Raw genomic sequence first — 112,672 nt, 5'->3', positions numbered from 1 at the left:
GATAGGCAGCGTGATATCGGATCGAGCCTGGCGGCACTCGGCGGGGCGTTGCGGGCGGCGAGCGATCACCTGGCCAACAAGGATCAAAAGGCTGCTTCGAAATTCATGCTGGATGCCGCTGGCGGCTTGGAAAGGCTTTCGTCGTCCTTAAGGGAAAAGCCGTTCGGTCAGGTACTGGAAGACGTTCAGTCCTTCGGCCGCCAGAATCCTGGAACGCTTCTTGCCGGTTCGGTTCTGGCAGGATTGGCCCTCGGTCGCTTCATAAAGGCTTCGCCGACTGGCACGGGCCGCCCGACGCAGGGCACAGCCGGGCCATGGCAGGCCGGCGGGCAAACCAGCGGACCGTCGGATGACGCGGCATCCACCTGGGGCTTCGACGGCGGCGTTCCCAAGAAGGCAGCGGAGCTAAAGGAATGAACACTCAGGACAGCCCAAGTCTCGGCACTTTGGTCGCCGATCTGGCGCAACAGGTGAGCACGCTCGTGCAAACGGAGGCCAGGCTCCTAAGAGCGGAAATCTCGGAGAAGGCGACCAAGGCCGGCGCAGGCGCCGTCGAGGTGCTGGGCGGCGCGATATGCCTGCTCGCAGCGCTGCTGGTTTTGTTGCAGGCGCTCGTTATCGCGCTGGCACGCCTTGGTCTGGGCGCCGGGTGGTCCGCTTTGCTCGTCGGCGTGGTGGTTGCCGTGCTGGGCGTGATCCTGTTGCGGACCGGCATGGCAAGCATGGCGCCCTCCGAGCTCGCGCCGGACCGCACACAGGAACAGCTCAAGCGTGACGTGAACGTGATCAAGGGACAAGCGAAATGACCGAGAAATCCGCAGCCGAGCTCGAACGCGAGGCGGAAGCCACGCGCGCAAGGGTGGTGGCGACCGCCGACTCCATTCGCGACAAGATGACCCCCGGGCAGATCTTCGACGAATTCACTGGGCTTTTCAGGGGTGGCGCTGGCTCCGACATGCTCCACAACCTGAAGGCCCAAGTGCGGGACAATCCGTTGCCGTTGACCGTGATCGGCGCGGGTCTGGCCTGGCTGATGTTGGGCAGCGGCACTTCCGCCGTTGCGGCTGCGACCGGTGCCGCGGCGCGGCGCGGTCATGGCCTCGACCACGCAGCATTCGGCGCTGGCGTGGGTTCGACGGCTTCGGATGCGGCAGGCTCTCTTGCCGAAGCGGCCAGCGGGGCGGCCGGAACCGTTTCTGGAATGGCAAGCGAAGCAGCCGGCACAGTGTCGGACATGGCAAGCAGGGCAGCTCGCACGCTCACGAACTCGACGGCAGCTACGGCCGATATGGCCACGAGCGCCAGCCATTCCGCGCAGGAGCTTTTGCAGGATCAGCCTCTTGCGGTAGCTGCTGTCGGTCTCGCAGTCGGAGCCGCGATCGGCGCCATGCTGCCCCACACAGAGTTCGAGGACCAGCGATTGGGTGCCTATCGCGAGAGGCTTCGGGACAGTGCCGAAGATACTTTGAAAGAAGGCCTCGATGCTGCAAAGCAAGTCGCGGCCGAAGCCGGCCAGACGGCGAGCGACGAAGCCGAGCGGCAGGCGGCGAGCGAAGGTACGCTGGCCGACAAGGTCAGCCAAGTCGTGAAGGCGGCCGCCAACAAGACCGATGAATCCGCCCGCGAGAAGCTTTCCGACGCCGAACCCTCGCCGGGCAAGACCTCCTAGTTGTATTTCGACCAACGAGTTGGAGGATCCGCATCATCAGCGGTGCGGCTATTTTAATCCAGGGAGACAACGATGTCTGAATCACGCGAATGGCTGGTCCAATGGCTGAGGGATGCCCATGCCATGGAGGAGCAAGCAGAGACGATGCTGTCCGGCCAACTGAGCCGGATAGAGAACTATCCGGAACTCAGCGGGCGAGTTCGCACTCACTTGGAAGAGACGAAGGAGCAGGCAAGACGGCTAAAGACTTGCCTGGACGAACTTGACGAAGGGTCCTCCGTCCTGAAGGACGCAGGCGGCAAGCTGACCGCCACGGCGCAGTCGATCAGCGGCGTGTTCGCCGGCGATGAGGTCATGAAAGGCTCTCTGGCGAGCTATACATTCGAACATATGGAGATCGCGTCCTATACGATCCTCATCGCCGCGGCCAACGCCGCGGGCGAGGCTGAAATTGCCCAAGTTTGCGAACAAAACCTGCGCGAAGAGGAAGCTATGGCCGAGTGGCTGAAGAGCAACTTGCCGCAAGTCACGCAAAAGTTCCTGACGCGGGCCGACGCCGACAGCAACAGCGCGAAACGCTGACTTGGGCGGACCGCACCCGGGAACAATCGGGATTTCCAGCTGTTAGGGTCGCGGCCGGTCCTCCCTCCACCGGTCGAAAGCTTGGGCCCGCCCCGATTATGGAACGGGGCGGGCTCGGTTCGCGTCAATCCAGGAACATTCCTTCTTTCAAAACATTAGGGTCGCTCCTGTCCTGGAGTCCCCGTGCCGATATTGAACGTCCAACTTGGCTTGCCCGACCTGAGCCGGATGCGACTGGCGCTGGCGTTTCTCATGCTGCTCGCCATGGCCCCGCCCGGGCTGGCCGAGCCGCAGACGTTGGTGATCGGTTATCTCGGCGAACAGCGCAAACCACCTCTGCCCCTCGGGCCATTAGACGAGGTCGTCACAGACGACGGCCTGCAAGGTGCCCGGCTCGGCATCGCCGACGATGTCAGCACCGGCCGCTTTCTCAGTCAGCAATTCCGGTTGCACGAAATTGTCCTCAAGCCTGGCGAGACCCCAGCCGAAGCGGTTAGGGAATTCGCAGCCGCGGGCATCAGCTTCGTCGTGGCCGATCTCGATGCCGACCGGTTGCTGCAGGCGAGCGACGCCCCAGGCGCCGAGAGAATGACTCTATTCAATAGTCGCGCTCTTGACGAGCGGCTCCGCCAGGAGGATTGCCGCAATAACGTGCTGCACACCATTCCGAGCCGCGCGATGCTCGCTGACGGGCTGGCGCAATATCTCGTCTGGAAGCGCTGGCAGCATTGGTTCCTGCTGGTCGGGCCGCATCCCGAGGACCAGGCGATGGCGGTTGCCTTTCGACGCGCCGCGGCACGTTTCGGAGCAGAGATCACTATCGACCAGCCCTGGACCTTCAGGCCGGCCAACGGGCGCGCCGACACTGGACATGTCACACTGCAGACCGAGATCCCTGCTGCCACACAGGTCGGCGACTATGATGTGCTCGTCGTTGCCGATGAGGCCGATGAATTTGGCGCTTTTCTCGAGGGGCGCACCGCTCTTGCGAGGCCGGTGGTCGGGACGCAGGGCCTGGTCGCGACCGGCTGGAGCGCGGTCAACGAAGAGTGGGGCGCCGCACAACTTCAGGATCGCTTCCACAAGCAGGCCGGACGCTGGATGCTGGCAAGCGACTACGCCGCCTGGCTTGCGCTGCGAAGCATCGGCGAGGCGGCAACGCGCGTGCACAGTCTCGACCCGATTGCGATCGGAAAGTATCTGCACGGCGAGGACTTCCTTCTTGCTGGCTTCAAGGGGCAGGGGCTGAGTTTCCGTCCGTGGAACGGGCAGATGCGCCAGCCCATTCTGATCGCCGGCGCCCGGCTACTTGTCTCCAGCTCGCCTCAGCCGGGCTTTCTGCACCAGCGAACCCCGCTCGACACGCTGGGCATCGACCTCGAGGAGAGCACATGCAAGTTCTGATCGCGCTGCTGCTGGCGGTCGTCGGGTTCGCTGCTCCTGCCGCCGCGGAGACGATCTATGTCTCCAACGAGCAGGACAACACGGTCTCGGTTGTCGATGGGGCGGCGATGACCCTGTCGGCAACGATCGATGTCGGCCGGCGCCCGCGCGGAATCGCGCTTTCCGTCGACAAAAAAGCATTGTTCGTTGCCGAAGGCGACGACAACCGCATTGACGTGGTCGATCTCGCCAAGCGGCAGGTGGTTGGCCAATTGCCCTCGGGTGCTGATCCGGAATTCTTCGTCGCCCATCCGGACGGCAAGCGGCTCTTTGTGGCCAACGAGAACGACAATTTGGTCTCCATAGTGGATATCGCCGCAGGTAAGGTCATAGGCACGGTGGACGTCGGGGTCGAACCGGAGGGCATGGCGGTCAGCGCCGATGGCAGCACCGTGGCCTGCACCTCCGAGACCACGAGCATGGTTCATCTGATCGATGCCCGCACGCTGGACCTCATCGACAACGTGCTGGTTGACACGCGGCCGCGCGCGGCCGCCTTCTCGCCGGACGGCAAGCGATTGTGGGTGTCCTCGGAGATCCGCGGTACGGTCACGGTTTTCGACACGGGAACGCGCGAGCAAGTCGGCAAGATACAATTCGAGGTGCCGGGGATCCGCCGCGAGGGCGTGCAAGCGGTCGGCATCGAGATCTCACGCGACGGCGCCACCGCCTATGTGGCGCTCGGCCCGGCCAACAGAGTTGCACAGGTCGATACCAAGACACTCGCGGTGCGGCGCCTCTATCTCGTCGGCCAGCGGCCCTGGCATGTCGCGCTCTCGGATGACCAGAAACGTCTTATCAGCGCCAACGGCAACTCCGGCGACATCTCCTTCATCGACCTGCAGGATCAGGAGGTGGTGAAATCATTGCCGGTGGGGCGCGGCCCGTGGGGCGTCGTGATTGGGCCATGAACGCCCTGTCGGTCGAGGATCTGGGCCACAGTTTCGCAAGCCAGCGGGTTCTCCAGGGCGTCTCCTTCGCTGTGGCTGAAGGCAGGGTGTGCATCCTGCTTGGACGCAACGGCGCCGGCAAGACGACTTTGTTCTCACTGATCACCGGACTTTATCACGCGCGAGCAGGATCGGTGCAGGTCTTCGGCCAGGCCATGAATGCCAATCCTTCCGCCGCGCTCGCCCAAATGGGCATCGTCTTTCAACTGCCTACTCTCGATCTCGATCTGACGGCCGGCGAGAACCTGCGATACCACGCGGCCCTGCATGGGCTTCCCACGGATCTGAGCAAGCGGCGCTCTATGGAGGAACTCAGCCGCCTGGAGGTGCTGGACAGGATCGACGATCCCGTCCGCTCGCTGTCCGGCGGCCAGCGCCGGCGCGTGGAGATCGCGCGCGCGCTGATGCATGGGCCCCGCCTTCTGCTTCTCGACGAGCCGACCGCCGGGCTCGACGTGCCGGGACGGCGCGCGCTCGAACAGCATGTGAGGAAGCTTTGCCGAGAGCGTGGAATTGCCGTTCTGTGGGCGACGCATTTCCTCGAAGAGGTGGCAGCCGACGACGATGTCGTGGTGCTGGATCGGGGCAAGGTATGCTGGGCCGGCCGGGCGGATCGCATCGCGCCCGAGCTGGGTGTCGAAACCATCGCGGAGGCATTCGCCTTGCTGACGGGGTCGCCATGAAGGTCTACCACGCATTGCGGGCGTTCGAGGGCATCTTGCGGCGAGAACTACTGCGCACGCTGCGGCAGCGCGCGCGCCTGTTCTCCGCGATGATGCGGCCGCTGGTCTGGCTGGCGATCTTCGCCGCCGGCTTCCGTTCGGTGCTCGGCCTGTCGATCACGCCGCCCTACCAGACCTATGTCCTCTACGAGGTCTATGTGGTCCCGGGGCTGGCAGCCATGATGCTGCTGTTCCATGCCATGGCAAGCTCGCTGGCCATGGTCTACGACCGCGAGATGGGCAGCATGCGCCTGTTGCTGACGGCGCCGTTGCCGCGTTGGTACCTGCTTGCCGCGCGCCTTCTGGCCAGCGTGATCGTCGGCCTGCCGCTGGTCTATCTGTTCCTGTTCGTAGCGCGTTGGTGGGACGTGCGGCCGCCAATGCTCGGTTACATTGCCGTGTTTCCGGCCCTGGTTCTGTCGGGTCTTATGCTGGGCGCCTTCGGCCTGCTGGTTTCCTCGATATGCACCCAGATGGAGAACTTCGCAGGCGTGATGAATTTCGTCATTTTCCCGATGTTCTTCGCTTCGACGGCGCTCTATCCGATCTGGCGGCTCGCCGAAGCCGGTCCGGTGCTGGCGACAATCTCTGCCTGGAACCCATTCAGCTCGGCGGTGGAGCTGATCCGCTTCGCCCTCTACCTGCGGCTCGATCCTATTTCCGCCCTCATCGTTCTTGCCTGCCTGTTGGCATTCTTCCTGGCGGCGGTGGTCGGCTACGATCCAGGCCGCGGCTTGTGGTCACGGCGTGGCGGCGAGGGTTGATCATCTCAGGGCATATAAGTAGGCCGCGATATCGCGCGCCTGCTGTTCGGTGATCCTCGTCGACGGCATCGCCGTGTGCGGGTTGATTTCCCTTGCCGAGCGGATCCAGCGGATCAGGTTTTCGGGATTGTTCGCCAGCACGCCGCCAATATAGACACGGCCGGCGAGGCTGCCGTCGAGGCGCGGCCCGACTTGGCCTTGCGCGCCCGGCACGCCGGCAATCGTGTGGCAGCCCGAGCAGCCATTGGCGGTCATGATTGGAATGGCGCGCGCTCCCACGCCGCCGGTCGCCACATCCGACTCGTGCCGGACGCGCGCGAGCCGGTCGGTCCATAAGGCCGCCGCCGTCACCGCGGCCAGCAGCAGCATCGCGGCAAGAGCGCCGGCAATTAGCCTAACCAGGCCGGAGCGCATGCGTTGCCTCCCTGGTTCCGCTGCTGCTTATCCAGAAGCCGGCGAGCAGCAAGGCGGCTCCGCCGTAGATCAGTCCGGCCGGAACCCACATCACGAGCCCGGCGAGCTGCTGGTCTTCGATCGGGCTCAGGCCCCAAAGCGCGGCGCCGGAGGCATTGTCCGGATACCAGAGTTTTGGCGATACCAACAGGAGAACGCCGAGCAGGCCGGTGTGCAGCGAGGTGAAGAAAAGATGCATCACGGAGCTGCCATAGGTTTGCTGTCGACCAGAGCGCGGCAGAAGCACCCACCAGAACAGCAAGGCAGTGCCGAGGAAGCTCGCATGTTGCACATAATGCAGCACGCCCTGCTGAAGTGCTGCCTCGAACAGGATGGGAATGTGCCAGATCCAGATCGCTATCCCATGAATGACTGTCGCATTGAGCGGGCGAGCGGCGAAGGCCCAGAGCGCCTGCAGCATCTTGCCATGGGTGAGCTTCCCCGTGCCTCGGCGAAGTGTGGCCGGCAATGCCCACATAAAGGCCGCGCCGGGGCAGGCGGCGACAAGGAGAGGCGCCGCCACGGCCATCAGCAACTCGTGCTCGATCATGTGGGCTGAGAACACCCGCTCGCCGAGCGCATGGATCGGGCTGACCAGCGCAACAGTCAGAACGCTCCATCCGGCGGCGAACAACAGAGCTCGGCGTAGCCGCTCCGGACGGCCTCGGCCGCTGCGGCGCCATAGACGGCCCGCGCCCAGCGCGTAGATGAGTGCGAGCGCTGCCAAGGGAAGCGTGATGGGAAGCGCCAACGTCCATCCGGCGTCGGGCGCGCCGGAGCCGTAGCAGATCGAGGTCGAGAAGAAGGCCTCGAAGCTCATCGCAGACACTCGTCGAGGATGAGCGCGGCGCTTGCCTGCATGACGATGACGAGCGCAAACAGCAGGGCCGCAAGGATGCCGAGATCGGCGACGAAACGCTCGGTGCTGCGCGTGCGCTGCGGCTTGAAGGCAGCGCCGCCTTGCCGCTTCGCCCGCCACGACAGCCCGGCGCCAAGCAGCGACAATACTGCGAGCAACAGCGCTGCCGGGAGCACGAGCGGCACCTGGCGGTTGCACTGCCAGGGCACAAGTGCGTAATTCAGCTGCGTCGAGATTGCCCAGGCCAGAGGTCCTGACAAAAGACCACCCCAGGACGTGCCTAGCCGCAGCGCGCGCATCTCAGCCTAACCTCGGTACCCAGTAGATGAGCAGGTAGATCGGGATCCAGGTGAGGACCACGAAGTCCCAGTAGAAGACATTGTCCCCGACATCGCCGAAGCGCCGGCCGCTATAGCCATGGTGTGTGAACATCAGCACCGTCAGAACGATCGTGTCGCCGACATCGGTGATGAGATGCGTAGTGTGCAGACCAAGCAGCACCCACAGCATCGAGCCGTAGGCGTTCGTGTCCCAGTAGATGTTCAGCGCCGGAAATTCGAACCAGCGCACGATGAGCGGCGCCAAGCCGAGCAGCGACATCACCACCATGCCGATCCGCACCGGCCCGATGGCGCATTCCTTGGCGTATCCGTTGAGGATGTGGTTGGGCACCAGGCTGGCGATGAGAAGCAGCGTCACGATGGTTCCCGGCCAATGATTGGGTTCCGGAGCGCTCAGACGCCAGTTGGGCCACAACGTCGCCAGATACAGATAGGCGCCGGCCGCTAGCGCGAAGCCTGTGCCCTCCAACGCCATGAAGCCGAGCGTGCCCCACCAGGTCGGGCTGCGCGGACCATGTCCAAAGGTCGGGAGGCCGGAAAGATCTGCGGCGGGACGCTGGTTCATTCCTCGTCCTCCGGATCGCCCTTGGGCCAGAACCAGCCGATCAATGTGAGGGCGATCGGCGCGGCGCCCCAGACGATCGCCCAGGGGGTGAAGATCGAGTAGAGGAAGGTGGCGCCGACAGCGATCGCTGCCAACAGCGGCCAGATCGACGGCGTCGCGGATTTCTCGCGGATATCGGGATGGGCTTCGGCCACCGTCGAGATCAGCAGCTCGCGGGCATCGACGCGGAGCCCGGTCGCGACAGGAAGCGCATCGCGTTCGGCCCAGAGCGGCTCGACATTCGTCACGACGGGAATCCGCGCGAAGTTATAGCTGGGAGGCGGCGATGACGTGGCCCATTCGAGCGTGCCGGCATCCCAGGGATTGTCGCCTGCAGGCGCTCCTCGCAATGCGCCATGCACGAGGTTAAAGGCAAACAGCACGAAGCTCAGGAAGAAAAGCACCGCGCCGGCGGTGATGAAGAGATTGATGTTCCCCCAGCCAAGCTCGGCCGGGTAGGTGTAGACCCTGCGCGGCATGCCCCATAGGCCGACGATGTGCATAGGGAAGAAAGCCGCGTTGAAGCCGATCACCGCCAGCCAGAAGTGCCAGCGCCCGAGGCGTTCGCTCATCATGCGGCCGGTGATTTTGGGAAACCAGAAATAGGCTGCGCCCAGCAGCGGGAAGACAGAGCCGCCGATCAGCACGTAATGGAAATGAGCGACGACGAAATAGGTGTCGTGAACCTGCAGGTCGAGCGGCACGGAGGCGAGCATGACGCCGGTGAGACCGCCGATGATAAAGATGAAGAAGAAGCCGAAGACGAACAGCAGCGGCGTGCGGATCACCGGTCTGCCGTCCCACAAGGTCGCCAGCCAGCAGAAGATCTGAACGCCATTGGGGATGGCGATCATCATGCTCGAGGCGGTGAAAAAGCTGGCGCCGAGTTTCGGCAGCCCGGTCGCGAACATGTGATGGACCCAAAGGCCGAACGACAGGAAACCGACCGCGATCAGCGACAGGACCAGCCCGAGATGACCGAAGGCTGGGCGCCGCGCAAAGGCGGGGATGATGGCGGACACCATGCCCGTCGCCGGCAGGAAGATGATGTAGACTTCGGGATGGCCGAAGAACCAGAACAGATGCTGGAACAGCAGCGCGTCACCGCCTTCCGCCGGGTTGAAGATATGCGTGCCGACGAGCCGGTCAAGGATCAGGAAGGTCGAGGTGATCATCACCGCCGGCATGGCAAAGACGACGACGAACGAAGTGACCAGCAGCGCCCAGACGTAGAGCGGGATCTTGTCCAGCGACATGCCGGGCGCGCGCTGCTTCAGCACCGTCACGATGGTGGCGACGGCGACCGCCAGCGAGGAGACTTCCGTATAGGTGATCATCTGCGCCCAGACATCGGCGCGCTTGCCGGGACCGTATTCCGGCCCGGACAGCGGCACATAGGCGAACCAGCCGACATCCGGCGCCATCGAGAGGGCGAAGGATACCCAGGCGAAGAGACCCCCAGAGACGTAAACCCAGTAGCTGAACGCGTTCAGGCGCGGGAAGGCGATGTTGCGGGTGCCGACCATCAACGGCACCAGATAGATGCCTGTCGCCTGGACGATAGGCACGGCGAACAGGAACATCATGGTGACGCCATGCATCGTGAACAGCTGGTTGTAGAGATCCGGGCCGATGAGCCCGCGCTGCGGACCCGAGAGCTGGATGCGCATGGCGACGGCATTGAGCCCGCCCAGACACAGAAAAACGAAGGCGGTGATCAGGTAGCGGCGTGCGATCACCTTATGATCGACGCTCGACAGCGCGCCGATGACGCCGGGAGGCGTGCGCCACGTTCGCGCCAGCCACCGATGGAGGCTCGCATCGTCCAAGCCGGTGTCGCGCGGTCCGTCACGCTCGGGTGCGAGATCGCCTTTGGCGGACGCTTCGCGTTCGGGCGGCAGATCGCGTTCGCTGGTCAGATCCGCGCTGCTCATTTCAGCCCCTCGAGATAGGCGACGATGGAATTGAGCTCGTCGCCGTTCAGATCGACCCCCGGCATGTGGGAGCCGGGCTTGATGCCTTGCGGATCGGCTATCCAGGCGGCGAGATTGCCGCGGCTCATCATCAACGTTCCGGCCGCGAGGGTCTGCCGGCTGGCAATATGGGTGAGATCAGGCGCGACGGTGCCGCCGGCCGTCGTGCCGCCGATCTTGTGGCACATCACGCAGGGCCGCTTCAGAAAGACCTCCTCGCCGGCCTTGGCCTCGTCGCTCATTGGCGCTGCGGCCGGTTGCAACTGGTCATTCCACCAGGCGTCGAACTTTGCGCGCGGCTCGGCGATGATGAAGGTGCCCATGTTGGCGTGCTGCGCGCCGCAGAATTCGGCGCATTGGCCCCGGTACACACCGGGCTTGTCGGCCTTGATGTCGAGCACATTCATGTGGCCGGGGATGAGGTCGAGCTTGCCGGAAAGGCTCGGAACCCAGAAGGAGTGGATCACATCCGTCGAGGTCAGCAGAAGCCGCACCGGCTCGCCGGCGGGAATATGGATCTCATTCGCCGTGGTCAGGATGCGGCTCGGCGTGGCATCCTCATAGCGCACCTCCCACCACCATTGGTGACCTGTGACGCGAATGGTCAGCACGGCATCCGAGCCGATCGCCGCAAGCGTCCTGTTGGCGAAGAAGCTCAGCAAGGTCAGCCCGACCAGTATCAGCGCGGTCAGCCCGACGGCAGTGATCACGACGCGTAGCTTGCGACCCTCGGCGCCGGCGTCGAGCACAAGCGGCCCGGCGCGTTCCCGCGGCCGCATCATCAACGGCATGGTAAGGGCGATCATCACCAGCACCCACACCACTGCGCAAAGCCCGGTGAAGAACCAGATGAGCCATGCGAGCTCACTCGCCGCCGGACCTTTCGGGTCGAGCGCCGATTGCCAGCCTGCGCATCCCTGCAGAAACAGGGCGATTGCCGTGGCGAGTGCAATCGAGGCGAAGCGTTTCACGGCGACTTCCCCAGCGTGGCGGCATCCGGCATGCGGTTTTCCGAAGGATGCGCCATCATGTCATCGTTGCGCGATGGTGCGGCCGAAGAGGGCGCGTTGCCGCTCAGCGAGCGAACAAAGGCCGCAAGCTCCCAGATCTGATCATCGGGGATCTTGTCGCCAAAGCTCGGCATGCCGTTCGGCCGACCGTCGCGGATGGTGGCGTGGATGCTTTCCATCGAGCTGCCATAGATCCACTTTTCGTCCATTAGCGCCGGGCCCATGCCGCCGCCGCCGTTGGCGTGGCATCCTGAGCAGTTGAACCAGCCGAACAAGCGCTTGCCTTCGCTCAGATGAAAGGCGTTGGCCTCAAAGCTCGCCGCTTTGTTGTCGGTGGGGGAGGGCCGCTGTCCGCCGGGTTCCAGAGTTGTCACTGGCGTCGGCTGCTCGCCGGAACCGAGCGAAGATTGCGGGCGCGTGTCCCGCTCCTCCCGCTGGCAAGCAGCGAGCGCCAGCATCGCAGGCAAGAGTATGATGACAGCCGGCTTCATCGCACCGGGCTCGCCGAGGCGTCGAGGCGCGGCACACCATATTGATCAAGCAACGCGTCGATCTCGGCCTTGTGCCTGGCCAGCGCGCCATTCACATCGCCGCGCAGCGCGTCGTCCTCGCGGCGAACGCCCATCGAGATATCGTAGATCATGGGCAATTGCGGTCCGTCGATGCGGGGCGTAACCGGCGTGATGCGGAGCGGTGTCTTCTGCCTCGCGGCAAAATAGCCGGCGAGCGGGCCCCAAACCACGGCAAGGTCGATCTCGCCGCTGGCCACCGCTTCGACGATGCGCGCCGGAGGGTTGGGAGCGGAGTAGTCACCATAGACAGGATAGCCGACGAGATGCCCGACGATGCCGCGGCGGCCAAGCGCCTGGACGGGGGGCGAGTTGGCGCCGTCATCGCCGATGAGCTGAACGCCAATGCGCATGTCGCGCAAACGGGGATCGTTGAAGGAGGCCACGTCGGGACCGTCCCGGCGGGTGACGAAGACATAGGAGGAACGGTAGTAGGGAGTGGTGGTGCGCAACATTTCGAGATTGGCCGGCGTGCCGGGCACGAGATCGCAAAGGCCGGCCTTCAGCGTGTTGCGCACAAAGCCGCGGCGCTGCGCCCACCAAGTATAGGTCAGCTTCGCGCCAAGATCGCGCGCGATGATTTGCGCAATCCTGTTCTCGAAGCCCTGACCGGCCGCATTGGAAAAGGGCATGTTGTTGGGGTCGGCGCAGACCCTCAGCTCACGCGCATCGGCTGTCGCCGGCAAGAGCAGCAAGGCCAGCACTGCGATGCCCATTGCCGTCAGCTGCAACGTCTTTCGCACGAGTGCCGCGATCACCTTGAGCACATCAGGGCAGACGGAACACATAGAGTGTGCCTCCTGCCGTGGTCGCGTTCTTTAGGTCTTTCATCGCATTGACGAAGCCGAGTGCCGCAGTGGCGTCGCGCGGATCGAGATCGCCCGATACGATGGCGCCCGCCCAGCCGCCGACGCCGGACAGGATCGCGACATATTGGTGCCCGTCGGGACCGCGATAGGTGATGGGTTGGCCGATGATGCCAGATGAGGTCTTGAACTGCCAAAGCAGGTCGCCGGTTTTTGCGCTTACTGCCTTGAACCAGCCTTCCATGGTTCCGTAGAAGACGACGTCACCTGCGGTGACGACCGCGCCGCTCCAAACCGGGAAATTCTCCTTGAGGCTCCAGGCCGGTTTCTCGGCGGCGATGTCCCAGGCGGTGAAGGCGCCGCGATTGCCACCAGGCCCAGGGATCATGCGCACGTTCATGCCGACATAGGGCGTGCCGGCGATGTAGTTCACCTCGAGGCCTTCTTCGTCCATGCACAGATTATTGTGCGGGATGTAGAGCAGGCCGGTCTTCGGCGAGAAGGCGGAAGGCTGCCAGTCCTTGGCCCCCGACGCCGTCGGGCAGATGTCGCGGACGACCTTGCCGGTGCCAGTTTTCTTGTCCGGGTTTTCGATAAGGCGGCCGGTCTTGAGATCGACCCCCTTGCTGGAATTGACGGGACCGAACGGCTTAGCAGATAGAACTTCGCCGGTGGTCCGGTCGAGGACGTAGAGATAACCGTTGCGCTCTGGCCGGACCAGCACCTTGCGTGGCTTGCCCTGCCAGTTCATGTCGAGCAGGATCTGCTCGTTGATGCCGTCATAGTCGTGAATGTCGTGCGGGGTCCATTGATAGAACCATTTCGCCGCTCCGGTATCGGGATCGCGCGCGAATATCCCTGAGGTCCATTTGTTGTCGCCTGGCCGCAAGTCCGGGTTCCATGGTCCAGGATTGCCGGTGCCGTGGAAGATTAGGTTGAGATCGGGATCGTATGAGATCCAGCCCCACATGTTGCCGCCGCCGATCTTCCAGGCCTCCGGCGGCCACGTCGTGACGCCAAGGTCCTTGCCCTTGTCCATATCGTAATGAGGCTTGAAGTCCGGGCCGATCAGCACGTCCTTGTCGGGGCCGGTATTGTAGGCCGTCCAGACGACATGCCCGTCGCCGGCGTCGAGCGCCTTGACCCAGCCGCGCACGCCCATTTCGCCGCCTGAATTGCCGACCAGCACTTTGCCCTTGACCACCAAAGGCGCCATGGTGGTGGTCTCGCCGATATTGATGTTGCCGATATGGGCGTTCCAGATCGGCTGGCCGGTGCTCGCATCGAGCGCGATGGTGTGGCCGTCCAGCGTGTTGAAAAAGATGCGCCCGTCGGCGTAAGCCGCACCGCGATTAACGACATCGCAGCAGGCAACGCCTTGCGCGGCGGGCTCGGGATTGGGCTCGTATTTCCATTTCATCGGGGCGCCGGGCTTGGAGAGGTCGAGCGCATAAACGATGTTGGGAAACGGCGTGACGATATACATCGTGCGGCCGACGACCAATGGTGCGGCTTCCTGGCCCTTGTTCACGCCGGTCGAGAAGCTGAACGCGACCTGAAGGTTCTTGACGTTGCCTTCGTTGATTTCGGCGAGCTCGCTATAGCGGGTCGAGGCGTAGTTCTTGGCCGGCATCGTCCATTGCCCGTCATCGGCCGGGGCGGCAGAGGCAGGCGGCGAAATCCCTGTCGTGGAGGGAGGCTGCGAGGCAGCCATCAGGAATGGGAAGCAGGCCAGGGCCATCGCTGCGGCGATGCTCGATCCGGCATATTGTCGCGCAGCCCGGGTGAAATGAGCGCGTCCGGCCTGCGCACACCATGCCGTCAGCTGTGGCACTGTCATCATTTCGAGACCGAGCCTCCAACGCCGGCGCCCAGTTCCGCGGCAATATCGGCCTCATGTCCCGCGCAAAGCGGGTGGCCCCAGCCGGATGCGCTTTTCCCGCCGGGGTCGAGGTCGTAGATGATGGCGTCCTTGCGATTGGGGTTGACACCGGCCGGAACCTTGTCGAGGCCGAGCGCCGCCCGAACGCGCCAAGCGACATTGTGGTCGGCACAGGAGGAATCGCCGCTGATCCCAAGCCCGCCGACGATCGTTTTGCCGTCATAGAGCGCAAGCCCCCCGCCAAACACCACTACGCCTCCGACCGGCTTGCCGATCAGCGGATCGTTAGCGCTGCCGAACGTCTTGGCGTCTCCGGCATAAGCCACCGCCTGGTTGACTGGATTGGTGGTCTCCAGACCGAACAGCGGCCCGCCCGGCTGCACTCCGGCGTAGAGATTGGCGGTCGAGAGGGCCATGTTCGCCAGACTAAGGCCATTGGTCGTGCTGGCCTTCTCTGCGGCGATCAGCCGGCTGCCGGGCCACTGCGCATCCACCGTTGGGCCGCTGAAGGCAATGGCGCAGACGGTGCCGTCGCGCGCGACGACGGCCGCCCATTCATTGGTCTCGAAGCCGCCATTCGCGGGGCCGCCGCTCGCCTTCACGTTGGCCTTCAAGGCCGAGAGCAGCTTGTCATGATCGGCCGGGCATGGCGCTTGCGCCCGAGCGGCGCTGTGCTGCATCAATCCAATGGCCAAGACGAGGAACCCCAGACCTAGTGGCGAAAGCTGACGATGACCCATGATCCGGAAACGCTTGTTGGACGTTACCGAACTGACAATCGGCTTCTTTGTTCCTCGACCATAGAAATGGTCCGCAACTGACCAGATCGGCTACCAGGGCGATTGGATCGGAGAGGACTCGGACCGGCCCGAAGCCGCAACCCGGGTGCTTCCTGCGGTCAGGGCTTTTGGCAGCGCGGCTCTCGAGCCGCCGGTACCTGCTCTGGCGTTTGAGGAGCCGCCAAGCATCTCCACTGCTTTTTGATCCGACCTCGAACTGAGAGCTCAGGGACAGGTTCCATTGCGGGCACAATTCAGAAATCGACCATTATCGACCGACTTGGAACAATCATAAGAGGATCTCGTTCGGTTGCCATGGAACAGCTTCGTTCAGACCTCGCGGCAGTGAGGCAGCCGGGCTATTGGATCGCCCTCGGATTTCTCGTGATCCCATACGGAGTGGGCGTGTTCATGCTTATAAGGATTTGCCGCTGCATGTGATTAAGTGCCGAGCTGCGGTCAATAAAAACGGCTGCAAAGCTGCCGCCATGCCTGCAAGTCTGTTGGGGCTTGCACCTCTTTCGAATGAGTACGCGGCCGGTCCGCATTCGGTCCGACCTCGCTCTTGACCGGTTCACGCTGAGCATGAGCGCGCCAACACAGTCGTCATTACCAGCAACGACCTCGATGAGGATGGCGGAAGCGTCTATCAGTTGGTGCTTGGAGCAATCATGCATCGGCTGGCGGCCTGGCCGAATAGCGATACTTCGTTGTCTCAGCGGGAGAGGCGTTTTCTGTTTGCACTGATTTTTTTGCGATAGAGGCGAGCAACCTTGCTTGCGGGCGACCCTTTGGCAAGCATCACCCCAGCGCACTCGGCCGCCTCAATCTTCTCTCGAACCATTCGAATAGCTTCCCGCTCGGCGGCTTTGCCTCCTCCGGCAATTCGCAATGCTCTAAGCCACATGACCTGCTGTGCTTCCAGGGCAGAGAGACAGAGATTTAGCCACGGATTCATTTTGCGAAATCCTTTGGAACGCCTTCCGCGATGCTGAACTCGTAGACCGTGCCCTCCGCCTCGTCAGCCATACGGAACCAAGGTTCCTGGAGTGGTCTGCACTTTTCCACTGCGGGCCTCGCGTCTTCGGGCCGATACCATGCGAGGCGATCACCTTTTTTGCCCCGAAGCTCTTCAACCTGATGGTTCGTCATGCTGACTCGCTTTTTTAACGACCATACTGGCTCGAGCGTAGTTCGATCATTGCCATGCATTTTGAGGAGTTCCCGAACTTCGGGAATTGTGAGCTGAAATTTTGTGGCGACATAGGCGACCCCGGTAGTTTCGTCGCCAGACAGTCGGTCGCGCTCGCGAGAATCGCGTTTGCTCGTCGTCTGCCATTCCTGTTCCTCCTGGTGAGTAAAAACAGCCATCGCAAGCGAATGTTCCGCACTGCTTTTCCAGTCAGCGCTGACGGAACAGAACAACTCTGCCATATTGAAACAAGTTCGAGTGGCGTGGGGCGCCAGGTGCATGCTTTTGGAGTTCATCCCGCCGATAACGCCGGAGTTGGTCGACCGGCCCCTTGAAGGCGACGACTGGAGCCACGAGGTAAAGTTCCGCGCCTCAGGTCATCAACGAAGGCGGCATTCGCTTCTACACCCAAGTATAGACCGCTCCTCGATGAGGCGGCGGCGATCGAAGCGGAGACGACCATCTGGATGTTCATGATGCCATGGCGGCGCGTCGCGCTGCTTGCCGCCCAACGCTGCCGCGGCACTGGCGCGCAAAAGCGGTGGGCAGCATCACCGGACAGAACCGGCAAGGCAGGGGAACAAAACCGAACAGGCCAGCGACGCCGCCCGAGAAGCCAACGGTTCTCGCAGGCTTGGCCTTCCGTGTCGCGGTCATAGCGAAGCACCGGGCGATGCCGACGTCTGTCGTCATCACCTATCGACGCGTCTTGCATTTGCCTGGACGTATTCCTCAGCGACCTTGCCGAGCCCGAGGAGGAATTGCAGCCAGCGCAGGTTCGGACGCAAGGCGCAATCTTTCCCGTCCATGCCGAGTGCCGCTATCGGCCCTCTCCCTCGAGAACAGGCCTGCCCGGTCCAACCGGGCGGGATTTTTTCGCCCCCCGCTGCTCGTCGCACTAAGGGCCCTCGGCTTCAACAGCTCAGGTCAGCCCGAAACCATTTTTACCTACCGCTAACAATTGTGATTCCGCAGGAACAGGTTTCGGTCTTCGTTCGAAGGAGAAAAACAGGTGGGCGCATGGGTGGAAGCATGATGAACCGCGTAAGAATCGGCGGCGGCCTGTTTGAGGCCGCAATGGTCGCCGTCATGGCGTTGGCGGCTATCGGAATCATCATCGTCATTGCCGTAGGGATTTACTGACGTCCTTCAGCCCCGCTGTGCAATTTGAGCGGCAACCTAGGTAGGCACGGGGGCAAATAGACACAGGTTCATCTGGTAATGGGTCAGTTTGAAATTTGATCTTTGGATTTGGCGGCCGGCTTCGGCGGACTGGCCTCGTTGATGATCCGCAAGGCTTCCTCTGTGGTGATCCCGCACTTGCGGGCATAGTAGGCGGCTTCCGTTTGAACCTCGTCATCAAACGGCAGTGCAATAATAGCCTCCTTTGCTTTTCGCTCTGCCTTCCTGCTCATACCGCGAATCATATCACAATTCTGATATGAACATGTTAAAGCAGGTAAGTTGAGGGGCCGCCGCACCGGCAGGTTAAAAGACCAGGTTCCCTCAATGGCTCGCTCTTCGGAAGAAGCGAGCCATTTTTTTGGGGCCTGCCGCCATTTCAAACTGGCCGCTAGCCGATTGCATTCGGCCAAAGCTCTGCTAGCTTCCTAAGACAAAGCAACTCGAAAGCTGGGGGGCCGGCACTACGTGGCGTTGGTTCTCGGCTTAGGGCTCGGATTCTTGGCGGGACCGAGCCCTTCTTTTTATGGCTCGCGCCGTTTTTTATAAGGGCCGCGAAACATCTGTTTCTCCGCTTCCTTCGCCTCGATAAGCGCAATCTCCCAAAGCTTGTCAGTGACACCAGCGGCCATCGCCGGGTCATGCGCAGCGAAGCATGAATGCGGATGAAGTTATAATACATGAAATGCAGCGCAACCGCGTTGGCGTGAGCTTCCACCTTCTTTGAGAAGCCGTTGGTCAGGCGGGTGAAGCGGCGCATGTGCATCCGCATGGTGGGTTCTGGCGTTTCGCGAATGACGTGCTGACATGCTTGATGTCGGGGTTCCTTCGATCCGCTCTTTTCTTGCGCCAGTGGATTTGGCAGGGATGTATCGGCCCGCCTTGGCCCTGGCGGGCCCGCCCTTTCTGCCGGCCTTTGAGTCGGTACGAATTCGTCCTCGCTGCTTTGAGAGGCGAAAGCCATCACGAGCAGGCTGAGGTCGCCGGAACCCCCGCCGTAAGCGCATCTTTGAGTGCTCGCGCTTGCCAGCAAGCCGCTCGCTAATGAGGTGGGGAACATTATCGCCCGGTCCAAGTTCGGCACGTAACGCAATCCGGTCACATAATTTGGCACACGACCCGTCCCCGAATGTTTTGATCCGCAAGCTTCAGAACATCTCCGCTCTGACCCAGTCAGAAATAGCTATCTTAGAAGGCATCCCACTTCTAAAGAGGGACTATCAGGCCAATCAGGACATTGTGCGCGAGGGAGATCGACCCACTCATTCATTTGTCGTCTTGAAGGGCTTGGTGGGATCAACCAAGCTTACCGGCGAGGGCAAACGGCAGATCACATCGTTCTTTGTTCCAGGAGATCTTCCCGATCTCCATGGAATCCATCTCTCGGTTCTGGACTGCACCTTCTCATCTCTCACGCGCGCCAGTCTGGGCTTCATGCGGCATGATGCCATGCAAGCCCTCTGCGACCAACATGCCTCCATAGCAACTGTGTTTTGGCGCTCGACGCTGATCGACGCAGCGATTTATCGAGAATGGGTCACCAACCTCGGAAGGCGCGACGCCTATGCTGGTATGGCTCACATTCTGTGCGAACTCATCGTCCGCCTTCACTCCATGGGCCTCATTGAGGATCATGTAGCGGAGCTTCCGATCACCCAGACTGCACTTGCCGATGCGTTAGGCTTGTCAACCGTGCACGTGAACCGAGTGCTTCAGGAATTGCGACGAGACGGGTTGATAATCACCGAGGGCTCGCGATTTCATGCTATTGACTGGCCCGGGCTCGTCCGAGCAGGAGATTTTGACGCCACTTACCTGCACCAAAGGACCGCGAAAACGTTGTGATGGACGAGCTGGCTCGATGGCGAGATATTTCTTTGACAGCGGTGACCGCGACATTGTGCTCAAGGATGAGGTAGGTGTCGAATGCGATGGGATCGAGAGTGCGCGTCGGGAGGCCATACAAGGTTTAATAGACCTGACAAGAGACGCCCTTGAGGACCTCGATGGCCAGCAGTTATTCATCGAAATCCGCGACGAGCATGGCGAGAAGCTGGCGAGGTTGAGCCTGTCTCTGGATACGCGACTGGATGGGCAATGAGGTTTGTGACCTGCGCCTATGGCGGTGAACACGCTGCATGTCCGGCCCACATGCAGGAATGCGAGCTCTGCAGCCCCATCTGCTGAATTTGCACGAGCCCGCCAGGAATTCCTTTGTGCCACTCAGTACGCAGTCTACGTTTGATACGTCGCCCGCTTCAGGGTCGGGCCTGTCGCATCAGGTTTTCGGCGCTGAGTTAAGCCCAGCCAGGCGCCCCAAGGGCAGGGTCGCATCGGGTCGTCAGCTCCAATGTGTCTACTCGCGTGCGAGAATTCTGATCAAAATAAACTCGACATCATAGTTCAGTAATTGCTAAATTAGCCATTCATTAACCCTCTGCCCCCCGGTATATGATCAGATGTATTTTCCGCAGTTTCTGATTGGGATGCTCACGACGTCCGGCATCGTTGCCTTCTGGAGCTACGTGGCCACAGGGTCGATCTGGCAGGCCTCGGGCTGGACCGTCATCGCCGCGGTGTTGTTGCAGGTCGCATACTTCGTGTTGGCAACATGGCTTGTTTCCAGACGGCGCGATTTGGAAAAGACAGGTGCGGACAAGGATACAGCCCGACAGTCCGTCAGCCCGACTCGGTCGACGCGTAATAAGGATGGTCTCTCGCACTAGGCGCGGACGTGACCTTGCCCCTCTGATCTAATCCGGTTTGAAGTTCGTTCTGGCCTATCGAGAGGACCAGGACATGAAGCGCAGCCGTTTCTCTGAAGAGCAGATCATCGGAATTTTGAAGGAGCATGAGGCCGGGGTTTCGGTCGCCGATCTGTGTCGGAAGCACGGCGTCAGCGATGCTTCGATCTACAACCGTCTTGGCCAAACGGACAGGTGGCGGCCGCAGAATTTTCCTTTTCGGAGGGGATCTGGGGTCGCTGCTGAGCCCCATTTGCTGTTGGATGGCAATCGCTTTTCGAATAGACCACTACCCGTGGCTGCCGTTAGTTATCCCTACCAGGGCATCCGCTTTCATTCCCGGAGGCGCGATGAACATTTCCATATTCTCGCGCGACAGCTCCCAGTGCTCGAACACCAAGTCGACAACAGCGTCCTCATCATGACCGCTGATGGCTGAGATAAAGGCATCGTGGTGTTCGACTGCTATATTGAGCCGTTTGCGCATGTCATCATTGCGCGGACGAAAGAAGGTATGGCCAATGCGCGCGTGGTCGATCAGCAGCCTGCCGAGGCTCGGCTGAAGGTAGACATTCGAGGACATCTCACCGATGATCTCGTGAAACCTGTTGTTCTCGACCACCATGGAAAGTGCATCGCCCGACTTGCTCGCCGTGCGGAAACGCTCCTGCGTTTCCTTCAGGTCCGACATCTGTGAGGGCTTGAAATTCTGAACCGCCAGCCGGCCGATGGCTGCGTAAACCATCGGAGCGACCAAAAAGAATTGCCTGAGGGTCGAGTGGTTCATCGGGACGACCCTGGCGCCTCGGTTCGCCCGAATTTCGATGTAGCCTTCGCCCTCCAGCCGGCGGAAGATTTCCCTGACCGGGGTCCGCGACAAGCCGTAGCGCTCGCTTAGTGCCACTTCATCCAAATCCTCGTCAGGATCGAGCTCCATGGTCAGAATGCGACGCTTCAAGTCTTCGTAGAGACTGCCCTTGCTACCCTTCACCGCTCACCTCCGCAATGACTTCGTCGACTCGGTCGCATTTGAGCATGCCGGAAAAATCGCACGCGGTTGCGCCGGCTGTCAATGGATTGTATTATTTACGTACACAACATAGGTATTCGAACCGGCTCACGATTGCGGTGGCTTGCCTTTGCATCGGAGGGATTAATCCGGCGTATGGTGAGTGCCGCCCAAGCTCATCCTCCGCTCGGACGGATGCCCGTTCAAGTGCCGACGGAACTCGAATGAAAATCGGTAAGTGAATTCGAATGGCCAAGAAGTTTGCATTCCTTCTGGTCCGCGACTTTACGCTGTCGCCGCTATCGCTGTTCATCGACACACTGCGCCTGGCCGGCGATGAAGGCGACCGGAGCCGCAGGGTAGAGTTCGATTGGCAGGTGATCGGTGAGCGCGGCCTGCCGATCAAGGCAAGCTGTGGCGTCGAATTGCTGCCGACAAAGGAAGTTGGACATCCTGAGGATTTCGACAACGTCGTGGTTGTAGGCGGCCTGCTCGATCCCAACCGTGCCCTCAGTTCGGAAAAGGAAGCATTCCTTTTGCGTGCTGCACAGAAGGGGATCCCGTTGACCGCGCTTTGCACCGGAAGCTTCGTGCTGGCGCGCTACGGCCTGCTGGACGGCTACAGCGCCGCCGTCAGTTGGTTTCATATCAAGGATTTCCGCGCCGAGTTTCCCGACGTGAACGCGCATGCCGACAGCCTCTATTCCGTCGACCGTGGCCGCGCGACCTGTGCTGGTGGCACCGGTGCGGCGGACCTCGCCGGCTATTTCGTATCGCAGTTCATCGGCCAGAAGGCGGCGGAAAAGGCGGCCAAGATCCTGGTGCTGGATCGCATCCGCAACGTCAGGGACGTGCAGCCGGTTGGAGACCTGTTTCCCGCAGCGTCGAGCCGCGCGGTGAAGCGGGCGCTGCTCTTGATGGAGAGCAGTCTGCAAGAGAAGGTGTCGGTTACCGAGATCGCCAGCCGCCTGAATTGCTCGCGACGCCAGCTCGAGCGCCTCTTCGGCACCGAACTGGGGATCAGCCCGATGGCCGCCTATCTGGCGCTCAGGGTGCACTACGCAAAATCCCTGCTCGAAGGTAGCGATCTGCAGGTCGGCGAAATCGCCTATCGCTGCGGCTTCGGCAATGCCGGCCATTTCAGCCGTGTGTTCCGCCAGCACACCGGGATCACTCCGACCCAACTCAGGCATCCGAACCGATAGGCGCGATGAGCGGGAAGACAGCGTGGCCGCGTACGAGAAGGTGTCGTACTGCTGGTCGGCTGCAGAATCGTGATTGGTCGCGCCCGACCTCTCATCGCCGTCAGCTTTCCGGCGCCATCCTGCACCTCGCCGGCATGAAGTCGCCATCAAGGACGAGGAGGCGCCGATCTTCCAGGTTCCCGATTGTGGTCTTGTCGGCGATCTCTTCACTGTGCTGCCCAAGCTCGAAAACGCAACCCAACAATAGCGCACATTCCGGGGGTCCTGATCTGCACTTCCCAATAGGGCCTGCGATGGCACGATGGTGTCTTTATACAGTCAATTTCCGTCAGGTGCTGTAACGGGCGCTGGCATTTCTATGCCGGGCTCTACGTCATCCCATTCCTGCTGGTGCTCGCGTGCACGGGCCTGATCATGGTCTACGGCAATTCGATCGAAACCTTCCCCGGCGCCAAGCATTATGTGGCGCCAGGTAGCGAGCGCGCTTCCTACGAGACGCAGTCGCAAGCGGCCGTCGCGGCGATCCCCGGCGGGGCCCTGAAGCTGATGGTGGTGCCAAAGGGAGACGACCGCGTCACCGTCTTCATCGTCAGCGGCCATGGCAAGGACAATGTCGTCGCCGTGGATCCGCATGGGGCCAAGGCGCTGGACACGATCGTCAAGGACGACACGTGGTTCTACTGGGCCGACAACATCCACGGCACGCTTCTCATGGGATGTCGGTGACCGGCTCATCGAGGTCGCCGCCGGCCTCGGCATCGTGCTCATCCAGACCGGGCTCTATATGTGGTGGCCACGCAACGGACGTTCGTTCGGCAAGGTGCTGTTTCCGAATCTTCCGCGTGTGGGCGCTCGTTCTGGAAGGAAATCCATGTCTCGCTAGGCTTCTACATCTCGATCGTGCTGTTCTTCTTCCTGCTCTCCGGTCTCTCTTGGACTGGTATCTGGGGCACTAAGATCATGCAGGCCTGGAGCACCTTTCCGGCGGCGAAATGGGACAATTTCCCGCTCTCCGACAAGACGCGTGCCAGCATGACCCATAGCGCTATGAAGAAAGTGCCGTGGACGCTGGAGCAGCAGCGGCGGCAGCCTGACGCTCGAACGAGCTCGCCCGCTTTTGCGGACAAGCCCATATCGCGGAACAATTGGGCTCCGCCATCAGGTAGGATCATTTCCCGCCCGGATCGAGCAGGCCGAAGACCGAGACCAGCAGGATGGCCGCGAGACCGAAGCCGATCTCTGCGATTGTGCCAGCCCGGATTGCGGCGAGGGAGGAGGCGCGGTCGCGGCCGAGCCGCGGCACGAACCAGTAGCGGTTGAGGATCGCTGTCGCCGTCATGATGAGAACGACCGCGACCTTCGCCGTCAACAACGCCTGGTAGGTGGAACTCCAGCCGAGCGGCCAGCCGACGATCAACAGGCTGTTGCCGGTACCAGAGAGGATGGTCAGAGCGACCGCCCAATGGCCGGCCCGCGAGAAGCGGCGAAGCGCCACCGATGCCTCCGTCCGGAATGGCGGCTGGCCGAATCTGGCCAGCACGAGCACAAGCGGGAGCAAGGCGCCGAACCATGCGCCGGCGGCAAGCACGTGCAGGATGTCGTTGAGCGGATGGACAACGCCTTGCCAGCCGCCCTGCATGACGGCGTGTCCGCTGAGCGCGAGGCTGGCAAGGGCCAGGGCCGCCATCGCAGCCGTCGCCATTGGCGCAAGGCGGGCGGAAGCGCCCTGCGCGATCGCCAGCGCGCCGGCAGCTGACAGTTGCCAAAGCCACGCCTTGCCGACGCTCGTCGAGGCAAGGATGTCGCCGAGTACCTGCCCGTTGACGGCATCCGGCCAGCCATCGCCGATGATCGCGGCCTGCAGCGGCAATGCCGCGCATGTCGTGACCAGGGCCAGGCTGACCGCCGCAAGTCGAAAGATCGTCAACCTCTCCGCCACCGGCTCGGCCAGACCTCGCGGGACAAGCGTTGCAAGATAGCCGAAGCCGCCCCATAGCAGCATCAGCACCGTATCGTGAACGAAGCGGCAGGCCATGAGCAGGGTGTCCGGCGTCATCGGGCGGCCGGGCAATGCGACGTAGTGCGGTCCGTCATCGGGCGAGCGAAAGAGGGGGCATCGGTCGTGCCCCTCCGGTCGATCACGGCTTCACGGTGAACTTGTAGTCGCCATGCGTCTTGTGGCCGTCCTGCGACAGCGCGTGCCACTCGACCTTGTACGTGCCGGCGGCGAGACCGGCGGGTAGATTGACCATGAAGGTCTTATTCCCGTCCATCAGCATATCGTTGTCGGTCTTGACCGCCTTCTTGTCGGGTCCGGTGACCTTCACGCCCGTGAACTTCAGGTTGAGCTCCTCGCTGAACTTGAGGTCGAGCTCCGTCGGCGCTTCCTTGACCGTTCCGTTGATCGGCGGTTGCGCCGCTTCGAGATGGGCATGGGCGTACGCGGCGCAAGAAAGTACGAGGGAAGAGATGGCTGCGAATGCAGTGGCGAGAACGATATTGCGCATGATTCATTTCCTTATGCTAGGCGGACTACGCCGGCCCGAATTGAATTGGAGATTAGTCGATCATCTAGAAGCGATCCTGCAACCGCCGCGGTTGCTTCCGCCGGTTTCCAGGCAGGAGACCGCGCGAGCTGAGCGGCTGAAGCTTGTAACGCCACACCACCGCATCGGAAAAACGTTTGCTGTCGGAGGCGAGGAGGAAGGCGTTCCAACAGCGGCTCGACGCTGTTCGCCTCTGGAACGATCGCCGCTCCAAAATCGCAGCCGGACAGGCAGCAGTCGCAATCATGGGCGCCGCTATGCGATCCGCTGTGTGAAGTGGTTCCCACATAGGGGTGCACAAGATATTGCCGAAAGCATCGTGCGGCCCGGCGGCGGCCTGCGCGCCAATTTCCGCACCGCTCAGGAATGCCTGACCGAAAAGGACCAGTGCAGCGGCGATCGCTACTGGAGCAGGCGACCGTTTGCGCGACAATGTCATTTGGTCAAGCCGATCCTGTCTTTCAGCGGCTATAGCATACGTGATTTCGGCTTGGCTATCGTGGCTTCGGCCAGCGCGACGATAGCAAAAAATTGGGCGCCGGGCGAAACCGTGGCGGCGCGCGCATCAATTCACATTTCTGTTATGTGATAACGTTGCTTTCTGGTTGACTGACGTAATAACATAACCTACCCAGTGATCGCTCCGGCGACAGGTGTTGCCTCGCTCTGCAAAGGGAGAAAGACATGCGTTCCTTTCCATTTATGGCGGCGCTGTTGTTCGCCGCGGCACTGCTGACAGGCGGCGGTGCTCGCGCCGAAGATAAGGTGAATATCGTCGCGGCCGAGAACTTCTATGGCGATCTAGCCCGGCAGATTGGCGGCAGCAGTGTCGCGGTGACCAGCATCCTTGCCAATCCCGACGACGACCCGCATCTGTTCGAGACGAGCCCTTCAACGGCGCGCACGATCGCCGACGCCAAGATCATCATCTACAACGGCGCGGATTACGATCCGTGGATGGACAAGCTTCTATCAGCTTCCACCAACGCGCAGCGCACGACCATCGTGGCCGCGGATCTGATCGGCAAGAAGTCGGGCGACAACCCGCACCTGTGGTACAATCCGGCGACGCTGCCCGCGATCGCCAAGGAACTCGCCGCCGATCTTTCAAAGCTTGATCCGGCCAATGCAGTCCACTACCAGGCCAATCTCGCAAAATTCCAGTCGTCGCTGGATGCGATCAACAAGCAGATCGATGACGTCAAGAAGGCCTACGGCGGAACACAGGTAACCGCGACGGAGCCGGTGTTCGGCTATATGGCCGATGCCCTCGGCCTCAAGATGCTGAACTACGATTTTCAGGTCGCGGTGATGAACGATGCCGAGCCGAGCCCGACGCAGGTGGCGGCATTCGAGAACAGCCTCAAGGACGGATCGGCCAAGATCCTCTTCTACAATTCGCAGGTGACGGACGAAGCGACGACGCGCCTTCTCGACATTGCCAAGCAGAACAAGGTCACCGTTATAGGCGTAACCGAGACCGAGCCCGCCGGCCAGACGATCCAGTCCTGGTTCGGCGGCCAGATCGGCGATGTGCAAAAGGCTCTTGCCGCGCGCACGCAATGAATGTCATCGCCTTCGACAGGGTCACATTGACCTATGGGGGACGCCGGGTTCTTTCCGACGTCTCCTTTTCGATTCCACAGGGTGCGTTCGTGGGGCTGCTTGGCGCAAACGGGGCGGGCAAGACGACGATGCTGCGCGCGATCCTGGGGCTTTTCCGTCCGGCCAGCGGAACGATTTCCGTGCTTGGCCGGTCGCCGACCCGCGGCAATCCCGCCATAGGTTATATGCCGCAGGCGCGCCGCACCGTGACCCATGCCGGCATCAGCGGCTTCGATCTCGTCGTCACGGCGGCAGGCGGTCATCGCTGGCGTTGGCCGGCGGCGTCGGCGATCGAGAAGGACGCGGCATGGAAAGCGCTTGAAGAGGTCGGCGCGGCCGATATCGCCAGGAGGCCGTTCGCGGAGCTGTCGGGGGGCGAGCGGCAGCGAATCCTCATCGCCCAGTCGCTTATAGGTAATCCCAGGCTGCTCTTGCTCGACGAGCCGCTGATCAGCCTGGATGCCGCGCATCAGCGCACCATCATCGAACTCGTCCATGAGGTCGGCGAGCGGCTGGGTATCGCCGTCATCTTCTGCTCGCACGAGATCAACCCGTTGCTGCGCGCCGTCGATGCCGTCCTCTATCTCGGCAACGGCAACGCCGCGATCGGCAGCGTCGACGAGGTCATCAACGGTCCGGTCCTGTCGAGACTTTATGGAACGCACATCAACGTGGTGCGGCTAGGCGGACGCATCTTCGTCATGGCGGATGACATTGAATTGGAGGGCGCTGCACATGTTCACGATGTTTGACTACGAATTCATGCGCAACGCCTTCGCCGCATGCACGGTCGTTGCCATCGTGACCGGGGCGGTAGGATATTTCCTTGTGCTGCGAGGCCAGACCTTCGCCGGACATGCGCTGGCCCATGTCGGATTTCCCGGCGCAACGGGCGCCGGCTTGCTCGGCCTGTCGCCATTCTTCGGGTTGACCATCTTCACCGTGCTGGCTGGCATCGGCATCGGCCTTCTGGGCGAAAGAGCGCATCGCGACGTCGCGATCGGCATCGTGCTGACACTTTCGCTCGGCCTCGGCTTGCTATTCCTGCATTTCTACACCGCTTTCGCATCCCAGGCGACGAATGTTCTGTTCGGAAATGTGCTCGGCATCAGTTTCCGGACGGTCGTCATCCTTGCAGCGCTTTCCCTGGCGATCCTGGTCAGCTTGACCTTCATTTCCAGACCCTTGCTCTTCGCCAGCCTGCAGCCTGAGCTGGCGGAGGCGAAGGGGGTGAACCTCGATCTGGTTTCGACATTGTTCATGATCATTGTCGCCGTGACGACGGCTGAAGCCACCCAAATCGTCGGCGTGCTTCTCGTCTTCGCGCTGATGGTCGCCCCGGCGGCAACGACGCTGCGCCTGACCCGCGGTGTGCTGCGGGGCATCCTTGTCTCGATCGCGCTAGCGGTCGCCATCGCCTGGATCAGCTTATGGCTTGCGTTCGAAACAGACTGGCCGACGAGCTTCTGGATCACATCGCTCGGTGCCACTGGCTATCTGGGCGCCGGTCTCATCCAGCGCTTGAAGGCGGCGCAATGACTCCCTGATGAACGGCTGAAGCGTCGAACACCAGAGCAGCCGGCCTGCCGCAGCCACGCGACCAAGATGTTTTTCTGGCCGGGATACCGCTCACGGCATCAGCTTGTGTTCGCGCTGCTTCAAGGAATCGCGCGGCCGCGTAAATTGCTGAACAGGAGCCTCGTAGCGGTGTCTTCCGATGCCCAATCCATCGGCTGGAGCAGCCGCCGATGGTTCGGGCGTGGCTGTTGGAGGCTTAGTGGCGATCGCCGTTCCTCCAAGGAGGAGCCCGATCGCGACCAGCCAACTGCCCAGAATGCGTGTGCCGATCGTGTACCACGCAGGCGGGAAAATTCGTCCGACAAGGCCGACGGCGACAACGATCCAAAGGGCGATGATCGTCCCCGAGAGCGGTATTCGGAGATCGTTCAACGTAGGGTCGGTGAACTTTGTGACGACGGCCAACAACGCGCCGATGAGCAACGCCGCGGCGGGGATCGTGTAAGTTCGGAAACGACCGGAAACGACGAGAACGATGCCGATTATCAGCATCGAAAATGGCGCGGTCAGGAAAGCGTGAGTCGTCGCTCCCGGTACGCCGGCCATGACATCAAGGAATCGATCATAAAGCAGAGCCCCGACCACCTCGCCCAGCAGCAATGCCACGAGTGTGAGAACTCCAAGCCTCACGCTTACCAGAGCGGTTGCAAGGCCCAATCCAACCAGCGGCAAGACGCGTTCAGGAGAAAGGGCGCTGTTGAGGATCCACCACGACGTCTGCGTCCTTTCCGAAGAGGTCGCAAGTACGCCGATCATGGCAACGCCGGCGACAGCTACGACAGGGCCTGACCATCGAAGCAGGAATCGCCACGCCGATCGCTTGGGATATGTTTCAGGGGACAAGGAAATAAACGCCTCCTGCCGCGATCAATCCGCCCAGGCCCTGCGACAACCGTCCGCCGAGTGCCTTGCCCAGCAGAAGTCCGAATCCGATACCGAGCAGGTGGATCAGACCGGTGGCGATGACGAAGCCGATGGCATAGTCGGCTGGGTCGGCTGCATTCGGCAGTTCCGCGCCGTGGGCGTGTCCGTGGCAGATGGCGAACACGGCAATCATAAGCAACGCAACCCATTCCGCCGGCCGCCAGGCGCAGGCGATGGCCAGCCCCAGGGTGATGATCGACAGCGCAATGCCAATCTCAACACCGGGCAGCGGGACACCTGCTATTCCGGCAATCCCGCCTACGACCATGATCAGCGGGAATGCAACAGGCAGCGTCCAGATCGAACGCCCACCGATCTGGGCGCCCCACAGTCCCACGGCAAACATAGCCAGGAAATGATCAGGCCCGGTCAGCGGATGTTCGAAGCCGCTGCCAAACCCACCCGTCCCCGATTGAATGATATGCGCTTGCGCCATCGTTGACCCGGCCGTCAGAGCTGTTGCCGTCGCCACCATGCCGTATGCAAAGTAGCCAAACCGGATTTGGCTGCTGATGGACGGCAGCTCCGCTTTCTCTTCAAGACTCTGCACCACTCACGAACCTGCCATGTTGCCAAACCGGCAAATTGCCATCGATGGAATCATCAAGATATGACTTTTACGCTCAATGGATTCAGCGAACCAGAAAACGGCTATTTTTGGCGTTGAACTCGAAGCGGAGCGTCAATCGTCGGCGCTGGAGCCTGAGAGCGCAAGGGTGCCGAAGCCGAAACGAAGAGGCGCTTGAAGTCCGGTCCCCTCTGGGAATTCAATCCGGAGCAGATCTGGCGGGCAGATTGGCCTTCGGAATCGAAAACTCGCCGAGAGACGGAGGCGATCAGCTTCGAGGCGTCGCGAGAGCATTCGTTTTGTGCTTGATACGTTATACTATAACCGATAACAAGATGAAACCGCCCCTCAACCGAGTGTTCCGCCATGCAGACCCAGACTCCCGTGACCGTGCTGACCGGCTATCTCGGCGCGGGCAAAACCACGCTGTTGAACCGTATCCTGTCCGAAAATCACGGCAAGAAATATGCCGTCATCGTCAATGAGTTCGGCGAGGTCGGCATCGACAACGATCTTATCGTCGACGCCGACGAAGAAGTGTTCGAGATGAACAATGGCTGCATCTGCTGCACGGTGCGCGGCGATTTGATTCGCATCATCGACAGCCTCATGCGCCGCCGCGACCGTTTCGACGCGATCCTGGTGGAAACGACCGGCCTCGCCGATCCGGCGCCGGTCGCGCAGACCTTTTTCGTCGACGAGGACGTTCGTTCCAAGACCAGGCTCGATTCCATCGTGACAGTGGTCGACGCCAAGCATCTGCTCGGCGAGATCGACGAAGCGCACGAAGCCCAGGAGCAACTGGCATTCGCCGACACGGTGCTGCTCAACAAGACCGACCTCGTCTCGGCCGAAGACCTGAAGGAGGTCGAAAGCCGCATCCGGCGCATCAACCCCACGGTTTCCATCCACCGCACACAGCGTTGCGACGTCGATCTCGACAAAGTTCTCGGCCGCAATTCGTTCGACCTCGACCGTATCCTCGAAGTTGAACCGGATTTCCTCGACGAGTTCCACGAGCATGAGCACGATGACCATGTGACCAGCTTCGCTCTGGTCACCAGGGATCCGCTCGACCCGAAAAAATTCCTGCCTTGGCTGCAGACGGTCACCCAGCAGTTCGGCATGGATATGTTGCGCATGAAGGGCATTCTCGCTTTCAAGGACGACGACGACCGCTTTGTAGTGCAAGCCGTCCATATGCTGCTGGAAGGCGATCACCAGCGGCCGTGGAAGGCTGATGAGGAACGGACCAGTCGTCTTGTCTTCATCGGTCGCAATCTGCCGAAGGGTATCATCGAGAGCGGGTTCATGGGGTGCCGGGCGTGACCTTCGCCTATCACGAGAGGCTGCGAAGCTGGTGAAATTCGTCAATCCCTTTGCGCCCAGACGGGGGCCTTCATCATCTCATGCCGACAGGATCAAACAATGGATACGCGATGGGCTTGATCTGAAGGAAGATGTCGCAATCACCGTGACGGAGGTTCGCTGCCGCGAATCCGGCTGCCCCGACTTGGAGACGGTCATCAGCATATTCGAGGTGGAGCGGCCGATACGCTCCTTGCGCGTCGGCAAGGCCGTGGCAATGATTGCAGAGCCCGACATCGCGCTCGCGCTGCAAATTGGGCAACGGCTTCTCGACGCAAACGCGGAGAGTTCATCCCCGAAGGTAAGCGTCAAACAGCATTAAAGGCATGGACTGGATCGAGGATCAAATTGAATGGATTGCGGGCGGCAAAAAGGTTGCCGTCGGCCTGACCCGTTTTGGAACGGGCAAGAACCTGCTCCTTTTGCCGGCGCTCAGCTCGATCTCGACCCGCGCCGAAATGCGACCGCTGCAGGAGCGGCTCGGCGCATCCTTTGCCACGACGGCCATCGACTGGCCCGGCTTCGGCGCCTTGCCTCGCCCCAGGATTGCCTGGCGCCCGGAACTTTATCGTACATTCCTGCGCTTCGTGACGCAGAGTGTCGTACAGCCTGCTGCGACCATCGCTGCCGGTCATGGCGCGGGCTATGCGCTGGCAGAGGCCGCCGAAAATCCGGGTGGCTTCGGTCGCCTTTGCCTGCTGTCGCCGACCTGGCGTGGGCCGCTTCCAACCATGACCGGCAGGCGAATGGCGCTGTTTCGCGGGCTGGCAAAGGCCGTCGACCTGCCGCTCGCCGGGTCTTTTCTCTATCGGCTCAATGTGAACAGCCTTGTCATCGGCATGATGGCGCGCGGCCATGTCTATGCCGATCCGGCCTGGCTGACTCCGGAGCGTATGGCCGAAAAACGCACCGTCACCGACGCGCCTGGCGCCCGCTACGCTTCCTTCCGGTTCGTCGCCGGGGAACTCGATCCTTTCACCGATCGCGATGCCTTCCTGGAAAGCGCGCGACGTATCTTGACGAAGATACTCGTCGTCTACGGCGGCGGAACTCCACGCAAGTCGCGCGCAGAGATGACCGGTCTCGGATCGCTAACGAATGTGCGGACCGTCGTACTGCCGGGCGGCAAGTTCTCCTTCTATGAAGAGTTTCCGAACCAGACCTGGGAGCTGATCAATCCACTCCTTTTCGAATCCGACTGAGGTCCGACCGGTTCGCGACACCCAAGGATATGACGTTGGCATAACCCAGGGCCGCTGCTTCAGGGAGCTAAGGCGTTGCAGCTGGCACAGCGCACCTTGAGTTCAATAGCGACAGTATCGATCTGGAAGGCCTCTTGCTCGGCCCAGGCCACAAGCCGGCGATCGACTGCCTCGTCATGGTGTTCAACAACAGTTCCACACCGGTCGCAAACCGCGAGGATCGTTGTCTGTCCACGATGGGGGTGCGCATCGGTGCAGCGCACGAAGGCGTTGGTGCTCTCGACCTTGTGGACGATACCGCATTGAACGAGGCTGTTGACGGCCCGGTAAATCTGCACGGGTGATTTGATCCCGCGAGGCCTAAGTTCCCTCAAAATCTCGTAGGCGCCGATCGGTTTACGCGCCTTGTCTATGATTTCCAGCACGAGCGCCTGGTTCCTAGTCAGACCGCCGGGGAGGATCGTGCCGACGCGGTTGAGATCGAGCATTGGGTTCACGTTTCTGTTACGAAATAACATGACCAATGTAATAACATAACTTACCGAGGGGTCAACTGGAATTGAGATCTACGGAGATCGCATGCAGGCAGACGCAGGGCGCGCCGCGAAAGCGACAACCGGCAGCAGGTCATGACGATCGCCACGACGAGTTCATTCGCCGCTTCCTGCTCCACGCATTGCCGCGTGGATTCCACCGCGTCCGTCACTAAGGCCCTGCTCGCCGGCTCGGCGCGCAAAAATAGCGCTCGCGCTCGCCCGCGAACTGCTGAACGTGGCGCTGCCGCCCTATGACGACACCGACGTCCGCCCGGCATGCCCATGCTGCGGCGGACGCAGTCATCATCGAGACGTTTGAAGGTTGGAGGCAGCCGCGCGGACCGCCGGACACTCAGTTTGGCGATCTTTTTTCCCTTGACCGTAATCTTGCCGAGGCTCGGCTCGATCAGACGGTTGAGTAGGCGGATCAGCGTCGACCTGCCGCTTCCAGAGAGGCCCATGACGCAGAAGATTTCGCCGCGCCGGACCTGCAGACTGGCGTTGGCAACGACGACGCAGTTGAACTCCTGGAGCACCTGTTTCTTGGAAAGCCCGCGCTCGGAGATCGCCTCGTCCCGCGTTGAGGCGCATTTCCGGGCGTGATAGTCCGCCTGGGTCACTGTCTCGCGATCCTTGACGCTTATCGTCGCCTTGTTGCCCGCGTCAGGAATCATTGAGGGGCCGCCGCACCGGCAGTTTAAAAGACCAGGTTCCCTCAACGGCTCGCTCTTCGGAAGGCGCGCCAATTTTTTGAGTGTGGCTACCGCTGAGTCTTTGCAACGGCCATACCCCGTAAGGCTTCGTTTCATCGAAATACTTGATTTTTATTGTGTTATTTGAATGTTTGGCGGCGAGAGCGGGACTCATTTCGCGCTGCGTTGTTGACGCGGGGCTGACCGATACAAGGGGTGCTTTTTCGTAGGCGACTTCGCTTGGACATTAGCCCGGGATATAGGTACAGGCCGTTTCGACGCCGGTCGCGTCAGGCAGTCGCTTGAGGAGAGTCTTCTGGCTCTCGGCCTCGATCGCGTTCACATAGTGCACCTTCACGACCCCGAACATTCCGCCGATCTTGACGAGATCACGCCGCCAGGCGGTGTTTTACCAACCTCCTCTTAAACATCCGGCTAGTCAGCCCGAAGCGTCGGAATCGCGTCCGCGAGTTGTCTGCCGGGGCGTCATCACAATGAAGGGTGAACCGACAGATGGCCTGTGAAATCATTGTCGACCGACCAGGAGAGGCGCTCGCCTGAGCGGCGCTCCGGCAAGAATGACTAGGCGGCCCGCCCTCGCGTCGCGTTTGGAACGGACCGCTTTGACGATGCCGGGCCTGACATTTGCTGTCCTACTCTCGAACTTCACGAGGAGGATATGAGGGATCTTCCGATGGACATTGATGCCGACGCCGTGATCGCGGTCGGCCATTACCTCGACGATCACAGCAAGACCACTCCAGTTTCTGTTTCAGACGCGATGAGGGTCATTCGAAAACGGGGCCATGACGCGCCTCTCCGATCTCGAGCTAGAGACATTGATAGTTGAAAGTGCAGGCGCGCGCCGCCTAGGCGTTTTGTTGGACTCCCACGACGACTGAGATTACCTCGGGTCTCGGGCGCGCAGGTCGAGATGACCGAACCTGCCGGCAGCACGTCCCATCATCACAATGAATGGCGACTTGCGTAGCTGACCGTAGCACCGTCGCAGGCGGGAAAACGTCCACGGGAGCGGCCTTTTCCGCATGGAGAAAGTCAAAGTGCAAGCAGTTGGCATTTACCGATGCCCAGAAGAAACCCACCCTTCGCTTGCATTCTGGCGGGAGCCAGGGGCAGCTACGTCACCGAACACGCCTACCGCGCCGGGGGACACAAGCCCGACTTTGATGAGTTGCCTTGGGAAGGGGATTATCGAGCCACAAAGGAAAAATGTCGGGAGCTTAGCGCTACGACGCTCCGCTTAGGCTCGAGTTTTCCTCCATCTTGTATAAAGGCAAATGGGAGTTGACGATCAGCCACTGGGTCACGATCGACCCGAGTAACTTCGGCTTTGAAACCTGTCTCTCCGCGGCGACGCCGTCCAGAGCCTCCTCGACAAAGGAATCTATCTGCGAGCCGCTGTCCTCATTCCCGAGAATCATTGCGGCACGACGAAGAAGAACCTTCAGCTCACCCGGCGGCATCTCTGCAGTTCGATCAGATGCCTGCAAGAGCTCTTGGGCGATTTGCAATCTTCTCATTGCGGCACGATAAACCTACCAGATCAAATGAGCCATCAGCCTCGCTGTAGTTTCCACAAATGTGTGGCGGCGTTCGCTCCATCACCGAGGCTTGACGATCGCGCGGGTCCACTCGGCTATCTAGTCGACAAAATCTGCCCACCTCTCGTCTTTGCCTGAACCCAACTGACTTGCCGCTTCCATGTAGGTTTCGCGGTAGAGGGCATACTTCGATTCGCGCTCTGCCTCAGGGAGTGAGACGATCTCCATTGCTCGACGCTGGATTGACTCCTGGACTTCCTCTATCGCCATGTTGCGCAGTGCAGTGTAACCGCTTCGTCCCCGCGAGAGCGTTTCTTTAATGGTTAGTCCTGCCAGGCGCGGCGGCCAGTTCGGACGCGTGCACAAGGATTTCACGGGACCTCTTTGTCAGCCGGCGGTTCTGCTCGATGAGTTCCTGAGTTTGTTTGATGCGTATGAGGCTTTGCCGCTCCCTCTCATCGAGCTGCTCAACTAGCTTTTTGGTGTCGTTGACCTGTTGCATGACGATGCCGCCTTCCAACGCGTCTGCCCGCGATTCAAACCCGCGAGGATGGAAACCGTTCCGTAGGCATTGCGTATGTGCGTCTAGCTGGCATAATTCGGCGTAACAAATCGCCTTCTACCAAAGCCAGGCAGGCAGACCTTTGAACCTTTTGCGTGTTCGCCTTAGGAGCCACCCGAAAATGGTGGCTAGCATGCGGGATTTTTCCTCAGCCTCACGGCGGCGGGCCCGCTTTTACGAAAGAACCAGCGGAACCTAAAGCCCGAAGGAGGGTGTCCCAAGGTCGTTCGCGTCATGGCCAAGGGGTGGCATGGGATTGCCGACGTCCGTCTGGGGCAAAGTGACGGTTCCGGTCGCGGTGCAGTCTGGTTTTCCCGTTGCTGCCGCTTTGATCGACAGACCTGCACATGCCTTGGCAGTGACCGTTGCCTTCTGGTGCGCCACAGCGCAAGTTGACGCGGCAAGAGTGAAGGCCGCGCAAACGATAGCCGACTTCCCCTTTTTAGCAAAAGCTAATACGTAATGTTAACCGACGGTCAAGGCGACCTGAGCCCAAGCGAAGGCGGCTCGGCGCTGTGGCTTCCCGTTCCAGCTTCGCGAGCCATCCCAAGCAGCGTCCAAGCTTGACAAGCCTGACAGCCTCGACGCTATTGGAGCGCATTGAGGGAATGGCGCCGCCGGAAGCGCGAAACGGGCGAGGCAGGTGCAACGCATGCAAATGACTTTTCCCGAGAATGTGCCGCCATTCATTGCCGTCGGTGCCTCGGGCCCCGAAGGCTTGGATGACTTGAAGGATCTGCTCGAGGCGCTGCCCGTGGGGCTGCCGGCCATTGTGCTGGCAGTCCTTCACCGTCCCAGCGGCCATGTCAGCCATCTTCGGGAGGTGCTCGCATCACGATCGGCGTTGCCGGTCGTCATCGCGCAGGAAGGCGACGCCTTCCGCCTGGGAACCTGCTACATCGGAGAGCCAGCCGCCCACCTCTCCTTGGCTGAACGGAGCCGGGTTCATTTGATCGAGGGCGCCAACGACAAGTTTCGCAACCAGACTGTGGACCTGCTGTTCACGTCGGTCGCTGCCTATGCCAAGACCAATGGTATCGGGGTAGTGCTCAGGGGTTCACTTAGTGACGGTTCGCGTGGGCTTGCTGACATCCATTTTGCGGGCGGCGCCACAATGGTTGTAGGTCGGGCCGGCAGAGCAACGAAAGGGATGCCGGAGAATGCAACCAATTATGACGGGCCGATAGATTTCGTCGGACCCATCGAGAAAATCGCTGCCGAAATTTCCCGTCGAATCGACAACCTGGTGCTACGCGAGGCCTAACGATTTGGACGAGGTCGGCCGTCATGGCGATTCATCCACTATTCCGTTGGGACCTGATGGGCGTCTTTGTCGATGCTTTCCTCAGCACTTTTGATAAGATGGAATGCTTTGTCTCGGGCAAGCCGCATCTCCGGGCCTAATAGTCCGCTTCGCTCGTTGCCTCGCGATCATCGACACGCTGAACGGTATCGTTGTTTTCTTTCCCATGCCGCGAAACACGGTATGGTTTGAAGCCGAAGGCCTACGAGCTGCTTGGCGTCGAGCGGGAAGCAGGCAAACCGGCGATCGCCCGATGGCACGCCGTAGCACTGGGCGCTATGTCGGCCCCGCCTTCAGCGCCTGAAGAGCAGGGGGTAGCCCTCACTTTTCGTCCTTGTAGGACTTCGCGGCTTCATCGATTTTCCTCCAGTCGTTGCCATGACGACGTACGAGCTCCCTTGCCTGACTGGGAGTTATTTTGTGGGTATCAACGACGTGCGAGACCTCGGCGTCCTCGCCCTTAAGCGGCCGGCTACGAGGCTTTTTCGGAGCCCTAGCACGTCGATCTTCACCGGATTCTGGCATTGAAACTCCTCCGCAGGCCATGACTGCCGGTTAACCGGCTACAGGGCATAAGGTTTCATCAGCATTTTCTGGAACGCGCGCTGACAGGCAGCGTTGAGGCGACATGACCGACATTGATGATGCACGCGATGATGATGTCTTGGATTTGCTTGCGGGCCGCCTCGTTAAGGAGGCAGGCATAACGAAGGATCAGGCCCGTGAGTTGATCAAGCTGATTGGAACCGACTGGAGTTCGTTGCTTCGTGAAGCCCATTTCATCAAAGAAAGCGGTACCGACAAATGAGCAAACGAGGCGCTGAGTTCTTCGGCCAATGGGTCAAGGACCACGTGATGTGCGGAAGTGTCGGCGCGGACATCATTTCGGAGTTGACGGCCAAGCTGTTTGCAGATGCGAACGCAGCAGGCATTTCTGCAGACGAGATAGAGGAGGAGATCGGAAGCGCGAATCAGGCGATCCTCGCGGCGATCGTCGGCTCCGAAGGTGAACCCAGGTAGACGGCGCGCAGGCAAGATCAAGATCGCCGACGCCGTCCCATCCGAGTTTCCTCAGGGTTCATCTGACGTGACAAAGGAAAGTGCGATCAGGTCGTCAACGTCGATGCCGCCGCGGCCGTTATCCATAACGTTGGCCACCCTTTGAAATGCCTCCATGTCATTCATGCTCAAGTTGGCCGCCTGCAATCTTTCTTGCAGACCCGTCACCTTGCTTTCCAAGATTTTGGAAATTTCGAACATAGTCGCCTCCCTTGATATCCGATGCGGCATGCCAGACGCCGAGCATTAAGGCCGCAAACACGACCGGCCCGATGAACAAGCCGATAGCCATGGTCACGAACACGGCAATGCCCAACCCCTCTGCCTGCCTGGCAACTTTCGTGAAATCGCCGTCTGCTGTCGGAAGGAGCTCGAGGAGGGAGAGGTCGCTTCGAGCTGGAGCGCCGTTGTCGTTTGCCGGAACTGCTGCGGCGATCTGCAGGTCGGATACCCTTCGGGAACGAGGCCGTGCTTTAGGGCAGGGATCGCAGGCGCTCACACGCATATCGTCAAGCACCTGACTGAACCGACCTGCAGTGTCTTTGGAAAAGGGCCAGCTTAGCCGAATAGCCAAGCCGCAGTTTGGTCTGGCAGGCATCGCACCTGAAGGTGCTCACAGCCTTGAACCATGAACCGTTTTTCACAATCGGCCGATGGCAGCTGGGGCACTTGTATCGAATGCTCACGTCGCGCAACTTGTCCGAGATCGACACTGTTCACCTCTGCCTGGCCGTGTTTGCGATCGATGCCCGCCAGATCGCAGGAACTGGCGGGCATCTATCGACTGGCGATGAAGGGACTCACGTTCGCCAGTTCGGGACCTAATGGAGCAGCGGCCGATTTGTTTCGCGGCTGGGACCAATGCTCTGGAGGGTAAGACTACCGTCCCAAAGGGCTCACTGACTTTTTCTCATGATTGGCGATCGGGGCGCAGTAGCCTCGGTGAAGGGCTTGCCTGGGATTTGATTCGGGCCACAGCCAGTCTGGGACCGTTCGCGTCGAAGACCACGCCCGCCGCCTCAAGAGCACGGCGGATAGCGGCTCTTTTCTGAATCCGGGGAGTTCTGGTCCCGTTCTCGAATTCGCGAATGGTGCCTTCGCCGAGGCTGGCTTTGGCCCCAAGGCGAACTTGCGACCACTTCAGCAGCGCTCGTGCGGCTCGCGACTGATCTGGCGTCAGGTCTAACGGTGCTTTCGACGATTTATCAGCCATCCAAGTCCAGCGGCTCTTGGCCCGGCTGCTCGTGCCAGATGACTTGCCGCAGACCGCTTTTATCGACCTGCTGGCCGCAGATCCCGAATTGATAGAAACGGTCGCGTTCGTCGGCTGCGTCTTGCGGTTTTCCTGGTTTGCCCAACTGCCGCAGGTCTGAAAGCTTCATCATCGGCCGGCCAGCGCTTTGGCTTCCCGTTCCAGGGTGTCACGGTCATTGCCGTGCTTGGCTATGAGTTCTCTCACCTCGGGGATGGTGAGCTGGAATTTTCTAGCGAAGTGAGCGACCTCATATTCCTCATCGCCTGAGACGAGACCACGGTCTCGGAAATCGCGCTTGCTCTTGTCGTCTGCCATGACTTTTCCTCCTGATGAGGAAACCTCCGCTGCGCGCGAATGTTCCGCATTGCTTTTTCAGCAAACGCTAACGGACCTGACGTGCGTGCGTATGAAATTCATCCCTCTGAGGGTGCCAGAGTTGGTCGACCGAGCGCCAGAAGGCGACGAGCGGAGCCCACGAGGTGAAGTTCAAGGGCTTCCGCACCCAAGCGCTCAAGGATCAAGACGGCATCCGCGTCTGCACCCGCCGGGGGCCACGACTGGACCGCCAAGTATCGGCCGCTTCTCGACGAGGCCGCGGCGCTCGAGGCCGAGAGCTTCATGGTCGAAGGCGAAACCATCGTCACCAATAAAGCGGGCTGGCCAACTTCGGTGCCCTGTGATCGGCCATTACCGAAGGGTCTGAAAAAAGAAAAGGCGGAGTGGCTCAAGCCGGGCGTTTGGCGGGCTAGTTAAGACCCTCAAAGGTGAGGAGATGCTTCGACACGCCGCACTGAGGGATTCTGGGAGGACGATTAAAGCAGCGGAACTTGCGGCCGTTCGGCGGTTGATGCTTGTCGTAGCAGGAGATCAGCACATGGCTGCGCCAAGGGCGGTCTGGAAGGGATTTCTGAAGGTTGGTTCGGTCTCGTGCGGCGTGAAGCTGGTCGGCGCAACCAGCGAGGCAGGAAAGGTCCACTTCAAGATCCTGAACCGCAAGGACGGCCTGCCGGTCAAAAGCGCCTATGTCGACGAAGGGACCGGTGACATCGTCGAGACCGAGGATCAGACCAAAGGCTTTGAGCTCGACAAGGGCGATTTCGTCGAGATCGAACCTGACGAGATCAAGAAGCTCAAGCTCACCTCGCAGCACACGCTGGAAGTCGGCGAATTCGTCGATATCGCCGACATCGACACGCGGTATTTGGAAAAACCCTACTACGTCATTCCGGCCGACGGTGCCGCGGTCGAAGCATTCAGTGTGCTGCGCGAGGCGATGAAGAAAAAGCGCGTCGCGGCGCGCTCCTGCGTGGTGCTTTACCAGCGCGGCCGGGAAGTCGTCATTCAGCCTTTCGGCAAAGGCATGCTGCTCACCGAACTGCGGACTCACAACGAAATGGTTTCGGAAAAAAGCGTCTTCGACGATCTGAAGTCGCCGAAATACGACAAGGACCTGCTCGAGATCGCCGAGCTTCTGATCGAAAAGAAGGTGACGAAGTTCGATCCGTCGAAATTCGAGGACACCTATGAGGACGCGCTGATTGCCATGATCGACGCCAAGCGCAAGGGCAAGAAGCCGCCGAAGCCGGCGCCCAGGCCGAAAGAAAACGTCATCGACCTCGCCTCTGTATTGAAGAAGAGCTTGGCAAAGGAAGGTATCGAGCGGACCCCCAAGGCCAAATCAGCCACAAAAGAATCCGCATAGACCTACGCGACAGAACCAGTGCGACGGTCGTCGCGGCCTGGCAAAACCAAATGCGCGCCTTTGCTGCAGCCTGGATGCTCACAGACGCGGTTTTCGACCGCCCTCCGCGGCGCCCGCGGGGCGACCTTGACGATTTCGTCACTCATAGCAACTTGATCGGCTCGATCAGCACGGCGTGGTCGGTGGGCTGCTTGTCCTTGATGCAAGCATTGATCTCCCGGCCCACACGATAGAACTGCAGCTGCCCATCGATGTCGCGGCTGAGAATGTCCCTGAGGTCGCCGACAGGCGTCTTGGGGTCGAGCCAGGCGTCATAATAGGCCCGATCGAGGATCAGAGGCTGACGATCTTGGATCTGGTTGACTGGCGCCGCGGACGGCTCGGTGATGATCGTGCAGCTGGTGATATCAAGATTCGAGTTGTAGACCATAGACCAGCGAACGAGAACGGCGCATGGCCGGGCTGAAAGATGTGCCAAGGGTCTCTGCCCTTATCGGCGGGAGAGATTGTCCACTCGCGCGCATTAAAGGTGGCAGCCTTGGGCATTTCCTTCGCCCAGAATGGAATGAGCCACCATCGACCGTTGCGGAGCTGGTGATTGCCGTCGTCGCCGGCGGTCATGAAAGGCGCTTCTTCGCTCGGTGCGATGTTGTAGCGCGGCGCATCGTTTCGGCCGATCTCCGCCGGCGCGGTCAGCCGATACAGGCGGTGTATCTCAGACCACGACAGGTATCTGGTGTAGCGAACGCACATGACCCACCTTAGCTGGACCTCCGGCACGCTGAGCGGCCCAAGGTCCAGAATTCGCTCATAGCCGCCCCTGCGCCGCCAGACGCAGCGTGCGCGCCCATTCTCCCTATCGCGCTTCGGATCGAACACGACGCCGAAGGTGTCAAGGAACGCCTTTGCCGCCGCAGCGTCCGCAAGCAGTGCAGACGCCATTGTTGCTGCCTGCCGTCTTCCCAGATTTCGGTTACCGCCCCGGTCCGGCACGACAGGCCACGCTCTTCGAGGAAACGCCTGATCAGCGTGAAATTGCGATCGGTGCAGATGTCGTCGGGCAGGGGCGACCTGGTGTGGCCAGTCACGGTCGATGATCGATGGCGCCGTGATGCTTCGGCTGCGCGCTACTATCAATGTTGCTTTTGCCGAGCGCGCGCCCTCCAGGCTTCCTGTATATGGATGTCGGTTTGGTCGCGCATCGCGTCGGAAAGTGAAATCGCCAACTCCAGATCGTCCGGGTAGATAGCCACGATCGAGGCCGCAACCAGTTCGGTAATAGCCTGCTTTTGACTCACGTCGGACAGGCCGCGCAGCGGCTTCGCCATACTCACCACAGCGCGGTGGATGGCGAGGCATGTCGCGCTTAACCGTGGCATATATCTCGGGCTGCTCGGCTTCGGTGGCTCGCATCGGTTTCATGAGAATGTCTCCGTTTTGCCGAGGCAATTATCCGGTTGACAAACCCAAGGTGAAATAGGAATAGATTCAGGACAGGCCGGCACAGCCAAAACTTTCGACTGGATGGAACCTTTCCTGGCTAACGGGAGTTCAACCCGATTCGGGGACGAAATCCCATGGCACAAAAAGCTCAGGGTGGCGGCGGGGAAGCCATTCGCTCGATGATCCGAGACGAGCGAAACCGCCGCGCATTACACAGCTTTTAGGGCTGGAAGTCGATCCGGTGTTGCCGCTTAACTTCGTCTCGCTACTCAAGGCCCTTGAGGAAGCGGAGGAAGGCGAAGGAGAGGCCGACTCGATCCATTAATGCGCAATGCTCGAATAGATCATACGGAAGTAGGCCCCAGCGCTTGGGTCTGCACCGGGGCCTTTGGGCATGTGCGCTATAACAGCATGTCCGCTTATGAGGCTGCGCTAATATCGTGAATGAATGGTGAATCGAGTCTAGGAACGGTCTCGATGGGCCAGCAAACAAAAACCCCGGACATTGATCCGGGGTTTTGCGTTCGTTGTTAAAAGGCTTCGGTTAACCGCAGCGCGCGATTGTGACATCGTTGCGCGTGTATTCGCTACGTTCCTTCTGCCCCTTCGCGGGACGTGCAAGCGCGCTGCGAACCGTGGCGTCCTTCATCCACTTCTGCATTCGCTTCTCATGACGCTCGGCAGCGTTCTTCATGAGTTCGATCTGTTCATCGCGCTTCAAAGGTGCGTTCATTTCAATCTCCCCGTCAGCAGGAGCACTCGTTTCAACGTACGCTCGGTCTCTACGTTCCGCGTGTCATCATCCAAATTCGCTGACCATTCCAAGGGTCGGCCTCGCCAACTACATAGCCATTTTGCGCAAACAGTAAGGCGATTTGGTGGAATTTGCGTAAAGCTCGCGCCGGCAAATTGGATGTGTATGTGACCATGCTTACAACGTCGGGGGCAACCACGTCAATTAAACGCTGTACGAGCGTCATGACGATTGCGTTGGTCAATGCGCGTTCGCCAACGTCTGACAGAAACGATTTCGTCTCGTTCCCGTCCCAATAGTTATGCGAATGGTCGCCATCTACGTAGGTTTCAACAATGCTGAAAACAAGCTCGAAATCATGCAAACCGCCATGGCCTGGTATCGGCGACAGCGCCACGACCACCGAATAGGTGTGGTCTGTTCCGTCGTCGTAACCAATCGCGACACGCGCGATGTGTTCGCCGTTACCACTAAGCTCAATTATTTCGAGAGGCTCGTCGGGACTGTGAACGAAAACAAAAGCCAAACAGGTATGCTCCTACACATCGCAACCGCCCTCTAGCGCTTTTCCTCGCGCTTTCGCCGCACCAGTTCCTTTATCTGCTCATTGGTCAGTTTTGGCGCATGGGCGACCTTGTCGAGCGTCTTTTCAAAAGCTTCGTCGGACTGGTCAGTCTTCAGCTCGCGCGCGGCCTCGCGGAACTTGTCGATCTGTCGCGGGGGATCATTCGAAGGCGCCTTTTTCTTTTCCAACGTCAGGTTCCTCATCTGTGGCTCGGTCGATCAAATCCCGAACGTTACCTTCTGGCGTAGCCATATCGGCCATAACGTAGCCTTGGCCGGCGATATTGGTAAAGCGTTCCTTCTCTCTCCAAAGGATAGTTCCGATGTAGCGGGGCTTGTCTTCGCTATGCAGCTCGATCCCTGCGCTTTCGAGCCGCGCAACGATTTCTGCACGGGTAAGGGGATGCCCGGCGCCTCGAATCACCCTCTCCGCTAAGTCCGCAATCTCCGGAGGGCGCAGCCTTCTGGACTGTCGGGGCGACAAGGTTTCTTTGTTTCCGGTCCCCGACGATTCCTTCACCAAGGGTTCAATTTGTTCCCCTTCTGGTCCGCCAAATTGCCTATACATGTCCAAAAATGAGTCGATTCGAGCCAATTCGAACTCTAATTCTTGCTTTCTTTTCAGGGCATTAGCATACGCGCGATCCATCCTGACCTCCTGCATGGGCGAAGATGATGAGAATATAGCGCTGCCCCTCACGCATAGGTCATTGGCGTACGAGCGGGCAGGAAAACGAAAAGGCCGCAAACCCGGTGAGACGGGAATGCGGCCCAGATGACCAGCAACCGATTAGAGGCGACAGAAACCTCGCGATCACTAGTGGTGACACTCTAGAATCGCACTTCCGCCGCCTCTTTTCAAGGCCTCTCGCTCCGAAAGAGGTACGTCATGGTTTGGGTTAACCCCTACCTGCGTTTCCGCTTTGGCCGCACGGAATCCGTATGCGGCGTAGCCGCCTAGCCGTTCCGATCAACCTGATTTGCCGGGGACCTAGATCCCCGGCTTTTTTTTGCGGTGGCTCGCACCTCGCCAGATCGGCAATTCGAGTTGCACCGGCTTTCGGAAATGGTCCTGCTTGTCCTTAAGCAGGTCTATGATAGGTGAGGCGCTTGCACCCTTTAGCGCGATGAAAGCGCGGGTGCCATCATCGACGCCAAGGGCGATCCGGTTCGAATAGCGGAAATCGAACTCGGCAAGGTAGCGGTGCAAGTGAGCCTCGCCGCAATGCTGGTAAACGCCCTTCATGCCGCGCTTGAAGATCGAATAGAAGCCTTCGACGGTATTGGTGTGGATGGTATTCGCGCCTTCATAGCGAACGTATTCGTCCTTGGAATGCGTGACGAAATCATGGGAGGCGAAATCCTGGCCGGCGCGGCGATAGATACCTGACTCGTCGGTCATCAAGGCGCTTTCGCGAGCGATGTTGGCGCGCACGATCGGCATGACATTGCCCATGCGGGCGGTATCGACATGGAAGGAACTGCGCGACCACCACGCTCGACGAGCGTAACGACGGTGTTCTTGTGAGCGCCACCGCCCGTCTTAACCGGAGTGCCCTTCAAGCGGCCGATGTAGGTTTCGTCAACTTCGACGGTCTTGCCATTGCCGCCCATCGGGGAAAGTTCGCCAGACGCCATTGCAAGACGAATGCGGTGACACAGGAACCAAGCGGCCTCATAGGTGCATTCGAGTATGCGGTGCATCTGATGAGCGCTGATGCCCTTCTTCGATGCGCACATAAGGTGGATGGCCTGTAGCCACTTGGTAAGCGGCAGATGGCTTTCCTCGAAGATCGTGCCCATGCGGACGGTGAACTGCGAACGGCAGGCGCTGCACTTGTACAGGCCATGCCGCTCGGCACCGTTCGGGTTCTTTTTGGAAGGCTTGGTGCGAACGCCCTTCAAGGCGTAGTGGCGATCAACGCTACCGCACTTGGGGCAAACCGGACCGTTCGGCCACAGTATGGATTCGACATGCTCGAAAGCCTTGGCTTCGTTATGGAATTCGGGGCGGGACAGAATGGACATGGAAATCTCCTATGTCCTTACCCTACGTAATCACTTTGGGTTTGTCAACCGGATAATCGCCTTTTGCCGATAGCGAACAAAATGGGAACAAAAAGAGTCAAGGCCTCTTGACCAGGCAGGAATATGTTCCTCATTTTGAGGCATGCCTGAGCAACCTGAAAAGTGGCCGCGCGGTGCGGCCTGGACCCTGACGCATGCCCATGACGCCGGGCAGGTGGCCGGCATTCGTTGCGCCCGCTGCAACCTCAAACGCTTTTACAAACCGCTCGAGCTGCGCGAGGTGATCGGCAATGTCACGATTGACGAGGTTCGGGCCAAGGTCCGCTGTCAGAAATGCGGCAGCCGCGAATGGATGGATGCCGAACTATTCCACCCCTCTGGAGAGCAGGCCCATTCAATCAAGTATCGGCGGCTGGTGCAGATCCGATGGGAGAAGCGCGTCATCTGGCAGGATGAATGACAGCCGACGCCCTGAAGGGGCGGGGGTTTTTTTGGGTAGCCTAAGAGGCGCCGGCCTAGGCGGATTCAAGGTCCGCCGCCGACCCTGCGCGCCGAGTCAATTGGGGGTCGGACGCTCCAAGCTTGCAGTTTGATGCAGCGGAAGGCGTCCAGCAAAAAGCCGCTGACAAACCGGCGAAGCGGCCAACGAATTGGACGGGTCGGCTATTGCGCCAATTCGTTTTGGTGGGCTCTTTGTCGACGCGGTCGTCAGCACTCTTGATCCGCTATGTTCGCCTGCACCGTGAGCATCGCCAACCTACCTGCTAATCGTTTAGAGGCGGCCCAGCAGGCGCGGGTGTGGCTGGATGGCCGCTGGGCCTGACCGGCGTGTTGGGGGGGCGCCGGCTGAAACGGCAGCTTAGTCCTTTTTCCTATAGTTGCTAATTCACAAAAGGGGTGATCCGTAAGCATTACGCCCGAATGATATGGCTCTCTGACAGACGAGCGCCAATGAACGGTTCCTTGCCTGAAGTCCGCGAAAAAAGCCCCAGTTGCTGCCGCTCGCGGAGTGGGAGCGACGCGTCCCAGACTGAGATAGCCTGGCTCAGCTCCATTCCGTGGCCAATGCGAAACCAGTCACGCTGGGATCACTATCACTGCCTGAAGTCAGGCATAGACCCGCCTGACAGGGGACTTATCCAGGTCCGAGATCGGCAACGGGAAAGGCTCGACCTGTGTTCCGGTCTTGTCCAGATACAGCATCAGTGCAGTCACCAAGTGGTAGAAGATGCTTGCAGGGACTTCGGTCGCTAATGACCGTCCACGCTCATCGATCCTGTCTATCCATAAGCCAAGCGGTGCCGGATCGATATGCCATCTGAAGAGGCGGGCGACGCGGGCCTCGATCTCGGGTTTCAGGTCCGGCCCGCCAATACCGTCCAGGGCGACGGCTGCCTTGACTGCCTCGCATTGCGGCCAGCTTCGGGAGACCCGGTCGAGGGGGATTCCGTTTCGGGACACGGCTGCATAGGCTAGGCCTGTGGCCCGGTTCAGCCCGCTGGCGACGGCCGACGAGTAGAGCTTCCGCGCATAGGCTACCAAATCCTTCTGTCCGCTCGCTCGGGAGAAGTCGACGAGCAACGAGGCCCATTCGAAATGGTGCCCCGGTTCGGTCCACTGTCCTTCGCCTCCCGGCAAGGGCTGCCAATCGCCGTCAAAGCGCTCCCCAAGTGTCCAACTCTCCTGGTCGAAGAAATGACACCGGAAGAGATCGATGACCCGTGCCGCCCGACGCAGATAAGCGCGGTCGCCGGTAATGTCATGCCAGGCAAGAAACGATTCCAGCATATGCATGTGCGGGTTCGATAACCGCGCGCCGTTCCAGGAGGGAGTTTCGAGGAAGCCGTTCAGGCTGTTGTCCTCCAGATGGGTGTCGATGAAATGAAATGTCTCCTCAGCAAGCCGCAGGGCATCCTGATGGCCGCATCGATGAGCATGAGCAAGAGCCAAAAGCACGCAGGAATGGTCATAGGCATCTTCCGCCGGGTCAGCCACATCGCCGTTGGTCTGAAGGGTCCGCACCCAGCCGCCGCGGTCGGTGCGACCGTATTTGACCATGAAGTTGAGGCCATGGTTGATGAGTTGGTCGGCCGGCCCGGTCCAGCCGCGTTCCTTGGCCACCGCGAAAGCGTAGATCTGGCGTGCCATGGTTCGCATGCGCTTGGTTTTGCCCAACGGCCTTGCATCGAAACCGAGAACCTCGTGGAAGCCACCATGGACATCGTCAACACCCGAGGTCGACCAAAGTGGCAGTGTCTCATCGTAGAGCCAGTGCTCGACGCGCTTGCGCCATGATCCGCTGATGATGACGCGGTCTTCCGACGGCGTGAACTTCGTCTCGAGACGTCCGCTCTTCTCCAACTGCTCAACAACCTTCTTGACGTTCTGGCTGTGACTGACGGGGGCGACGAACACCGCGTCTGGTGTTGCCACCACCGCCACATGCTTCATCCCAATGACGGTCAGCAGTTTACCCTGGCTTCGAAGATAGGAATTGTCGCAATCCATGGCGACGACGTCGCCCATAACGACATTGCCGTCGTGGTCGGTCGGGCTTGCTTCGAGCAGTGATTGCCACGATCCAAGATCGTTCCAGCGGAAAGAAGCTGTGACCATCGCGATATCGCGCGCATGCTCCATCACCGCGTAGTCGATCGATATCGAGCGGGCGGCCGAGTAGAAGCCCTGGGGCAGGTAGATGCCGGAGACATCGGGCCTTGCGGTCCTATAGGCTCGCTCAACGGTTTCCCAGATGTCCGGCTGGAATTCGAGGAATGCCTTCCGCATGGCGTCGGCACGAAACAGGAAGATACCTGCATTCCAGTAGAACCTGCCCGAAGATACATATGCCTGGGCCGTTTCGGCGTCGGGCTTTTCAACAAAACGCGACACTTCGGCAAGTCTCTCAACGTTTGCAGCAACCTCGATGTATCCGTATCCGGTCTCAGGATGGGTCGGCTTGATGCCGAATACGACGATTTTTCCTGAATCGGCAGCTGGCCTGCCCGCATTTACGGTCTCCCAGAACTGCATTTCAGTTGCTATCTCGTGGTCGGAAGGAACCACGAGCATAAGCGCGCCGTCGCCATGTTCGGCGATCGACTCAAGGGTCGCCACCGCCACCGCTGCGGCGGTATTGCGGCCGACTGGTTCGAAAATCGGTCTGCCGCCATTCAGGCCGAGTGGGCTTATGTCCGAGATGATGCGGTCGGCATGCCGCTCGGACGCTACCAGGTAGATGGGGTTTTCGCCGTTCGGCCGCGCCTTGAGTCGCCGAACGGTCTTTGCGAGCATCGAGCCGTCACCCGAGAGGTCATGGAACTGTTTGGGATTATCTTCTCGCGATAGCGGCCACAGTCGTGAGCCGACCCCGCCGCTCATGACGAAGCTTACTATCCGGTCCGGCATGGTCCAATCCTCTCAGAATGTTTGGTTGTAGGCTCCGACCTCCGGATTGCGGCGCAGAATGGCATCAAGGGCCTCAAACATTTCCCGACGTCGCCCCGGCGAGACGGGGCTTTCCACCACCACGACAATTTCCGGCTTGTTCGAGGAGGCCCTGACCAGCCCCCAGGTGCCGTCCTGGGCAACGACCCGCACACCATTTACGGTCACCAGATCCACCAGCGGCTGGCCAGCAAACTCGATCCCGTTCCTCATTATTTTCGTGAATTCCCCGACAACGTTCGCGACGACGCCGTACTTCTCCTCGTCGGGGCATTGGGACGACATCGTCGGGGTGCCAAAGGTCAGCGGCAGGTCGCGGTAGAGATCCGCGAGCGTCTTGCCCGGGTTGCGGTCGAGCATCTCGCAGACGGCGAGGGCCGTGACGAGCGCGTCATCATAGCCGCGCCCGATCGGTGGGTTGAAGAAGAAGTGCCCCGACTTCTCGAAGCCAGCGATGGCGTTGAGTTCGGCTACACGTCTCTTGATGTAGGAGTGCCCGGTCTTCCAGTAATCCGTCGTTGCACCGTTTAGCGCGAGAACGGGATCCGTCATGAACAGTCCCGTCGACTTCACGTCGACGACGAAGACGGACTTCGGATGCAGCGCCGAGATGTCGCGCGCCAGCATGACGCCGACCTTGTCTGCGAAAATCTCGCTACCCTCGTTGTCGACCACGCCGCAGCGGTCGCCGTCGCCGTCAAAGCCGAGCCCGACATCGGCACCTGTCCCCAGCACCTTGTCCCGGATCGCGTGCAGCATGTGCATGTCCTCGGGATTGGGGTTGTAGCGGGGGAATGAGTGGTCGAGTTCCATGTCCAGCGGGACGACTTCGCAGCCGATGCTTTCAAGCACCTGCGGCGCAAAAGCGCCGGCGGTGCCGTTGCCGCAGGCAACCACCACCTTCAGCTTCCTGCCGATGTTTTTTCCGACAGTCAGGTCTTCGATGTATCGCTCGCGAAATCCCCTTATGAATTCATAGCTCCCCCCACCGACGAGATCGAAATCGCCGTCCAGCACGACCGCTTTCAAAGCTGCTATCTGCTGGGGGCCGAATGTCAGGGGCCTTTGCGCCCCCATTTTCACCCCAGTCCAACCGTTCTCGTTATGGGAGGCCGTTACCATGGCCACGGATGGAGCATCGAGCGCGAACTGGGCGAAGTATGCCGTCGGAGAGAGTGCCAATCCGATGTCCTTGACGCGCGCGCCGGCTGCCATCAGACCGCAGACGAGTGCCATCTTGATTGCCATTGAATAGCTGCGGAAGTCGTGGCCGGTGACGATCTCCGGGCCGACACCCAATCTGCGGATCAGCGTGCCGAGGCCCATGCCAACAGCTTGCACGCCCATCAGGTTGAGTTCGGGTTCTTTTTCGGAGTCTGGATGCCCGAACCACCAACGCGCGTCGTATTCACGGAAGCCAGTGGCTTTGACAAGAGCGCTGTTCTCGTATGCGAAAGTGTTAGGCTTGGCCTGGCCGACTATGTTCGGGATCACAGTTTTCGCTCTTCGCAATAGCGGGGATCAGTCTTAGCACTCCGCTTGGAGCGGGCCCATTCATGGAATTGGGGTAGTCCCAACGCCCTTGTTTGTATCCCTTCATCCAATAGGAGCATGCTCGCCGACGGCCGAAAGGACGTCTCGTCCAACCGTCGAGGAATATGGTATTCTTTAGGTGAGCTGAGTTTGGTTGCCGACCTGCGCACGACACAAACCTCGCAGATAGCGGCTCTTGCTTCCGAGTGTCGCGAAATCGATTACATGCGCGAGCGACGAAACTCCGTCTCGACGCTCAGGCCGCTGATTGCTCATTGGCAAATGAGGGCCTCGAGGCATTAGATGGATGCGCTACGGCTGGCGGTCGCTCGAAGAAATGGCCGTAAAGGGTTTATAGGGAAGCTCTCAACCGACAGCAGTCTGCATGGCTGCTCCAAAGAAATGTTGGATTAGACCAATAGATAAGTTACGGGGCATTGAACTCGCCCGGCGATCTGTTAAAATTTTTCGACCGCCCGTCGAAGAGAGGAACTTACAGAAGCGCCATTCGAATTTGCTGGATTTTTTTGATCAGTTGAAGTCGAGGGATTCAACATATGAGCAACGCAGAGATTGCTCTTGGCTTTTCGCTCAGCGAGGCCCGGATCGGAACGGTTGATGGCGGAGAATCTGGGCTTTTAGTGTGGAAATTCGGCCAGTTGGTCGCAGTTCTTACGCAGCTCGATGAGGAAGTCTACTCCACGAAAGGAAAGTGGTTTCTTGAGACAGGTTTCGGGCTGCTGACCGGGCAGCACAGAAGTTTCAACACGATCGAGGAAGCGGTGCGCTGGGTGGCCGAGCGCACATTCTCGGACCATGATTGCGCCGTAGATCGATCGGCCATATTTGCGGCCGGAAGGTAGTTGGGGCGGACCCCACTATACACAGAAGCCAAAAGCGAGGTTGCTGATTGGCTCTGTGCTTTTCGTAATGGCTTGCGCCGGATAGTTACCGCGCGAAGGCGGCTCGTGGAAGCGACCCTACACGGCGGCCATTTTCTTATTGTTTTCGCTCTTCAGCCAGATTTTCCATCTGCGAGAAGATCATTGACCTTGTATGCGACCTCGGTGCGATTAGTCGCCTTCAACTTTCTCATGATGTTTCGGATGTGTACCTTTACCGTGCTTTCGCGAAGGTTGAGCTCATAAGCTATGATCTTGTTTGCTTTGCCACGCCGAAGCGCCTCGGCCACCTCGGCCTGCCTGAGGGTGAACATGTCCTTCAAAGTCAAAGGTAGCGCGTCGCGGCTGCCTGGATTTAGCAGATGCCGAATTGACATGACGCTGCTCGCCGGGACGAAGGTGCCTCCCGCCGCTGCGAGGTTGACAGCCTCGATACAGACATCGACCCCAACCGAGGTGGGAATATAACCGCGCGCGCCGCATTCAAGAGCCGCCAATATCTGCGCAAGATCTTCGGTGTCGGCCAAGACTACCACAGGGACCGACATGAATTCGGACGAAATACGCTTGATCTCGTCTGCAACACCATTATCGGTGACCTTCTGTCCGCCAAGATTGAGCAGGACGGCCATGAGGGGAAAGCCAGGCCGCGTGTTGAAGCGCCATTCTTCGATCGAATGCATGGCGACAATCGTCATGCCGATTTCATGGTCCAGGAGGGCTGATGCCAGGCACTCGCGGTCTAGCGCCCTTTCGTCCAAGATAAGGAGGCATCCCCTTGCTTCTTTTTCGTTAAGCGCTCTCATCTCCCAAGATGTAGCGACTGACCGATCAGCAGAAGTGTTACTACGCAGTCCTTTCGTAGAGTTCATGACGCACCCCAACTTTGCCTCGCGGTCCGCCTTCGCGGCGGCCAAATACGGCACCTCGTTGCAATTTTTGACAGTGGTTTTCCCTCGCAAAGGATCCAGGCTCGATTCCTCCAAGGCTTAAGTTTTCGAGCTTTCCTTCACCTGGCGCCCTTACGAGAACAGCCCGCATAGCTTACGACTTGTATATAAGTGAGCGCTAACATGGATCAATTTGGCACACTTTTACCTCACGGTAAGCCAAATGTCCCGCAGCGGCCCAAGCCGCTGTCCGCCTGGAAAGCATCTTGATTTGCGCGGGCTTGCCGCATATGTGGCTGAGAATTTCCAGATAAAACATTCTCACGACCGCGAGGGCATGCCCTTATCGAAAGAATCTATTTCCGCCACGGCAGACCCAGATGTTCGCCATCGTCTGAAGAGGCTGCGCTAACAGAATCAACAAGTTAAACCCAGGCTACAGACCATATCTCAGATACTCGTTTTCGAACCCTGCCATTTTGACAAGTTTCTTGCGGTTGATCAGTTGTACATGGCCAGCCTTGAAACTGAGGAGGTCGGCCTTGCGAAGCTCGCGCAGCGTGCGGTTAACATGAACGGCGGTCAGCCCGAGAATATCAGCCAGGTCATTCTGGGTGAGGGGACAATCGTACCGTCCATGGGCGGACGAGCCAGCATTGGAGAGCCTCTCCTCCAGTTCAAGAAAGAAGTGGGCTGTGCGGGTTATCGCATTACGTCGCCCGATATTCGCTAGATGCTCTGCCAAGATCGCATTCACGCGGCCTAAGGAACAGGCAACCTCTTTCGCTAACAAGCCTCCCGCAAAGATGGCCTCAGTCAGCTCTTTCCTGGAAACGTCAAAAACAGCTAGCTCAGTTATGGACGCGAGCGACGCGTAGCGGGGACCTTCCACGAAACTGAAACCGATAATGTCCCCCCGAACAGGAGTGTCAACAATCTGCCGTCCACCATTAAGCAGATCGCGATAAAGCAGGGCCCAACCCGATTTTACGATGAAGATCCTGTCGTCTTCGTCGCCTTGGCGGCATACGATCGAATGAGGTTTATACCTTTTTGAGACGACGCCAAAAAAGCCGTTTCCCCAATCCATTTCCGATCCCGCCCGAACGGGATGCGAACGTATGAACTGCAACAGCGTCTGCATGTAGCGCAGAACTCTCCTCCCGTTCCCCTACACGACATCATTTTGCGTCTGGGCGGGACAACACTTCGATAAGGAGGGAGCAATCAAGTTGGTCAGTGGACAAAGTTCGCCGCTCAGCTTTAATCAAATTAGCCATGCGAAGCTACTTCAACCTAGCCGTTTTAGCGGCGCGGTCCGCGCGCTCAGCCTCTGCGATCTCCTTTACAAGCCGGTCGGTTGTTTCATAGTGCCAACACATCAGTCAGACCCGTGAAGTTCGTCAATGACACGTGCCGCAGTCTTTCTCGATTTTAGCCCAGGATTCCACAGGCGCAGGTTGATGTCGCCCTTCATTGTGATGAAGGGTTGCCCAACACAACGGCCCTGACCGCCGCTAGCTCCATGGCGGGCTTTTCCCTTCTCGCGCCACGTCTATGAACTCCACCCTCTTTTCGGCAAAAAGCATTTGCTTTGTAGCACCTGATGGTCGGGCGGCTGCGATTGACGCTTCTAATCATTCAGCCGATCTGGGCGATAGACAGTCGCCGAGGTGAGGTGGCCGGCGCATGATGCCGCGAGTATTTGGCGCCGGTCCTGCGTATCGATGCCGCTCACATCGTGCCTGTCGAGTAGAGGATGTCCAAGGCGACGCAGGATTGATCTGGGCAGACGCATGATGACGGCGATCGCAGGCTTCGGCCGATCGCGATCGCCGTTGTCTTATATGTCATATGCAGCAGCGCAGTCTCAGCTCATTAAACGAGTTTGCGCCCCTGAGGGAGGTAACCCAAAATGAGTGCCCCCAAAGGGATCATTGTATCGTGAGCGGTCGAGGCTCAAGGTGAGGTCTTGCTCGCTGCCCTATCAGGCTGGGACCGGGTGGCCACCAAAGTGAAAGCCACACGCCATGGCCATTGATGCAAAACGCAATTCCGAACCTGTCTGCCCACAGGCGTCTCCCAGTACGCGCAGTAAGGGGCAGGAAGCGAACGCCAGACTTCTCGTCTTTGGTCTCTGCGGGCTGGCCCTAGTCGGTGCAGCGGCTAAAAACTGGGATGCCGCCGAGGCTGTCTCCACAGCCGTGGTACAGAGGACCGAGGCCGCCTCCACCGCCGTAGCGCAGAAGGCGGAGGCTGTCTCCGCGGCCGTGGTGGAGAAAGCGGAGGCTGTCTCGGCAGCCATTGTGCAGAAGGCCAAGCCTATCTCCGCTGCGGTGGTGCAGAAGGTGACTGCCATTGTCGATAGCTGGCAAGATCAACCAGCTCAAGCCTCGACCGAACCGTCCCCTGCTGCCGCGCCCGGGGCCAATAGATCGGCCACGATGTTAGTCGAAAGGGGAATCGTGTCCACCCCCACAGCTATTGGCCCCGTCCCTGGCGCCCGCGCTGCTGTCGATTCAGGCGCCGAGCGCCCCAATACCATCAGCACGGCGCAAGACGCGCCGACCGGAGGACTGTTCGCGGTCGGCGACCGGCTCAAGATCGCGTTCTACGAGCGCGTAGACGTCGAGGAGGACAAGTGGGGGCGTGCGTCCTCGGCTTCGGCCCTGCGCGGCATCCTGCAGCGTCCGGAACTGAGCGGAGAATACACGGTTCAGGAAGACGGCACGATTTCTGTGCCTTTGCTCGGCTCCATTTCAGTCGCCAACCGGTCGGCGCGGCAAGTACAAGCCGACCTGCTGGAAACCTTCGGTCAATTGCTGGGCCGCAAGGGGCTGGTCAATATCCTGTCACTGGAGCGCTCGCCCATTTACGTGCTGGGGCCGGTCAAGAATTCGGGCTCGTTCAAGTACGCACCCGGCATGACAATCCTGCACGCCATCGCGCTTGCCGGCGGACTCGACCTGGGTGCGAGCGAGCCGTGGCAGAAGATCGAAGCCGCGCGTGAAACCCAGAAGCGAAGCGGGGCGATCGATGCCATGGCGAAGCTGCTCGCACGCTCGGCTGTGCTGAAGGCCGAGCGCGACAGCACGCAGCCCAAAATACCGGCCCAGTTGCTGGAACTGGTCGGCGCGACCGAGGCTGCCAACCTCGTTCAAGAGCAAAGCGACCGGCGCGAAGCTGCCGCCATCGCCCGCAAGAGCCGCCAACGCGCGATCCTGAGTGAACTGGAGGCGGCCAAGCAGGATATGGTCGGTTACGGACACGTGGAGTCGCTCGACGAGCTCGTAAAGCTGCGCCAGGAACGTGTCAACGCCATGCGCTCGCTCGTGGACCGCAACGTTCTTAGTCAGACAGTGCTGGATCAAGTTCAAAGCGACTTGTCCGACGCGAAGCAGCGTCAGCGGGATGCCCTCAACCAGTATGCCGATGCCAAGCGACGCCTCGCCTCGCTGGAATCTGAGGCATTGCAGATCCAGGCCGACATTAGGAGCAATCTGGAGACCGAGATCGAGACCAACGAGAACCAGATCGCGGCCAATGAGAGTGAGTTGAAGGTCAGCGAAGGCGTGCTTGAGACGTTGCCGGTGACTGAGGCCAAGTTTGCGAAGGACCCGAACAGGGTAACCTACCAAATCGTGCGGCAATCGGCAGCCGGGCCGGTCAGCATCGCGTCCGTCGGGATGACCCTCTTGCGGCCGGGTGATCTCGTCAACATCATCGTGGGCGGGAGCGAGCCAGGAGGGCAGGCCGGTGCGCGGGTCGCGACCTCGCGGTCCGGCGAGAGGTTACCGGCCGCGTGCACTCAGAACGGAGCCGAGACTGACTGCGTGGTGGCGCAACGGAGAATTGGTCCGAATTGATCGGCCGATGGAGATTGGCTTGAATGGATGAAATCATCGGGACGAAGCAGGAGGGAGATGCCCTCCACGGGTGGGGGGTGCTCCAATCGGAAGAAGAGTGGGAAGCGCGGAATCGCCACCTTGCCGGCAGCTTGAGTCGCCTTATCGACGAACATGTCCAATTCTGCACCGGCAAGGCGCTGGACATCGGGTGCCAAAATGGGGAACTGACTGACCGTTACGCCGCCGCGACCGCACTGAGTTGGCAGGGCATCGACCCGGATATCGACCGCCCGACGCGGTCCGAAGCTGGCCTGGAGATGCTCCCAGGTGTCGCCCACTCCCTGTCTTTTGGCAATGAAAGCTTTGACTGCGTTGCCCTGGCGAACGTGTTCGAGCACTTCAAACCGGCCCTGCACGACGCGAGCATGACGGAGATCTACCGAGTGTTGGCTCCGGGCGGGATACTGGTCGGGCAGATTCCCAACCCGTATTTCCCGATCGAATCCCACAGTCGCTTGCCGTTCTTCGGTTTTGTGCCCCGCAAACTTCAACCGATCTATTGGAGGCTAACACCAACCGGATGGGACTTTGACAGGGCACATTTCTTCATCATAACGATGCGGCACGTGAAGAAAGCCGCTGCCGCGGCAGGCTTCTCGACGGTACTGACCCGGGGTTTCAACTATCGGGTTGATGCTATCCCTAAGACCCTGCGCTGGGCCGCGCAATTTCACAGCCGGCTGGGCATCATGCCTTGGGCATGGCAATTCGTCTTCCGGCGGCCGGAACATTAGATCCCTTTTACAATCAGGATTCCTCTGGAGCATCTGGCCCGCAAGGTAGCCTATACCATCGAAAATCAATTGGAGGGATTGCGTCTGAAGCTCTGGCTGGGATCAGCCTTCACCTTGGCAACCAACCTTAACCTCGCCGCGTCTGCACTGACATCTAGTCCCAATCCAAGCGGCACAACCGGGAGCGCGGCTCTGTCACAATATCGATCCATGTTGGCCGCCGCCAGAGAAGTTGACGTCTGAACTCGCCGTCGACACCGCCCGCTTACACAAATCGCCGCCGCACGATGATTTGGAGATCGTCGCCGTCGCTAAAACAAATGGTCTGACTAACGCGTAAATCAACAGCTCGGAATGTCTGCGTCCGCAAGCAAGAAGTCTGTGAAAATTTCGGTGTTGAGCCGTTCAGAGATATTGGCACAAGTGCAGTCAGATGGAATCGAACGGGACACAGCTGCCTATCAAGCGGGATTGGCCAAAGATTTCGAGATTTCGTCACGACTCGCGAATCCCTGAGAGGATATTTGCGCACTATCAAATCGAGAAAGCTCTGGCTGCTCAGTTGATGAACGCAGATCAAGGCGCCAGCTCGGCTACAAATGAGAGCGCGAGCCGTCGCGGTTCGAGACGATGCCTTGAAGGCGCTTTTTCGCTCGAATGGGCGACGGAGCTTGATTGTGTAGTTCCATTCAGGATGGAACGGGTCGCCGAGGATGTCGAGGTCGACCATCTCGACGCTCGTAGCAATCATTCCGCCGGCCGACCTAAGGTAGGTGTTTCCGCGCGCGATATGCGATGGCGCGCACTCGACAGGCAAGGGACTCAGCCATGACGGATCGTTATACGAAGTCTGTCCTTACCGTAATCGCCGTGTGTTTGGCCGTAATTGCTTTTCGTGAAGTCGCCTCGAGCGGCCAAGTTCATATCGCAGTCGATTGGGTAGACCCAACTGCGTTCCATGAGCCTATTAACGTTAGGGTGCAGCAATAAACGACGGCTCACCCCGCCGGCGAGGTAGCGGGCGGGGGCGAGTGACCGCTTGACGACGCTGGTGCCGAAACTGCGGCAACGTCTGAGGGCGCGCGTCAGAGGCCGGGTCGCTGGCGAGTCGGCGGTGCCGTAATCCAGATCGACGATTGCATCGTCGAGAGGATGGTCAGCAGTCCGAAAAGTTGAACGATATCTGGGATGGCCACAGGATGAAGTCGTGAACGTCGGGCACGCCCAGCATGAACGGTACCAGCAGGGTGAGGTAGTAGGCCGGCATCAACCGAACTGCCCGGCCGATATAGAATCGGCGGAGCACTTCGCCCGCAGGCCGTGCTCCAATCTGAACAGCAAGTTCCGCGTGATGGAAGCCACTAAGGGCGAAGAACAGTTGGACCCCCAGCGCTCCCGCTTCGAGGGGAAGCGTGTTCTGACCCACGGCCCGCCGAAGTGCTCGACGCCAACAAGGACGATCGCGATGGCCGCAGGCCATCCAGTTGCGGTCGATAACCTTGGGCCATGACCAGTATCGCCTCAAGTCTGGAGCGACGAGGCGGTGGGCTCTTCGTGCACAGGGCCGGCGGCAGAATCCGGTTTCATCGCCAAGGCCAAAGTCAGGGCCGCACACACACCCTCGATGCTGACGGCGAGCGTCCAGCCAAGGACCACACCTTGAAGTCCATCAAGCCTCGCGCCCATGACTACGAAGCACAGCTCCAGCAGCCCGCCAAGTGCGAACCAGGGAGATGCCTTGCGCATCCTGTCACCTAGCCGCGCCAAGGTGCAGGCATGAAATTTGAGCGTTGATCCCAGCAAGCTAAAGCCCAGGAAGCGCAGGCTCGAACCGGCGATATCGATGTAGGCTCGATTGAAAACCGCAAGAATTTCTTGCGAAAAGGCCAAAACCAAGCTGGCGCAGACCAGCGAAAAGAGCAACGACGTCGTAAGCGAGACAATGATGTTGTGCCTAAATTGTTTCGGGCTTGCTCTGATCACTGGGAATAGGACCGTGGTCATGGCTGCGGGCATCAACGAGGCCATGGAGACCAGCATCCACAACGAAACGAAGGCGGCATTGATGGACGGCGACAGCAGAACCAGCACAAGGTAGGGCATGATGACGCTCGGGGCCTGCACGGTCACATCGAGCGCGTAGTGGTCGAAGACCTTGCGTCGCAGCGCATGGAGCAGCTGGAAATCGGGGGGCCCAACGAGGTGACGCGCACCGCCACGGGTCAAGAGATCGACGCCGATCCAGGACGCCAGCAGGCCGGCAACCCAGGTCAGAAGAATCCCGGCATTGGAGGCGTAGCCGGCGGCGGCCGCGGCGGCGATCAGCATCAGCTTGAACGTTGAGAACAGCACCTGCCGGATCATCCTGCCGGTGCTGTGCAGGTTGCCCAGGAACGCCTGATCGCCCACGAAGCTAAGTACGGTCAGAGCGCAGCCGAGGACGAATGCAGCGCCCTCGAACCATCCGTTGATCGGCCTAGTCAGGCTGTTGCGGGATGCCTCCCCGAAGACAAACAGCAAAGCCAAGCCGACCGCCAGCGCCACCCCGACGGACGCTGCTGCGGCCACGAGGCCGCGCTCTCTGCCCGGATGCCGGACGATTTCGCCTATCAGCAACGTCCCGAGCCCGGCCTCCCCCAGCAGACCGACGAGCCCCATCACGGATAGGAGCGCGGCGGCGTTGCCTATCACCTCCGGCGAAAACAGCCGGGCGGCGATCCACCAATAGATAAACCCAAGACCGGCCGTTGCCATCGTTCCGATCGCCAGAGCGCCGGAATTCGCGAACAGCGTGGCGCTATTGTCAAGTGCCCGCCGCACGTAAACAATCGCCGTCAAGGCGAGATCTACGGACATGACGGCTCTCCTGAACCTTGCTGCGCTGGCAGCTCGGATCTGTTGGCGGAGGAGCGCAGGACGTCCCGGTAAATCTCCTCGATCCGGGTAACGACCGCTCCGGCCTTGACGCGCCCGACCCTGGCGAGGCTTGTCGCCTCGAGTCGGGCCAGCAAGACGCGGTTCGCCAGAAGTGTCTGCATCGCGCGGGCGAGGGCGTGCGCATCACCGGGCGGCACCAGAAGCCCTGTTTCGCCATGATCGACGAGATCCGGCATCCCTCCGACGTCGGTTGCGACGACTGCCTTGCCGGACGCCATCGCTTCCATGATGACCGTCGCGCAGGCTTCGGGCCCCGCCGATGGCAGCACGCCGAACAGTGAGCGCCGCCATGCATGCATGACGGCGGAATGCGGCCACGTGTTGAAGACGCGGACGTTCGGCGGAAACTCGGTTGGCGTATCGGCGACCCGGCGGCCAATCAGGATTAGCTGCGGCGCCCGCTCCAGGGCGGCATAGGCTTGCAGGAGAACGTCGATACCCTTGAGTCGCATTATGTCGCCGACGAACAGGATGAAGCCATCTGCGGGCAGCTCTCGCAGGCAGGGGTCCTCCGGGCCAAGCACCCCGACGTCGTCGGGCACGAAGTTGGGGATGACCTCGTAGAGAGCGCGGCCCTGGGTGAGTCCGGTGTTACGCGCCACCGCGTGGCTCACCGCGATGAAGCGGTCCACCACGCGCCGAGCGGCGAAGCTCGACGCCCAGTTGCCCAACGTGGTCACGCTCGCTTTCGCGGCTCCGTAATGGCTTGTGGCGCAGTGCACACACTTCGCTGGCCCCGGGCCACTGCAGAGATTGGCGCCTAAGTGCATGAAATTTTTCTTGGCGCAGACAAGGCCGTAGTCGTGGAGCGTTACCACGAGGCGTGCTCCACTCAGAACCTTGAGCGGCAGGAAGGACGCGTAGATCCAGTTATGGGCATGAACGATGTCCGGCCTCTCCCGTGCGACCAGCCGCCTCAGGGCCAGCACCAGTTCAGGATCCGGGAAGGGCGGTGCATGGCGGCGCTCGGTGTCGGTGTGCAGGCCTGACAGACGCTGGAGCGTGCCGCGCAGGCGATACACGCGGACCGCTCCGTCCAGCTCGGTTTGGGGCGATCCGGGATGCATCAAGGTCCCGACGCTCACGTCATGACCCCGCTGCGCCAACGCCGCGCCAAGGTTGCGGACATGCCGCTCCTCTCCTCCTATCACCGGAGGATAGAACTGCGACAGCAGCAGAACGCGCATGCTCGAGCCTTTTCAAATGGGCGGCACCACCGTCGAAACGCTGCGGTAAAGCCGGTTGTCTTCCAGCCGATAGAGCCGGGCCTCGGCCCTCTGGCGAGTTGCCGAGACGGGCCCCTGGATGTCCCGTGCCCAGGTCTCGCCCGGCGCGATGCCGATCGATCGGAACGTGGCGAAGGCTTGTCCCTCGATAATGATTTCAAGGTCGAACCGTTGAGCTTGCGTTTCGGCGCTCCGCACGGCAACGGTGAGGCGGCCGGGCTCCCCATCGGGCGATGGCAACATCCAGAACTCGGTGTATTTGAATTCGCGGTACGCCGCTTCATCCCGGACGGCCAGCGCATAGGCTCCGGTCGCCACAAGGACCGCTAACGCCATCATAGCTCCCTGCCAGAGCCGGACCTTCGCCGGAGCCGGCCAGGTTGGCAAACCGGGAGTGTCGCGGCGGCCGGCGGCCACCAGCGCCCCGGCGGTCGTCACGGCACATAACCACACCGCCCAGCCGAGCGGGGTGAGGAAGCCTGCAGCGTTCAGGGCGAAGCCCCCGCCAATGCCGGCAGCGAGGCTTGCTCCGACCGCGTAAGCGAGGTGTTGCGAAACGGAGGTGGTCCTTAGGCCAAGGGCCCGTAGCACTGCGTGGCCCGAGACGAGGAACACCATGGGCGCGCCCAGGACGGTGCGGAGGATCAAGCTGTCGCTGACCGCAACGGCCGCCACCGTGGCCCCCGCCCACAGACACGCGACGGCAAGGTCCCTGTTGCTAGGAATTCCCATGCAACCCCCTCACGTCGTAGATGACGATCCAGCCGTTGTCGTAAATGCGGGCGACACCCTGGATGTCATTGAACTTGAGCAGCTCTGCGCCCGTGAGCGGCGTTCCCTCCTGCACTTCCCACGGTTCAAAGTAGAAGCCGAGCACCGGGGGGGCTGTGGACAGGCGCAGATCCACCAATAGGAAATCGATGTCACTCCTCGCCAGGGCGTAAAGCTCGTCGGCCCCGAGTTCCTCGCCCTCGAATATGCGCGCGCTATAGATGCCTTCGGCGATCTTGATCCTGGCGTCCTGCCGGCCGTAGGTGGCGAGCAGCAGCCGATTGATACGGTCGGCGGTAAAGCGGTTACCGGCACCGAGCCATTCCTTGGTCCAGCGTGCGGTTTGGATCCCCATGGGCTCGATTGATTCCTGATCTGCCGCCACCCTGTAGCGCCCATGGATTGGATTAAGCGAAGAGCTTGTGACGCCGGCCAGGACGATGACCGTCAGAGCAACGGCCGGTGCGCTGCGGCGCCACCCGCGCGATGTGCGGCCCTGCCAGAAGTAGACGATGCCTACCGCGACGACTAGCCCGACGGCTATGAACACGAATGTTCCCATGCGGTTGCCGATTTCCCATCCGGCGTTGGTCAGTCGGAAGGCCACCGAGACCGGGAATCCCAAGGCCAGCAAGGTGAGGAGCACGATGCGGCTGTCGCGCCAGTTCCGTTTGAGAATGTCTTGGATCGGACGCCAAGCTGCCCGCGCGCCACTCGGCGCTGCCAAGGCCAGCGACCGAAAGAATCCCGTCGCCAGTCCGAGTGACAACAGCAGGATCGCGAACAAGGTGGTCAGCCGCATGCCGAGGGGCTGGGTCGGCGCTCCAAGGTGCTCCGACCGTGGGGTGGGCGCGCCCAGGATCTTTCCCAGCAATGTCTTGAAGCCGGTTTCGGCCACCGGGCCGAGATAGCCTGTGAGAGCGTCTCCATGAGCCCGTACCCATAGCAGTGGCAGGGCTATGGCCAGGAGCGCCGTAAGGCCCACGACGGTCCTGGCATGAGTCCTCAGGGGACCATGCCGGCGCAGAACCTCTAGTGCCGCCAGCGCTCCGAAATAGATGGCGGCGAAGGCGGCTGAGAGATGATGCGTGACCGCGAGGCTCGCCAACAGCAAGGTAATCAGCCCGAGCGCCTTCAGCCTCGGTCGCCGGATGAGATCTTTGGATGCTGCTTCAACCGCGAAAGCCAGCATGCACAGCACGATGCCGAGGCTCTCATAGGAGAACATCGATTCGAATTGGGCGAAGGTTGAGCAGCCCATATAGGTCAGGCAAGCGATGGCCGAGATGCGCTGCGACCCGGTGATACTTTCGAAGAACAGAAACAGTGCGCCGATGAATGTGCCCTTGAGGATGGCTATCAAAAGCGTTCCCGCCACAAACAATGGCAATCCCGTCAGATTGACGATCGCCATCGCCAGGATTTCCAGGGCGGGATAGGTTGGCCCGATCGGGAGAAGGGGGTTGGAAAGGAATAGCCGGCGGGCCGTGATCAGATCATCGGCTGCGATTCCGTGCAAGAACTCGTCGTAAGCAATGAAGCCCGTCGGGGAATAGGCCACCTTGCAGCAGAACAGGGCTTCGGCAAGCAGGAACAGGAGGAAGAGGCGCTCGCCCCGAGCTAGCATCGGGCAAGCGATGCGAAGCGTGATTGGGACGACCAGAAGGACTACACCGGACCAGAAGAACAGCGGCGCCACCTCGTAGTCCCGGCGCCCGGCCGCGTGCCCGACCACGACCAGGAGCAGGGCCGTGGCGACTGTCAGACACAGAACCGCAATCCATCCGTTATTCGCCTGTTGCGAAGGAGCATCGGCGCTGCCGCCGCTCAGGTCTGGACCGATAACGGCCGCGACGAATCGTATTCCGGTCTGGAGTGGGTCGACCATGGTTCGCGCGATGAAAAGAGCCGGTATCATCAGCCTCATGCCTCCGTGGCAGGAGGCCACGACATCATGGCGCCGGGCGGCAAATGGACCGTGGATCGGCTGCCCAGGACATCGTCGTAAACGTCGCTCAGCGCTTGCGCGCAGGCATCCCAATCCGGTAACGCTAAATCCGGGATCTCGCGGCGGGCCTCCAGTTCCTCGGCCATGGCGGCGGCCAGCTCTTCCGGCCCGGCATTGCGCGCAATCGCCCGGCATAGGCCATTGGCGGCCAGCTCTCGCAGACCGGAGGTGTCGCTGACAAGGACCGGACGACGCAGCGACAGGGCCTCCATGACGGCGACAGGATGGGCTTCGTACTCACTGAACAGCACGAAGAGCGCGGCGCTCGCCAGAAGGTCTGCCATTTTCTGCCGCTCGGATCCGGGGATGCCCGCGATAGTGACGCGCTTCTCGAGGGCGAGCATGTCGACGAGGCGCCGCAATTCTCCCTCATACGAGCCCATTCCGACGACGTGCAACCGAGCGTCGGGCATCCGGCGGATCAGTTCGGGCAAGGCCGCAATCGCCCGGTGATGGCCCTTGTAGCGCTCCAGCCTGCCGCCCGAGACGATCAGGTGCGGGTCGACCTTGACGCCGGGGCTCGCGGCCGGCATTGCGGCGCCGTTCGGGATGACGACAAACCGCTCGCGAGGCACGCCCATTCTTGCGCTGAAGAAGTCGGCCTCGAATTCGGACACTCCAATCAGTCTCGCGGCGCGCGTCACCAGGGGTCGTAGCAGCGCGTGCTGGGTGCTACGCAGGGCATTGCGCAATCGAGAAGAGTGCCCGCCGCTGTGGAACGTGAGGACGAATGGCAGGTCTCCACGGACGGCAGCCAGCAGCCCGATGGGCACCACGAAGGTATTATAACCTTGGAAGTGGATCAGATCCCAGACGCCTCGACGAATCGCGGTAAAGATGCCGGGCGCTACATAGAAATCCAACTCCCTCGGCCAGGCCGGCACCCGCAGCACGCGCATGCCACGGACTTCCTCCTTGACCGGCAACTCGCCTGAGGGGTCGGTGGTGAGCACGTCGACCGCGTGGCCACGCGCCACCAGGCGCGGGCCGACCTCATGGATGTGGGTTTCGGTGCCCCCCATGAAGGGATGGCAGCGAGCGGCAACCATCAGGATTCGCATCGGCCTCGTCCGTATTCACTGTGCGCTTTCGCGTTTGGCCGCTGATGTTCATGGGTAGCCATAGGCAACCAGCGAGACCGGCGAGAACACCTTCTCGCGCAGGATGGTCTTCAGGACTCGCCAGCCATCCGGGATGGGGCGCAGATTGCTCGCGCCGCTGATGCGCGGTGCTTCGAAACTCGCCACCTCGACGATATTCAGGTGGTTCTTCAAGGCCCGCACGTTGATGAGGGTCTCGATCTCGAAGCCATCGCAATCGCAATGCAGCGTGGCGACATGCTTGGTCCAGAAGGCGATGTATCCGTAGCAGAGGTCGGAGAACGAGCCGCCGTAGAGCAGCCGCACGATCCCCGTCAGACCCTGGTTGCCGAGCATCCGGAACAGCGACATGTCGTCGGTGCCGGCGCCCTGGAGGAAACGTGAACCCTTGACGAGATCCGCGCCCGCCATAAGCGCACTGACAAAGACGATCGCCTCCTCCGGAACCATGGAGCCGTCGGCGTCCAGCATGACGATGATGTCCCCTGTGGCGGCCCGAAACCCTGCTTGCAATGCGGCGCCCTTACCTCGCCTGGGCTCCATGACAATCTTCACGTCCTCGCGCATACGGCGCGCAACTGCGACCGTATCGTCCGTCGAACGACCGTCCACGATGATGACCTCATGCGCCCAGTTGGGAATGCGGGGCAGAAGCCAAGGGAGGTTCTTGGCTTCGTTGAGCGTCGGGACGACAAAGGTGACTCGGGGCAGAGCGAGCGACGGCCGCAGCGCAATGCCGATTGGGTCGGGGGCCGATACGGCACCGCTGTGGACCGCAATACTGACAAGGGCATTCATGGCATCACCGTGCGGTCGAGCGGGCGGACCCGGGGCGCGGGTTGGAAGCGCGCCAGGACTGCGGCCAGGTGCCCAGCGAGATGCCGGGCCGGGTGATAGGTCCCGTACACGAACCGACACACGGGGCCGAAGCTGTTCGCGGAGGCGGGACCGATAAAATGCAGGCCCGGCACCGAGGTTTCATAGTGGGCCGACAGCTGCGGCGCGCCCTCGACCAAGCGGATCTGGCGCAATAGCGTCGGGTTCAGGAAACCTAGCCGGGCAACATCGACCTTGTAGCCGGTCGCGAAGATGACGTGATCGGCCCGCATCGAATGCCGCGCACCACTTGCGTCGATCAAATCGAGTAGGACCTTGCCGTCGCAGGCCTCGGTGCTCTGAAGGGCACGACCGAGCCACACAGGCACTCTCCCGATAACCCGGTCCTTCATGAAAGCGCCGCCAAGGGGGCCCAATGCCTTAATGTTGGCGAGCCGGACTCGCAGATCCTTCGATAGAAGCCTGATCAGTTGCGGATACTTGGCGCAAGCCGCCAAGGTCCAGCCATTGCCGATGCCGCTCATCGGGGCGGTGGTGCGCTCGAACAAGGTGCGGGGGCGAGGCTGGCCGGCGAATTCCAGCTGCGATCGGCGAACAACTAGCGAAACCGAGACCCCGCGTTCGTAGAGCAGCGCTGCCAGATCAGACGCTGATGATCCGGATCCGACCACTATGATTTCCTTGCCGTCCAGCGGCTCCAGCGAGCCGAAGTCACCACTATGCGAGAAGAGATCGGTGGGCAGATGCGCGGCCTGGTGCGGCAGTCGCTTGAAGGAATGCAGGCCGACTGCCATTACCACGCGGCGCGCATGGACTATCTCGCCGTCATCGAATGTGGCCCGAAAGCAGCCAGCGCTGGGCTCCAGCGCCATCAGGGTCTTGCGCTCCACTGCGGGCACGTAACGCTTCTGAAAGGCTTCGCCGTACTCGATAAACCGGCTGAGCGGAAGCGGCATCAACTGGTCAAAATAGGGAAGGGCGCGTTCGGTGCAGAAGGTCTTCAGTGCGAATTCAGATCCGGGATCGGACAGATTCGACGCCCAAGGATAGGATTTGAGCAGCATACCGGGGGGCATGTTGTGCTTCCATGACCCCATGAGCTCCCCGAAAATCCGGTGCTCCACACCACGCGCACGCAAATGCGCGGCCAACGACAAGCCGTAGGGGCCAGCTCCGATGACCGCGACGTCCACGGAGGGGGTTGATTTGACCATTGTGCAGACTCCCCGCGCATTGAAACAATATTGGAGAGAGAGAAAGATTATTCCCGCTCACCTGAATTCTCAAGTATTACTGACGTTACGCTGCAGGGATATCACTATAGATGGTTAGGAGGCGCGACAGATGGCTAGCTCTTTGTGGTTACCCCCTCAGGTTGCCCGGCCGCACCACCGGCGCAGAAGGTATGGCAGCAGAACCCATCACCTTCGACAGCAATGTAACAGCTCTGCCGGCCGCTACATTCAAACCTCCGACATCGCAAAAACGCCATCGAGGACATTCATCGCGCTCTGCCCGGCCGTTCGCAGGCCGAGTGCCGCGGGCTGACCAATGTGCCAGATGGACAATTAGCCTGGACCTGGCATCCGCCAAAACGGAGGCTGCCCACGCGCCTCGGATGTGGGTGCGTCGGGTGCAAGCAGCCCATACGAGGTCGCGACCTCGCGCAAACCCCTGACATGACCGAAGAGGTCGATCACCTCCAGGCCGGATCGGCGGTTGTAGGTATGGCATCCGAACGTTCCGGACCGAATGCGACCGACCGGGGTCTGGGCAAATTCCGACAAACCGAGCGCATCGATCCGGCAGAACGTCACCGCGTTGCCATAGCCGCGTGCACAGTCCTGGACCGGGCGTAGCGTGCGCCCGCCGCGTCGGATGAAGTCACCTGCGGGTCGGCTAAGCGTGGCATCGATCAGGACCGGGTTTGCGGCGTGAGGCTTCCAGGGTCCGACCAGGCTCTCGGCGCGGTAGAGGCTGAGGACATCCCATGACGTAGACCGCCACAGCCTGGGGCTGACGAAAAACCAGAAGCCGCCTTCGTGGCGAAGCGGCGTCGTGTCGTAGGCCTCGATGCCGTCGATGAGACAGGCCTCCCGCGTCCACCGGTACGGGAATTCCACGGCCCTATAGAGGCTGACATTCCTGGCCGCGCCCGATTCGGGTATCATCCAGATCTGGCCATCCTGCTCGAACACGAACGGGTAGGAGAGATGATGCGGCTCTTCCAGGACGATCTGCGGCGCCCCAGCGGTCGCGTGCCGGCCCACTGGCACGACCGCAATGCACCCTCGGTTCTTCGAGTAAAGGTACTTTTCGACAAAGATGAAATCCCGTCCTTGGTGCCGGAACGGGAACGGGTCGGCAAGATAGCCGTCGGTACTTCCGGTGAGCACCCGAAAGACTGCTTCGCCCTTCTCGATCAGGCTCGACGTTTCATCGAAGCGCCAGCCAATACCCCATGCCCTGCCGCCTCTTGCCAGGTTATCCAAGAACCTGACTGCCTTCGATGCCACGGCGCCGGTCGCCCATGCAAGGGCCGGCAGCGCGCCAAGCGAAGGCACGGTGGTCTGTCGACCGTGCACACTGGACGCAGCGCCAGCGTGTTCGCGCAAAGCTTTGAGAATGACCGTCACAGCGCAGGATAGCGCGCTGTTGAGACTCACCGTGAACACTTCACGGTCTGTACTGGCCGGACGCGCCATCCACGGCTGCGACGGGCGCGCCGTATCGTGCAGGTTGACCTGAAGGTCTTGATCATTCGCCAAGGCCGCCATGACGCCGATCTCGCTGGGTACGCCGTTGAAGAGCGGCGTCAGCACGCGCGGTCCCGCCGCGAGCGGGTCCTGTCCGCTCAAATCGATCATCACGTCCACTTGGTCGGCCGGGCACGGCGGAAGGGATCGCAGCTCCGCCTCAACGGGGTCGGTGGCGCCATTCCCGCGAAAGCCATAGACTAGGCGTTCCAGGTCGAGCACCAGACGGCAGATCAACGGCAGCGGACGGCAACCCGCCGCGAAAGCGCAGAAGACCTGGTCGCCGGGCACTTCAGCGAGCGCTTCCGCCAACCACAGATGCCAGCGCAGAAGCCGCGACGAATCGAGACACAAGCAAATGCGCATTGGTGTTCTCATAGCGGATTTCAAAGGAGGTCGGTTCACGGCTTTGATGACGACCACCTCGGGTAATCCGCTTTTTCAAGTCTCCGGGGCAGGCCCGCGAGCCAGGGCGGCAGATAAGCAGCAACAGCTTGCGCCACATTGTGGGGATAATGCACCAGGGCCGGCAGCGGATCGTCTCGGCGCCAGTAGCCGTCCACTACGACCGACAGAGGTGGGATCGGCTTCGCGCCAAAGCGGATCCGCTCGATCCATGAACCCTGCCAGACCACACGAGAGTCAACCGGGCCCGCCGGCAACGGCTGCAGGTCGAGTTCGTGCCGATAGGCTGTCAGCGGGATATTGACGCCGGCGAGCGTCGCCGCCTCCTCCTGCCAGTCGGTACGCCCGACCGTCGGCTCGATGATCAGAAAGCGACCACTCCTAGGCTCCCACTTGTACTCGACGCCGCCGAATCCGAAGTAGTTCACCTCATCAAGGAAGCCTTTCGTGGTGCGCTCCAACTCCTCGTTTACTGCGGCCGTGCAGAACGCCGTGCTCCCGGTTCCTGGCGGCGTGCTTGCGAGCTTTTGCCCGGTGAACGCGCCGAGGGTCTCGCCGTTGCGTCCCCGGTAGAACAGGCAAAAATAGATACTGTTGTCCGGTCCCTCGATGGTCTCCTGCACCAGGACCTCGCCGGCCTGAGCCAACAGTTTCCCTGCGGCCGAGAGGGCGTCAGGGTAGGTCTGCGCTGAGATTAGGCGTGGAGCATGCCCCTCGTGGAAGTGGCGCTTGTCGGCGGGTTTCAGAATCATTGGCAGCCTGAGCGAGGTGATCTTGCGAATATCCGCAAGGCTCCGCACGACCACTCCGTTCGGCACCGGCCAGCCGTGCTCCCAGGCGCTCTCGTGGAACTTGGCTTTGTCGTGCAGCATCAGAACAGTATCGTGAGCCGGGAGCCGGAAGTGGTAAAGCCCAGCTAGTTCTTTGCGGTGCTCCGAGATCGAAAGAAGTGCCAGCTCATCCGTGATGACCAGGAAAGGCTGCTTGCCGATCCGGCTCTGGAGATCGCGCAGGAAGCCCACGAAGCTCGGACCATGCAGGGCGTCAGCGAGGACCGGGTGAGCGTAGCGCGACCAAAGCGCCGGGTTCGAGCGCTTGCTGTCGACCACCCAAACGGGCATTCCGCCCTTGGCGAGGCTGCGGCACACCCCGAGCCCGTTCAGTTCCCCACCTATTACTAATGCTGGGACTCGCCAATCCGAGGAGCGGGATACTTGGCTGGGAGTGATGTGTGACAGCACGGTTCCATACTCTGGCGACCGGTATTGGCCAAACACCACTATGCCCGATCGAAGCTGGGCTGTGCGAGGCCAGAGGGGGTAATCCTTAGGGGGAGATTGCACTCGCTGTCGGGCGAGGGTCACATGTTGGGATGATTATCGACTGGCAACGGGCGAAACTCACGCTGCGCAACGCCTGTCTGCGTGTTCTGGCGTTGGCGTTGCTTTCCGCTCCGGCAGCCGTGAGCGGAGCGGATAAACTGTCGGCAACATCCTTCATCAAGACTTGCGGCACGCAGTTTACGGTCGACGGCAGGCCGTTCTTCGTGACCGGCGTGAACAACCACTATTTGACCTTCGGGTCGCAGGACGAGGTCACTCGCGTTCTCGATGACGCGGTAGCCATGGGCGCCAATGTTGTTCGCGTCTTCCTCTCGCCCGTGATCGGTTCGCTCGACGGAAGCACTGCTACGATCTGGAACTGGCGGCTTGAGGGCGATGCCAACGATCTCGCGGTCAGAGGCACATACTTGCTCTCCTGGAACCCACGCGAGAACGGGATGGCGATCAATGACGGCGCCAATGGCATGCAGAAGGTTGATTTCCTTATCGCCGAAGCCGGCAAGCGACGCCTGAGGCTCATCATCGCTTTCCTGGATTTCTGGGCCTACACAGGCGGCGCGCAGCAGATGCGGGCGTGGTATGGGAGCGCGGACCAGTCCACGTTCTTCTTCAATGACCCGCGCACGAAGCGGGACTACAGGATCTGGGTCCGCCACGTCGTGCAACGCGTCAACCTGCTCAACGGGCTTGCCTACCGGGACGACCCGACCATCATGGCTTGGGAGCTGATGAACGAAGGTAATGCGCGTCCGGAGGCTTTGCGGTTGGCCTGGATTGACGAAATGTCGAGCTACGTGAAGTCCCTCGATTCCAATCATCTTGTCAGCTCAGGCAACGCCAACGTTTTCGAGAAGCTAGCCGATTTGACGATCCCGAACCTCGACTTCGGGACCTGGCATGGGTACCCGCTCTACTACAAGCTCACGGTCCAGCAATTCAACGACATGATTACCGGGTTCTGCCATCTGGCGGCCCGAGCCAAGAAGCCGGTCCTTCTGGAGGAATTCGGCTATGCCCAGTCCAATCCAGACTCCGCCCGGGCCTACGCCATGTGGCTCAACACGCTCACCCGCGATCCCAACTGCGCCGGCTGGATCGTGTGGCGACTGGTGTCGCGGCAGGACAGCGGACGTTATCCCGTCGACGAACATGACCAGTTCGATATCCGCAATGACGGAAGCGCGCGCTGGAACATACTCCAAAGCGCGGCGGCTCGGGCCACACAGATTCGCAAAACCATCCGGGTCTCAGAAGCCATCCGGGAAGTCCGATGAGCGAGGTCTCAGTGGTGATCTGCGCGCACACGCTCGACCGCTGGGACGAGTTGAAACGTGCAGTCAGGTCTGTCCGCACTCAAACGCATGCCCCGCGTGAAATCGTAGTGGTTGTGGATAACAATGAAGCCTTGCGAGAGCGCGCTGCTCTCGAGATTGCGGGCGTCACCGTCGTCCCCAATGCCAACCAACCGGGCTTGTCAGGCGGGCGCATGACAGGGGCGGAATGCGTCACGGCCACGGTGATCGCATTTCTCGATGATGATGCCGTCGCCGATAAGCACTGGCTGGAGGAGCTATTGGAGGCCTATCGCGATCCAGCCGCGATGGGGGCAGGTGGCCCGGTTGAGCCGCTATGGCAAGCGCCGCCGCCGTCCTGGTTCCCTGACGAGTTCCGCTGGGTGGTCGGCTGCACCTATGTGGGTATGCAAGTGCGGAACGGGCGAATCCGCAACCCGATCGGTGCCAACATGTCGGTGCGTGCCGACGTACTGTGGCGCGCCGGTGGCTTCTCGTCGGCTCTGGGGCGCCGCAAGCTCGGATTCTCAGTCAGCGGCCGGGCGAGAATCGGCGGCAAGGCCGAGAGCTGCGAAGAGACGGAATTCTGCATCCGGGCCGCCCACCTATATCCTGGAGGATACTGGGCGTATATGCCGGCGGCGCGCGTGCACCACGGCGTGCCGGTCCAGCGCACCACGTGGAAGTATTTCGTCCACCGCTGCCTCGTCGAGGGCACGGCCAAGGCCGTGTTGACGGACCTCGCAGGGTCAAAAGATAGCCTCGGTGCGGAAGGACGCTACGTCCGGGAGGTGCTGCCGCGCGCTGTGGCGAGCGCCTTAGGGGCGGCAATGTGCGGTAACGTCGGCGCTGCTCGGCGGGCCGTGGCGATCATGGCGGGGCTCGCCCTGACGGCTTCCGCTTACGCCATAACACGCCTCAGCGGAGTGGCCGAAGCTTTATCGCGGCATCTGCTATCGCGGGTCCGCCTTCGGAGAGCTTAGCCGGCGCCGATGCAAGCATTAGTCGGTTAGCCGATAGGGAGGCGTGTATCGGCAGCGGCGACAAACGACGACGATCTGCCGCTGATGCGGCGGTAGAAGAATGGTCCCCATTCGCCCTTGAGATCGACGAGTTGTTCCTGCGGCACCCCTTCATAGGCTCGCGTCAACTGGCGCAGCTATTGTCGATGCCAAGGCACTGGTGAACCGCACTCGGCGGCTTCCTCATGCGCCTGATGGGATCTCGGCGCCGGGGCCTAAATTCAAGCAGAACACGTCTCCCCGATCTGCTGCGCGGAATGACCGACCGGGTTTGGTACGATTCGCGAACGCGGCTTCGAAAGCTCCGGCGCGCGCTCGTCGGAGTAACCTTCGCAACAACGATGCGGATTCTTGCCCGGCTGGATGAGCGGACTTCGAGCAGTGTGAGACGGGCGGCTCGATGCAGTTGTTAAATGCAGGCTTCCGTTGAAGAGCTGTTGATATGGTTAACTCGGCCCCATTCTCGCCGCAAAAGGCATTAAGGTCCGCCAAGGGGCGTATATGATATTGCAATCGGGGGGTTGCGTATGGAAAAGCTACACGTGAGCGAAATTGGAAGCGCAAACGCTTGTGTTTAACTTAATGAAGCCGGTGTAACTAACAAGAAATTCTATAGCTGAGGGGTCTACCATGGCAATTCTATTCGGCAGGCCTGGCGGAGCACCGCCCGGACGAGTTGCGCCTGAATTGGATCAGGCCGCGGCGTCCATCGCCTTGCGTGCGTCTTCCAAATCTCCGCTGGTTTGAAATCTGCTCGCGGTGCGTAGCCACGAAACATGCGGTGACGTCGCGCGTCTTGGTGATGCGGGGTGGGGCAACCCCCTTTTTTCAATGTCAAAGAGGATCATCGAATGACTCTTTCCGCACCCGCAGGCTTTGCCTCTAGCGACCTCGTCTTCGAGGACAGCTTCTCCGGTACGGCGCTCAACAGCGACTGGAATACCTACATCACCAGCAATTCCGCCAACGGCTGGCCATGGAATAGCAATGGATCGGGAGGAAGCACGCCGGGCGGGCCATATAATGCCGACTATGATATGCCGAGCCAGATATCCGTGAGCAATGGGACCTTGAACCTTACGGCGATTAAGCAGCCCATCAGCGGCATTAATCAAGGTGGAGTGGCACAAACATTCCCGATCACGTCCGGCGCCCTCAGCAGCTACGGCAACTTCGAATTCAACGGGGGCTACCTTCAGGTCAGCATGAAGGCGCCGAGCGGCGACGGTGCATGGCCAGCCCTCTGGCTGATGCCGGGCAAAGGCGCCGGCAGCAGCGGCGACAATTTCGAGATCGATATGCAGGAGGGCGGGTATACCGAAAGCTCCGGCCCGGCCGACCATACCTTCAGTGGTCACCTTCACGGCCCATCTGGATTGGCCGGGGCGAGCGTCGACAGCGGTGTCGACCTTACGGCCGGCTTCCACACCTACGGGATCGACTGGGTGCCCGGTCAATCGATCACCTGGTACCTCGACGGCAAACAGATGGCGCAGGTCACCAGCGCACAGGCCCAGATTCCGAATGAGCCGATGGAATTGATCATGAACAATTCGGTCGCGAACTCTAACGCGACCGGGTGGCATACGGCTCTCGACAGTTCGACCCCTTCGTCGATGCAGATGCAGGTCGACGAGGTGCAGCTCTATCAAAAGGCAGGTAGCGGCGACACCGTCACCGGCGCGAACGTCCTCAACAGCGCTGGGACTGCCCCTTCCGACACTACCACCACCAGCAGTACTGGGACTGCCGCGTCCGGCACCACCACTCCCACCAGCGATGGTGTTTTTTATGGTACCAGCGGCGCCGACGTGATTCACGGAACCGCCGGCGCCGACACGATGGTCGGCTATGGCGGCAACGATACCTATTATGTCGATAATGCTGGCGACAAGGTGACCGAGGCGGTGGGCGGCGGTACTGACAAGGTTCTCGCCTCGGTGAGCCATGCGCTTTCAGCCGGCTCGGAAGTCGAGCTTGTCGCCACCACGAACCCCACCGGCACGACTGCAATAAACCTGACCGGCAACGAGTTCGCCCAGACCATTCAAGGCAACGCCGGTGCCAACATCATCAACGGTGGCGGCGGTAGTGATGTGCTGACCGGTTTTGGGGGTAGGGACACCTTCGTTTTCAATACCGCGCTTGGCAGCGGGAATGTCGGCAAGATTACTGACTTCACAGTCTACAAAGACAAGATTCAACTCGACCACACCGTGTTTGCGGAGCTCCATACGGGCAAACTGCCAGCCGCGGCTTTCTCCACTGGTACGGCCGCGCATGATACATCCGACCATATCATCTACGACAGCTCGACCGGTGCGCTCTATTACGACAGTGATGGCCACGGAGGCGCATCCCAGGTTCAGTTCGCCACCCTTTCTGCGGGTCTCTCGATTTCGTCATCCTCGTTCTTCGTGACCTGAAGCAGCAATGCGGATAATTACGTCCCGCGAGAGCCTATCGTCGCCAAACACGAGGAGTGAACAAACTGCCCTTCCAGGCCTGTCTCATCCGTCGAGTGCGGATGCGCCGGCTTGAAGAGATCATTGGCGGGCGTAGTCGTCGAGTTCCAACGCGCCGGCCACATAGCTATAGGCGGTTGACGGTTGCATCTAGCCGATGGTCGGCATCACCATTCGGGTAAGGCCGTGCAGACGGCCTCGGCCGGCAGCCGCAATCGCATGCCCGATCGGCGACGGCGGCGGCACCTCGAGCTCGGAGATCACGGCCCCGACACCGATTTGGCGGTGCACCTTGCCGCCGATCTGACCCCGAACATCGCCAAGGCAGGCGGAAGGCGATGCTCAAGCCGGATCATTACCTGCTCGGCGTCGAGCTGATCGATTGCCTATCGACGAGCGCCGGGCCATTCGGACAGCTGACCGACAATCTGTTGGCCGGCGATTATGTGCCCGGACCGGCAGCCATGCCACCGACGCCGCAAATCGATGGCTTGCCGATCGGCGCCCACCTGAGAGCCGCGAATCGCCTTGCCGCCAGCGTTGGTGCCAAACGCATTCTGCGTTAGCAGCACATTTTCACCTCGCGCACCGCCAGCCAGCGGAGCTTAATTTCGCCTGCGCAGCCTGGTTGGCGACACCAGCGCCGTCGCTTTGGGTACTTTCAGTAAAGGCGCTCATGCAGGAAATCGCTCTGACCACAGAGGCGCGATTTATGGACCCGTCAATTGGGTCACGCCCGGACCTGAGCAGCACTACCGGACGGTTCTTGATTGAAAGCTCGCCGGTTTGCGATCCTTTGTTGCGTCAACTAAACAACACCTCGTTCTAATTGCGTGATATGCGCATCCCGACGGACGCCGTGAGAGCCTTGGACCGGCCACCTACTCCTAATGAGGTATTTTGGAATTCTGCATTCGCGGCGTAAACTGACACGGTCAAAAATTCCATTTATGGAGCCACAAGGAGGCCAAACAAGAGTACCTCATAAGTGTCATAGTTATTAATTCGTGTACCAAGGGAGGCTACCGGTGGTAAGACAGTCCTTTTTGACGACGCTTGTTGGGCCGAGTGGATTACACCGAGAGAGCCTTATTCGAACCCTGGATACATCAAAGTTTCGCGTCGCTTTCTCGGCAGATTCTATTCACGACCTTCTTCTCAAGCCACTGCCGAAAAGCCGGCCGCTCTTGCTTATAATGGACGTCGACTTCCTAAATGGCAGTTCTGTATTAGCACAAATTGCAGATTTAAAGACAAGCCGCCCTGATAGCCATGTGGTAGTGTTGGCGGATAACTATCAGTTGGACGATGTAGCCTCAGCTTTTCGTGCTGGTGCAAATGCCTATTTGACAAAATTCACTGCTTACGAAACTTTCATCAAATCTCTTGAATTAGTATTGCTTGGGCAATCCATATTGCCCACGGCAGTGTTACCATTTTTACCACCTGTCAAGCCAAGTTTGGAACCTGAACATAAACAAACTCCAAGCAACCATGCCGTTATCCCGGAGGACGAGGAGCGCGTGCTCTCGATGCTGTCGCCCCGCGAAATATGTGTTCTCGCTTGCTTAACTGAAGGTAAGTCTAATAAAATCATCGCGCGTAAGTTTCATATCGCCGACGCGACGGTGAAGGTGCACGTGAAGACGATTCTTCGAAAGATTCGAGTCAGCAACCGTACTCAAGCTGCAGTTTGGGCGATGAACAACGGGTTGCTGACCACCGTGTCCAGCCACGCGTGGGCAAGCGATCAATATATGATGGCCGACCCTCGCGATACATGAGATCTACATGCTGATAGGCATTGACCTGCCACGGGTAATTTCCTCCAGCTGAGATTAGAGTCCGGCCCTCTTTTGAAGGACGGACTGATGAAGCGAAGCAGGTTTACGGAAGAGCAGATCATCGCGGTTCTGCGCGAGCACGAGGCGGGGGCGAAGACGGCCGATCTTGCCCGCAAGCACGGGATCTCGGAGGCGACGCTTTACAACTGGAAGGCCAAGTACGGCGGCATGGACGTCTCCGACGCCAAGCGGCTGAAGGCGCTCGAGGATGAGAACGCCAGGCTGAAGAAGCTGCTTGCCGACCAGATGCTGGAAGCTTCGGCGCTGCGCGAGCTTCTGTCAAAAAAATGGTAGGGCCCGCCGCCAGGCGCGAGGCAGTCGCGCATCTGCAGGCCGCGATGGGCCTGTCGGAGCGGCGGGCCTGTTCGATCGTCGGTGCCGACCGCAAGATGATCCGCTACCGGTCGCGGCGTCCCCCGGAGACGGCACTGCGCGGCCGGCTGCGCGAGCTGGCCAACGAACGCCGGCGCTTCGGCTACCGGCGGCTGTTCATCCTGTTGAGGCGCGAGAGCGAGCCGTCGGGCAGCATCAACCGCATCTACCGACTCTATCGCGAGGAAGGGCTGACGGTGCGCAAGCGACGTTCACGGCGGCGGGCCGTTGGCACGCGGGCGCCGATCCTGGTGGAGGCGAAGCCGAATGCACGCTGGTCGCTGGATTTCGTGCACGACCAGTTCGCCTGCGGCCGCCGCTTCCGCGTGCTCAACATCGTCGACGACGTGACGCGCGAATGCCTGGCCGCGATCGCCGACACCTCGATCTCCGGCCGCCGTGTGGCGCGCGAGCTGACCGAGTTGATCGGCCGCCGCGACAAGCCCGGCATGATCGTCTCCGACCACGGCACCGAGTTCACCTCGAACGCCATCCTCGCCTGGTCGCAGGACCACATCGTCGACTGGCATTACATCGAGAAGGGCAAGCCCATGCAGAACGGTTACATCGAAAGCTTCAACGGCCGCATGCGCGACGAGCTGTTGAACGAAAGCCTGTTCTTCGGCCTCGACCATGCCCGCAGCGCTCTCGTCGAATGGGTCAAAGATTACAACACCACGCGGCCACATTCCTCGCTCGGCTATCGAACGCCGGCGACCTTCGCCGCGACACTCACCGCAACCGGCGAAGCCGCTGCACTATTTGGCGGCTCCGCGTCTTCGCCGGTTGCTCAAGCCGCGCTCTACGACGTATCACCAACCGCCGAGGCTCTAATTGCGACTGGATGAAAATTCAGTGGCAGGTCAGCATCTCCAAAGTACGACTCCTATGTCGCGAACGGCACCGGGATGCTGCATCGTGACGAAATCTCATATACATTCACGTTGCGCGCCGCGCGAACGGAGATGACGGTCAAGTGCTCGTCACGAGGTTCTTCACTGTGGCGGAGTTCACAGGGCGAGAAGCGGTTCCGATAGTCCTGCCACGTCCACTGGGCGCGTGAACACGGCACCCCCGCAGTCGTCCGGATCAAACACGCTTGTCCAGTCGGTGCGTCGCCCGGTTGTGGCAAAGAGGGTTTTGAGATTCGGTCCCCCGAAACACACGCTAGTGACAAGGGCAGCGGGTAAATATAGCGACTTTCGAAGGGTCCCTCGCTGGTCAAGGCACACCACTTTGCCTCCACCGTAAAGCGCGCACCAAACGTTTCCGGCGCTGTCGACAGCAAGGCCGTCCGGCATCCCGTCGTCGATCGAAAATGTGAAGAAGATGCGCCGATTCCGGAGCGAACCATCGAGGCCGATCTCATACGACAAGATACGTCGCCCTATCGTGTCGCTGAAGTAGAGCGTTCCGTTATCGGGGGAGAACGCCGGGCCGTTGCAGATGACGAAACCGATATCGGCTATATCGGCACGGCCTTCCCCATTGAGGCGATAAAAAACTCCGTTGGGGTGCGTCTCGGAAACGTCGCAAGTTCCAATCCAGTAGCGCCCGGAGCGATCCACCTTGCTGTCATTATAGACTAGATTCATGTCCCCGTTTTTGGGGTCCGCAAAGAAGCGGGTCGAGCGCGTGCCGGGATCAAAGACATGAAGACCATGATCGATCGCTAGAAGAAGATGGCCGTTATCGACAAACACGAGCGAGCCGATCGTTTCGCCCAGTTCGATCTTCCAGCTTTCCACCAATCCACTGCCCCATTTTTGGCGGCGGACGGTCGGACCATAGAAGTCGATCCAGTAGAGGGCGTTCTCTTCCGGATGCCACAATATGCTCTCTCCCAATCTGTCGTGGGTTTGAGCGCAGATCTGCCAATCCGAACTGCCTGTCGGCATCATTCTCATTCCTTGAGTTAGCTTTTCAGATGGCGGCGCCCTGCAGAGGCCACTGCTCCTAGGAGATTGCCCAGCGTGGACCAGCTCAGTCTCAGTTGCTGACGTGGAAGGTCTCGGTATGGCCGTCGACGGCAATCGCCTGTCCTGTCACCATCTTGGCCGCAGGCGATGCCAGGAAAAGACACATGTCGGCGATTTCTTCCGGACTCACGAAGCGCTTGATCGACTGCGACTGCGTGTACTCCTTTGCAACGACATCAATAGGGAGACCGCGACCATCGGCTTCGGCTTGTATGACGCGCTGCATCCGCGGACCTTCCACGGAGCCCGGACAGATGACATTGGCGCGAACATCAAATGGCCCCAACTCGATTGCCAGGGACTTGGTGAGGCCAATCACTGCCCATTTGGCGGCCGCATAGGGAGTTCGCAGGCCATAGCCGTGAAGGCCGGCGGTCGAAGAGATGTTAATGATGCTGCCTGACCGCTGATCCTTCATCAGGTGAGCCGCACGTCTGACGCAAAGGAAATGGGAATCCAGACAAACGCTGATGCACTGCCGCCAGTCGTCGAGCGCGATGTCTTCCACATATCCAGTCGGCCCTTTGGCGCCTGCATTATTTACCAGGGTATCGACGCCCTCCAGTTTTTCTGCGGTTTTATCGAACCACTGATCGACTGCCTTCTCATCGGACACGTCGGCATGCATGGCGAAAATTTGCGGATGCAACTGCTGAACTTCGCCAAGCGCCCGCTCGTCGACGTCGCAAATGCTGACCTTAGCGCCGCTAATCGCGAAGGCCTTCGCGATGGCCAAGCCGATGCCCGAAGCGCCGGCGGTAATCATGACGCGCTGAACCATTCTTCTCCCAGTGATTAGTTCGCTCTACCGCTCGCAGGGCCCACCTGCCGACGACTTATCCGCTTGAGCGTCAGACTGCCTGGCGCGTCTTCATCGAGAAAGTTCGCCACCGTCGACGACAATGTTGGAGCCATTGACGTAGGAGAATAGTCCGGAGCAGATCGTAACCGCAGCAAAGGCGATCTCTTCCGGCCTCGCGAATCTGCCCATCGGGATGGCCGCTTCATATTGCCTTCTGATTTCATCGGCGCTGGTACCTTCTTGGCGAGCAACCTCGGCTGTAGTGACGGCCACCATCTCTGTGTCGACGCTGCCAGGCGAGATCGTATTAACGCGAATGCCACGTGGTGCCAGTTCGCCCACGAGACTGTCAGACAACCTCAATACGCCGGCCTTGGAGGCGCAATAGGCTCCCCACAGAGGCCACCCCTTAAGGCCGTACTGCGACGCAAGAAGGACGAGATTGCCGCCGCGCCCAAGGTGACGCGCCGCCTCGCGTGCGATCAGGAAAGCGCCAGTCAGATTGACATCGACTACGCGGCGAAAATCGCTGACCGACATCTCGATGATGCTGGAAATAGCAGCAATTGCCGCGGCGTGGACGACGTCGTCGATGGGACCCGCGCTGGCGGCGCCGGAGAAGGCGCTTGCTACGGACACCTCATCGGAGACATCACACTCCTGGACTGAATCAGAGGGCTTGACATCGAGGCGAACGACGGTCGCGCCGGCCCGCTCGAACGTATCGGCAATCGCCTTTCCGATACCTCGCGCTGCGCCGGTTACGATGGCGCGCCGTCCGGCCAGGAGCTGAGGCACCTGAAATTCGGGCCGCGTAATGCGAGGTGAGGGATCAAGCGTCATCGAAAGGCTCCGGCAAAAAACAATCGTGGATGCCGGAACCTAGGGGCCGATAACCATTCCAACAATGGTGCCGACGGTCACCATGATGGCGGGATCAAGAGGTTCCTGGATTTCAAGCGAACGGCCGCGTCGACGGCGACAAGGTCAGTCCTGCATTGCCGCCGACAATTGATGGTGACCGTCGGCACCATTGTTGCCGCGATAACACGTGAAATAGGTTCCGGCACATATCGAAGATCGCTTTGCCAGGAGCCTATGCAATGAAGCCTGACACGCTGCCCAAGTGCTGCATCATCGGAGCCGGTTGCAGCGGCATTGTCACCGCGAAGGCGCTCGCCGAGCGCGGCATCCCTTTTGACTGGTTCGAAATGAGCGACCGCATTGGCGGCCAATGGGCATTCGAAAATCCCAATGGCAAGTCGGCCGCCTATCGCTCCCTGCACATCGATACGTCCAAGGAACAGCTGCAGCTGTCGGATTTCCCTATGCCCCGGGACACGCCGCACTATCTGCACCACACCCAGGTGCTCAAATATCTTGAGTCCTACGTCAAGCATTTCGGCCTATCGGACAAGGTGAAGCTCAACACCGAGATCATCAAAGCCGAACGCGACGGGCAGGGGATATGGCAGGTCCGCTTGAGGAACGGCCAGGTGCATTCGTACGATGCGCTCTTCGTCTGCAACGGGCATCACTGGGATTGCCGTTTGCCGGAGCCAGCCTATCCGGGGGACTTCGACGGGCTGCAGATCCACTCGCACTCCTACCGCGATCCGTTCATCCCGGTGGACTTCAGAGGCAAGAGCGTGCTCGTCGTAGGGATGGGCAATTCGGCGATGGACATCGCCAATGAGCTCTGCCCACGGCACGTTGCCAAGAAGCTATTCGTGAGCACGCGCCGTGGCGCCCACATCTTTCCTCGCTTCCTTCTCGGCAAGCCAGCCGACAAGGGCAAGCTCTACCCCTGGCTGCCGCTTTCGCTACAGCGCTGGGTCGGGCGCCGGATATTCCATTTCGCCGTCGGTCACATGGAAGACTTTGGCCTGCCGAAGCCGGACCACCGCGTTTTCGAAGCGCACGTCTCCGTGTCGGACACGTTCCCAACGCTCGTCGCTTCGGGCGATATCGAAATCAGGCCAGGTATCAGGAAGCTTGATGGGGACAGCGTGGTTTTTGAAGACGGCCGTCGCGAGAACGTCGATATCATCGTCTGGGCCACCGGTTACAAGGTCACTTTTCCATTCTTCGACCCGGCCTTCATTTCCGCGCCCAGCAATCGGCTGCCTCTTTTCAAGCGCGTGCTTAAACCAGGTATCCCCAACCTGTTCTTCATCGCGCTGGCGCAACCGAGCATCACTCTCTTCGCGCTTGCTGATCGCCAGGCAAAATGGATCGCGGCCTATCTGGCGGGCGAATACGCGCTGCCAGCCGAGGACGAGCAGAAACGCACCATTGTCGCCGATGAGAAAAGGCACATGAGCCGCTACTACGCCTCCGCGCGCCATACGATGCAGCTCGACCAGGACATCTATTTCGCTGAGCTGGAAAGGGAGCTTCGGCGCGGTCGAAAGCGTGCGCGCAGCCTTGGCTTCGGACGAACCCGGCTGCCTGTACCAAGACTTGCCGAGCTTGAGTTTTCTTCCGCTGCCGAGTGAATAGGCTGATTCAGAACCCACCGGCTCGCAAGTTCTGCACATAATAGAGGAAGAGCTCGCGCTCGGTGGTTATGTCGAGCTTCTGATAGAGGCGCAGCCGATGGTTCTTGATGGTGCCGCGCTTGACCCCGAGCCGATTTGCTATGCTGGCGATTGGATGGCCTTCGAGCGTTAGCTCGACAATCTGTCTCTCCCGATGGGTAAGACCCGCAAGCCAGCCGTCGGAGCATCCGGCTGGCGCATGCATGGTGGACACTTCGACCTGGTCGCAAAGCCCGCCGGGCGCCGCGCCGAAGTCCGTCCCCAGTGGCGATCTGACGACGAGCCGCCCGTCGGGAAGTGATACCTGCGTTTTGCCGGGTTTGGCCAAGTCAGCCAAAGCTTCGGCGAGCCCTGCAACAGGATGCGCCGCCAATCGCTTCCACGCGTTGTTGGCCGCAAGTTCCTTGCCGCTGCGGTCAATGAGCCGCAACGGCTTCTCGGCCGCGTCGGCCGTCAGGCCATGGTTTATTATGGCCTTGAGATGGGCACTATGCAGCCCCGCCAGGAGAGGGAATACGTTGTCGATGCGGTCAAGCTCGGCCGCGGCGAACTCGCCCTCGGCCCGATCGACAATGAGGGTCGGACTGGCTCCGCCAATGGGCGGAAGGAAGACCGCGATCTCATCGCTTATGCGAGCAGCGCGCAGGAACTCCAAGGCATAACGGCTTTTCCACATATCCGTCGGCGCCAGCCTGCGCAGCGAACAAACGGCGGGCACTCCAACCTCACGCCAATAGTGATGAAACGGGTCAAGAGCGTAGAGGCCCGAGTCGTAAGGCGCTGCAACTTCGCTGCGAATTTCCCGAGGAATAATCAGGTCGGGAGCGCCAAAGCTCGAATACCGCACCAGGGAAAGGAGGTCGGTGTCGACGAGGGAACTCAGGACCTCCAGGAGCCTGTCGTAAAACGTCTCGTCGCCGATTGCCGCGCTCGCGCGACCGATGGCGTCACAGAAACCAAGTTTGGCCATGCTGTAGGGAACTTCGAATCCCGCTGCGCTTACTGGAGAATGGACGTTCATCTCTCCTCCTTGGCCTATCGGATCGGAAATTGGTCGGATGGCCAATTCTTGATCCCTTTGGCCAGATATGTCAATGTCGGCTAATGAGCCTGACAAAAATAAGTGATATCCGTCGACGCGAACTGCGCCACGCGGCCTATGAGGTCCTTCAAAAGGAAGGCATGGCCGGAGCGACCGTGGAAAAAGTCGCCCAGAGGGCCGGCGCCTCCAAGGGCATCGTCCATCATTACTTCAAAACCAAGCAGGAGCTTTTCGAGCACGCGATGAGGCATTCGAATTCGCTGTTGCGGGATGAGGTCATTCGCTTGATGCGGCTGGCACGAAGTCCGGAGGAGCGGCTATGGGCGATCATCGAAGGCAATTTCGCCACCGCGTTCTTCACCCCGGGTATCTGCCATGCCTGGCTCGCATTGTGTGCTGAAGTCCCTCGGGAGCCGCAGCTGGCGCGAATCCAGCGCGTCGTTCATGCCCGGATGCATTCGAATTTGATCAGCGCCTTGGCGGCGATTGTTCCAGTCGATGAGCGTGAAACCGTGGCGCTGGGCATAACGACGCTGATCGATGGGCTTTGGCTAAGGCTGGGGTTGCGGCCTGGCGAGCTCGCTGCTTCCGAAGCGCTCGCGCAATTGGCCGACTACCTTATTCACCGGATTCCCCACATAGCGTGGGACAAGCATCTGTCTAGGACAGGCTCACGCTTGCAATCGGGCTGAGCCGTTGTCGTTCCCCGGCGTGCAGAGCGTTTGTCATGGTGACCGTTGGCACCATTGTTGGGCTCCCGAAATTCAATACGCTTTGCAGACCTTAACCGAAGGAGCAATCTCATGGCTGCGCGGCTGTCCGGAAAAGTAGCTCTCATTTCTGGAGCGGCTTCCGGAATTGGCCGCGAGACGGCACGTCTCTTTGCCCGCCAAGGGGCAACAGTGTTCCTGGGCGACATCGACCTGGCCCGGGGGGAGGCAGCTGCGGCCGTGATCGGAGAGTCGGCATTCTTTGTCGCGCTCGATGTCACGCAGGAGACATCCTGGTCGGCTGCGGTCGAGGCAGTTCTTCAGAACTCCAGAAGGATCGACGTTCTGGTCAACTGTGCGGGCATCTGGAGCGACGGCGATTTCATCGAATACTCGCTCGCGGACTGGCGCCGGACAATGGACGTCAACGCAACCGGGACTTTCCTGGGCTGTCGGGCAGCCGTCGGCGCGATGAAAGACAAAGGCAATACGGGCTCGATCGTCAACATATCCTCAATCTACGGCAACATCGCAGCCGATGATGCGGTAGCCTATGCCGCGAGCAAAGGGGCTGTGCGGCTGCTGACGAAAGGGGTCGCGCTGTACTGTGCGGCGAACGCGCTGCCCATCCGCTGTAATTCGGTTCATCCAACCTATGTCGACTCTGAGATGTTGGACAGCTTCGCCGAGGAAGTCGGCGGGCGCGAAGCGGCAATTGCCGGCTTGAGCGGTGCGGTGCCCATGCGCAGATTGCCAGTGCCCTTGGATATAGCAGAGGCGATTTTGTTCCTTGCTTCGGATGCGGCCCGTTTGGTCACCGGTGCGGAACTGCCGGTCGACGGCGGCATGCTGGCAGGGATCTTCGCTCCGGTGAGCGCTCCCCCGCGGCATATGACGGGCTGACGCGCCCCGCCTGGAAGGACGGTTTTCGTCAACAAGAACGACCACCATGGGAGGAATAGAATGCACAGTCGCAAGCTTACCGTTTTGACGATGCCGATCGCGTTCGCACTCATGAGTGCCCCTTTGGCGGTTGCAAAGCCGCTGGGCGATACAGGCACGGCAATCAAGATCGCGATCAACGAGTGGACCGGCCAGAACCTTACCGCCCACATTGCGGGCAAGCTGCTGGAGAAACTGGGTTACAAGGTCGAATACGTCACCGCAGGGACGCTGCCGCAATTCACCGGGATCGCAAATGGCACATTGGCCCTTTCTCCCGAGGTCTGGCCAAGCAATCTGGGAGATGTCTATCCCAAGGCAAAGACGGAAGGGAAGCTCGAGGAGATCGGCGAACTCGGCCTGCAGAGCCGCGACGGCTGGATCTATACGAGCGACACCAAAACCGCATGTCCCGAATTGCCCGATTGGTCCGCGCTAAAAAATCCATCATGCGTGCAGGCGCTCGCAACGCCAGAGACCTTCCCGAACGGCCGACTGCTCGATTACCCTGCGGATTGGGGGTCTGTAAGCGGAGCGGAACTGAAGAAATTCGATATTCCATTCACACCTGTCCCCGCCGGCTCGGAGGGAGCGTTGGTTGCGGAGCTTCAAGCCGCTGTCGCAGCGCACAAGCCGCTGCTGATGCGTTTCTGGTCTCCCCATTGGGTGTTGGCTGAGACACCGGTAGAATGGCTCAAAATGCCGCCTTGCGATGAGAAGGACCTCGCGGAATGCATCGTCGCCCCGCCGGTGATCAAGGTGGTGTGGGCCGGCTTCGGGCAGAAGTGGCCCGCTGGCTACCAGATGATGAAGTCACTCGAGCTCCATGCGGACGACCAGCAAAAGATGATCTATGCCGTCGACAAGCAGGGCAAGAACCTGGACCAGGCGGTCGATGGCTGGCTGGATCAGCATCAAAGCGATTGGCAGGACTGGCTGAAGGCAGCTCAAAACTGAAGGGACCCGATCGCGCTGAATCTGGGTGGCAGCCCAGGTTCAGTGCTTTTCAAAACCAGCGAAGACAAGTTCGACATGACCAATCTAGCTGATCGAGCAGGCAGCGCCGACAAGCCAAGCGCCAAGCTTCGATGCCGCAACCTTTGGAAGATCTACGGACATCGTCCCACCAAAGCGCTGGACACGGCGCTCTCGTCGACCGAGCCGGCTGCCGCATTGAAGCGTCGGCTGGAAGCGAGTGGGCACTTCCTTGCCTTGGCGGATGTGAGCTTCGAGGTCCAACAAGGCGAGATCTTCGTCGTCATGGGGCTTTCCGGTTCGGGCAAATCGACGCTGGTGAGATGTTTGTCGCGTCTGGTGGAGCCAACGAATGGCGAGGTCTGGCTTGGCAAAGAGAACCTTTTGGCAGCCAGCGAGCGCCGGATGGTGGAAGTCCGTCGCAAAGTTATGGGCATGGTCTTTCAAAGTTTCGGCTTGTTGCCGCATCTCAATGCGCTCGACAACGTGACTTTTCCGCTGCGCATGCAGGGAATGCCGCCGGCCGAAAGGATCAGGAAGGGCGAGGAAATGATAGCGCTGGTTGGCCTGCAGGGCCGCGAGCGCAGCATGCCGCACGAGCTTTCCGGAGGGCAGCAGCAACGCGTCGGTATTGCCCGGTCGCTGGCGGTCGGTCCGGAACTCTGGTTCCTGGACGAACCGTTCTCCGCTCTCGATCCCCTGATCCGGCGCCAGATGCAGGACGAATTCCTGCGGCTGCAACGCCTGCTCCAGAAGACCATCGTGTTCATCACGCACGACATCCAGGAAGCTTTCCGTTTGGCTGACAGGATCGCAATCATGCGCGAAGGCCGGATCATTCAGATCGGGACTCCGGCGCAGATCATGCTTCATCCGGTGGATTCTTATGTTGCAAGCTTCACCGAGGAAATTTCTCTCACAAAGGTCGTGACGGCAGGCTCCGTCATGGAGGCGATTCCCGGCAACTGGAATGCAGGCGAGGGGGCTCACCAGATTGATGAATGGATGCCGATCGAGGCTCTGTTGCCGCAGAGCATTGCCGGTACTCGATCGTTCGTGATTACACGCGAGGGCAAGGGACCAGTAGGCCTGCTTACCTCCGAGGTCATCGCGAAGGTTCTGGCAAAGGACACCACGCAGCGAGGAGCAACGTGAGCGCCCAGGAGGCCATGCTTGCGCCTGTCGAGAGCCTGCCCATAAGGTTAAGGCAATGGGTGTGGCTCGGTGTTCTCGCCTTCCTTGCGCTTTGCCTTGCCGCGCGGGCGTCTGCGCCATGGATTTTGAACTATCCAGCGGCCTGGCTGTTGCCGGTCGCATCCTTGGTAAATGGCATATTTGACTTAATCATTCCGGTTCTAACCCCGCCCTGCAGATTCCTGGCGGGGGTACTCGGCGCTGCCTTGAACGTGTGCAGCGCCACCCTGCGGTGGATGCCATGGCCGGCGACGCTCGCCCTTTTCGCGTTCGTCGGCTGGCTGGCGCGAGGTTGGCGGCTCGCATTGTTCATTGCGGCCGCGCTCGGCTACATCGTCGCTGCCGGCTACTGGCAGCAGGGAATGAACACCTTCTCCATGGTCGTTCTGGCTGTGCCGATTGCCGTCACCTTCGGCTTCCTGCTTGGAGTGGCAGCCCATTCGTCGAAGTACGTTCACGGCATGACGATGGTGATGCTCGATCTGTTGCAGACGGTTCCGGCCTTCGCATTTCTGATTCCGCTTTTGCTGCTTTTCGGCTTTGGACCGATCGTCGGGTTGATCGCATGCGTCGTCTACGCGGTCGCGCCGATGGTTCACTGCACGATGCTGGGGCTTGCCGGCGTTCCCGTCGCTCTCCTGGAAGTGGGCAGCATGGCTGGTTGCACAAGGGGTCAGCGATTCTGGCATGTGGTGCTGCCGACCGCCAAGCGCGAGATACTGACGGGCATCAACCAGACGACCATGGCCAGCTTCAGCATGGTCATCATGGCGGCCGTCATCGGCGGCTTCAATGACGTCGGATGGGAAGTCCTCAACTCGATGCGCAAGGCCGAATTTGGCCAGAGCCTTCTGTCCGGCCTCGTGATCGCCGTGCTGGCGATGGTCGTCGATCGGATCACCTTTGGATTGGCTAACCCGCGTAGCCACGTGCGTCCCGCTTGGGCACCGGCCTGGGTTCTTCTGGTTGTACCCCTGCTTATCGGCGCGCTGTTGCATGCTTCCCCTGGGGATATGGCCTTGATCGACAAGGTTCAAGGTGTCATCAATCCAGACCTCCTGAACCGCGTCGTGATTGGGCTTGTGCATGATTTTTCAGCGCCGCTTGACGCCTTCAAGGTCTTCGTTCTCTACCATTTCATGCTGCCGCTTCGGACTGGCCTGATTGGCGCTGTAACGCCTTTCACCTGGGGCTTTGCATGGACGCCTCAAATCAATGCGGTCTATTGCGTAACTGCGCTGACGATTTCAGCCTGGCTTTGGTTCGGGGAGCGATGGCGGTTGGCCACTGGCGTCTTGCTCATATCAGCCCTCCTTCTCTTCGGCTTCAACGGGCTTCCCTGGCTCGCCTTCATTGTGGTTGTGACGGCTCTTGGTTGGTCGGTTGGCGGTTGGCGATTGGCTACCTTGTCCGTCATTGGTACCTCCTTTGTGGTGAGTACAGGCCTCTACATCCCCCTGGGGCAGTCCCTCTATCTTTGCCTTCTCGCCGTGCTGATATGCACCTTGGCCGGCGGACTTCTCGGGATAGCGGCGGCCAAGAGCGACCGGGTCTCGGGTTTGATGAAGCCCGTCTGTGACACGCTTCAAACCATGCCTCAGTTCATTTTTCTCATCCCTGCCTTGATGTTTTTCCAGGTGGGCGAGCTGACTGGCCTGATCGCGATCGTGCTGTATGCGATCGTGCCGCCCATCCGCTATGTGGAGCACGGAATAAGGGGAGTACCGACGGACCTCGTGGAGACATCCCGACAGATCGGCTGCACCGCCTGGCAACGTCTGATTCATGTCGAGCTTCCCGTAGCCAAGCCAGTCGTCGTTCTGGGAGTCAACCAGACGATCATGGCCGCCTTGTCGATGCTGCCCATAGCAGCGCTCGTTGGCACCAAAGATCTTGGACAGCAGGTGTACATTGCGCTGAGCAAGGCGGACGCGGGGCAGGGCATGGTTGCTGGCCTGTCGATAGCATTCGTCGCGATGATCACGGACCGCATCATGCGGGCGACTGTCTCGACCACGGTCAAATCATCGCGCTAACGACTTGCTGCCTCAAATGCGGCTCGCATGACGAATTGGGTGATCAGCGCCGCAGCCGCCGCGGCCGTGGCGAAGACGAGCCGCTTTGGCAGCTGGCCGATAGATGCGCGACGGTGCCTGGTGCCAGTGCGCTTGCCCGAGTGGTCAGAACGATTGTGATCTGTCCAGACCCCTCGCTCCCCGCCGGTAGAATGCGCTCGAATGGCGACTATGACAGACCTGGCGCAAAATAGGACTACTATCCTCGACAGGTCGGCATTCAACAATTTAGCTAAGCTATGGAACCTTTCTTGGCCCATGCCCGTTACAAGCGATGGTGGATTGGGATGTCACCCTCTATCTCATGCAGGCGAGACTCGCTCAAGAGAAAAGGCGAAAGCTTCTTGAGGAGACCGTCAACGTGATCGCCGAAGCGCGCCAAACCATCCAACAGTCGATCGAGCTGTTGAAACGAGCGGATTTGAAGCCGATACTCGGGCCTCCACCGGATCCGGAGATTTAGCTCCCTTTGCGAAACCTTGTTTGCATACAAATGAAGTCGTGAGGCGACTATTGCGCTGCACGCGGCAAAACCGAAAAAATTGCGCTTAACCCTGGATGCAGACGACGGGAAGGCGTTCCCAGTTTTGGTCGTCAGGCGTTGCTGGGCAGTCCTGGAACCGAATAATGGCTGGGGCTTAGCGCTGCCCAAAGACAGAGAAACATGGTCAATTCTGGTGTAGAGGCTCGTCGTGCGCGATTTCTATCTTAAAGCCGTGTTCGTGAAGGATGTGCAGAATCATCGGCTTTTCCAGCCACGCTGGGTCTTTGTGGACGCCGCCGCAGAACTTTGGGTCTGTTGAAGGCGTCGTCGGACATTGGCGGCGGTACAGCTTATAGTCGACGCCATGGGCATGACTTCCCTCGACGGCGACGTATCGCGCATCCGTTTGCGGCATGGCGGCCATGTCGGCATAGTGTGTCCAAACGTAGACTTGGTCGGTAGCCTTGCAGATTGCGTCGAGGACAGCGACGGGATCGACCGTGTGATAGAGGACGCCCGCGGCGTGGATATAGTCGAAGTGATCGTTGTTCTTGGCGAGCCAAGGAACGAAATCGCCGAACTGGAAACGCACGTTCTTGATCCCAAGCGCCTCTTTCACAACAAGGTTTTGAGAAAACACCGGGTATTTGCCTCCAGCCCTAGCACCGATGTCGCGCCGGCCTGAGACAGCATGTAGGTATGGGCGCCTTCTAGCGGGCCGAGTTCAAGAATTCTCTTCCCGGCCACACCGCCAGCCTTTTCGATGGCCCACTGTACTCTGGCGTCTTGAAATAGCGGAACCGTGCCTACACCAGCCCCAGGCACGGCGCAGACCCATTCGTCCTGAAAAATTCTGACAGCAGAAAACTGTGTGGGGATGCCGGTTTCGTATGAGTCTTGAACGACATGCATGTCGGGAGAACGTCCTGATTTTTTGCTGAGAAAGCATTGCTAACATCATCGCCAACAAGTGCGCAACTCAACGCCGTCAATCCATCCCCACGACCCAAGCAACATCTCAAGGCTGCAATTTTTGCCAGGCTGCGCGTCGCCTCCGAGGCGGCTAAGCTCGGTCGCTTCGATTCTGCGAATGCCTCCGGCACGAATGTGCCGCTGCTGCCATAAGTCCACGGCCCTTCGCCAGAGACGATATCGACCAGCTCTTGCAATCTGCTGAGCAATTGGCACATCGCCGTATGCACTGAAGAATTGATGAACCGGCTCGGGCTCGTTATCGCCATAGGCGATGTAACCAAAGACGTCCTTTATTCAGTAACCTCTGCTACCTTCTGTCTGAGCGGCTTCCCGACTGCTGTCGAGCAACTCAAATCTCTTATGCCTTCATACGCACCTGGTGCGCATCGGCTTCCGTGCTGCCCCACCAACGCGCCATTTCCATCCCGCTCTTTTCATTCTATAGCGCGGCGGGACGATCCCGGGGGATAGTGAAAAAATGCGGCTTTCGAAAAAGTTTGTGGCGGCGTTCCGCAGCAATCCCGTCATCTACAGCCTCATCCTGACGCGCGACTGGCTCGTTTACCGTTTCTTTCGGCTGATGAGCCCCGCCAGAGGGCGCGCTTTTGCCGATGAACTGCGAATGACCGGAGCAAGCCGCTTATGTTTCGTCGTGGCATTCAACACCCCCTGGGTCGTCGATGCCCTGACCAAGGGCTGGCAGAAATACGCAAGCGGAATGCTGCTTGTCGTTGTCGACAATTCCAGGTCGCCGGAGGCCAGGCGCGCCATCGAGATGGTCTGCAAGGCCAGAGGCGTTCCCTATTTCGGCTTGCCGAGGAATCCGGAGCGTCACCCGAGCCGCTCGCACGGCAACGCTATGAACTGGATCTATTACAACATCGTTCGCCACCTGAAGCCGGAGACATTCGGCTTCCTCGATCACGACTGCCTGCCGATCGCGCCGCTGGATATTTCAGCGCGCATGGCGGGCAAGACCGGCTACGGCCTGAAGCTCATTTCCGCCTCCAACTACAAGTTCACCAGGTCCGCAGACGATCCGGGCTGGTTCCTTTGGGCGGGGCTGTGCTTCTTCCGATATCATGATTTCCAAGGTCTGGCCCTGGATTTCAGGGGGAACGGCGCCCGTGGTCTCGATACCGGCGGCAGCAATTGGGATCCGATCTATTCGCGGCTTTCGTCCGACTGTTTCGAACTGGCGAGCGAGGGTGAATTGCCCATCCATCTCGGCCAGCTCGACGTCAAATACCAGATCCTGGACGGGGCGATGCTGCATATCGGCAAGGCCTCGTATATGGGACCGTCCACGGCTCCCGAATACCGGCGATTGCTGACCGACCACATCTGGTCGCGCTATCTTGGCGGGCCGTCGGAACGTCTGATCGAGGTCTGACCGAGCGACAGCAATCCTCAGGCGGTGCTTGCCGTGGCATAGGCCTCGGAGGCGTGCCCCGGCTTGCCCGTCCCCTCGCACTCGGCACAGCGTATGCTGGTGCCTGGGCACCGCTGCCGATGCGTGCCCGCCGGGCAGCAATGGCCGTTCGAGCTTCGCCATCTGGGGCATTCGAACGTCATGCCGCTGCCGCCGCAACACCGGCACTCGCCTGTTTCAGAAAACGCCATTTTGCCCCAAACCCCTTCGGCGTGCCAGGCAACGCCGCTGCCCCATTTATGAACACCGCCCGGCGGGTCCCCACCCACCGTCCACCAACATTATCATATGTTAATTAAGACTTTTCTGAAGCGCGGATTGGACGCCGGCACGTTCGCCGGCAAAATTTTTCTCCCACACCAAGGAAGATCATCATAGACCGCAACTTTGCGCGGGCGCTTGCGCTTGCGCTTGCGCTTGCGCTCGTGCTCAAATCCGAGGGCGGCTGGTCGGACAACCCCGCCGATCCCGGCAGCGCGACGATGCGCGGCGTCCCGCTCGCAACATATGCGTCACTACGCAAGTTGATCCATAAGCAAGGAAGACAGCGACTTTGGCGTGTCTTTTCCCGACTTATCAGGCGTTACGGCAGGTGGAAGCCTTCACGAGGCACGTCAACTCGCTGAACAGGGCTTGGCCTTCCATGTCGAGGGTCTTATCGAAGCTGGCGAGCCCGTTCCTGAGCCCTCTTCGACCGAGAAATTGGCGTCAGAACCACCGTGTAATGACCTTTATCCTTGTGCCATCGAAGGCAAAGTACAAAGGCAACAACTTACCGGCGTGCGCATCGTCTTTCTGATTTGGAAACCATGGTCTTCAACGGCCGCGAAACCGTGTTTCACTTCGTGAGCCGGCATGCCGCCGTTCCGCCGCAATGCAATCGCAGTTCAGCCCTCGTTCGCCCCTGCTTCTTAGTCCCTTGGGGTTTCAGAGGAGTTTTCGTGATGATTATCAAGAGGGCTATTGTGGCCGTGCTCATGACCGCCGCTCTCGCCGGCTGTGAGACGCAGACCGAGGGCCAGCAGCGGGCCACAACCGGTGCGCTGATTGGCGGCGCTGGTGGCGCGCTGGTTGGCCAGGCGATTGGCGGCAATACCAAGAGCACCGTCATCGGTGCCGCAAGCGGCGCTCTGCTTGGCGCTGTGGTCGGCTCAGCCAGCACGCCGCAGCGTCGCGGCGACCAGCTCTGCCGCTACCAGGACCGCTACGGCCGGATCTACACTGCGCCCTGCGACGACCGATATTACAACGGCAATTATTGAGGCCGTACAAGCCCGACAGGTCGGCGGAGCATTGCCCCGACCTGTCACTTTTGCCCATATGCTGCGGCTAGGCTAAGGTCTGATGCGGGCGGGCCTTCGCGGAGGTCGCATGACGACGAGCCGCGCCGGCACGCTGAAAACTCGAAGCAAGCAGGCGGCCAAGCGGCTGCTCAACTATGAATCGCGCAACCGGCTGCGCATCCGCCAGATCGAGGCGTTCACCACTTTCCACGAAGCGGCCGACCGCAAGGCGCGCGACGTGATCGATATCTCGCCAGGCTGGAACCGCTACTGGAAGGCGATGTGCCCCCAATTATCGCTCGGTTCGACCGTCGCCAACCAGCCGCAACGGCCTCCGCTTCCGAGCAGAACCATCTTTCGCCCTTGGCTTGGCTGATCACAGTGACGCTGTAATATTTTTGGCCTGGCACGTGATAATGAGCTCGCCGCCCTGCACTCTGACACAGAGCGCTTGGCTGTTCTGACCAATCAGCAGACAAGGCCGCGACTGGGGACGCGCCGGTCCTCTTCCAGTGACTTTCCGCAGAGTGCGACTAGCGATCCTGAGCTACCCCGAGCGGCCCGCCTTGCTGATACATGAAAGCCTCAGAACGTCAGCTTTGGGAGAGAACGTCAACTGATCCCGAGTCTTGCGCGAGAATCATCTCACGGTTGGGATTCCTGCCGCGGCTAAACGTCCAGGGTAACCTCCCCGAGCGGGCGGGTGCAGCAGGCGAGTACGTATCCCTCAGCCTTGTCCTCTGCACTGAGGCCGCCGAGATCGGTCGTTTCCACGTCGCCGCTGAGCTTGAGCACACGACACGTTCCGCAAATTCCCTGCTGGCACGCGCTGGGAAGATACAGACCAACGTTCCGAGCGATTTCAAGCAGCGTCTGTGTCGAACGGCATTGATGGCCTATGCCTGACCGGGCAAAACGCACTGAAGCGGCTTGGTTCGCAGACGACGTCGGCGCCAGCCTTGTCAAGCCGCCGAAACTCTCCTCATGGCACCGATCAGGATCCAGGCCGATGCTGTGGAGGGCCCCTCGGATCGCCTTCATGTAGGGCTCGGGCCCGCATGCATAAACGCTGCGCTCCCGAATATCGGGGGCAAGCTTTAGCAGCATCGACTCGTCGACCAGGCCGACCGGACCGCGCCACTTATCTTCGGGTTTGGCGCAGAGGACATGGATATGAAAATTGCAGTGGTCGCGTGCCAGGTCCTCAAGCTCCTCACGGAAGATGATATCTTTTGACGAGCGAGCGCTATGGATGAAGCAGATGTCCTTGTCGCAACCATTGTCAGCGAGCGTGCGCAGCATCGACATAACTGGCGTTATGCCGCTGCCGCCGGATAGGAAAAGCGGCCGCTCACTCGCCAGGTCATCCCAGTTGAAGCCGCCGGACAGGCCATCGATCCCGATTTCGCTTCCCTGTTCGAGATTATCGTGCAGCCAATTGGAAGCGAGGCCGCCGGGCACACGCTTGACCGTTATCCTCAGGTCACCCGGCCGCGTCGGTGGCGACGAGATCGAGTAATTCCGCATGACCGGAGCACCGTCGATCACCAGATTGAGCATGATGAACTGGCCAGCTTTGAACTGGGCCGCCTGCCCGCTCTTTGGGGAGAAGACGAAGGTCTTTACGTCGTGCGTCTCCTGAATGACTCGGCGACAGATCAGCGTAAAGGGCCCGCTGGAGCGGTCGGAGCGGCAGGAAGAGGAGAAGGAACTGAAGGCGTTCATCATCTGGCTCGCGTTTGACGGGCCGAGATTGCCAGCAGACCTGCGTTCGATACAGTAGGTCCTCCAGGTGTTTACGATCGATGATATCGATCAACTTTCCAGCGACATGACAGCGAGGTGAAGCGCGCGGACGCCTTTCTTGATGATCGGCTCATGCCGGCGTCGTGCGAGGACCGCCGTATAGACTGGCTGATGCAGCGTTGGAGCTTCTTCGACGATGTGGGAGGAGGGCCGCTCGGCGGCGAAGCGACGCGCATCGTCGGCGCGCATGTAGCATGTGCCGCCGGCCCGCCTCAGCATATTGTCCGCCAACGTCTCCGAGCCCATCGAAAGCCGGCACGCGGTGAGGTTTGGCAGCACCTCCGCATGAGCCTTCTCAAGCGCCACCGTGTAACCGGGTCGGATGTAGTTGTCCGGGCTTACATCGCAAAGCCTGCGCGCCGTGGTCGAGACCATCACATATTCCTCGACCATGAGCTGATCGTATGTGATCTCGGGCAGGTAGCGAGGAGCATAAATCACCGCAATATCAAGATTTCCCAGGCTCAGATCCGATATCATCTGCGGCGAATAATCGGATTCGACATGAATTGAGGACCTGGGCAAGACTTGCAGCAGCATTTCGAGCCAACCCGGCAGGATCGAGCGGGTCATGCCGACCTGGGCAGCGACCCGCAGGCTTCCCTCGAATCTGTTGAAGGCGCGCACCTCGTGACGCGCCTGGGACCAGGTCGACAGCATCGAGCGCGCATAAGTCTCAAAACGCCGCCCTGCCGCTGTTGGCTCGGCGCCGGCCCGGCCGCGGTGGAAGAGCTGCGATCCGACGGCGAATTCCAGGTTCTTGATGCGGGTGCTGACCGTCGATTGAGTCAGCCCGAGGCGCTCCGCCGACCGGTTGAAATTCCGCGACTCGATGATGTCCAGAAAGGTTTCGACCTGTTCCAGTTGCATAGGCCAGCCAATCGATTTTTACGATCGAATCCGCCCGATCATACGCTTGATCCAAACACTGACAAGGCGGAAGTTCGGTGCAGGACCCAGGGCGTGCAGCGGCGCCACATCATCAAAGAGGGAAAAGTGTTCATAGTCGATTGCGATTGCCACAATTACTGGTCCAGCGCGACGGTGCTGGAGCCTTACCTGTCGGGCGTGTGGAAGGACATGTTCATCGAAGGCGAGAAGACCGGCCCTGTCGGTGCCTTTCCGCACGGCCATCGTCCCTGGTTTCATCCGCAGGATTTCTCCCGCAAAGATGTGCGGCCGAAAGTCGAGGCCGACAATTACCTGATCATGAAGGACAAGCACCTCGATAAATACGATATCGGAGTGGCAATCCTGACTGGCGACGAACCGATCGAAGCTTCGACGCTGGCAAATCCCTACTACGCCAGCGCGCTTGTAAGCGCCTATAATGACTACCAGATCAACGAATGGCTGCCGAAAGACAGCCGCTTCATGGGCTCCATCGTCATCGCGCCGCAGGACCCACGCCTTGCGGCCGCAGAGATCCGGCGGCTCGGCGCGCATCCTAGAATGGCGCAAGTTCTGGCCTCGCAGGGTTCGGTCCGGCCATACGGCGATCCGTTCTATCACCCGATCTTCGAAGCCTGCGCCGAGGTAGGCTTGCCGTTCGCCATACATCTTGGCGGACATGGCGGCATCAACTGGAACGCCGTCGCGCCCGCGCCCACCACTTTCTTCTGGGAGACCCATGCGATCCTGCATATGTCGGCGATGTCGCATGTCGCCAGCATGATCGCGCATGGTGTGTTCGAGAAATGGCCGGATCTCTACTTCGTCCTCATCGAGTGCGGCATAGCTTGGGTCCCCTCGGTGCTTTGGCGACTTGACGCCGACTACAAAGCCCTCCGCAAAGAGACGCCATGGCTGAAGATGCTGCCATCGGAATACAGCCGGCGCAACATACGCTTCTCTACCCAACCATTGGAGCAGCCGTCGAACGTCAACCACCTCTGGGCGATCCTGGAGGCGATGGACGGGGAGAACACTTTACTGTTTGCGTCCGACTATCCGCATTGGGATTACGATGACGTCAACACGTTGCACATCCCGCCGGAATGGCGCGGCAAGGTGCTCGGCCAGAATGCACTGGACGTCTATAAGCGCATACCCCGCCCACAAGCCGCCGCGGCAGCGTGACGAGGACCCAAATGGCTGAAAAAACGTATATTTGCCGCGCCGACGAAATCCAGGTCGGGACGCCATTCATCGCCAAGGTGCGCAGCCTGTCGATCGGCGTGTTCCGGATCGGCGATAGTTTCCATGCGCTGCTGAATGTCTGTCCTCACCGCGGCGCTCCGCTCTGCGAAGGGCCGCAATGCGGAACGACCGCTCCCGTCGAGGGACCCGAATTCATCTATCACCGCGAGAACGAAATCGTTCGCTGTGCCTGGCACGGATGGGAATTCGACATCAAGTCGGGTACGGCTTTGGTCAACCCGTCCGTTCGCGCGCGGACTTTCGCAGTCACCGTCGAGGCCGGGGGCATTTATGTCACGGCCTGAGTATCAGGTCAGCGGCGGCCTTGACGAGCGATTGGATATCCTTCGCCAACTCAGCCGCCTTATGCGCTTCATCGTTTTTGCTAATGCGGCCAAATTTGGGATGGATTGCCTGCATGTTTCGCTAACGTGACGAATAAACTGAAAAACAAGCGCAACTCGACTGGGGAACATCATGAAACACCAACTTCTTGCACCGGCTCTTGGCCTCCTGCTGCTGGCGCCCGCCACCTTGGCGTCTGCTGCAGACGTTACAATGCCGGACCCAAACTACGCCACCGCGACGGCGGTCATGAATGTGATCAAGGACGCGGCCGAGCAGGAGCTCGGGCTCGACGTGTCCACGGTCACCACCACCGCCGTACCGGTCATTTGGGAAGCGATGGACCGCAACAAGGGGGAGGTCGATATCTGGCCGGACGTGTGGTTACCGAACCAGCAGGGCCTCGTCGACAAATATGTCAAAGGCGCGGGTACCGTAAAACTCGCGCAGAATGGCTACGAAGCCAAGCAAGGCTACTGCGTGACCCAGGTCACGGTCGACAAATACGGCATCAAGGACGTCGCCGATCTCGCCAATCCCGATAACGCCAAAATATTCGACACCAATGGCGATGGCAAAGGCGAAATCTGGATCGGCGCTTCAGGTTGGCAGTCGACCAACATCGAAAAGGTGCGGGCCCGTGATTATGGCTTCGCCGATTTCTTCGATCTGCAGGTCACCGACGAAGCCGTAGCTGCGGCATCGCTCGACCGGGCCGCGAAGGCCGACAAGCCGTGGGTCGGCTACTGCTACGGTCCGCACCAGAATTTCGCCCGCTACAAGCTGGCCTTCCTTTCCGAGCCGAAACACGATCCAGCCAAGTTCGTGATGCTGCAGCCGAGCGAGGACCCTCAATGGTTCGAGAAATCGAAAGCGTCGTCCGCCTATGCTGACACCACCGTCCACATTGCCTATGCAGCCTCGCTGGCGCAGCGGCAGCCGGAACTGACTGCCGCTTTGGATCGGATTACTTTCAATCCGGACGACATCAGCAAATGGGCCTACGCTATCATCGTCGACAAGAAGCCGGCAGACGATGTGGCGAAGGAATGGATCAAAGCGCACTCTGATGAAGTGGCGAAATGGTTCGGTCATTGAAGTCGAGGACGGAAAATGCAGGCCCCAAAAGGGCCAATGCAGGCCCCAAAAGGGCCTGCATTGTCGCCAGGCCGCTAAAGCCCGTGATCGGACGGGAGCTGTAGCCGGTGGACGCCGCACCGGTCAGCGCATCGGGCGGAGCCGGCTCGGCGGACCGCGAAGCCGTGGCAACCCACGCTGCCGCCATCATCATGAAGGGCGTTTGGAAAATCTTTGGCGCCCGCGGGCCGGAGGCGTTAGCGGCGATTTTGCGCGACGGCCTCGACAAGGACGAAGTCGCCCAGCGCTTCGGCTGTGTCGTGGGCGTAGCCGATGTCAACATCTCGGTTCGGCCGGGTGAAATCTTCTGCGTCATGGGTCTGTCGGGCAGTGGCAAATCGACATTGATCCGCCATATAAACCGCCTGCTTGAGCCATCCGCCGGCGAGATTTTTGTCGATGGTGAAAACGTCATGGCCAAGTCGCCCGGTGAGTTGCGGGCATTGCGGTCCCGTAAGATGGCCATGGTGTTCCAGAGCTTCGGTCTGCTTCCGCATCGGACCGTGCGCGACAACGTCGCGCTCCCGCTGGAGATCCAGGCGGCTAACAAGCAGCGCAGATTCGATGCCGCAGAGGCGGCGCTCGCCAAGGTGAACCTATCGGGCTGGGGGGATCGTTACTGCCATGAACTCTCAGGCGGCATGCAACAGCGCGTAGGACTGGCCCGCGCTTTGGCTGCCGATCCGGCGATCCTGCTGATGGATGAGCCGTTCAGCGCGCTCGATCCGCTGATCAGGCGGCAGCTGCAGGACGAGTTCCTGGGCCTTTCGCGCTCGATGGGCAAGACAGTGATCTTCATAACCCATGACCTCGACGAGGCGATCCGGATCGGCGACCGCATTGCGATCATGAAAGACGGCGTGATCGTCCAGATCGACACGCCCGAGGAGATAGTCACATCACCGAAGCATGACTATGTGGCGAAATTCGTCGCCGACATCTCGCGCCTGAAAGTGATCACCGCCGGGCGCATCATGGAGTCGGTCGACAATTTCAGGAGCCGGTATCATCCGGAGCCGGACCTGGAGCGGTTGCGCAGAGTGGATTGCCGGGAATCTCTGGCCGAACTCGTCGAACTCGCGGCACAGGATGCCGCACCGCTCGCTGTGACTGATCGCGATGGGTTTGTCGTCGGTGTCATTGACAGGCAGATCCTGCTCGACGGTTTGCGAAAAGGAGAGACCCGTGAACGCCCATGATCCGGTCGCCGTGCGATCCATAGAACAGGCTCAACCGGCAGAAGACGGGCTCGTGCGGGAATTCGTCGTCCGCAATCCGGATTATTACGCAAAGGTGTTCGCCCGCATCCGGCGGGCTTCTGGTGCCGTCTGGCCGTTCAACCTGGGGGCCGCCCTGCTTGGGCCGGTATGGGCCGCAGCCCGAGGCATCACGCTGCTGTTCTGGCTCACGTTCTTCCTGGAGATGCTTGCCGTGGTGCAGATCGGCGTCGGCGCAGCTGGCAACCTCGGCGCGGTCGAGCAAGCGCGAGCCGAACGCGTCACCAAGCAGGCGCAGGCGCGCGCGGAACAGGCCAAGGCCGCCGAGGCGGCGGGGGCGGACAATGCCGCAGGACTGAAATCATCAGCGGCCGCTCTGGACAAAGCTGCCAGCAATGCGAGGCTGCAGGTTGAGGCCGCAAAGGCAAAGGCGCCGCTTGTAATTGTGTCCGGGCTTATCACTTTGCTCCTCGCCAGGCTGATCGCCGGCTTCCTCGGCAATCGGACGCTCGAGCGACGCTTCGCGCGCTGGCGTTCGAAGCCGACGCTTCAGCGTGGGCTCAATAACCCGCTGGCGATATGTGCTTTTGCCTTCTGTATCGCGGCTTATGGACTTTCGGCATATCGCTTCGCTGCGCTGACACCAGCGGTCTGGCTCACTGCTGCGCCCTCAAACCCCGAGTGGCAGGCCGCCTTGTCATCGGGGCTGGACAGCCTGATGGCAGCGGTGTCGCATCTCGGGGACGGCTTTTTCGGCGGCATCACAGGCGCAATATCGTTGGTGCTCGATGGCTTGGCCTATGGCCTGACGGGCATGCCCTGGCCAGTGACGATGGCGATCATTCTCGCCCTGGCCTGGCAACTGGCCGGCCCGCGCGTCGCAATCTTCACCGCCGCAGCGCTCGCCTATCTCGCCGTCCTCGGCTTTTGGGAAAAGAGCCTGGAAACGGTTGCCCTGTTGGGCACATCGGCCATTCTCTGCCTCGCGATCGGAATACCTCTTGGGATATGGTGCGGACGCCGGCCGCGCGTCTACGCGGCCTTGCGGCCGGTGCTCGACTTCATGCAGACCATGCCGGCCTTCGTTTACCTGATCCCGGTGATCGCTTTGTTCGGCATCGGCAAGCCGCCCGGCGTCATCGCCACGCTGATCTTCGGCACGCCACCGGTCGTGCGCTTGACAGCACTCGGCTTGCAGGGCGTCCCGCCAGCCATAAGAGAGGCCGCGCAGGCTTATGGCGCTACAAGATGGTTTCTCTTGACGCGGGTCGACCTCCCGCTTGCCATGCCTTCCATCATGGCCGGCATAAACCAGACCATTCTGATGTGCCTTTCGATGGTGGTCATCGCTTCCCTGATCGGTGCCAAGGGGCTTGGAGAAGATGTCCTCAATGCGCTTCAATATGCGGCCGTCGGGCAGGGATTGCTCGCGGGCTTCGCCATTCTTCTCTGTGCCATGATCATTGACCGTGTCGTGCAAGGAAGGGCCAAGTAGAGGCCTGCTGCTTTTCGGGCGCCGGCCAACACCTCGCGGAACCGGCCGCCACCAGGACGACAATACTCGGCGCTCAGAAATAATCCTGGTCCGGCATGCTCTCCTTACGCTTGGCGATGAAAGCTTGCAGCTCTTCATCGATTGCGGGATCAAGGCTAGGGTCCACATAGTCGCTTAGAAGCTTCTTCCACTGGCGATTGGCGCGCTGGGCGGCATCCAGGCCGCCTTCGGCATTCCACTGCTCGAACGAATTGTTGTCGCTGATCGTCGAACGGTAGAAGGCCGACAGGAAGTTCGACTGTGTATGGGCGCTGCCGAGGAAATGCGACCCGGGCCCGACTTCCTCAATGGCATCCATCGCCTGCGCGTTCACCGACAGGTCGATGCCTTCGAACAGACTCATCACCTTGCCGCAAAGATCGGCGTCGATGATGGTCTTCTCAAAGCCGGTAACAAGCCCTCCCTCCAGCCATCCCGTCGCGTGATTGATGACGTTCGCGCCGGCGAGAAGCGACATCAGCAGCCCCAAGGTCCCTTCCTGCTCCGCCTGCGCGTCCGGCAGCTTGGATGCTGAAAGCGTGCCGACTGTGTGGAATGGGACACCGACCCTTCGCGCCAGTTGACCGGCCGCCAAAACCATCTTTGCCGCTTCCGGCGTGCCGAACGTCGGCGCGCCGCTTTGCATGGAGATGGTGCTTGCAAAGCTCCCCATCAGACACGGTGCTCCAGGATTGATAAGCTGGACCAGCGAAAGGCACGCAAGCGCCTCGGCGAGCACCTGCGCCAGCGTGCCGGCGACGGTGCAGGGGCTCATCGCACCGGCTAACGTCCACGGCGTGCAGGCGACCGGCTGGTTGTTGCGGGCATAGACCTTCAGCGAGCCGGACATGTTGGCATCGAGCACCAGCGGCGCGTTGGTGTTCGACACGTTGTAGAGCACGCCGTTATTGGCAACGAAATCCGCGCCAAACACGATCTTGGCCATGTCGACCGCGTCCTGCGCTCGTTGCGAGCCGATGAACGCACCCATGAAAGCGCGGTCCGAGTGACGGATATGCGTGTAGAGCATGTCGAGATGCCGCTTGTTGGCCGGCAGGTCGACAGGCTCGCAAACGACGCCGCCCGAGTGGTGCAGATACGGGATCATCTGATGGATCTTCACCAGATTGCGGAAGTCCGAGATCGTGGCATAGCGCCGGCCGCGATCGAGATCATGCACGAATGGTGGCCCCCAGGATGGACAGAGCACGATGTTGTCACCGCCGATCACCAGCGTGTTCGCCGGGTTGCGGGCGTGCTGCTTGAACTGTGAAGGGGCGGTGGCGCTGATGATCCTGCGGCACATACCAGGCTCGAAGCGCACCCTAGTGCCCTGCACGTCGGCGCCGGCGTCGCGAAAGATATCTAGGATTTCGGGATCGTCATGAAACTCCATGCCGACCTCCTTGAGAAGCCGATCGGCATTTGCCTCTATCAGGCTCAACCCCTCTTCGTTGAGGATGTTGAAAGTGCCGATGCGGCGGCTGATATAAGGCCGCCGCGGCGCGAGCTGGGCCATGCGGTGGCCTTGCCTTCCAGAACGGCCCCCGCTTCGTGGTGCTGGAGCGTCGACCGTCGCGTCCTTGTCCATTTTTGTCTCCCTGATCAAGCGGGCATGAAGGCAACCGGCGCATCGGCCTGCAGGCCGCGCAGCCGCAGATTGTTCGGATCGTAAGGAGCTTTCTTCAGCTCCACCGCCGACAGTTCCTTGCCGAGGATCGAGACGGTCAGACCTTCCGCCACAACACCGGGCCTCAGATAGGCAAGGGCGATGGTCTTACCGGTCCGGAAGCCATGGGCGCCGGAGGTGATGATGCCTACCGGGCGGCCCGCCTGGATCACCGTATGGGCGTAGAAAGGAAGCCTCGCGCCGTCGTCCTCGATCTCAAGCATGACCATTGACCAGGAGCGTTTGCCGACGCGCTCCAGCACTGCCTCGCAACCGACGAATTTCCGGCCGTCCGTCTTGACCAGCGCGTCTAACCCGGCCTCCAGCGGCGTACGCTCGGTGGTTAAGTCGGCACCCCAGCTGCGATAGCCCTTCTCCAGCCGCATCGCGTTCAGCGCGTAGATGCCGAACGGGCGTAAATCGAATTGCACTCCGGCTTTGGTGATCGCCTCATAGAGCTTGCCGAACTGCGCGAGTTGCACGTGCAATTCCCATCCGAGCTCGCCGGCGTAAGACACCCGCAACGCGGCTGCCTTGATGCCCGCCACGCGGATGATCTGGGCCGAAAGCCAGGGGAAGGCTGGATTTGACAGATCGGCTTCGCAGAGCTTTCCAAGGAGGTCGCGAGCACGAGGGCCCATGATGGCGAGCACGCCCCGCCTTTCGGTGACATTGTCGATTGTCACGCCCGGGAAGGCCGCTGCGCGCGCGCGCAGCAGATCCTCATCATGCCGTTCCGCAAGCGCCGCGCTCGTCAGATAGAACACGCCGTCACCAAGACGCGTCACGGTAAATTCGGATGCCACGCCACCGTTTGCCGTCAGCACGTGGACAAGCCCAAGGCGGCCATGGCGCTCAGGCGGCCGGTTGGAGCCGAGAGAACTCATGAAGGCATCAGCACCACGCCCACTGATCTCGAACTTTGACAAGGCGGAAAGGTCGATGGCGCCGACGCCATCTCGCACCGCAAGGCACTCGCCGCGCACAGCGTCAAACCAGCCGGGTTTGCGGAAGGTGAGCGGCGGATCGCGGTCGGCGCCTTTGACGGCGAACCAGTTCGGCCGCTCCCAGCCATAGGCGGCGCCCAGCACCGCGCCTTGGCTTTTTTGAAGCTCAAGCGCTGGCGTCGTGCGGCGTGGGCGGCCCGCTTCGCGTTCCTCGTTGGGATAGTGGATGCCGAACTGCATGCCGAAGCCTTCGATCGCCTTGTCAATGCGATAGTCCCGGTCGGCGAAGTTGCCGAACCGGCGCGGATCGATGGCCAAGGCATCGCTCGGCGGCGACCCGTCGATGATCCAGTCGGCGAGAAAGCGGCCGGCGCCGCCGCCCTCCATCACGCCCATGCTGGAGCCGGTGAGGAGCCAAGCTTTGCCGAGACCGAAGGCCGGACCGATCAGCGGATTGGCGTCCGGCGTGAAGGTGATCGGACCGTTCACCACCGTCTTGATGCCGGCATTGGCAAGCGCCGGCACTCGGTCCATCGCAAGCGTGATGATGTGCTCGACGCGATCGAGATCCGGCGGCAGCAAGTCCATGCCGAACTCGGGCGGCACGCCGTCGATCGCCCAAGGATGGGCCGACTTTTCGTAAGGGCCGACGATGTAGCCGTCGCGCTCTTGGCGCAGGTACCAGCTCTCCTCCGGATCACGGATGATCGGCAGTTCCTTGGCGCCCCCGGCGGTACGCTCGGCGATCTCTGGAACCGTGTCGGTCACGACATACTGATGGAGCATCGGCACGACAGGCAGGTCGATGCCGAACATGGTGCCGATTTCGCGGCACCATGTGCCGGCCGCGTTGACGATATGCTCGGCGACAATGTCGCTCTGCTCGGTGCGGACGAGCCATTCTCCGGATGCTTTGCGCTCGATCCCCAGCACCGGATTGTGGCGCACGATCTCAGCACCGCGCGAACGCGCGCCGGTGGCCATGGCATTGGTCGCCAGAGTCGGGTCGACATGGCCGTCATTGGGCTCGTAGATGGCGCCGATGATCCCGTCCGTGTGACAGAGCGGATAAATTTCGTTGAGCTCGCCGGGGCTGAGGATATGGAAATCATGGCCGACGAACCGGCCGAGTCCCTGCACATGGCGGAATTCGTCCATGCGCTCCTTCGAGCGGGTAATGCGCAGCGCGCCGCTGGCATGGAAGCCGGTCGGCAGCCCGGTCTCCTCGGTCAGGATCTCGCGGTAAAGCCGCACCGAATGCGCGCGCATCTCCATGATCGTCGCGTTATGGGCGAAATGCGTGCAAAGCCCTGCCGCGTGCCAGGTGGAGCCTGCAGTCAGCTCCTGTCTCTCGACCAGCATGACATCGCTCCAGCCTCGCTTGGCGAGGTGATAGAGCAGCGACACGCCCATGGCGCCGCCGCCGATAACGACCACGCGGGCCTGCTGTCTCATGAGTTTTGCTCCGCGCTTGCGCGCATGCGCGACCCGGTTGGATCATAGGGTGGTTTGTCGAGTGGTCGCAGCCTGTAGCGTGTTCCAGCCACCGCGATCTCATATTCGCCGGCCAGCAGTTGCATCTTCGTCTCGTCCGGATCGCAGGCAACGTAGCCCAGGCAAAGGCTCAGGCCCGTGCGACCGCCGAGACCACCTGAGGTTGTCAGTGCGGCCAGTCTGCCGTTTCGATAGATGGGCTCGTCATGCAGCAGCAAGGGATTGGCGCTATCGACGGCGAAATGCATCAGCCGGCGCCGCACACCTTCGCTTTTTTGCTTCAGCAGCGCATCGCGTCCGATGAAATCATCCTTGTTCCAGGAAATTGCGAAGGAAAGGCCCGCTTCCAGCGGGGTATCCTTCGGCCCGATATCGTGGCTCCAGTGGCGATAGCCCTTTTCCAGCCGACAACCGTCCAGCGCGTAGTGACCGCAATAGGCCAGGCCATGAGCACCGCCCGCGGCGGCGACTATCGCCAGCACGCTCTCGGCATGTTCGACCGGCACATAGAGCTCGAAACCGAGCTCGCCGACAAAGCTGACGCGCGTAGCCCGGATGGTGGCGGTGCCGATATCGATGTGGCGCGAGGTCGAGAACGGAAACGCCGCATCGGAAAGATCGGCATCGGTCAGGCTCTGCAGCAGTGTGCGCGAGCGCGGCCCCATGACGCCGAGAACGGCTTCCGCGGACGTAGCGTCGAAGACCGAAACATTGAGGCCAAAATCCTCGGCATGCCGGCTGATCCAGGCAAGGTCCTTCTGCCTTGTCGCCGCGCCGGAGATCACGCGGAAAGCGTTCTCTCCGACCCGCGCGACCGTCACGTCGGCCTCGATGCCGCCCCGCGCGTTCAGCATCTGCGTATAGACGGCGTGGCCCTCAGGCCTGTCGATATCGGCTGTGCACAGGCATTGCATCAGCGTGGCCGCATCGCGTCCGCGCACATCCAGCTTGGTGAACGGCGAAAGCTCGAACAGGCCGACACCTGCAGCCATCCGCTGGGCCTCTGCCCTTGCCGCGTTCCACCATTTCTGCGCACCGACACAATAACCGCGTGTTTCCGCGCTACCGAACCAGAGCGGCCGCTCCCAGCCGGTCGGCGCACCGAATACAGCACCCGCTTCGGCGAACGCACGGTGAAAGGCGGAGCGCCTCACGTCACGTCCGGCCATCGGCTGCTTGTAGGGCCAATGCATGCGGAACAGGTCTGCGACTGCTTCTTCCATCCTGGCGCCGACAAAGGAGCGCGCTGCCGCGGAACGGTCGAAGCGCGCGATGTCGAGCGACCAGAGATCGAGCCCAGGTTCGCCGTCGACGATCCACTCGGCCATGGCCTTGCCGGCGCCTGCCGAGGACATCATACCTGTCGAGTTGAAGCCGGCGGCCACATAGAAGCCGCGCAAATAGGGTGACTCGCCCATGAGCGGCCTCGTGTCGGGCGTAAAACTCTCCGGCCCGTTCATGAAATGCCTGATGCCAGTCTGAGACAATGCCGGCAGCAGGTTCAGTCCCGCCGCCATGAATGGCTCGAACTGCTCCCAATCCTCCGGCAGTTCGAGGAACGGCCTATCGCCGGCCGGACCTCGGACGTCGAAGAGCTTGGCGTTCGGCTCGAACCCACCCAGCACCAGCTTTCCGGAATCGCCCTTGATATAGATACCCTCGTCGAGGTCGCGCAGTATGGGAAATGGATCCTGCAGGCCCGCGATCGGCTCGGTCACGACATACATGTGTTCCACGGCCTGCAACGGCACGGGAACACCGGCGAGAGCGCCGATCTCGCGCGCCCAGGCGCCGGCGCAATTGACGAGGATCTCGCAATCGAATGTGACGCCGGAGGCCAGCTTGACGCCGGCGATCCGGCCGTTGCGGATCAAGATGCCCGAGCAAGCGGCTCCTTCCAGAATGCGGATGCCAGCCGCGCGGGCCCGTTTCGGATAGGCGGCGCAAATATCGACCGGATTGGCCTGGCCGTCTTCCTCGACCCACAGCGCGCCTTCGACATCGTCCGCGACGATGCCGCACACTCGCTCCGCCACGCCGCCCCGGTCGACCATAGCAACCGTCAAGCCGCAGACATCGCCCATATGCGCGATGCGTTTCAGCTCGTCCATGCGCTCTGGGCGACGCGCCAGCCACAGCCCGCCGGTGCGCCTGTAACCGGACGCCTGTCCGGTCAGTTCCTCGAGGCGGGGAAACAGCTCAGTAGCGTATTGCGCGAGCCTTGTCAGGTTGAGGCTGGCACGCAACGGGCCGACAATTCCGGCCGCATGCCAAGAGGTGCCGCTAGTCAGCTGGTGGCGCTCCAGAAGGACGACATCGTTCACTCCCAGGTTGGCAAGATGAAACGCTATGCCGAGGCCAATGAGGCCGCCGCCAATGATCACGATTCGTGCGCTGTCATTCATCCTTGTGGGAGCACCTTCGCTGGATCGAACGCCACAATCTCCCGCCAAGCCGCTTGCGCTCAACCCAAATTTCGCGACATTAGGAAAACTTATGAAGCGTCACAGTCGGAGTTGCGGGTGAAGAGCGGCAGTTTCGATTTCAATCTCTTTCGGTCGATCGAAGTGTTCGTCGCCATCGTTGAGACCAGGCATGTCACGCAAGCGGCGCAGATGCTCGGCATGACCCAATCGGCGGCCTCACAGCATCTGAAGAACCTGGAAAGCGCGCTCGGCGTCAGCCTGATCGACCGCAATTTGCGCCCGATCGAGCTCACCAAGGCCGGCATCGCGCTGCATCGCCGCGCCGTCGCCATACTGGCCGAAGTCGAGGGCCTGCGCACCGACGCACGCCGCGTCAACGCCGCGCCGCTACCGCTTTTGCGCATCGCGCTCCTGGCCTCAATCGCAACCACGCTGGCGCCAGAGCTTTCAGTCCTAGCCCGCAAGCACTTCGGCATACCCGAACTCAGCCTGTTCGCGGGCCTTGCGACCGACCATGTCGCCCTGCTGCGAGCCCGCCGCGCCGATCTCGCCGTCACGTCCGGCGAGCTGTTCGAAATCGAAGGGCTGACGCGATATCCGGTGATGACTGAGAAGTTCCTGCTTGTGACGCCAAAAGGATTTGCCGGCGATGTCGGCGATATCGTCAAGCTGTCGAAGAAGCTCGCCTTCGTACGCTTCTCGCGCGAGACACCCGTCGGCCTGCGCGTCGACCAGCATCTGAGCCGCCTGCGCATCGAGATTCCGCGTGCTATGGAAGGCGACCGATCCAGCGTCGTGATGGCGCCGGTTGCCGCCGGCATGGGCTTTGCGATCCTGACGCCGACCTTGCTCATCGACGGCTTGGCAGAGGGAATGGAGATCGACGTCCACCGGCTGCCGTTCACCGGACTGTCGCGCAACATCCTGCTGGTGGCGCGCGAGCGCGAACTTGGAAACCTGCCAGAGGCTTTCGCCGCACGCACAACGGAAGTGCTGACCCACGCGATCAGCACCCGACTGCCCGGCCTTCCCGCTGACTGTTATACGGTCGACCGCCTTTCATCGCACAGCTAATCGGCTTCATCAGTTATCCTGATAGGAAAATTTGGCGGTGTGCGCGCCGCCCATTCCGTGGTTTCAATCTGAGAAACTTGAAGCATTGGAGACACGGCATGAACGCTCCGCATGTCCATTCAACTCTGGAGATCGATTGGTCCACCGATGCCATCGTCGATCGGCGCAACCGTTTCTACTCGGCCTCGCAGCGCAAATTCGTTCCCTACAAGGAGCCGCTGATCCTCAAGCGGGGCAGGGGCCAGTATGTCTGGGACGAGAAGGACCGCAAATATATCGACCTGCTCGGCATGAACCTGTGCATCTCGGTCGGGCACGCCCATCCTCAGGTGGTCAAGGCAGCCACCGAGCAGGTAAGCGAACTGACGCATTGCACAACCATGTTCTACCATCCGGTTCCGGCCCAATATGCCGAGGAACTGGTCGCGACAATGCCGGCCGGTCACGATTGGGTCGTGCATTTCACAAACAGCGGCGCCGAGGCGATCGATCTTGCGCTTCTGATGGCGCGCTCGCACACAGGTAGCATCGATATGCTGGCGCTTGCCTCAAGCTATCATGGCGCTACCTTTGGCGCGCAGTCGGTGACCGGTATAGCGGGGTTTCGCCATCCCGTGCTACAACTTGGTGGGGTCACGTTCGTGGCCGAGCCCAACCAGTATCGCGGCGTCCACGGTGAAGGTCTCGAGCCATATCTCGACGAAGTCGAGCGAGCTATCGCCACCTCGACCAGCGGACGGCTGGCCGGCATGATCATCGAGCCGGTGCAGGGTTATGGCGGCATCGTACCGATGCCCGCCGGCTATATTGCCGGCGCGTTCGAACGCGTGCGGGCGGCAGGCGGCGTATGTATCATCGATGAAGTGCAATCCGGCGTTGGACGCACGGGCAATGCCTTCTGGGCTTTTGAAACGCATGGCGTCGTTCCCGACATTGTCGTTGTCGCCAAGGGCATCGGCAACGGCATCCCGCTCGGCGCTGTTATCGCCAAACGGGCGGTGGCGGAGTCGATGGCGGACAAATTCCTGTTCCACACCTACGGCGCCAACCCTGTAGCCTGTGCGGCCGGACGCGCGGTGCTCAAGGTTATACGCGAGGAGCGGCTGCAGGAGAATGCGGCCACGGTGGGTGGCGCGCTAAAGGACAGACTCCAGGACCTCAGGAAGGATTTCCCGCTGATCGGCGATATCCGTGGACAGGGACTGATGCTCGCAATCGAGTTGGTGAAGGACCAGGCCACGAAGGAACCGGCGCCCGAAGCAACGCTGAAGGTGTTCGAAGCGACCCGGCAAAATGGCCTGGTCGCGAGCCGCTCGGGCCCCCACCGCAACGTAATCAGGATGTGCCCGCCGCTCTGCCTATCGATGGCCGATCTCGATGAGGTGGTGGACAGCTTCGTTCGTAGCTTCCGGACCGCGACATCTTGATGACCGACCGTCACGTTCTCGCAGCGTCTGTACGAGGGTCAGTAGCAGCACAGTCATCAACTTGCCTGCAGGGTCGTTGCGGGTTACCGGGATGATGACCCAGTAGTGGCCTTCGGCATTAACCGTGGCCATCAAACGCCGCGTTGACCCGTCTGGGCGTCAGCGCGGCTGGCTGCAGACCGGCAGAGCACAAGCTTTCGAGCCGCTGCGCCGCAAGGTGGTAAACCGGCGCGGAACGCATCGGTTCCTGCGATGTATTTGCCGGATAGCGAGACGCCGATGCAGTCGCTACCTGAAACTGCAGGACTGCGGGGCGATCAGTCTCGGGCCGTAGCGCGTCCGAAACATCCCATCTATCGCGAGTGCGGACGACTTGAAGCTAGCGGCGTCCAACGAGGCAGCGCTTCTTCGGCGAACGTCTGGTCGTCGGCAAAAGCGCTATTTCGCACTCGGTGGCTGGTTGCCTATACCGCACCTAGGCCTTGCCTCAAAAATTGCAATCGATGCTGATGCTGGAGTCTATCGAACGTCCACCAGACGGTTACGAGTGGAGCAATGGGCAAGGTCAATGGGTCGCACTTGCGTACATTCTAAAATAATGAAATACACGTCCTGTCTTCCGTTGGGGCATGGGCTGGGAAATGTATTTTCCGCGGTTTTTGGTCGGAATGGTTGCGACCGTTTGCACGGTGGCGACGTGGGTCTACACCGCCACCGGCTCCATGTGGGTCGCTTGTTGCTGGGCCATTGTGGCAGTGCTGCTTCTACAAGCTGTATACTTCTGGCTGGTCCTGTATCTCGTCTACGGCAACCGCAGCGGTAGTCAAGTTGATGGTTCAGACTCCCGTGAACCGGTGAGCGAATTCTCCAGATAATCGCCCTCATGCAGCGTTGCCGATCTTTGTTGCGCCTGCGCTTAATCAATCATCCGTCAATGGAACATCGGTGAGTTGATTAACAGGGGGGGCGCAAAGCCACGTCGGCGCGGCGTGCGGGAGCCGCGGGTTGGGGGTAATCCCTAGGAGAGGCCTAATAAACCCGTGCGTCGATCTCAGGATGCTGCGCGCATTCGCCGGCTGCTTAAAAACTCCATGATCTTTCGTGCGCTCATCGGTCGGCTGAGCGCATAGCCTTGCAAGATGTCGCAGCCCAAATCCTTGAGGATCTTGGCCTGCTGCATTGTCTCGACACCTTCGGCGATGACCTCCACTCCCAACGACCTGCCAATCTGCACAATCGATTC

At 60.5% G+C, this 112,672-nt stretch carries 107 protein-coding genes and 9 pseudogenes (2 of these 116 cut by a window edge); 55 read left to right on the top strand and 61 right to left on the bottom strand.

The window, feature by feature from the left end:
- The 8 genes from FJ974_RS29925 to FJ974_RS29890 form a co-directional block, all read left to right on the top strand.
- Window positions 1–417, top strand: partial view of a hypothetical protein gene (locus FJ974_RS29925; RefSeq protein ID WP_140533476.1) — the 3' portion only. The gene continues 189 nt to the left of window position 1, outside the view; only the last 417 of its 606 coding nucleotides appear in the window; its start codon lies beyond the left edge, outside the window; the stop codon is at window positions 415–417.
- Window positions 414–806, top strand: a complete 393-nt coding sequence (locus tag FJ974_RS29920; protein WP_140533475.1) for a phage holin family protein — start codon at window positions 414–416, stop codon at window positions 804–806. Before FJ974_RS29925 ends, FJ974_RS29920 begins: the two co-directional genes overlap by 4 nt.
- Window positions 803–1,669 carry a DUF3618 domain-containing protein gene (locus FJ974_RS29915; RefSeq protein WP_140533474.1) on the top strand — a complete coding sequence of 289 codons (867 nt, stop codon included), beginning with the start codon at window positions 803–805 and terminating at the stop codon, window positions 1,667–1,669. Before FJ974_RS29920 ends, FJ974_RS29915 begins: the two co-directional genes overlap by 4 nt.
- Window positions 1,670–1,741: 72 nt before the next feature.
- Complete coding sequence (locus FJ974_RS29910) at window positions 1,742–2,251, top strand: ferritin-like domain-containing protein (RefSeq protein ID WP_140533473.1); 510 nt, start codon at window positions 1,742–1,744, stop codon at window positions 2,249–2,251.
- A 183-nt stretch (window positions 2,252–2,434) separates the two neighbouring features.
- A complete protein-coding gene (locus tag FJ974_RS29905) occupies window positions 2,435–3,655 on the top strand; it encodes a branched-chain amino acid ABC transporter substrate-binding protein (protein ID WP_226891688.1) in 1,221 nt (406 codons plus the stop codon).
- The gene (locus FJ974_RS29900) at window positions 3,643–4,605 is read left to right on the top strand and encodes a PQQ-dependent catabolism-associated beta-propeller protein (protein WP_140533472.1); all 963 of its coding nucleotides are present in this window, start codon (window positions 3,643–3,645) and stop codon (window positions 4,603–4,605) included. The genes FJ974_RS29905 and FJ974_RS29900 overlap by 13 nt, the downstream gene beginning before the upstream one ends.
- Window positions 4,602–5,327 carry an ABC transporter ATP-binding protein gene (locus tag FJ974_RS29895; RefSeq protein WP_140533471.1) on the top strand — a complete coding sequence of 242 codons (726 nt, stop codon included), beginning with the start codon at window positions 4,602–4,604 and terminating at the stop codon, window positions 5,325–5,327. Before FJ974_RS29900 ends, FJ974_RS29895 begins: the two co-directional genes overlap by 4 nt.
- Entirely contained in the window at window positions 5,324–6,130 is an 807-nt protein-coding gene (locus FJ974_RS29890; RefSeq protein ID WP_140533470.1) for an ABC transporter permease, read from the top strand. Before FJ974_RS29895 ends, FJ974_RS29890 begins: the two co-directional genes overlap by 4 nt.
- Here the strand turns inward: FJ974_RS29890 and FJ974_RS29885 are convergent, their stop codons facing one another.
- The 14 genes and pseudogenes from FJ974_RS29885 to FJ974_RS29820 form a co-directional block, all read right to left on the bottom strand.
- Window positions 6,131–6,544, bottom strand: coding sequence for a c-type cytochrome (locus tag FJ974_RS29885; protein WP_140533469.1), 414 nt, complete (start codon window positions 6,542–6,544; stop codon window positions 6,131–6,133).
- A complete protein-coding gene (locus FJ974_RS29880) occupies window positions 6,525–7,403 on the bottom strand; it encodes a cytochrome c oxidase assembly protein (protein WP_140533468.1) in 879 nt (292 codons plus the stop codon). The genes FJ974_RS29885 and FJ974_RS29880 overlap by 20 nt, the downstream gene beginning before the upstream one ends.
- Window positions 7,400–7,741 (bottom strand): hypothetical protein, encoded by a 342-nt coding sequence (locus tag FJ974_RS29875; protein WP_140533467.1) that lies wholly within the window; start codon window positions 7,739–7,741, stop codon window positions 7,400–7,402. Before FJ974_RS29875 ends, FJ974_RS29880 begins: the two co-directional genes overlap by 4 nt.
- 1 nt (window position 7,742) lies before the next feature.
- A complete protein-coding gene (locus tag FJ974_RS29870) occupies window positions 7,743–8,348 on the bottom strand; it encodes a heme-copper oxidase subunit III (RefSeq protein ID WP_140533466.1) in 606 nt (201 codons plus the stop codon).
- Window positions 8,345–10,321 (bottom strand): cytochrome c oxidase subunit I, encoded by a 1,977-nt coding sequence (gene ctaD, locus FJ974_RS29865; protein ID WP_140533465.1) that lies wholly within the window; start codon window positions 10,319–10,321, stop codon window positions 8,345–8,347. Before ctaD ends, FJ974_RS29870 begins: the two co-directional genes overlap by 4 nt.
- Complete coding sequence (gene coxB / locus FJ974_RS29860) at window positions 10,318–11,331, bottom strand: cytochrome c oxidase subunit II (RefSeq protein WP_181177129.1); 1,014 nt, start codon at window positions 11,329–11,331, stop codon at window positions 10,318–10,320. Before coxB ends, ctaD begins: the two co-directional genes overlap by 4 nt.
- The gene (locus tag FJ974_RS29855; RefSeq protein WP_140533464.1) at window positions 11,328–11,861 is read right to left on the bottom strand and encodes a c-type cytochrome; all 534 of its coding nucleotides are present in this window, start codon (window positions 11,859–11,861) and stop codon (window positions 11,328–11,330) included. Before FJ974_RS29855 ends, coxB begins: the two co-directional genes overlap by 4 nt.
- Window positions 11,858–12,727, bottom strand: a complete 870-nt coding sequence (locus tag FJ974_RS29850) for a substrate-binding domain-containing protein (RefSeq protein ID WP_140533463.1) — start codon at window positions 12,725–12,727, stop codon at window positions 11,858–11,860. Before FJ974_RS29850 ends, FJ974_RS29855 begins: the two co-directional genes overlap by 4 nt.
- Window positions 12,708–14,486, bottom strand: a complete 1,779-nt coding sequence (locus FJ974_RS29845; RefSeq protein ID WP_413468382.1) for a methanol/ethanol family PQQ-dependent dehydrogenase — start codon at window positions 14,484–14,486, stop codon at window positions 12,708–12,710. Before FJ974_RS29845 ends, FJ974_RS29850 begins: the two co-directional genes overlap by 20 nt.
- A 98-nt stretch (window positions 14,487–14,584) precedes the next feature.
- Window positions 14,585–15,307 carry a heme-binding protein gene (locus FJ974_RS29840; protein WP_140533568.1) on the bottom strand — a complete coding sequence of 241 codons (723 nt, stop codon included), beginning with the start codon at window positions 15,305–15,307 and terminating at the stop codon, window positions 14,585–14,587.
- A gap of 814 nt (window positions 15,308–16,121) precedes the next feature.
- Window positions 16,122–16,364, bottom strand: coding sequence for a hypothetical protein (locus FJ974_RS29835; protein ID WP_140533462.1), 243 nt, complete (start codon window positions 16,362–16,364; stop codon window positions 16,122–16,124).
- The gene (locus FJ974_RS29830; protein WP_226891687.1) at window positions 16,361–16,840 is read right to left on the bottom strand and encodes a hypothetical protein; all 480 of its coding nucleotides are present in this window, start codon (window positions 16,838–16,840) and stop codon (window positions 16,361–16,363) included. Before FJ974_RS29830 ends, FJ974_RS29835 begins: the two co-directional genes overlap by 4 nt.
- Window positions 16,841–17,824: 984 nt before the next feature.
- Window positions 17,825–18,193, bottom strand: a complete 369-nt coding sequence (locus FJ974_RS29825; protein WP_226891686.1) for a hypothetical protein — start codon at window positions 18,191–18,193, stop codon at window positions 17,825–17,827.
- Window positions 18,194–18,304: 111 nt separating this feature from the next.
- Window positions 18,305–18,655 (bottom strand): annotated as a pseudogene (locus FJ974_RS29820) (IS1 family transposase); the annotation flags it as partial.
- Window positions 18,656–18,914: 259 nt separating this feature from the next.
- Between FJ974_RS29820 and FJ974_RS29815 the strand changes: the two are divergent.
- From FJ974_RS29815 to FJ974_RS29800, 4 genes and pseudogenes are all read left to right on the top strand, one after another.
- Window positions 18,915–19,625 (top strand): Crp/Fnr family transcriptional regulator, encoded by a 711-nt coding sequence (locus FJ974_RS29815; protein WP_226891685.1) that lies wholly within the window; start codon window positions 18,915–18,917, stop codon window positions 19,623–19,625.
- Window positions 19,626–19,641: 16 nt separating this feature from the next.
- Window positions 19,642–19,881 carry a DUF6894 family protein gene (locus FJ974_RS29810; protein WP_140533460.1) on the top strand — a complete coding sequence of 80 codons (240 nt, stop codon included), beginning with the start codon at window positions 19,642–19,644 and terminating at the stop codon, window positions 19,879–19,881.
- Between the two features lie 358 nt (window positions 19,882–20,239).
- Entirely contained in the window at window positions 20,240–20,506 is a 267-nt protein-coding gene (locus FJ974_RS29805; protein ID WP_140533459.1) for a hypothetical protein, read from the top strand.
- Between the two features lie 73 nt (window positions 20,507–20,579).
- Window positions 20,580–20,696, top strand: a pseudogene (locus FJ974_RS29800) (transposase); the annotation flags it as partial.
- Between the two features lie 117 nt (window positions 20,697–20,813).
- On the opposite strand, the gene FJ974_RS29795 reads toward FJ974_RS29800, so the two are convergent.
- Window positions 20,814–21,461 carry a GntR family transcriptional regulator gene (locus tag FJ974_RS29795; protein WP_413468381.1) on the bottom strand — a complete coding sequence of 216 codons (648 nt, stop codon included), beginning with the start codon at window positions 21,459–21,461 and terminating at the stop codon, window positions 20,814–20,816.
- A gap of 320 nt (window positions 21,462–21,781) precedes the next feature.
- Between FJ974_RS29795 and FJ974_RS29790 the strand changes: the two genes are divergently transcribed.
- The 3 genes and pseudogenes from FJ974_RS29790 to FJ974_RS29780 form a co-directional block, all read left to right on the top strand.
- Window positions 21,782–22,738: a GlxA family transcriptional regulator gene (locus tag FJ974_RS29790; protein WP_140533457.1), complete on the top strand. Its 957-nt coding sequence runs from the start codon at window positions 21,782–21,784 to the stop codon at window positions 22,736–22,738.
- Between the two features lie 104 nt (window positions 22,739–22,842).
- Window positions 22,843–22,985: pseudogene (locus FJ974_RS29785) on the top strand (electron transfer flavoprotein subunit alpha/FixB family protein); the annotation flags it as partial.
- Between the two features lie 143 nt (window positions 22,986–23,128).
- Window positions 23,129–23,746, top strand: a pseudogene (locus FJ974_RS29780) (PepSY domain-containing protein); the annotation flags it as partial.
- Window positions 23,747–23,906: 160 nt separating this feature from the next.
- Here FJ974_RS29780 and copD read toward each other — a convergent pair.
- Window positions 23,907–24,794, bottom strand: coding sequence for a copper homeostasis membrane protein CopD (gene copD, locus FJ974_RS29775; RefSeq protein WP_140533454.1), 888 nt, complete (start codon window positions 24,792–24,794; stop codon window positions 23,907–23,909).
- Window positions 24,795–24,876: 82 nt separating this feature from the next.
- Window positions 24,877–25,245, bottom strand: a complete 369-nt coding sequence (gene copC, locus FJ974_RS29770) for a copper homeostasis periplasmic binding protein CopC (protein WP_140533453.1) — start codon at window positions 25,243–25,245, stop codon at window positions 24,877–24,879.
- Between copC and FJ974_RS29765 the strand changes: the two genes are divergently transcribed.
- The 4 genes from FJ974_RS29765 (at window position 25,244) to FJ974_RS29750 (ending at window position 28,428) form a co-directional block, all read left to right on the top strand.
- Window positions 25,244–25,873, top strand: a complete 630-nt coding sequence (locus tag FJ974_RS29765) for a hypothetical protein (RefSeq protein WP_140533452.1) — start codon at window positions 25,244–25,246, stop codon at window positions 25,871–25,873. The genes copC and FJ974_RS29765 overlap by 2 nt on opposite strands.
- A 95-nt stretch (window positions 25,874–25,968) precedes the next feature.
- Window positions 25,969–26,850, top strand: a complete 882-nt coding sequence (locus tag FJ974_RS29760) for a metal ABC transporter solute-binding protein, Zn/Mn family (RefSeq protein WP_140533451.1) — start codon at window positions 25,969–25,971, stop codon at window positions 26,848–26,850.
- Window positions 26,847–27,641: a metal ABC transporter ATP-binding protein gene (locus tag FJ974_RS29755; RefSeq protein WP_140533450.1), complete on the top strand. Its 795-nt coding sequence runs from the start codon at window positions 26,847–26,849 to the stop codon at window positions 27,639–27,641. The genes FJ974_RS29760 and FJ974_RS29755 overlap by 4 nt, the downstream gene beginning before the upstream one ends.
- Entirely contained in the window at window positions 27,634–28,428 is a 795-nt protein-coding gene (locus FJ974_RS29750) for a metal ABC transporter permease (RefSeq protein WP_140533565.1), read from the top strand. The genes FJ974_RS29755 and FJ974_RS29750 overlap by 8 nt, the downstream gene beginning before the upstream one ends.
- A 90-nt stretch (window positions 28,429–28,518) precedes the next feature.
- Here FJ974_RS29750 and FJ974_RS29745 read toward each other — a convergent pair whose 3' ends face one another.
- Together FJ974_RS29745 and FJ974_RS29740 are read right to left on the bottom strand one after the other, a co-directional pair.
- On the bottom strand, window positions 28,519–29,223 hold the full coding sequence (locus tag FJ974_RS29745) for a hypothetical protein (RefSeq protein ID WP_140533449.1): 705 nt from the start codon (window positions 29,221–29,223) through the stop codon (window positions 28,519–28,521).
- A 76-nt stretch (window positions 29,224–29,299) separates the two neighbouring features.
- Window positions 29,300–29,866 carry a HupE/UreJ family protein gene (locus FJ974_RS29740; protein ID WP_140533564.1) on the bottom strand — a complete coding sequence of 189 codons (567 nt, stop codon included), beginning with the start codon at window positions 29,864–29,866 and terminating at the stop codon, window positions 29,300–29,302.
- Window positions 29,867–30,325: 459 nt separating this feature from the next.
- Here FJ974_RS29740 and FJ974_RS29735 point away from each other — a divergent pair, with 459 nt between their 5' ends.
- Genes FJ974_RS29735 through FJ974_RS29725 form a run of 3 tightly spaced genes read left to right on the top strand, consistent with a single transcriptional unit; the run spans window position 30,326 to window position 32,529 of the window.
- Window positions 30,326–31,288 (top strand): CobW family GTP-binding protein, encoded by a 963-nt coding sequence (locus FJ974_RS29735; RefSeq protein WP_140533448.1) that lies wholly within the window; start codon window positions 30,326–30,328, stop codon window positions 31,286–31,288.
- Window positions 31,289–31,319: 31 nt separating this feature from the next.
- Window positions 31,320–31,649, top strand: a complete 330-nt coding sequence (locus FJ974_RS29730; protein ID WP_140533447.1) for a nitrate reductase — start codon at window positions 31,320–31,322, stop codon at window positions 31,647–31,649.
- A gap of 4 nt (window positions 31,650–31,653) precedes the next feature.
- Window positions 31,654–32,529 carry an alpha/beta hydrolase gene (locus FJ974_RS29725; protein ID WP_140533446.1) on the top strand — a complete coding sequence of 292 codons (876 nt, stop codon included), beginning with the start codon at window positions 31,654–31,656 and terminating at the stop codon, window positions 32,527–32,529.
- Between the two features lie 59 nt (window positions 32,530–32,588).
- Here FJ974_RS29725 and FJ974_RS29720 read toward each other — a convergent pair whose 3' ends face one another.
- Entirely contained in the window at window positions 32,589–33,017 is a 429-nt protein-coding gene (locus tag FJ974_RS29720; RefSeq protein WP_181177128.1) for a Fur family transcriptional regulator, read from the bottom strand.
- A 111-nt stretch (window positions 33,018–33,128) separates the two neighbouring features.
- On the opposite strand from FJ974_RS29720, the pseudogene FJ974_RS29715 reads away from it, so the two are divergent.
- A pseudogene (locus FJ974_RS29715) lies at window positions 33,129–33,487 on the top strand (transposase); the annotation flags it as partial.
- On the opposite strand, the pseudogene FJ974_RS29710 reads toward FJ974_RS29715, so the two are convergent.
- From FJ974_RS29710 to FJ974_RS29700, 4 genes and pseudogenes are all read right to left on the bottom strand, one after another.
- Window positions 33,416–33,685, bottom strand: a pseudogene (locus tag FJ974_RS29710) (ATP-binding cassette domain-containing protein); the annotation flags it as partial. The pseudogenes FJ974_RS29715 and FJ974_RS29710 sit on opposite strands and share 72 nt — an antisense overlap.
- A 319-nt stretch (window positions 33,686–34,004) precedes the next feature.
- Window positions 34,005–34,127, bottom strand: coding sequence for a hypothetical protein (locus FJ974_RS30275; protein WP_264296834.1), 123 nt, complete (start codon window positions 34,125–34,127; stop codon window positions 34,005–34,007).
- A gap of 877 nt (window positions 34,128–35,004) precedes the next feature.
- Window positions 35,005–35,298, bottom strand: a complete 294-nt coding sequence (locus FJ974_RS29705; RefSeq protein WP_140533444.1) for a hypothetical protein — start codon at window positions 35,296–35,298, stop codon at window positions 35,005–35,007.
- Window positions 35,299–35,635: 337 nt separating this feature from the next.
- Window positions 35,636–35,821 carry a hypothetical protein gene (locus FJ974_RS29700; RefSeq protein ID WP_140533443.1) on the bottom strand — a complete coding sequence of 62 codons (186 nt, stop codon included), beginning with the start codon at window positions 35,819–35,821 and terminating at the stop codon, window positions 35,636–35,638.
- Window positions 35,822–36,533: 712 nt separating this feature from the next.
- On the opposite strand from FJ974_RS29700, the gene FJ974_RS29695 reads away from it, so the two are divergent.
- The 3 genes from FJ974_RS29695 (at window position 36,534) to FJ974_RS29685 (ending at window position 38,204) form a co-directional block, all read left to right on the top strand.
- Window positions 36,534–37,145 (top strand): chemotaxis protein CheB, encoded by a 612-nt coding sequence (locus tag FJ974_RS29695; RefSeq protein ID WP_226891683.1) that lies wholly within the window; start codon window positions 36,534–36,536, stop codon window positions 37,143–37,145.
- A 667-nt stretch (window positions 37,146–37,812) separates the two neighbouring features.
- Window positions 37,813–37,992, top strand: a complete 180-nt coding sequence (locus FJ974_RS29690; protein WP_140533441.1) for a hypothetical protein — start codon at window positions 37,813–37,815, stop codon at window positions 37,990–37,992.
- The gene (locus FJ974_RS29685) at window positions 37,989–38,204 is read left to right on the top strand and encodes a DUF768 domain-containing protein (protein ID WP_140533440.1); all 216 of its coding nucleotides are present in this window, start codon (window positions 37,989–37,991) and stop codon (window positions 38,202–38,204) included. Before FJ974_RS29690 ends, FJ974_RS29685 begins: the two co-directional genes overlap by 4 nt.
- A gap of 51 nt (window positions 38,205–38,255) precedes the next feature.
- Here FJ974_RS29685 and FJ974_RS29680 read toward each other — a convergent pair whose 3' ends face one another.
- The 3 genes from FJ974_RS29680 to FJ974_RS29670 form a co-directional block, all read right to left on the bottom strand.
- The gene (locus FJ974_RS29680; RefSeq protein ID WP_140533439.1) at window positions 38,256–38,444 is read right to left on the bottom strand and encodes a hypothetical protein; all 189 of its coding nucleotides are present in this window, start codon (window positions 38,442–38,444) and stop codon (window positions 38,256–38,258) included.
- 1,004 nt (window positions 38,445–39,448) lie between these two features.
- Complete coding sequence (locus FJ974_RS29675; protein ID WP_140533436.1) at window positions 39,449–39,628, bottom strand: hypothetical protein; 180 nt, start codon at window positions 39,626–39,628, stop codon at window positions 39,449–39,451.
- The gene (locus FJ974_RS29670; protein ID WP_140533435.1) at window positions 39,625–39,813 is read right to left on the bottom strand and encodes a DUF3606 domain-containing protein; all 189 of its coding nucleotides are present in this window, start codon (window positions 39,811–39,813) and stop codon (window positions 39,625–39,627) included. Before FJ974_RS29670 ends, FJ974_RS29675 begins: the two co-directional genes overlap by 4 nt.
- Window positions 39,814–40,116: 303 nt before the next feature.
- Between FJ974_RS29670 and FJ974_RS30270 the strand changes: the two genes are divergently transcribed.
- Window positions 40,117–40,251 carry a hypothetical protein gene (locus FJ974_RS30270; protein ID WP_264296833.1) on the top strand — a complete coding sequence of 45 codons (135 nt, stop codon included), beginning with the start codon at window positions 40,117–40,119 and terminating at the stop codon, window positions 40,249–40,251.
- Window positions 40,252–40,372: 121 nt separating this feature from the next.
- The gene (locus FJ974_RS29665; protein WP_140533434.1) at window positions 40,373–41,200 is read left to right on the top strand and encodes a Ku protein; all 828 of its coding nucleotides are present in this window, start codon (window positions 40,373–40,375) and stop codon (window positions 41,198–41,200) included.
- Between the two features lie 142 nt (window positions 41,201–41,342).
- On the opposite strand, the gene FJ974_RS29660 is transcribed toward FJ974_RS29665, so the two are convergent.
- The 8 genes and pseudogenes from FJ974_RS29660 to FJ974_RS29625 form a co-directional block, all read right to left on the bottom strand.
- Window positions 41,343–41,630, bottom strand: coding sequence for an SOS response-associated peptidase family protein (locus FJ974_RS29660; protein WP_226891682.1), 288 nt, complete (start codon window positions 41,628–41,630; stop codon window positions 41,343–41,345).
- Window positions 41,534–41,953, bottom strand: a complete 420-nt coding sequence (locus FJ974_RS29655; RefSeq protein WP_226891711.1) for an SOS response-associated peptidase family protein — start codon at window positions 41,951–41,953, stop codon at window positions 41,534–41,536. Before FJ974_RS29655 ends, FJ974_RS29660 begins: the two co-directional genes overlap by 97 nt.
- 380 nt (window positions 41,954–42,333) lie before the next feature.
- A complete protein-coding gene (locus FJ974_RS29650; protein ID WP_140533433.1) occupies window positions 42,334–42,528 on the bottom strand; it encodes a hypothetical protein in 195 nt (64 codons plus the stop codon).
- Between the two features lie 659 nt (window positions 42,529–43,187).
- Window positions 43,188–43,376, bottom strand: a complete 189-nt coding sequence (locus FJ974_RS29645; RefSeq protein WP_140533432.1) for a hypothetical protein — start codon at window positions 43,374–43,376, stop codon at window positions 43,188–43,190.
- 49 nt (window positions 43,377–43,425) lie between these two features.
- Complete coding sequence (locus tag FJ974_RS29640) at window positions 43,426–43,923, bottom strand: hypothetical protein (protein ID WP_140533431.1); 498 nt, start codon at window positions 43,921–43,923, stop codon at window positions 43,426–43,428.
- A gap of 32 nt (window positions 43,924–43,955) precedes the next feature.
- Entirely contained in the window at window positions 43,956–44,150 is a 195-nt protein-coding gene (locus FJ974_RS29635; RefSeq protein ID WP_140533430.1) for a hypothetical protein, read from the bottom strand.
- Complete coding sequence (locus FJ974_RS29630; RefSeq protein ID WP_140533429.1) at window positions 44,122–44,610, bottom strand: hypothetical protein; 489 nt, start codon at window positions 44,608–44,610, stop codon at window positions 44,122–44,124. The genes FJ974_RS29635 and FJ974_RS29630 overlap by 29 nt, the downstream gene beginning before the upstream one ends.
- Before the next feature lie 433 nt (window positions 44,611–45,043).
- Window positions 45,044–45,989 (bottom strand): annotated as a pseudogene (locus FJ974_RS29625) (IS1595 family transposase).
- A gap of 142 nt (window positions 45,990–46,131) precedes the next feature.
- On the opposite strand from FJ974_RS29625, the gene FJ974_RS29620 reads away from it, so the two are divergent.
- Window positions 46,132–46,449 carry a hypothetical protein gene (locus tag FJ974_RS29620; RefSeq protein ID WP_140533428.1) on the top strand — a complete coding sequence of 106 codons (318 nt, stop codon included), beginning with the start codon at window positions 46,132–46,134 and terminating at the stop codon, window positions 46,447–46,449.
- A 647-nt stretch (window positions 46,450–47,096) separates the two neighbouring features.
- On the opposite strand, the gene FJ974_RS29615 is transcribed toward FJ974_RS29620, so the two are convergent.
- Window positions 47,097–49,397 (bottom strand): mannose-1-phosphate guanylyltransferase/mannose-6-phosphate isomerase, encoded by a 2,301-nt coding sequence (locus FJ974_RS29615; protein ID WP_140533427.1) that lies wholly within the window; start codon window positions 49,395–49,397, stop codon window positions 47,097–47,099.
- A gap of 12 nt (window positions 49,398–49,409) precedes the next feature.
- Window positions 49,410–50,930 carry a phosphomannomutase/phosphoglucomutase gene (locus FJ974_RS29610; RefSeq protein ID WP_140533426.1) on the bottom strand — a complete coding sequence of 507 codons (1,521 nt, stop codon included), beginning with the start codon at window positions 50,928–50,930 and terminating at the stop codon, window positions 49,410–49,412.
- 596 nt (window positions 50,931–51,526) lie between these two features.
- Here FJ974_RS29610 and FJ974_RS29605 point away from each other — a divergent pair.
- Window positions 51,527–51,832, top strand: coding sequence for a hypothetical protein (locus FJ974_RS29605; RefSeq protein ID WP_226891681.1), 306 nt, complete (start codon window positions 51,527–51,529; stop codon window positions 51,830–51,832).
- A gap of 152 nt (window positions 51,833–51,984) precedes the next feature.
- On the opposite strand, the gene FJ974_RS29600 is transcribed toward FJ974_RS29605, so the two are convergent.
- Window positions 51,985–52,743: a LuxR C-terminal-related transcriptional regulator gene (locus FJ974_RS29600; RefSeq protein WP_413468380.1), complete on the bottom strand. Its 759-nt coding sequence runs from the start codon at window positions 52,741–52,743 to the stop codon at window positions 51,985–51,987.
- 454 nt (window positions 52,744–53,197) lie between these two features.
- On the bottom strand, window positions 53,198–53,905 hold the full coding sequence (locus FJ974_RS29595; RefSeq protein WP_140533425.1) for a Crp/Fnr family transcriptional regulator: 708 nt from the start codon (window positions 53,903–53,905) through the stop codon (window positions 53,198–53,200).
- An 886-nt stretch (window positions 53,906–54,791) separates the two neighbouring features.
- Here FJ974_RS29595 and FJ974_RS29590 point away from each other — a divergent pair.
- Together FJ974_RS29590 and FJ974_RS29585 are read left to right on the top strand one after the other, a co-directional pair.
- A complete protein-coding gene (locus FJ974_RS29590) occupies window positions 54,792–56,627 on the top strand; it encodes a polysaccharide biosynthesis/export family protein (protein WP_140533424.1) in 1,836 nt (611 codons plus the stop codon).
- Between the two features lie 23 nt (window positions 56,628–56,650).
- Window positions 56,651–57,403 carry a class I SAM-dependent methyltransferase gene (locus FJ974_RS29585; protein ID WP_140533423.1) on the top strand — a complete coding sequence of 251 codons (753 nt, stop codon included), beginning with the start codon at window positions 56,651–56,653 and terminating at the stop codon, window positions 57,401–57,403.
- A 1,521-nt stretch (window positions 57,404–58,924) separates the two neighbouring features.
- Here the strand turns inward: FJ974_RS29585 and FJ974_RS29580 are convergent.
- From FJ974_RS29580 to FJ974_RS29540, 9 genes are all read right to left on the bottom strand, one after another.
- The gene (locus FJ974_RS29580; RefSeq protein WP_140533421.1) at window positions 58,925–60,259 is read right to left on the bottom strand and encodes a lipopolysaccharide biosynthesis protein; all 1,335 of its coding nucleotides are present in this window, start codon (window positions 60,257–60,259) and stop codon (window positions 58,925–58,927) included.
- Complete coding sequence (locus FJ974_RS29575; RefSeq protein WP_140533420.1) at window positions 60,250–61,527, bottom strand: glycosyltransferase family 4 protein; 1,278 nt, start codon at window positions 61,525–61,527, stop codon at window positions 60,250–60,252. Before FJ974_RS29575 ends, FJ974_RS29580 begins: the two co-directional genes overlap by 10 nt.
- 12 nt (window positions 61,528–61,539) lie before the next feature.
- The gene (locus FJ974_RS29570) at window positions 61,540–62,241 is read right to left on the bottom strand and encodes a hypothetical protein (RefSeq protein WP_140533419.1); all 702 of its coding nucleotides are present in this window, start codon (window positions 62,239–62,241) and stop codon (window positions 61,540–61,542) included.
- Between the two features lie 43 nt (window positions 62,242–62,284).
- Window positions 62,285–64,264: a hypothetical protein gene (locus FJ974_RS29565; protein WP_140533418.1), complete on the bottom strand. Its 1,980-nt coding sequence runs from the start codon at window positions 64,262–64,264 to the stop codon at window positions 62,285–62,287.
- Entirely contained in the window at window positions 64,261–65,406 is a 1,146-nt protein-coding gene (locus FJ974_RS29560) for a glycosyltransferase family 4 protein (protein ID WP_140533417.1), read from the bottom strand. Before FJ974_RS29560 ends, FJ974_RS29565 begins: the two co-directional genes overlap by 4 nt.
- Before the next feature lie 48 nt (window positions 65,407–65,454).
- Window positions 65,455–66,243: a glycosyltransferase family 2 protein gene (locus FJ974_RS29555; RefSeq protein ID WP_140533416.1), complete on the bottom strand. Its 789-nt coding sequence runs from the start codon at window positions 66,241–66,243 to the stop codon at window positions 65,455–65,457.
- The gene (locus FJ974_RS29550; RefSeq protein ID WP_140533415.1) at window positions 66,240–67,496 is read right to left on the bottom strand and encodes an NAD(P)-binding domain-containing protein; all 1,257 of its coding nucleotides are present in this window, start codon (window positions 67,494–67,496) and stop codon (window positions 66,240–66,242) included. The genes FJ974_RS29555 and FJ974_RS29550 overlap by 4 nt, the downstream gene beginning before the upstream one ends.
- 354 nt (window positions 67,497–67,850) lie before the next feature.
- Window positions 67,851–69,404 carry a hypothetical protein gene (locus FJ974_RS29545; protein WP_140533414.1) on the bottom strand — a complete coding sequence of 518 codons (1,554 nt, stop codon included), beginning with the start codon at window positions 69,402–69,404 and terminating at the stop codon, window positions 67,851–67,853.
- Between the two features lie 35 nt (window positions 69,405–69,439).
- Window positions 69,440–70,552 carry a carboxylate--amine ligase gene (locus tag FJ974_RS29540; protein WP_140533413.1) on the bottom strand — a complete coding sequence of 371 codons (1,113 nt, stop codon included), beginning with the start codon at window positions 70,550–70,552 and terminating at the stop codon, window positions 69,440–69,442.
- Between the two features lie 263 nt (window positions 70,553–70,815).
- On the opposite strand from FJ974_RS29540, the gene FJ974_RS29535 reads away from it, so the two are divergent.
- The 6 genes from FJ974_RS29535 (at window position 70,816) to FJ974_RS29510 (ending at window position 78,629) form a co-directional block, all read left to right on the top strand.
- A complete protein-coding gene (locus FJ974_RS29535) occupies window positions 70,816–72,060 on the top strand; it encodes a glycoside hydrolase 5 family protein (protein ID WP_140533412.1) in 1,245 nt (414 codons plus the stop codon).
- A complete protein-coding gene (locus tag FJ974_RS29530; RefSeq protein WP_140533411.1) occupies window positions 72,057–73,061 on the top strand; it encodes a glycosyltransferase family 2 protein in 1,005 nt (334 codons plus the stop codon). Before FJ974_RS29535 ends, FJ974_RS29530 begins: the two co-directional genes overlap by 4 nt.
- Window positions 73,062–73,951: 890 nt before the next feature.
- Window positions 73,952–75,526, top strand: a complete 1,575-nt coding sequence (locus tag FJ974_RS29525; protein ID WP_140533410.1) for a family 16 glycosylhydrolase — start codon at window positions 73,952–73,954, stop codon at window positions 75,524–75,526.
- A gap of 377 nt (window positions 75,527–75,903) precedes the next feature.
- A complete protein-coding gene (locus tag FJ974_RS29520; protein WP_140533409.1) occupies window positions 75,904–76,131 on the top strand; it encodes a hypothetical protein in 228 nt (75 codons plus the stop codon).
- A 480-nt stretch (window positions 76,132–76,611) separates the two neighbouring features.
- Entirely contained in the window at window positions 76,612–77,349 is a 738-nt protein-coding gene (locus tag FJ974_RS29515; protein WP_181177126.1) for a LuxR C-terminal-related transcriptional regulator, read from the top strand.
- An 87-nt stretch (window positions 77,350–77,436) separates the two neighbouring features.
- Window positions 77,437–78,629 (top strand): IS3 family transposase gene (locus tag FJ974_RS29510; protein ID WP_226891680.1). Its coding sequence is split into 2 segments (ribosomal slippage): window positions 77,437–77,689 and window positions 77,689–78,629, totalling 1,194 coding nucleotides; the frame shifts between segments, so codons are not numbered across the junction.
- Between the two features lie 162 nt (window positions 78,630–78,791).
- On the opposite strand, the gene FJ974_RS29505 is transcribed toward FJ974_RS29510, so the two are convergent.
- The 3 genes from FJ974_RS29505 to FJ974_RS29495 form a co-directional block, all read right to left on the bottom strand.
- The gene (locus tag FJ974_RS29505; RefSeq protein WP_181177259.1) at window positions 78,792–79,682 is read right to left on the bottom strand and encodes an SMP-30/gluconolactonase/LRE family protein; all 891 of its coding nucleotides are present in this window, start codon (window positions 79,680–79,682) and stop codon (window positions 78,792–78,794) included.
- Between the two features lie 88 nt (window positions 79,683–79,770).
- Complete coding sequence (locus FJ974_RS29500; RefSeq protein WP_181177260.1) at window positions 79,771–80,541, bottom strand: SDR family oxidoreductase; 771 nt, start codon at window positions 80,539–80,541, stop codon at window positions 79,771–79,773.
- A 90-nt stretch (window positions 80,542–80,631) separates the two neighbouring features.
- Window positions 80,632–81,405, bottom strand: a complete 774-nt coding sequence (locus FJ974_RS29495) for an SDR family NAD(P)-dependent oxidoreductase (RefSeq protein WP_140537603.1) — start codon at window positions 81,403–81,405, stop codon at window positions 80,632–80,634.
- Between the two features lie 260 nt (window positions 81,406–81,665).
- Here FJ974_RS29495 and FJ974_RS29490 point away from each other — a divergent pair, with 260 nt between their 5' ends.
- Window positions 81,666–83,060 carry a flavin-containing monooxygenase gene (locus tag FJ974_RS29490; protein WP_140537604.1) on the top strand — a complete coding sequence of 465 codons (1,395 nt, stop codon included), beginning with the start codon at window positions 81,666–81,668 and terminating at the stop codon, window positions 83,058–83,060.
- Between the two features lie 10 nt (window positions 83,061–83,070).
- Here FJ974_RS29490 and FJ974_RS29485 read toward each other — a convergent pair whose 3' ends face one another.
- A complete protein-coding gene (locus tag FJ974_RS29485; RefSeq protein WP_226891679.1) occupies window positions 83,071–84,123 on the bottom strand; it encodes a helix-turn-helix transcriptional regulator in 1,053 nt (350 codons plus the stop codon).
- Window positions 84,124–84,206: 83 nt separating this feature from the next.
- On the opposite strand from FJ974_RS29485, the gene betI reads away from it, so the two are divergent.
- The 5 genes from betI (at window position 84,207) to FJ974_RS29460 (ending at window position 90,001) form a co-directional block, all read left to right on the top strand.
- A complete protein-coding gene (gene betI, locus FJ974_RS29480; RefSeq protein ID WP_140537606.1) occupies window positions 84,207–84,836 on the top strand; it encodes a choline-responsive transcriptional repressor BetI in 630 nt (209 codons plus the stop codon).
- A gap of 111 nt (window positions 84,837–84,947) precedes the next feature.
- Complete coding sequence (locus FJ974_RS29475; protein ID WP_140537607.1) at window positions 84,948–85,757, top strand: SDR family oxidoreductase; 810 nt, start codon at window positions 84,948–84,950, stop codon at window positions 85,755–85,757.
- A gap of 60 nt (window positions 85,758–85,817) precedes the next feature.
- A complete protein-coding gene (locus FJ974_RS29470; protein ID WP_226891678.1) occupies window positions 85,818–86,753 on the top strand; it encodes an ABC transporter substrate-binding protein in 936 nt (311 codons plus the stop codon).
- 42 nt (window positions 86,754–86,795) lie between these two features.
- Window positions 86,796–87,926, top strand: coding sequence for a quaternary amine ABC transporter ATP-binding protein (locus FJ974_RS29465; RefSeq protein ID WP_226891677.1), 1,131 nt, complete (start codon window positions 86,796–86,798; stop codon window positions 87,924–87,926).
- A gap of 14 nt (window positions 87,927–87,940) precedes the next feature.
- The gene (locus FJ974_RS29460; protein WP_140537609.1) at window positions 87,941–90,001 is read left to right on the top strand and encodes an ABC transporter permease; all 2,061 of its coding nucleotides are present in this window, start codon (window positions 87,941–87,943) and stop codon (window positions 89,999–90,001) included.
- A gap of 707 nt (window positions 90,002–90,708) precedes the next feature.
- Here FJ974_RS29460 and FJ974_RS29455 read toward each other — a convergent pair.
- Window positions 90,709–91,164, bottom strand: a complete 456-nt coding sequence (locus FJ974_RS29455) for a hypothetical protein (protein ID WP_140537613.1) — start codon at window positions 91,162–91,164, stop codon at window positions 90,709–90,711.
- Window positions 91,140–91,436 (bottom strand): hypothetical protein, encoded by a 297-nt coding sequence (locus tag FJ974_RS29450; protein ID WP_140537615.1) that lies wholly within the window; start codon window positions 91,434–91,436, stop codon window positions 91,140–91,142. Before FJ974_RS29450 ends, FJ974_RS29455 begins: the two co-directional genes overlap by 25 nt.
- Window positions 91,437–91,977: 541 nt before the next feature.
- On the opposite strand from FJ974_RS29450, the gene FJ974_RS29445 reads away from it, so the two are divergent.
- From FJ974_RS29445 to FJ974_RS29430, 4 genes and pseudogenes are all read left to right on the top strand, one after another.
- A complete protein-coding gene (locus tag FJ974_RS29445; protein ID WP_140537617.1) occupies window positions 91,978–92,892 on the top strand; it encodes a hypothetical protein in 915 nt (304 codons plus the stop codon).
- 464 nt (window positions 92,893–93,356) lie between these two features.
- Window positions 93,357–93,557 (top strand): glycosyl hydrolase 108 family protein, encoded by a 201-nt coding sequence (locus FJ974_RS30515; protein ID WP_413468373.1) that lies wholly within the window; start codon window positions 93,357–93,359, stop codon window positions 93,555–93,557.
- Window positions 93,490–93,634: pseudogene (locus FJ974_RS30510) on the top strand (type II toxin-antitoxin system HicB family antitoxin); the annotation flags it as partial. The gene FJ974_RS30515 and the pseudogene FJ974_RS30510, both read left to right, overlap by 68 nt.
- Window positions 93,635–93,875: 241 nt before the next feature.
- On the top strand, window positions 93,876–94,193 hold the full coding sequence (locus FJ974_RS29430; RefSeq protein ID WP_140537619.1) for a YMGG-like glycine zipper-containing protein: 318 nt from the start codon (window positions 93,876–93,878) through the stop codon (window positions 94,191–94,193).
- Window positions 94,194–94,513: 320 nt separating this feature from the next.
- On the opposite strand, the pseudogene FJ974_RS29420 reads toward FJ974_RS29430, so the two are convergent.
- The 3 genes and pseudogenes from FJ974_RS29420 to FJ974_RS29410 all read right to left on the bottom strand — a co-directional run.
- Window positions 94,514–94,630 (bottom strand): annotated as a pseudogene (locus tag FJ974_RS29420) (thermonuclease family protein); the annotation flags it as partial.
- Window positions 94,631–94,883: 253 nt separating this feature from the next.
- Window positions 94,884–95,942 (bottom strand): hybrid-cluster NAD(P)-dependent oxidoreductase, encoded by a 1,059-nt coding sequence (locus FJ974_RS29415; protein WP_140537621.1) that lies wholly within the window; start codon window positions 95,940–95,942, stop codon window positions 94,884–94,886.
- Between the two features lie 87 nt (window positions 95,943–96,029).
- Entirely contained in the window at window positions 96,030–96,890 is an 861-nt protein-coding gene (locus tag FJ974_RS29410) for a LysR family transcriptional regulator (RefSeq protein WP_140537623.1), read from the bottom strand.
- Between the two features lie 126 nt (window positions 96,891–97,016).
- On the opposite strand from FJ974_RS29410, the gene FJ974_RS29405 reads away from it, so the two are divergent.
- The 5 genes from FJ974_RS29405 (at window position 97,017) to FJ974_RS29385 (ending at window position 102,353) form a co-directional block, all read left to right on the top strand.
- On the top strand, window positions 97,017–98,099 hold the full coding sequence (locus tag FJ974_RS29405; protein ID WP_140537625.1) for an amidohydrolase family protein: 1,083 nt from the start codon (window positions 97,017–97,019) through the stop codon (window positions 98,097–98,099).
- Window positions 98,100–98,110: 11 nt separating this feature from the next.
- The gene (locus tag FJ974_RS29400; RefSeq protein WP_140537626.1) at window positions 98,111–98,464 is read left to right on the top strand and encodes a Rieske (2Fe-2S) protein; all 354 of its coding nucleotides are present in this window, start codon (window positions 98,111–98,113) and stop codon (window positions 98,462–98,464) included.
- Window positions 98,465–98,636: 172 nt separating this feature from the next.
- Window positions 98,637–99,602 (top strand): glycine betaine ABC transporter substrate-binding protein, encoded by a 966-nt coding sequence (locus tag FJ974_RS29395; RefSeq protein WP_140537628.1) that lies wholly within the window; start codon window positions 98,637–98,639, stop codon window positions 99,600–99,602.
- A gap of 107 nt (window positions 99,603–99,709) precedes the next feature.
- Window positions 99,710–100,840 (top strand): quaternary amine ABC transporter ATP-binding protein, encoded by a 1,131-nt coding sequence (locus FJ974_RS29390; RefSeq protein WP_413468372.1) that lies wholly within the window; start codon window positions 99,710–99,712, stop codon window positions 100,838–100,840.
- Window positions 100,827–102,353 (top strand): ABC transporter permease, encoded by a 1,527-nt coding sequence (locus tag FJ974_RS29385; protein WP_210240724.1) that lies wholly within the window; start codon window positions 100,827–100,829, stop codon window positions 102,351–102,353. The genes FJ974_RS29390 and FJ974_RS29385 overlap by 14 nt, the downstream gene beginning before the upstream one ends.
- 73 nt (window positions 102,354–102,426) lie before the next feature.
- Here the strand turns inward: FJ974_RS29385 and FJ974_RS29380 are convergent, their stop codons facing one another.
- The 3 genes from FJ974_RS29380 to FJ974_RS29370 form a co-directional block, all read right to left on the bottom strand.
- Window positions 102,427–103,911 (bottom strand): trimethylamine methyltransferase family protein, encoded by a 1,485-nt coding sequence (locus FJ974_RS29380; RefSeq protein ID WP_413468371.1) that lies wholly within the window; start codon window positions 103,909–103,911, stop codon window positions 102,427–102,429.
- 86 nt (window positions 103,912–103,997) lie between these two features.
- Window positions 103,998–106,463 carry a GcvT family protein gene (locus tag FJ974_RS29375; protein ID WP_140537633.1) on the bottom strand — a complete coding sequence of 822 codons (2,466 nt, stop codon included), beginning with the start codon at window positions 106,461–106,463 and terminating at the stop codon, window positions 103,998–104,000.
- A complete protein-coding gene (locus tag FJ974_RS29370; protein WP_140537635.1) occupies window positions 106,460–108,907 on the bottom strand; it encodes a GcvT family protein in 2,448 nt (815 codons plus the stop codon). The genes FJ974_RS29375 and FJ974_RS29370 overlap by 4 nt, the downstream gene beginning before the upstream one ends.
- A gap of 117 nt (window positions 108,908–109,024) precedes the next feature.
- On the opposite strand from FJ974_RS29370, the gene FJ974_RS29365 reads away from it, so the two are divergent.
- Window positions 109,025–110,002, top strand: a complete 978-nt coding sequence (locus FJ974_RS29365; RefSeq protein WP_181177261.1) for a LysR family transcriptional regulator — start codon at window positions 109,025–109,027, stop codon at window positions 110,000–110,002.
- A 98-nt stretch (window positions 110,003–110,100) separates the two neighbouring features.
- On the top strand, window positions 110,101–111,429 hold the full coding sequence (locus FJ974_RS29360; protein WP_140537638.1) for an aspartate aminotransferase family protein: 1,329 nt from the start codon (window positions 110,101–110,103) through the stop codon (window positions 111,427–111,429).
- 1,051 nt (window positions 111,430–112,480) lie between these two features.
- On the opposite strand, the gene FJ974_RS29355 is transcribed toward FJ974_RS29360, so the two are convergent.
- On the bottom strand, window positions 112,481–112,672 hold the 3' portion of the coding sequence (locus FJ974_RS29355) for an EAL domain-containing protein (protein WP_140537709.1). The gene runs 2,433 nt beyond the window's last position; 192 of the gene's 2,625 nt are visible here — the last part of the coding sequence; the start codon falls outside the window, past its right edge; the stop codon is at window positions 112,481–112,483.

It is taken from the genome of Mesorhizobium sp. B1-1-8 (assembly GCF_006442795.2).
GTDB lineage: Bacteria > Pseudomonadota > Alphaproteobacteria > Rhizobiales > Rhizobiaceae > Mesorhizobium.
This window is presented reverse-complemented; position numbering and strand designations above follow the sequence as displayed.

Excerpts from the sequence above, each read along its gene's own strand:
- FJ974_RS29920 (WP_140533475.1), top strand. The coding sequence starts at position 414 with ATGAACACTCAGGACAGCCCAAGTCTCGGCACTTTGGTCGCCGATCTG.
- FJ974_RS29915 (WP_140533474.1), top strand. The coding sequence starts at position 803 with ATGACCGAGAAATCCGCAGCCGAGCTCGAACGCGAGGCGGAAGCCACG.
- FJ974_RS29910 (WP_140533473.1), top strand. The coding sequence starts at position 1,742 with ATGTCTGAATCACGCGAATGGCTGGTCCAATGGCTGAGGGATGCCCAT.
- FJ974_RS29900 (WP_140533472.1), top strand. The coding sequence starts at position 3,643 with ATGCAAGTTCTGATCGCGCTGCTGCTGGCGGTCGTCGGGTTCGCTGCT.
- FJ974_RS29895 (WP_140533471.1), top strand. The coding sequence starts at position 4,602 with ATGAACGCCCTGTCGGTCGAGGATCTGGGCCACAGTTTCGCAAGCCAG.
- FJ974_RS29890 (WP_140533470.1), top strand. The coding sequence starts at position 5,324 with ATGAAGGTCTACCACGCATTGCGGGCGTTCGAGGGCATCTTGCGGCGA.
- FJ974_RS29885 (WP_140533469.1), bottom strand. The coding sequence starts at position 6,544 with ATGCGCTCCGGCCTGGTTAGGCTAATTGCCGGCGCTCTTGCCGCGATG.
- FJ974_RS29880 (WP_140533468.1), bottom strand. The coding sequence starts at position 7,403 with ATGAGCTTCGAGGCCTTCTTCTCGACCTCGATCTGCTACGGCTCCGGC.
- FJ974_RS29875 (WP_140533467.1), bottom strand. The coding sequence starts at position 7,741 with ATGCGCGCGCTGCGGCTAGGCACGTCCTGGGGTGGTCTTTTGTCAGGA.
- FJ974_RS29870 (WP_140533466.1), bottom strand. The coding sequence starts at position 8,348 with ATGAACCAGCGTCCCGCCGCAGATCTTTCCGGCCTCCCGACCTTTGGA.
- ctaD (WP_140533465.1), bottom strand. The coding sequence starts at position 10,321 with ATGAGCAGCGCGGATCTGACCAGCGAACGCGATCTGCCGCCCGAACGC.
- FJ974_RS29855 (WP_140533464.1), bottom strand. The coding sequence starts at position 11,861 with ATGAAGCCGGCTGTCATCATACTCTTGCCTGCGATGCTGGCGCTCGCT.
- FJ974_RS29850 (WP_140533463.1), bottom strand. The coding sequence starts at position 12,727 with ATGTGTTCCGTCTGCCCTGATGTGCTCAAGGTGATCGCGGCACTCGTG.
- FJ974_RS29845 (WP_413468382.1), bottom strand. The coding sequence starts at position 14,486 with ATGGCCCTGGCCTGCTTCCCATTCCTGATGGCTGCCTCGCAGCCTCCC.
- FJ974_RS29840 (WP_140533568.1), bottom strand. The coding sequence starts at position 15,307 with ATGCAGCACAGCGCCGCTCGGGCGCAAGCGCCATGCCCGGCCGATCAT.
- FJ974_RS29835 (WP_140533462.1), bottom strand. The coding sequence starts at position 16,364 with ATGAATCCGTGGCTAAATCTCTGTCTCTCTGCCCTGGAAGCACAGCAG.
- FJ974_RS29830 (WP_226891687.1), bottom strand. The coding sequence starts at position 16,840 with ATGGCAGAGTTGTTCTGTTCCGTCAGCGCTGACTGGAAAAGCAGTGCG.
- FJ974_RS29810 (WP_140533460.1), top strand. The coding sequence starts at position 19,642 with ATGGCGAGATATTTCTTTGACAGCGGTGACCGCGACATTGTGCTCAAG.
- FJ974_RS29805 (WP_140533459.1), top strand. The coding sequence starts at position 20,240 with ATGTATTTTCCGCAGTTTCTGATTGGGATGCTCACGACGTCCGGCATC.
- FJ974_RS29795 (WP_413468381.1), bottom strand. The coding sequence starts at position 21,461 with ATGGAGCTCGATCCTGACGAGGATTTGGATGAAGTGGCACTAAGCGAG.
- FJ974_RS29790 (WP_140533457.1), top strand. The coding sequence starts at position 21,782 with ATGGCCAAGAAGTTTGCATTCCTTCTGGTCCGCGACTTTACGCTGTCG.
- copD (WP_140533454.1), bottom strand. The coding sequence starts at position 24,794 with ATGACGCCGGACACCCTGCTCATGGCCTGCCGCTTCGTTCACGATACG.
- FJ974_RS29765 (WP_140533452.1), top strand. The coding sequence starts at position 25,244 with ATGATTCATTTCCTTATGCTAGGCGGACTACGCCGGCCCGAATTGAAT.
- copC (WP_140533453.1), bottom strand. The coding sequence starts at position 25,245 with ATGCGCAATATCGTTCTCGCCACTGCATTCGCAGCCATCTCTTCCCTC.
- FJ974_RS29760 (WP_140533451.1), top strand. The coding sequence starts at position 25,969 with ATGCGTTCCTTTCCATTTATGGCGGCGCTGTTGTTCGCCGCGGCACTG.
- FJ974_RS29755 (WP_140533450.1), top strand. The coding sequence starts at position 26,847 with ATGAATGTCATCGCCTTCGACAGGGTCACATTGACCTATGGGGGACGC.
- FJ974_RS29750 (WP_140533565.1), top strand. The coding sequence starts at position 27,634 with ATGTTTGACTACGAATTCATGCGCAACGCCTTCGCCGCATGCACGGTC.
- FJ974_RS29745 (WP_140533449.1), bottom strand. The coding sequence starts at position 29,223 with ATGATCGGCGTACTTGCGACCTCTTCGGAAAGGACGCAGACGTCGTGG.
- FJ974_RS29740 (WP_140533564.1), bottom strand. The coding sequence starts at position 29,866 with ATGGTGGCGACGGCAACAGCTCTGACGGCCGGGTCAACGATGGCGCAA.
- FJ974_RS29735 (WP_140533448.1), top strand. The coding sequence starts at position 30,326 with ATGCAGACCCAGACTCCCGTGACCGTGCTGACCGGCTATCTCGGCGCG.
- FJ974_RS29725 (WP_140533446.1), top strand. The coding sequence starts at position 31,654 with ATGGACTGGATCGAGGATCAAATTGAATGGATTGCGGGCGGCAAAAAG.
- FJ974_RS29720 (WP_181177128.1), bottom strand. The coding sequence starts at position 33,017 with ATGCTCGATCTCAACCGCGTCGGCACGATCCTCCCCGGCGGTCTGACT.
- FJ974_RS30275 (WP_264296834.1), bottom strand. The coding sequence starts at position 34,127 with ATGTTCGGGGTCGTGAAGGTGCACTATGTGAACGCGATCGAGGCCGAG.
- FJ974_RS29705 (WP_140533444.1), bottom strand. The coding sequence starts at position 35,298 with ATGAGAAGATTGCAAATCGCCCAAGAGCTCTTGCAGGCATCTGATCGA.
- FJ974_RS29700 (WP_140533443.1), bottom strand. The coding sequence starts at position 35,821 with ATGCAACAGGTCAACGACACCAAAAAGCTAGTTGAGCAGCTCGATGAG.
- FJ974_RS29695 (WP_226891683.1), top strand. The coding sequence starts at position 36,534 with ATGCAAATGACTTTTCCCGAGAATGTGCCGCCATTCATTGCCGTCGGT.
- FJ974_RS29690 (WP_140533441.1), top strand. The coding sequence starts at position 37,813 with ATGACCGACATTGATGATGCACGCGATGATGATGTCTTGGATTTGCTT.
- FJ974_RS29685 (WP_140533440.1), top strand. The coding sequence starts at position 37,989 with ATGAGCAAACGAGGCGCTGAGTTCTTCGGCCAATGGGTCAAGGACCAC.
- FJ974_RS29680 (WP_140533439.1), bottom strand. The coding sequence starts at position 38,444 with ATGTTCGAAATTTCCAAAATCTTGGAAAGCAAGGTGACGGGTCTGCAA.
- FJ974_RS29675 (WP_140533436.1), bottom strand. The coding sequence starts at position 39,628 with ATGATGAAGCTTTCAGACCTGCGGCAGTTGGGCAAACCAGGAAAACCG.
- FJ974_RS29670 (WP_140533435.1), bottom strand. The coding sequence starts at position 39,813 with ATGGCAGACGACAAGAGCAAGCGCGATTTCCGAGACCGTGGTCTCGTC.
- FJ974_RS30270 (WP_264296833.1), top strand. The coding sequence starts at position 40,117 with ATGGTCGAAGGCGAAACCATCGTCACCAATAAAGCGGGCTGGCCAACT.
- FJ974_RS29665 (WP_140533434.1), top strand. The coding sequence starts at position 40,373 with ATGGCTGCGCCAAGGGCGGTCTGGAAGGGATTTCTGAAGGTTGGTTCG.
- FJ974_RS29660 (WP_226891682.1), bottom strand. The coding sequence starts at position 41,630 with ATGGTCTACAACTCGAATCTTGATATCACCAGCTGCACGATCATCACC.
- FJ974_RS29655 (WP_226891711.1), bottom strand. The coding sequence starts at position 41,953 with ATGTGCGTTCGCTACACCAGATACCTGTCGTGGTCTGAGATACACCGC.
- FJ974_RS29650 (WP_140533433.1), bottom strand. The coding sequence starts at position 42,528 with ATGGCGAAGCCGCTGCGCGGCCTGTCCGACGTGAGTCAAAAGCAGGCT.
- FJ974_RS29645 (WP_140533432.1), bottom strand. The coding sequence starts at position 43,376 with ATGAACGCACCTTTGAAGCGCGATGAACAGATCGAACTCATGAAGAAC.
- FJ974_RS29630 (WP_140533429.1), bottom strand. The coding sequence starts at position 44,610 with ATGGATCGCGCGTATGCTAATGCCCTGAAAAGAAAGCAAGAATTAGAG.
- FJ974_RS29620 (WP_140533428.1), top strand. The coding sequence starts at position 46,132 with ATGCCTGAGCAACCTGAAAAGTGGCCGCGCGGTGCGGCCTGGACCCTG.
- FJ974_RS29615 (WP_140533427.1), bottom strand. The coding sequence starts at position 49,397 with ATGCCGGACCGGATAGTAAGCTTCGTCATGAGCGGCGGGGTCGGCTCA.
- FJ974_RS29605 (WP_226891681.1), top strand. The coding sequence starts at position 51,527 with ATGAGCAACGCAGAGATTGCTCTTGGCTTTTCGCTCAGCGAGGCCCGG.
- FJ974_RS29600 (WP_413468380.1), bottom strand. The coding sequence starts at position 52,743 with ATGAACTCTACGAAAGGACTGCGTAGTAACACTTCTGCTGATCGGTCA.
- FJ974_RS29595 (WP_140533425.1), bottom strand. The coding sequence starts at position 53,905 with ATGCAGACGCTGTTGCAGTTCATACGTTCGCATCCCGTTCGGGCGGGA.
- FJ974_RS29590 (WP_140533424.1), top strand. The coding sequence starts at position 54,792 with ATGGCCATTGATGCAAAACGCAATTCCGAACCTGTCTGCCCACAGGCG.
- FJ974_RS29585 (WP_140533423.1), top strand. The coding sequence starts at position 56,651 with ATGGATGAAATCATCGGGACGAAGCAGGAGGGAGATGCCCTCCACGGG.
- FJ974_RS29580 (WP_140533421.1), bottom strand. The coding sequence starts at position 60,259 with ATGTCCGTAGATCTCGCCTTGACGGCGATTGTTTACGTGCGGCGGGCA.
- FJ974_RS29575 (WP_140533420.1), bottom strand. The coding sequence starts at position 61,527 with ATGCGCGTTCTGCTGCTGTCGCAGTTCTATCCTCCGGTGATAGGAGGA.
- FJ974_RS29565 (WP_140533418.1), bottom strand. The coding sequence starts at position 64,264 with ATGAGGCTGATGATACCGGCTCTTTTCATCGCGCGAACCATGGTCGAC.
- FJ974_RS29560 (WP_140533417.1), bottom strand. The coding sequence starts at position 65,406 with ATGCGAATCCTGATGGTTGCCGCTCGCTGCCATCCCTTCATGGGGGGC.
- FJ974_RS29555 (WP_140533416.1), bottom strand. The coding sequence starts at position 66,243 with ATGAATGCCCTTGTCAGTATTGCGGTCCACAGCGGTGCCGTATCGGCC.
- FJ974_RS29550 (WP_140533415.1), bottom strand. The coding sequence starts at position 67,496 with ATGGTCAAATCAACCCCCTCCGTGGACGTCGCGGTCATCGGAGCTGGC.
- FJ974_RS29545 (WP_140533414.1), bottom strand. The coding sequence starts at position 69,404 with ATGCGCATTTGCTTGTGTCTCGATTCGTCGCGGCTTCTGCGCTGGCAT.
- FJ974_RS29535 (WP_140533412.1), top strand. The coding sequence starts at position 70,816 with ATGATTATCGACTGGCAACGGGCGAAACTCACGCTGCGCAACGCCTGT.
- FJ974_RS29530 (WP_140533411.1), top strand. The coding sequence starts at position 72,057 with ATGAGCGAGGTCTCAGTGGTGATCTGCGCGCACACGCTCGACCGCTGG.
- FJ974_RS29525 (WP_140533410.1), top strand. The coding sequence starts at position 73,952 with ATGACTCTTTCCGCACCCGCAGGCTTTGCCTCTAGCGACCTCGTCTTC.
- FJ974_RS29520 (WP_140533409.1), top strand. The coding sequence starts at position 75,904 with ATGCTCAAGCCGGATCATTACCTGCTCGGCGTCGAGCTGATCGATTGC.
- FJ974_RS29505 (WP_181177259.1), bottom strand. The coding sequence starts at position 79,682 with ATGATGCCGACAGGCAGTTCGGATTGGCAGATCTGCGCTCAAACCCAC.
- FJ974_RS29500 (WP_181177260.1), bottom strand. The coding sequence starts at position 80,541 with ATGGTTCAGCGCGTCATGATTACCGCCGGCGCTTCGGGCATCGGCTTG.
- FJ974_RS29495 (WP_140537603.1), bottom strand. The coding sequence starts at position 81,405 with ATGACGCTTGATCCCTCACCTCGCATTACGCGGCCCGAATTTCAGGTG.
- FJ974_RS29490 (WP_140537604.1), top strand. The coding sequence starts at position 81,666 with ATGAAGCCTGACACGCTGCCCAAGTGCTGCATCATCGGAGCCGGTTGC.
- FJ974_RS29485 (WP_226891679.1), bottom strand. The coding sequence starts at position 84,123 with ATGAACGTCCATTCTCCAGTAAGCGCAGCGGGATTCGAAGTTCCCTAC.
- betI (WP_140537606.1), top strand. The coding sequence starts at position 84,207 with ATGAGCCTGACAAAAATAAGTGATATCCGTCGACGCGAACTGCGCCAC.
- FJ974_RS29475 (WP_140537607.1), top strand. The coding sequence starts at position 84,948 with ATGGCTGCGCGGCTGTCCGGAAAAGTAGCTCTCATTTCTGGAGCGGCT.
- FJ974_RS29470 (WP_226891678.1), top strand. The coding sequence starts at position 85,818 with ATGCACAGTCGCAAGCTTACCGTTTTGACGATGCCGATCGCGTTCGCA.
- FJ974_RS29460 (WP_140537609.1), top strand. The coding sequence starts at position 87,941 with ATGCTTGCGCCTGTCGAGAGCCTGCCCATAAGGTTAAGGCAATGGGTG.
- FJ974_RS29450 (WP_140537615.1), bottom strand. The coding sequence starts at position 91,436 with ATGCATGTCGTTCAAGACTCATACGAAACCGGCATCCCCACACAGTTT.
- FJ974_RS29445 (WP_140537617.1), top strand. The coding sequence starts at position 91,978 with ATGCGGCTTTCGAAAAAGTTTGTGGCGGCGTTCCGCAGCAATCCCGTC.
- FJ974_RS29430 (WP_140537619.1), top strand. The coding sequence starts at position 93,876 with ATGATTATCAAGAGGGCTATTGTGGCCGTGCTCATGACCGCCGCTCTC.
- FJ974_RS29415 (WP_140537621.1), bottom strand. The coding sequence starts at position 95,942 with ATGATGAACGCCTTCAGTTCCTTCTCCTCTTCCTGCCGCTCCGACCGC.
- FJ974_RS29410 (WP_140537623.1), bottom strand. The coding sequence starts at position 96,890 with ATGCAACTGGAACAGGTCGAAACCTTTCTGGACATCATCGAGTCGCGG.
- FJ974_RS29400 (WP_140537626.1), top strand. The coding sequence starts at position 98,111 with ATGGCTGAAAAAACGTATATTTGCCGCGCCGACGAAATCCAGGTCGGG.
- FJ974_RS29395 (WP_140537628.1), top strand. The coding sequence starts at position 98,637 with ATGAAACACCAACTTCTTGCACCGGCTCTTGGCCTCCTGCTGCTGGCG.
- FJ974_RS29380 (WP_413468371.1), bottom strand. The coding sequence starts at position 103,911 with ATGGCCCAGCTCGCGCCGCGGCGGCCTTATATCAGCCGCCGCATCGGC.
- FJ974_RS29375 (WP_140537633.1), bottom strand. The coding sequence starts at position 106,463 with ATGAGACAGCAGGCCCGCGTGGTCGTTATCGGCGGCGGCGCCATGGGC.
- FJ974_RS29370 (WP_140537635.1), bottom strand. The coding sequence starts at position 108,907 with ATGAATGACAGCGCACGAATCGTGATCATTGGCGGCGGCCTCATTGGC.
- FJ974_RS29360 (WP_140537638.1), top strand. The coding sequence starts at position 110,101 with ATGAACGCTCCGCATGTCCATTCAACTCTGGAGATCGATTGGTCCACC.